The organism is Streptomyces sp. NP160 (assembly GCF_006335115.1).
In the GTDB taxonomy this organism is placed as follows: Bacteria; Actinomycetota; Actinomycetes; order Actinomycetales; family Quadrisphaeraceae; genus Quadrisphaera.
Genome location: NZ_VDMJ01000003.1, coordinates 112369 through 208496 on the forward strand (window position 1 = coordinate 112369; position 96128 = coordinate 208496).

Consider the following 96128-nt stretch of genomic DNA (forward strand, 5'->3'; position numbering starts at 1 on the left):
CGGCAGCGCCGCTCAGACGTCGACGCGGTACGGCAGCGCCAGCTCGTCGCCCGGGAGGCCGCGGACCGCCCAGTCGTGGCGGGGCGTCTCGACGATGGTGACCTCGAGGTCGGCCGGCTCGACGCCGAGGGCGGCGACGTCGCGGTAGAGCCGCGCGTAGAAGGCCTTCTTGGTCGCCACGGAGCGCCCCTCGAACATGAGCACCTCCACCACGAGGTAGCGCTCGGTGCGCCCCTCCGGGGTGGGGAAGTCCTCCGCGGCCATGGGGAAGAACCGGTGGAAGCGCTTGGTCACCGGCAGCTCGAGGACGTCGACGGCGGCGGCGTGCAGGACGTCCGACAGCTGCTGGCGCACCTCCCGCAGGAAGGTGTCGCGGCCGTGGACCTTGAACTGGGCCATGCACCGAACGTCCCACACGGCAGGGTCGGGACGGGAGCCCTGCGGCGCGGGACCCGGGCGCGGGCCCCTCGGAGCCCTACGCTCGCCCGCCATGACCAGCAGCGCCGCACCGCTGGGAGCGACCGCGCCGGCGGCGCGCCCGCCCCGCTCGACCGCCGACCTCCTCGTCAGCGCCGCGCTGCTCGTCCTCGCCGTGGCTGGGGCGCTCGTGGCCACGCTCGCGGGGGTCGTCCTGGTCATGGCCGGCGACGGCTGCGGCATCCAGGGCGAGTGCTCGGAGCTGGGGCTCGCGGCCGGGGTGGGGACCGCCGCTCTCGCGCCGTGGGTCGGGGTGCTGGGCCTGGGGGCCTGGACGGTGGTGCGGCTGGTGCGCCGCCGCCGCGCGTGGTGGACGGCGCTGGTGTCGCTGCTCGCCGTGCCGGCGCTGTGGTCCGCGGGCGCGGGGATCGTCTGGCTGTCCGTCGGCGGAGCCGGCCGGTGACCGACGACCGGCCGCGGACGGCGGCTGCCTAGGGTGACCCGGTGAGCGCGCTGCCCGGGGTCTCGGACACCTTCGACGCCGACGCCTGGGCGGTCGTGCCCGGCTTCGAGGGCCTCACCGACACCACGTACCACCGCTGCGTGCTGCCCGGCGCGGCCGGCGGCACCGTGCGGATCGCGTTCGACAGGCCGCACGTGCGCAACGCGTTCCGCCCGCACACGGTCGACGAGCTGTTCCGCGCCCTCGACCACGCCCGCCGCTCCCCCGACGTCGGCTGCGTGCTGCTCACCGGCAACGGCCCGAGCCCCAAGGACGGCGGGCACTCCTTCTGCTCCGGCGGGGACCAGCGCATCCGCGGCAGGTCCGGCTACCAGTACGCGACCGGGGACGCGCCCGACGAGACGGCGGCGGGCGTCGATGCCCGGCGCACCGCCGCCGAGGGCGGGCGGCTGCACGTCCTCGAGGTGCAGCGCCTCATCCGGACCATGCCGAAGGTCGTCGTCGCGGTCGTGCCGGGGTGGGCCGCCGGCGGGGGCCACAGCCTGCACGTGGTGTGCGACCTCACCGTCGCCAGCCGCGAGCACGCCCGGTTCAAGCAGACCGACGCCGACGTCGGCAGCTTCGACGCCGGGTACGGCTCCGCGTACCTGGCGCGCATGGTCGGGCAGAAGCGCGCGCGGGAGATCTTCTTCCTGGGCCGGGCGTACTCGGCGCAGGAGATGGCCGACATGGGCGCCGTCAACGTGGTCGCCGACCACGCCGACCTCGAGCGGGAGGCGCTGCGCGTGGCCGCGGAGGTGTGCGGCAAGAGCCCCACGGCGCAGCGGATGCTGAAGTTCGCCTTCAACCTCGTGGACGACGGCCTCATGGGGCAGCAGGTGTTCGCCGGCGAGGCGACGCGGCTGGCGTACATGACCGACGAGGCCGTGGAGGGCCGCGACGCGTTCCTGCAGCGCCGCGACCCCGACTGGTCACCCTTCCCGTACTACTTCTGAGGAGGGCACCGCCGTGCCTGACCTGACAGCCCGGGAGCGGGCGCGCGCCCTGGCCGAGGAGCTGCTCGCGCCGCAGGTGGCAGCCGTCGAGGCCGCCGGGGCGGTGCCCCGCTCCCACCTCGACGCGCTCGCGGCGGCGGGACTGAGGGCCGCGGAGGGCGACGACGCGCTCGCCGTCGTCGAGGAGCTGGCCGCCGGTGACCTCGCCACCGCCTTCGTGTGGATCCAGCAGGTCGGCGTGGCGCGCTGGCTGGGGGCCGGCGGCGCCCAGGACCGCCGGTGGGCCGCGCAGCTCGACGACCTGCGCGCCGGGCGCGCGCACGCGGGCATCGCCCTGCAGGCCGCGCTGCGGCCGGGCCCGGCCGCCGTCGTGGCGCGCCCGCGGGACGACGGCGACGGGTGGGTGCTCGACGGCGCGGTGCCGTGGGTGACGGGCTGGGGCCTGCTCGACGCGGTGCTGCTGACCGCCCGCGACGGCGAGGAGGTGCTCTTCCTCCTCCTGGACCTGGCGGTGGTGCGCGCGGGCGGCGAGGTGCCCGGGCTCCGCGGCGAGCTGCTCCCCCTGGCGGCCGTGCGCGCCAGCCGCACCGTGGAGCTCCACCTGGACGGCTTCCGGGTGGGCGCCGACCGGCTCGTGGCCCGCGGACAGCACGCCACCCTGCTGGCCGGGGACGCCGCCGGCCTGCGCCCCAACGGGTCCCTCGCCCTCGGGCTCGTGCAGCGCTGCGTGCGGGCGCTGCACGCCGACCCGCGCCACGCGGACCGTGCGGCGGCGCTGGCCGCCGAGCTGGGCTCCGTCCGCGCCCGCCTCGACGCCGCCGGTCCCGAGGACCTGCCGGCGGCGCGGGCAGCGGCCGTCGACCTCGCGTGGCGGGCCGCCGCGGCCCTGGCGCTCGCGACCGGCAGCAGCGCCGTCATCGCCCCCTCGCTGGCCGAGCGCACCGTCAGGGAGGCGCTCTTCCTGCTCGTCTTCGGCTCCCGCCCCGCGATCCGCGAGGCCCTGCTCGGCGGCCTGCTCCCCGGCCAGCCGGCCTGAGGCCGGGCCTGGACGGCGGCGCACCGAGCTCTCGCGCGCGCGTCACCCGCCGTCCACCCGACCGTCGCCGCGCGGGGTGGCGCGACCGCTACACAGGCGGTCTGTGAGCGCACCCGCACTCCCCACCCGCGACAGCGGGCAGAGCTCGTCCTCCGCGGAGCGGCTCCGCCCGGCGGTGCCGCGCCAGCGCCTGCGCCGGGCCGGAGCGAGGACGCCGGACCCCGCCGTCGTCCCGGCGCGGCCCCTCCTGCGCGGGTGGCTGCACGCGGCCTTCGTGCCGGCGGTGGTTCTGAGCGCGGCGCTGCTCCTGCCCCGCACCGGCACCGCCGCACAGGCCTGGGCGGTGGCGGTCTTCCTGGTGCTCAGCGCGGCGCTGTTCACCACCAGCGCCGCGTACCACCTGCTGCGCTGGTCACCGGCGGCGCTGCTGCGCATGAAGCGGCTCGACCACGGCAACATCCCGCTGGCGGTGGCCGCCGGCGCCACGCCGCTGCTGGTGCTGGGCGTGCCCGGCCCGGACGGCGCGCTGCTGCTGGCCGTGGTGTGGGTGGCGGCCGGGCTCGTCGCGGCCTCGCGGTGGCTCTGGCCGGGCTGCCCGCGGGCCCTGCACACGGCGGGGACCGCGGCCCTCGGGTGGGCCGTCCTGCCCGCGCTGCCCGCCGTGGCGGCCCACGGCCAGCTGGCCGCCGCCGCGCTCGTCGTCGTCAGCGGGCTCCTGCTCACGGCGGGGGGCGCGGTCTACGCGGCGCGGTGGCCGGAGCCGTCGCCGCGCTGGTTCGGCCACCACGAGGTCTTCCACGCCCTCACCGTGGTCGCGTGGCCGGTGCACGCGGGCGCCGTCTGGCTGCTGTGCGCGTGATCACCGGGCCGGTCACCCCTGTCGGCTGCCAGGTGGACGTGGTAGACCGGACTGAGACGACGGCGTCCTGACCCTCGACACCCGGAGGTGCCTCGCATGAGCGCGTCCCAGCCGGTGCCCTCGCGGGTCCCCGTGCCCTCACCGTCCTCGCTCGCCCCGGTGCTCAAGCCCCTGATGCGCGGGTGGCTGCACGCCGGTGCCGTGCCCCTGGTGCTGGCCGCCGGGATCGTGCTCGTGTGCCTGGCGAGCGGCGCCGCCGCCACCACGGCCGTGGCCATCTTCGCCGGCACGAGCACGGTGCTCTTCGCCACCAGCGCCGTCTACCACCGGTTCCGGTGGTCCGACCGCGCGCGGCTGTGGCTGATGCGCGCCGACCACGGCAACATCCCGCTGGTCATCGCCGGGTCGATGACGCCGGTGGCGCTGCTCGGGCTCACGGGCGGCTGGCGGGTCGGGGTGCTCGCCACGGTGTGGACGGCGGCGCTGCTCGCGGTGGCCTTCCGCTGGCTGTGGCCGCGCTGCCCCCGCGCGCTGCACACGAGCATCTCGCTGGTCCTCGGGTGGGCGCTGCTGCCCGCGCTGCCGGTGCTGCTCTCGCACGGCGGCGTGGCCGTCTTCACGCTGGTCCTCGTGGGCGGCGCGCTCTACACGGTGGGCGGGGTGGTCTACGGCCTCAAGCGCCCGAACCCGTGGCCGCGCACCTTCGGCTTCCACGAGATCTTCCACGCGCTGACGCTGCTGGCCTGGCCGGCGCACTACGTGGCGATCAGCCTGCTGGCCTACCGCTGACCGACCCCCGGAAGGCGTCCCCCGCGAGACCGACGTAGCCTCCTCAGCGATCTCACAGACGAGACCGAGGAGTCGACCATGGCCACCGCGACCACGACGTCCGACCCGGGCGAGGTCGAGCAGCCCCAGACCGCGCCACCCCGCTCGAAGGCGGGACAGGTGGCGCTGTGGACCGGGGTGTCCCTGGTCGGCGCCGCCTGCTGGACGGTGCTCGCGGTCTCGCGCGGGGAGTCGGTGAGCGCGCTGTGGATCCTCTTCGCGGCGCTGTGCTCCTACGCCATCGCCTACCGCTTCTACGCCCGGTTCATCACCTACCGGGTGCTGCGCGCCGACGACCGCCGGGCCACCCCCGCGGAGCGGCTCGAGAACGGCACCGACTACGAGGTGACCGACCGGCGGGTGCTCTTCGGGCACCACTTCGCGGCCATCGCCGGCGCCGGTCCTCTGGTCGGGCCGGTTCTCGCGGCGCAGATGGGGTACCTGCCGGGGACCATCTGGATCGTCGTCGGCGTGATCTTCGCGGGGGCGGTGCAGGACCTCGTCGTCCTGTTCTTCTCGATGCGCCGCAACGGCAAGAGCCTCGGGCAGATGGTGCGCGAGGAGATCGGCGTGGTCGGCGGGGCCGCGGCGCTCATCGCCGTCTTCGCCATCATGATCATCATCCTGGCGGTGCTGGCGCTCATCGTGGTCAACGCGCTGGCCGAGTCTCCGTGGGGCGTCTTCTCCATCGCGCTGACCGTGCCGATCGCCCTCTTCATGGGCGTGTACCTGCGCTACCTGCGGCCCGGGCGGGTGCTGGAGACCACCGCGATCGGCGTCGTCCTGCTGCTCGTGGCCATCATCGGCGGCGGCTACGTGGAGCAGCTCGGCCTGGCGGAGTCGCTGACGCTGAGCAAGGAGACGCTCGTCGTCGCGCTGGTGGTCTACGGCTTCGTGGCCTCGGTGCTGCCGGTGTGGCTGCTGCTGACCCCCCGCGACTACCTGTCGACGTTCATGAAGGTCGGCGTCATCGTGCTGCTGGCCGCGGCGCTGCTGCTGGCGCGCCCGGTGCTCGAGAACGACGCGGTCACGAGCTTCGCCCGCGAGGGGAACGGGCCGGTCTTCGCGGGATCGCTGTTCCCCTTCGTGTTCATCACCATCGCCTGCGGCGCGCTGTCGGGCTTCCACGCGCTCATCAGCTCGGGCACCACGCCCAAGATGGTGGCCAAGGAGCGGCAGGTCCGGTTCATCGGCTACGGCGGCATGCTCATGGAGAGCTTCGTGGCCATCAGCGCGCTCATCGCCGCCTCCGTCATCGACCAGGGCCTCTACTACGCGATGAACGCACCGGCCGGCGCCACCGGCGGCGAGCCGGGGGCCGCGGCGCAGTACGTGACGGGGCTCGGCTTCCCCACGTCGCCCGACGCGCTGGCCGCGGCGGCCGCAGCCATCCAGGAGCCCAGCATCATCAGCCGCACCGGCGGCGCGCCGACGCTGGCGATGGGCATCTCGCAGATCTTCCACGAGGCGTTCGGCGGGAACCTGCAGGCGTTCTGGTACCACTTCGCGATCATGTTCGAGGCGCTGTTCATCCTCACCGCCGTCGACGCCGGCACCCGCGTGGGCCGCTTCATGCTGCAGGACACCATCGGCAACGTCTGGCCGAGGTTCGGCGACCTCACGTGGCGCACCGGCACCTACGCCGCCAGCGCCGTCGTCGTGGGGGCGTGGGGGTACTTCCTCTACACCGGCGTCACCGACCCGCTCGGCGGCATCAACCAGCTGTTCCCGCTGTTCGGCATCGCCAACCAGCTGCTGGCGGCCATCGCGCTGACGCTGTGCACCACGCTGCTCATCAAGCACGGCAAGGCCAAGTGCGCGTGGGTGACGGGTGTGCCGCTGGCCTGGGACCTCGTCGTCACGATGACGGCCAGCTGGCAGAAGGTCTTCTCCTCCAACCCGGCCATCGGGTACTTCGCGCAGGCCTCCCGCTACCGCGACGCGCTGGCCTCCGGTGAGGTGCTGGCCCCCGCGAAGGACGCCGCGCAGATGCAGCAGGTGGTCACCAACTCCACCACCAACGGCGTGCTGCAGTCGCTGTTCGCGCTGCTCGTGCTGGTGGTGGCGGCCAACGCGGCGGTGGTGGTGGCCCGCGCGCTGCGGGCCGGTGGTCTGCCCACCACCGAGGTGCCCTTCGAGGAGTCCCGCCTGGTGGAGCCCGCCGGGCTGCTCACCACCCCGGCCGAGAAGGAGGCGGTGCGCCAGCACGCCGCCGCCGGCGGCGGGATGGCGCGTCCGGGCCACGGCGGTCACGGGAGCCACCGGTGAGGTCCCGCGCGCGCCAGGCCGTCGCCGGGGTGCGCTGGTACCTGCGCGAGATCGGCGGCACCGCGCGCTGGGAGGCGTACCTGGAGCGCTGCCGGGAGCACGGGCACGAGCCGGTGAGCCGGCGCGAGTTCGAGCGGGCGCGCACCGACGCGAAGGCCGCCAGCCCCGGCGCCCGCTGCTGCTGAGCCAGTGGCCGACCGCCCATGACCACGGTGGTCACGGGCGATCGGCCACCGCGGGGTCAGGCGGGCGAGGACGACGACGCGCTGACGCCCTCCGGGCGCGGGGCGCGCCGCAGCGACACCGACAGCACCGCGGCGACCGCGCACAGCGCCGCACCGCCGACCCACGCCGCGGTGTAGGTGCCCGTCTGCTCGCGGAGCACGCCGGCCACCCCGGCGGCGACCGCCGCCCCCACCTGGTGGGAGGCGAACACCCACCCGAACACGACCGTGCCCGCGGACCCGAACAGCTCTCGGCACAGCACGGCGGTGGGCGGGACGGTGGCCACCCAGTCCAGCCCGTAGACCACGACGAAGAGCAGCATGCTGGGGTGCACGGCCGGCCCGAGCAGCCACGGGAGCACGAGCAGCCCCACCCCGCGGAAGGCGTAGTAGGCGAGCAGCAGGAGCCGGGGGTCGAACCTGTCGGTGAGGTACCCCGAGGCGATGGTGCCGGCGATGTCGAAGACCCCGACGACGGCGAGCAGCCCGGCGGCCGTGGTGGTGGCCATGCCGTGGTCGTGGGCGGAGGGCACGAAGTGGACGCCCACCAGCCCGTTGGTGGTGGCACCGCAGATCGCGAAGGCGCCGGCCAGCGCCCAGAACGCCGGGCGCCGGCTCGCCTCGCGCAGGGCCCGCACCGCCCGGGCCGCCGCTGCGCCGCGGGCCGCCGGCGCGCGCTCGGGCGCCACGCGCGGCGAGGCCTGCTCCAGCGGTGAGAGCGGCCCGTCCGCAGCGGGCTGAGCGCCGTAGGGCAGCACGCCGAGGTCGAGGGGCCGGTCGCGCAGGAAGAGCAGGACCAGGGGGACGACGGCGAGCGCTGCGGCGGCCACCACCAGCACCGCCGTGCGCCAGCCCAGCGCGTCCGAGGCCCACGCGACCACCGGCAGCAGGGAGAGCTGGCCGGTCGCGCTGCCGGCGGTGAGCACGCCGATCACCAGGCCGCGGCGCCGCACGAACCACCGGTCGGCGACGGTGGCGGCGAAGACGAGGGCCATCGAGCCGGTGCCCAGGCCGATGAGCAGGCCCCACGTGGGCAGCAGCTGCCACGCCGCCTGCGCCCGGGAGGACAGCGCCGCGCCGGCGGCGATGAGCAGGAGCGCGCACGCCACCACCCGCCGCATGCCGAAGCGCTCCATGAGGGCCGCGGCGAACGGCGCTGTCAGCCCGAACAGCACGAGGTTGAGGCTGACCGCGAGCGACATGAGCGACGTCGACCAGCCGAGCTCGTCGTGCAGGGGGACCATGAGCACGCCGGGTGCGGCGCGGAACCCCGCCGCCCCGACCAGCGCGACGAAGGCCACGGCCGCCACGCCCCACGCGGGGTGCACGCGGCGGCGGCCGGCTCGGGTCGGGGACGGCTGGGGCGAGGCGCTCACCACCGCTCCAGTGTGCCGCCGCTCGTAGGGTCGAGGGGTGCCCTCGGACAGCGACCACCGGCCCCTCGTCGTCGTCACCGGCGCTGCCGGGCGCATCGGCCGGGCGACGGCTCCCCTGCTCCCCTCCTCCTGGCGGCTGCGGCTGACCGACCTGCGTGCGGGCGAGCTGCCCGGCAGCGGGCTGCCGGTGCAGGCCCTCGACGTCACCGACGAGGTGGCGTGCCGGGCTGCCTTCGACGGGGCCGACGCGGTGGTGCACCTGGCCGGGGTGCCGGACCCGACGGCGACGTGGGACCGGCTGCTGCCCGCGAACGTGGTGGGCACCCACGCGGTGGCCGCGGCCGCCACCGCGGCCGGGGTGCGCCGGCTGGTGCTGGCGAGCAGCCTGCAGGCCGTCTCGGCCCTGCCCGCGGAGCACCAGGTCCGCAGCGAGGACCCGCCGCGACCCGCCAACCTCTACGGCGCCACGAAGGGGTGGGCGGAGCTGGTCGGCTCCTGGGCGGCGGCGACCAGCGGCACCTCGGTGGTGGCGCTGCGGATCGGCTTCTTCCAGGAGCAGGGTCCGCCGTGGCCGGGCGCGACGCCGCGCGACCAGGCGGCGTGGCTGTCGGTGCGCGACGCCGCCGACCTCCTGCGCGCCTCCGTGGAGTCCGACCTGCGGGGCGCCGACGGGCGGCCGGTCGGGCACGGGGCGGGGTTCGTCGTGGTCAGCGGGACCTCGGCCAGCCGGTTCCGCAAGGCCGACCTGTCCACCGCGGTGCAGGTGCTCGGCTACCACCCGCTCGACGACACCTGGGCCGACCAGCCCGGCGGCTGAGCGACCCGGGCGGTGGTCAGCGGCGGGCGGCGTGGACGGCGACCTCGGCGGCCTTCACCGCGAACCAGACCCGTGCGCCCGGCACCAGCTCGAGGTCGGCAGCGGAGGCGGCGGTCACGTCGGCGGCCAGCACCGGGCGGCCCCCGGCGCCGGCAGCGCCCCCCGCCGCCCGGGCCAGGACGCGGACCAGCGACCCGCGGGGCTCGACGGCCTCCACCACCACCGGCAGGGCGTTGCGCGGGCTGGAGGCACCAGCGGTGGGGTGGTCGCGGTGCACGGCCACCGCCGCCGGTGAGAAGACGGCGACAGCGGGCTCTCCCGGCGCGCAGCCGGTGTCGAGCACCCCGGCCACCGCCGCACCCGCCGCCGCGCGCAGGCCGTCGGCCGCGGCGGTGCCGACGAGGAGGTTGAGACCCGCCAGGCGCGCGGCGAAGGCGCTGCGCGGACGGGCCAGCACCTCACGGACCGGCCCCTCCTCGACCACGCGGCCGGCCTCCAGGACCACCGCGCGGTCGGCCAGGGCGAGGGCGTCGAGGGGGTCGTGCGTGACCAGCAGCACCGGTGGGGAGGGGTCCGGCGCCGCTCCCGACAGCACCCGCCGCAGCACGTGGCGCACCTCGGGCGCCGCGGAGACGTCCAGGGCGGCGAGGGGCTCGTCGAGCAGCAGCGCGCGCGGCTGCGCTGCCAGCGCCCGGGCCACGGCCACGCGCTGCGCCTGGCCACCGCTGAGCTGCGCAGGGCGGCGGTCGGCGAGGTGCGCCACGTCGACGCGCTCCAGCCAGCGCCCCGCGGCCTTGCGCGCCGTGGTGCGGGCAGCCCCCGCGGCCCGGGGGCCGAAGGCGACGTTGTCCCGGGCCGTCAGGTGCGGGAAGAGCAGGGCCTCCTGGGCCAGCAGGGCCGTGCCGCGGCGGTGCGGCGGCACGTCGACCGCGCCGCCCCGCTCCCCGACCGCGAGCAGGACCTCACCGTCGAGCTCCACCCGCCCGCGGTCCGGGCGCAGCAGGCCCGCGGCGACGGCCAGCAGGGTCGACTTCCCGGCGCCGTTGGGGCCGAGCAGCGCCACCACCTCGCCGGGGGCGACGCGCACCTCGGCCTCCAGGCCCCGCTGGACCACCGCCGCGCGCACCAGCAGGCCTCTCACCGGACGTCCACGGCACTGCTCACAGGACCTCCGTGCGCCGGCCCCGCGCCACGACGATGACGACGACCGCCACCACGACGAGCACGAGCGAGAGGGCCACGGCGGCGCGGGCGTCGGACTCGCGCTGCAGGTAGACCTCCAGCGGGAGCGTGCGGGTGACGCCCTGCAGGCTGCCGGCGAAGGTGAGGGTGGCGCCGAACTCCCCCAGCGACCGCGCGAAGGACAGCACGGCCCCCGAGGCCAGGCCGGGGAGCACCAGCGGCAGCGTGACGCGGCGCAGCACGGTGGAGGGCGCAGCGCCGAGCGTGGCGGCCACCTGCTCGTAGCGGGTGCCCCGGGCCCTCAGCGCTCCTTCGAGCGAGAGCACGAGGAAGGGCATCGCCACGAAGGCCTGCGCGATGACCACCGCGGCCGTGGAGAACGCGATGCGCAGCCCGAGCACCTCGAGGGTGGCGCCGAGCAGGCCCTGCCGGCCGAACGTGTAGAGCAGCGCGATGCCGCCGACCACCGGCGGCAGCACCAGCGGCACGAGCACGAGGGAGCGCAGCAGCCGCAGCCCCGGGAAGGAGCAGCGCGCGAGCACCAGCGCCAGCGGCACGCCGAGCAGCAGGCAGACCGCGGTGCTGCAGGTGGAGGTCAGCAGCGACAGCCGCAGGGCGGCCATCGACGCCTCGGAGGTGACCAGCGCGGGGAAGGCCCTCCAGTCGACCTCGGCGACCACCGCCACCAGCGGGAGCACCACGAACGCCGCACCCAGGGCCGCCGGCGCGAACGCCCAGCCCGGCAGCCCGGCCCGGGTGCTCAGGGGGCTCCGAAGCCGGCGGCCTGCAGGACCGCGCGGCCCCGGGTCCCGGCGACGGCCTGCGTGAACTCCACGGCCAGCTCGGGCTGGGCGGCCCCCTGCAGCGGGGCGACCGGGTAGGTGTTCACGGCGCCGCTGCTCTCCGGGAAGGGCACGGCGGTGACCCTCCCCCGGGCTGCCCGGGCGTCGGTGACGTAGACCAGGCCGGCGTCGGCCTCTCCCGACTCCACCTTGGTGAGCACGTCGGTGACCGAGCTCTCCTCGCTGACGGGCGAGAGGGCCACGCCGGTGGACCGCTCGACGCGCGCGGCCGCCGCGCCGCACGGCACCTGCGGCGCGCACACCACCACGGCGGTGCCGCTCCTGGCGAGGTCCGCGAACGACGCGACGCCCTCCGGGTTCCCCGGCGGGGTGACGATGGTCAGCACGTTGGTGGCGAAGTCCACCGGGGCCTGCGCGGTCAGCCCCGCGTCGACCACCTCGAGCATGTTCTCCTCGTCCGCGGTGGCGAGGACGTCGGCCGGCGCGCCGTTGCGGACCTGCGTGGCCAGGTCGGACGACCCGGCGAAGCTGAAGGCGACCCGCACCCCCGGGTGCTCCGCCTCGAACTGCTCCCCGATCTCGGTGAACGCGCCCTTGAGCGAGGCCGCCGCGAACACGGTGAGCGTCCCGGTGGGCGCGGAGGACGACGACGACCCGGCCGCCGTCGTCGTGGCAGCGCTGCCGGAGGCGCAGCCGGTCAGCAGCAGTGCGCCGGAGGCGAGGAGCACCAGCGCCCGCCTCACGAGGCGCCGCCCGGGGTCTCGACGATGACGGTGGTGGCCTTGACCACGGCGACGGCGGTGCGGCCGGGCTCGAGCTGGAGCTCGCGGGCCGCCTCGGCGCTCATGAGGGAGGTCACGCGGTGCGGTCCGCACTGCAGCTCCACCTGCGCCATGACGCCGTCGGCGACCACCGAGGTCACCAGGCCCACGAAGCGGTTGCGGGCGGAGCGGGCGACGCCGGAGGGATCGGCGGGGGTGCGCCCGGCGTGGTCGCGGGCGAAGGCGGCCAGCTCGGCGCCGTCGACGGTGGTGCGGCCCGACGCGCCGCGGCGGGCGGTGAGGGCTCCGGAGTCCGTCCAGCGGCGGACGGTGTCGTCGCTGACGCCGAGCAGCTCGGCAGCCTCGCGGACGGAGTAGGTGGCCGGGGAGCTCACCGCAGGAGCGTATCCGCAGGTGCGGTCCTGATGGCCCCTCTGGTGCCGCACCTGCGGAAGGCGCCCCGCGGGTGACCGCGCGGGCGCATGGACCGCTCCCCGGCGGGAATGAAGTTGCCTGCTGCAAGCACTACACATATGGTTGCTTCAGCGAACTTCTTGAGGAGGTCCCGTGGCCACACCCCACGCGTGCTCCGAGCTGCTCGACACGTTCCCCCGGCTCGTCCGGTCCAAGCGAGCCCTGCTCGGGCACATGCGCATCGCCCCCGTGTCCGCGCTCGGCGCCGTCGCCGCGCAGGGCCCCGTGCGCGTCTCGGAGGTCGCCGAGACCCTCGGCCTCGACCTGTCCACCGTCAGCCGCCAGGTCAGCCACCTGCGCCAGGAGGGGCTGGTCGAGGCCGCTCCGGACGCCGCCGACGGCCGCTCCCAGCGCCTCTCCGTCACCGCGGCGGGACTCGAGGTGCTGCGGGCCGAGCGCCGCCGGGTGGTCGACCGCCTGGGCGAGCGCCTGACCGCGTGGGACGACGCCGAGGTCGACCAGCTCATCGGCCTCCTCGAGCGCCTCACCCACGACCTCACCGCGCCGTCGCCGGAGCACCTCATGACCGCACGCCCCACCGCCACCCCTGCGAGGACCGCATGACCACCACCGCACCGCGGCCGAGCACGGCCTCCGCCGCCCCGCCCACGACCAGCCCGGCCACCGGCACCCCGGACGGCCAGTTCCACATGACCCACCGGCAGATCCTCGAGGCGCTCTCGGGCCTGCTCCTGGGCATGTTCGTGGCCATCCTGAGCTCGACGGTCGTCTCCAACGCGCTGCCGGTGATCCTGCCGGCGCTCGGCGGCGGCGAGTCGGGCTACACCTGGGTGGTGGTGGCCGCCCTGCTCGCCACCACCGTCTCGACGCCCATCTGGGGCAAGCTCGCCGACATCTTCTCCAAGAAGGTGCTGGTCCAGACCTCGCTGGTCATCTTCGTCATCGCGTCGGTCGTCGCGGGGTTCTCCGTCAACGTCCCGATGCTCATCGCGGCGCGCGTCGGCCAGGGCCTGGGCGCCGGCGGCCTCACCGCGCTGGCGCAGATCGTGCTGGCCACGATGATCGCGCCGCGCGAGCGCGGCCGGTACTCCGGCTACCTCGGGGCGACGTTCGCGCTGGCCACCGTGGGCGGCCCGCTCATCGGCGGCGTCATCACCGAGCACCTGTCGTGGCACTACACGTTCTTCGTGGGCGTCCCGTTCGCCGTCGCGGCGTTCGTCGTCATCCAGAAGACGCTCGACCTGCCGGTGGTCAAGCGCGAGGTCCACATCGACTACTGGGGCGCCACGCTCCTGGCGGCCGGCGTCTCCGCGCTGCTGATCTGGGTGTCGCTGGCGGGCAAGGACTTCGACTGGGTGTCGTGGCAGACGTTCGCGCTGGTGGGCGGAGGCATCGCGCTGCTGGTCGCCCTGGTCCTCGTGGAGCGCCGCGCCCGGGACGCCATCATCCCGCTGCACCTGTTCCGCTCCTCGACCACCGTGCTGGCCTCGGTCGCGAGCCTCTTCGTCGGCATCGCGATGTTCGGCGCCACCATCTTCCTGGCGCAGTACTTCCAGCTGGCCCGCGGTGACTCGCCCACGGTCGCCGGCCTGCGCACGCTGCCGATGATCGCCGGGCTGTTCCTGTCCTCCACCGCCATCGGCCAGCTCGTGAGCCGCACCGGCCGCTGGAAGCGGTGGATCGTCACTGGCGGCGTGCTGCTGACCGCCGGTCTCGGCCTCATGGGCACCGTCGCGTGGGACACCGACTACTGGGTGGTCGCGATCCACATGGCGCTGGTCGGCCTGGGCGTCGGCATGATGATGCAGAACCTCGTGCTGGCGGTGCAGAACGTCACGGCACCGCAGGACATGGGCACGGCCAGCTCCTTCGTGGCCTTCACCCGCTCCCTGGGCGGCTCGATCGGCGTGTCGGTGCTGGGGGCCGTGCTCGGCCACCGCGTGACGGCCTACCTCACGTCCAGCCTGACCGACGCCGGGGTCGACCCCTCCCAGCTGGGGGCGGCGGGCAGCGGTGGCGTGCCGGTGCTGGCCGAGATCCCGCAGCCGGTGCGCACCCTCGTGCAGGCCGCCTACGGCGACGGCATCGCTGACATCTTCCTCGTGGCGGCGCCGTTCGCCCTGCTGTCGCTGCTGTTCGTCCTGTTCTTCAAGGAGACCGCGCTGCGGACCTCCAACGCGGCGGCCACCGCGGACGTCCCGGACGGCGAGCAGGCCGCGGGCCAGGTGGGCACCGCTCCCCTGGGCAGCACCGCCCCCACGGGCACCTCGGCGGTGACGGCCGAGGACGACGCCGTGCACCACGGCAAGCACGCCGCTCCGGTGGAGCCGGCGAGCGGTGACGCCGACCACCTCGGCCGGCACGCCGACCGGCGCGTGCCGCTGGACGCCCACCGCTGACCGCCGGGCGCCGGCGCGCAGGAGGCCCGCACCCCTCGGGGTGCGGGCCTCCTGCTGCGTCCGGGCGTGTCAGCGGGGGTCGGTGGGGTCCGACGGCTCGGCGCGCAGGACGTCGGCAGCGTCCTCCTCGGGACGCGGGGGGACGGTCTCGTCCTCCTCGAGGACCTCGAGCTCGTGGTCGGGGGCGCCCGGCAGGTCGCCGCCCGGCTGCTGGCTCACCGGCCACCGCCCGGGGTGTCGTACGACGAGTGGGGACGCGCGCCGGGGTTCTCCGGACCGGTGTCCCCGGGGACCGCCTGCTCGGCGTCCTCGGACGAGATGGTGACGCCCGCGAGCGGGTCGCCCGCAGCGGTGCCGTCGGCGCTGCCCTCGCCGCGCTGGTCCATCACCGGCGGCGGCACGGAGGCACCGGTGGCGCGGGCCGTGCCGTTGCTGCGGTCGGCGATGGCCGAGAGGGTCTCGGGGTTGTCGGCCGGGTCCACCTGGCCGGTGCCGTCGTCGTCGGGCGTGGTGTGCGTGCTCACACCTCAGACCATGGCGCGGGCGGCGGATCCCTGCGACTCGTGGCGGGCCCCGGGCAGCACCCTCGGCGCGGCAGGCGCCGCCTCGGCGCTCGCGCCGCGGGTGACGGGCACCGGCAGCCTCTGCTCCTCGAGCGTGCGCAGGTCGACGCGGAGGACGACGTCGGCCGGCAGCGGCTCCCAGCCGTCCACCCGCAGACCGGAGGAGGAGACGACGACGGCGCCGTCCTCGGAGCGCCGGCGCCACAGCTGGTAGTAGCCGGTGCGGTGGCCGACGGGCAGCTCCTCCTCGGCGATGCCGCTGGCGTCGAAGTCCTCGTGGGGGATGCGGGCGCCGGCGCTGACGTGCACCACGACGAGCTCGCGCGCGGAGAGCAGGACGGCGTTGAGGCTGGAGGCCGGGAACAGGGGTGCCAGCTCGGCCGCCGCGGCGGCGGCGCCCCGCGCGAGGTCCCCGCCGGCGGCAGCGGCGCGCTCGCGCACCAGCGCCGCGTACCGCTCGCTGTCGGTGGAGCCGGCCAGCGCCGCCCGGGAGGCGGGGGCGAGCAGCTCCTCCAGGCGGGCGGCGGGCTTCACGGCGCCGTTGTGGGCCAGCGCGACGTCCCCCCGTCCCGTCACGCGCCCGACGAAGGGGTGGGTGTTCTCCGGCTGCACGGGCATCCCGGAGCTCGCGAGGCGCAGGTGCAGCAACCCCGCACGCGCCTGCAGACCGTCCGTGAGCTGCTCCAGCGCGGGGTCCCCGTAGCCGCTGCGCGGGCTCCGGCGGGTGTGCACCGCGTCGTCGTCGGCTCCCCCGCCCTCCAGCCACGCCGCGCCCCAGCCGTCGTCGTGGAGGCGGGCCATGGCGCGGAAGGCCGCCACCTGGGTGCTGCCCAGGGCGGCGGCGAGCGAGCGCGGTGAGGGAGCGGCGAACCCGAGGAGCCTGCACACCCTGTCCACGGTAAGCAGCGGGCGTGACGTCCGTGTGACAACGACACGCACCGCACGACCGAGCGGACCTTGCGATGAGTTCCCGCGGGGGCCACGGTCTGCAGTGCGTCAGGCGGCGAGGGCCGCCCCCGTGCACCAGGAGGAAGCCGTGGCCTACACGCTCAACCCGTACCTCAACTTCCGCGGCACCGCCCGGGAGGCGATGGAGTTCTACGCCTCCGTCCTCGGGGGGAAGCTGTCGCTGATGACCTTCACCGAGGGCGGCATGCCGATGGGGGGCGAGGAGGACGGCTGGGTCATGCACGGCCAGCTCGACCTGCCCAACGGCATGGTCCTCATGGGGTCGGACACCCCCTCGTCGATGCCGTTCGCGGGGGTCGACGGGTTCGCGGTGGCGCTGACCGGCGACGACGGTGACACGCTGCTGGACTGGTACCGGCAGCTCGCCGCGACGGGGCACGAGGACGTGCCGCTGGCGAAGGCGCCCTGGGGCGCCTGGTTCGGCCAGTGCAAGGACCGCTGGGGCACCCCGTGGATGGTCAACGCCGACGGCGTGACCGACCCCGCCTGACCCCCACCGTCCGCGTGATCATGGGCGTCCGCCACCCGCAAGGGGTGGCGGACGCCCATGATCACGGTCGGGGGGGGTCAGCGGCGCAGCCAGACGGCCGTGTCGACGGGCAGCAGCAGGCCGCCGTCGGCGGTGTCCTCGAGGTCCGCGCTGGCCAGCAGGACCTCTGCGCCGGCCGGCAGGGACACCGGACGCGGGGACGGGTTCACCCAGCAGGCGAAGCCCGGCTCGCGGGTGAAGGCGAGCACGCCGTCGAGGGAGCCGTCCGCGGACCGCACCCAGGCGATCTCCCCGTCCCCGAGGGCCTCCAGGGAGCGGCGCAGCGACAGCGCCGAGCGGTAGAGCTCGAGGGTCGAGGTCGGGTCGCCGTCCTGGTCGGCGACGGTCAGGCCCGCGAAGGACGCGGGCTGCGGCAGCCACGGCTCGCCGGTGGGCGCCGCGCCGTCGGCGCGCTCGCTGAAGCCGAAGGGCGCCTCGGCGCCCGACCACGGCAGCGGGACGCGGCAGCCGTCGCGGCCCCGGCGCTCGCCACCGGACTGGAACCACACCGGGTCCTGCAGGGACTCCTCGGGCAGGTCCTCCACCTCGGGCAGGCCCAGCTCGGCGCCCTGGTAGACGTACGCACCGCCCGGCAGCGCCAGCATGAGCAGCGCGGCGGCCCGGGCGCGGCGCAGCCCCACCTCGAGGTCGGCGGGCCGGCCGGTGAAGTCCTCCTCGCCGCCCAGCTGCGGGCGGTCCTGCTCGCGGGCGTAGCGGGAGACCTCGCGGTACACGTCGTGGTTGCTCAGCACCCAGGTGGGCGGCGCGCCGACGGCGGCGTGCGCGGCCAGCGTCCTGTCGATGACGCCGCGCAGCTCCGGCTCGCGCCACGCGGAGACGAGGAAGTCGAAGTTGAACGCCGTGTGCAGCTCGTCGGGGCGCAGGTACAGGCCCAGGCGCACCGGGTCGCCGGTCCACGCCTCGGCCACGAAGACCTTCGGGTCGTCGTAGGAGTCGGCGATGGCGCGCCAGCGGCGGTAGACCTCGTGGACGTCGTCGCGGTCGAGGAAGGGGTGGTCGCCCGCGCCGAAGGGCCGGTGGGGGTTCTCGAGCACGCCGGTGTCGGGCAGGTCGGCGTGCTTGGTGAGGCCGTGGGCCACGTCGATGCGGAACCCGTCGACGCCGCGGTCGAACCAGAACCGCAGCACGTCGTCGTACTCGGCGCGGACGTCCTCGTGGGACCAGTCGACGTCGGGCTGCTTGCTGTTGAACAGGTGCAGGTACCACTGGCCGGGCCGGCCGGCGGGGTGCGCGGCGTCGCCGACGGCCTCGACCACGCGGGTCCACGCCGGGCCTCCGAAGTGGCTGGTCCAGTCGTTGGGGGGCAGCTCGCCGGCCTCGCCGCGGCCGTCGCGGAAGATGAAGCGCGCCCGCTCGGGCGAGCCGGGGGCGCTGGCGAGCGCCGCCCGGAACCACGCGTGCTCGTCGGAGAGGTGGTTCGGGACGACGTCGAGGATGACGCGCAGCCCGAGCCCGTGCGCCTCGGCGATCATCGCGGAGGCCTGCTCGAGGTCGCCGAAGAGCGGCTCGACGGCGCGGTAGTCCGCCACGTCGTAGCCGGAGTCGGCCATGGGCGAGGGGTACCAGGGGTTGATCCAGACGGCGTCGACGCCGAGGGAGGCCAGGTGCGGCAGGCGGGCGCGCAGGCCGGCGACGTCCCCCGTGCCGTCACCGTCGCCGTCGGCGAAGGAGCGGATGTAGACCTGGTAGACGACGGCCTCGCGCCACCAGGGCGTGGCGAGGCGGGAGGCGGCGCGCTGCGCGCCGGTGGCGGGTGCCGTGAGGGTCACGGTGTGCTCCGGGAGGGACGTGGGTGTGCGGGGTCCGGGGTCTGGCAGGGCTCGCGGTCGGCTGTCGCCGGGTGGTGCGACGACGATGCTAGATCGATCCAGCACCGCGTGTCACGCGCATCCGCACGACTGGCGCACCACCAGCCGCGGCGGGACCTCCAGCTCGACCGGCTCGCCCTGAGGGGCGCTCGCGCCCAGCCGGCGGACGAGGCCCTCGGCCGCCGTGCGGCCGAGGGCCTCGCCGTGGGTGGAGACCGTGGTCAGCGGCGGTTCGTAGAGCGACGCCGCCGGGATGTCGTCGTACCCGGTGACGGGCAGCGCACCGGCTCGCCCGGCCTCGCGCAGCGCCCGCAGCAGGCCCGTCGCGTGGACGTCGCTGAAGCAGACGACCCCGTCCGGGACGCCGCTCCCGTCGTCGTCGTGGTCCCCGGCGGCCGGCGCGCCGGCCAGCAGGCCGGCCACCGCCGCCCGGCCCAGCAGCAGACCGGTCGGGTCCGCCGGCAGCCACCCCAGCGCAGCCACCACCGCCGCGCCCGGCACCGCGGCGACCGCGTCGCGCACGCCGGCCTCGCGCAGCCGGGCGCTGGCCACGTCCCGCGACGCCCCCACGAGCAGCAGCCGCCGGCACCGGTGGACGTCCAGCAGGTGCTCGGCGGCCAGCCGGCCCCCGAGGCGGTCGTCGGGGGCGACCGTCCACGTGCTCGCACCGTCGACCGGCTGCGTGAGCAGCACGTGCTCGAGCCCCCAGGCGCGCAGGTCGTCCACCAGCGACGACGGCGTGCCCGCCACCGGCGCGAGCACGAGGCCGGCCACGCGGTGCTCGCGCAGCAGCCCCAGCAGCTCCGCCTGCTGCGCGAGGTCGTGCGCGGCGTTGGTGAGCAGCGGCAGGTAGCCCTCCTCGCGCAGCGCCGCCTGGACGCCCACGAGCGCCTGCGCGAAGAAGGGGTTGGTGATGTCGCTGACCAGCACGCCCACCACGGGCGCGTGCTCGGAGCGCATGGCGGCCGCCACCCGGTCGTAGACGTAGCCGAGCTCGGCCATGGCGGCGTGCACGCGCTCCCGCGTGGCGTCCGAGACCCGCCCCTCACCGCGCAGCACCAGCGACGCCGTGGCCCGCGAGACGCCGGCGTGCGCGGCGACGTCGGACAGGGTGACCCGGGCGCTCACAGCCCCGATGATGCCCTGCGCACCGCTGCGGGGCTGGTCAGCGGCTCCCCCGCCGCCGGCGCGGCCCCACCCTCGCCCACCACGGCCGCGAGGCGGCGGGGACGCGCCCCGGCAGCGGTGCCTCCGGCTCCGCCGGCCCGAGGGGGTGCGCCTCCCGCCAGCGGGCGAGCTGCCGCTCGAGGTCCACGAACGGCAGCGCCACCGGCGGCACCTCCTGCGGCCGGCGGTAGGCGGCGTCGAGGCGCTCGTTGAAGAGGTCCCCCGCCGCACGGACGGACTCCTCGGTGGGCTTGCCGGGCACGGCCTCCACCAGCTCCTCGCGCTCGCGGCGCAGCGCCAGCGCCGGCGGCAGGGCGGCCGTCATGTCCGCGCCCTCGCGGCGGGCCCACTCCACGGCCCACTCGCCCGCGCTCTGGCCGAGCACCGCGTCGTCCAGGGGCTTGCCGGAGGCTTCCAGACCGTCGAAGGCCCCGCGCTCGACCGCCTCGCGGACCTGCCGGTCCACCCAGGTCTCCCGGCTCACGCCGGGCGGCTTGCGCTGGCTCACCGCCCCATGGTCCCCCCGAGCCCGGCCCGGCGCTCGGCCCGGCTCCAGCCCGCGCTCAGCCCGGCTCGCCGCGTCGCTTGCGGCGGGCGACCACGACCAGGTCGACGACGAAGCCGACCGCCACGAAGGCGGTGAGCAGCAGCAGCCACGCGGGGCCGCCCGCGGCGGCGACCCACAGCGACGCGCCAGCCCACAGCAGCACGCCGAGCACCGCGAGCGCCAGCCGCAGGCTGAGCGCGCTGCGCACGGGCGGGCCACCGTGCTGCTCGCTCCAGGAGGGGCCGCCCCGGCCCCACCACCCCGGGCCCTGCCCGGCGCTGCCCCGTCGTCGCTCCGCCACGGACACCCCCTACCCGGCAGAGGGGTCTCCTCACCGGCGGACGCCACCAGGGTGCCGGTCCCGCCCGGGGTGGGTGTCCCCCGGGCGGGGCCTCCAGGTGGGGCCGGGGCGTGCCGACACCCAGGACATGCCGACCGCTGCCCGCCACCGCCTCGTCACCCGCTCCGACTTCGACGGCCTCGTGTGCGCCGTGCTGCTGAAGCACCTCGACCTCATCGACGAGATCACGTTCGTGCACCCCAAGGACGTGCAGGACGGCGCCGTGGAGATCACCGGCCGGGACCTGCTCACGAACCTCCCGTACGACCCGCGGGCGCACACCGTGTTCGACCACCACCACAGCGAGGCCCTGCGCAACGGCACCCCGGCGCCCGGCACCGCGGCCCACGTCATCGTGGAGCACGCGCCGTCGGCGGCGCGCGTGGTCTACGACCACTTCGGCGGCGCCGCGGCGTTCCCGCAGGTGCCCGAGTCGCTCATGGCCGCCGTGGACCAGGCGGACTCGGCGCAGTACTCCCTGGAGGAGGTGCTGCGCCCCACCGGCTGGGCGCTGCTGAACTTCCTCATGGACTCGCGCACCGGCCTGGGCCGGTTCCGGGACTTCCGGATCTCCAACTACGACCTGATGCTGCAGATGATCGACCACTGCACCCAGCACGCCGACGCCGAGGAGATCCTCGCGCTGCCCGACGTCGCCGAGCGGGTCGACCTGTACCGCGCGCAGGCCGAGCAGTTCGCCGCGCAGCTGCTGCGGGTGAGCACGCTGCACGACGACGTCGTGGTGGTGGACCTGCGCGAGGAGGAGGTCGTCCACGCGGGCAACCGCTTCCTCGTCTACGCGCTGTTCCCGGCCGCGCGGGTCTCCGTGCACGTCATCTGGGGCCGCGGGAAGCAGAACACCGTGCTGGCGATGGGGCGCTCGATCCTCGACCGCAGCTCCACCGCCGACATCGGCGCCGTGGCCCTGCGGCACGGCGGCGGTGGCCACGAGGCCGCGGGCACCTGCCAGGTGCCCCACGAGGACTCCGAGCGCGTGCTGGCCGAGGTCGTGGAGTCGCTGTCAGGCCGCCGCGCGGCCGTCGTCCCCGCCTGAGGCCTCCGGGACGGCCGACCGCCCCGCCCGCCGCCCGGCGGGCAGGGCGGTGATGACGGCGTTCGCCACGACGACGAGAGCACCTCCGACCACCTCGTGCGCGGCCACGCGCTCCCCCAGGAGCACCACGCCGGCGAGGAACGCCCAGACGGGGTTCACGCTCAGCAGCGTGGAGTACGTCGTAGCCGGCAGGCGCCGCAGCGCGGCCATGTCGGCCGGGTAGGGCAGCGCGGAGGACATCACCCCGCACACCGCTGCGAGCGCGAGCGCCTGCCACGGCGGACGCGCCAGCAGGACCACCACGAGGACGGGCAGCGCCCACGCGGCAGCCAGCACCGTCGCGGCGGCCGCCGCGCCCTGCAGCCCGGGCAGCCGGGCTCCGAGGGCGCGGCTGAGCAGGATGTACGTGGCCCAGGCGGCGGCCGCGGTGAGCGCCAGGAGGATCCCCGCCACGTCGCTCGAGGGGCCCGGGGCCACCAGCACGAGCACGCCGACCGCCGCGGCGACGGCGGCCAGCACGTCGAGCACCCGCCGCGAGGTGCCGACGGCCACGGCGAGCGGCCCCAGGAACTCGACCGTCACCGCGAGGCCGAGCCCGATCCTGTCGACGGCCTCGTAGATGGTGAGGTTCATCAGGCCCATCACCGCGGCGAGGGCGAGCACCAGCGTCCAGGTGCGGCGGTCCAGCGACCGCGGCGACCACCGGACCACGGTGCTCAGCGCGACCGCCGCCACCACCTGGCGCACCGCGACCACGCCGGGCACCCCGAGGTCGGGGAACGCCAGGGCGCCCACGGCGGCGCCGGTCTGCCCGGAGGCGCTGGCCCCGAGGGCGAGGGCGGTGCCCGCGGCCCTGCGGTCGTGGGGGTGGTCGGTCCGGGAGGCCGCGGCGTCGACGGGTGCAGCGGCCACTCCCCCATCCTGACGGGCGCCTACGGTGGTCGCGTGGAGGGTCGGGCGCTGCGCGAGGTGGTCGTCCCGACGGCGGACCAGGAGCGCCGCGTCCCGCAGCTGCTGGGCGACCTCCGCGCGGCGCTGGACGGCACCGGTCCGGCGCTGCTGCCCCTGCCCGCGGACGCTGCGGCGGCCGGGCGCCTGCGGGCCGCGGCCCGCCCCGACCTCCCGCTGGCGGCGAGCACCTCGCTGGTGCTGGCGACCTCCGGCTCCACCGGGGAGGCCAAGGCCGTGGAGCTGGGCGGCGGCGCCCTGACCGCCTCGGCGCGGGCCACGGCGCAGCGGCTGGGCGGGCACGGGCGCTGGCTCCTCGCGCTGCCGCTGGAGCACGTGGCCGCCTGGCAGGTGCTGGTGCGCAGCGCCGTGGCGGGCACCGAGCCCGTGGTGGCCCCGCCCGGTGCCCCGGCCGCCCTGCCCGGCGCCGTCGAGGCCCTCGACGACGGCACCGGCGCGCCGCTGTACGCCTCCCTGGTGCCCACGCAGCTGGCCCGCGCGCTGGAGGTGCCCGAGGCGGCGGCCGCGCTGGCGCGCCTGGACGCCGTGCTGCTGGGCGGTGCGGCGGCTCCCGCCCCCCTGCTGGCCCGTGCGCAGGAGGCGGGGGTGCGCGTGGTGCGGACCTACGGCTCCACGGAGACCTCCGGTGGCTGCGTCTACGACGGGGTGGCCCTTGACGGCGTCCAGGTGGCGCTGGAGCCCGTGCGGGGCGCCACCGACGAGGACGACGACGAGGGCCGCGTCCTGCTGAGCGGTCCCGTGCTGGCCACCGGCTACCGCGGCCGCCCCGACCTGGTCGCGGAGGCGTTCGTGCAGCGCGACGGGCGGCGCTGGTACGCCACCAGCGACCTCGGCCGCGTGGACGCGGCAGGGCGCCTGTCGGTGCTCGGCCGCCTCGACGACGTCGTCGTCACCGGAGGGCGCAAGGTCGCGCCGCTGGCCGTGGAGCGCGTCCTCGCGGGGCTCCCCGGTGTCGTCGACGCGCTGGTGGTCGGCGTGCCGGACCCCGAGTGGGGGCAGCGGGTCGTGGCGCTCGTGGTCCCCGCCTCAGGCAGCGCGGTCCCGCCGCTGGACGCGGTGCGCGGCGCCGTCCGCGAGCGCCTGGGCGCGGCCTCGGCACCGCGGGACGTGCTGGCCGTCGAGGCGCTGCCGGTGCGGGGCATCGGCAAGCCCGACCGCCGCGCGGCCGCGGCCCTGGCGGCCCGGCTGCTCGCCCCGCCGTCCTGAGCGCCCCTCCCCGCTGGCGACGGCCGGCGGACGGGGCAGGGTGGGGCCGTGGCGACCCCGGAGCACCCTGACCCCGTGACCACCGAGCAGGCGCTGTCGTTCGGGGCGGCCGCCGCGGGGTACGCGGCGGTGCGTCCCACCTACCCCGCCGAGGCGGTCGACTGGCTGCTGGACGGCCTGACGGGCGGCTTCGGCGAGCGGAGGCTGCGGGCGGCGGACGTGGGCGCGGGTGCCGGCGCGCTGACGGCCCGCCTGGTCGAGCGCGGCCTGGAGGTGGTGGCCGTGGACCCGGACCCGAAGATGCTGGCGCAGCTGCACGCGGACGTCCCCGGCGTGCCGACCTTCGCGGGCACCGCGGAGCAGCTGCCGCTGCCCGACGCCGCCGTCGACCTGGTGGTGCTGGGCCAGGCGTGGCACTGGGTGGACCCCGCCCCGGCCAGCGCGGAGGTGGGCCGGGTGCTGGCCCCCGGCGGCCGTCTCGGCCTGCTCTGGAACCGGCGCGACGAGTCCGAGCCGTGGGTCGCCGCGCTGGGAGACCTGCTGGCCCCCGCGCCCCACATGGCGGCGAGGTCGCAGGACCCGCGGATCGGGGCCCCGCTGGTCGACGCGGAGCGGCGCACCACCGCCCGGTGGACGCACGACCTCTCCCCCGAGGACGTGGTCGGGCTGGCGGCGAGCCGCAGCTACGTGCTCACCGCCGCCCCTCAGGAGCGCCAGCGGGTGCTGGGCTCCGTGCGCGACCTGCTCGCCACGCACCCCGACACCGCGGGGCTGGACCGCATCCCCGTGCCGTACACGACCACCTGCTGGCGCGCCCGCCGCCCGTGACGCGCGTCCCCGTGGCCGGCCTGGGGGCACCTCCCGCGCGCGGGGGACCGCGGTCGCGGACGGCCCGCCACCCCGATCGTGGTCAGAGGGGGTCGGCCACCTACAGTCCTCGGGTGGCGAGCGCCGGTCAGTGGGTGGCGGGAGCCCGCCCGCGGACCCTCCCCGCGGCGCTGGCGCCCGTGCTCGTCGGCACCGGTGCGGCTGCCCTGGTGCAGTCGGCCCACGCCGGGCGGGCGCTGCTCGCCGCGCTCGTGGCCCTGGCGCTGCAGGTGGGCGTCAACTACTCCAACGACTACTCCGACGGCGTGCGCGGCACCGACGCCGACCGGGTGGGGCCGCTGCGCCTGACCGCTTCCGGCGTCGCGCGGCCCGGTGAGGTCCTGCGAGCAGCGCTGCTGTCCTTCGCGGTGGCCGCAGTGGCCGGCGTGGTGCTCGTGGCCCTGTCGGGCGCGTGGTGGCTGCTGGTGGTCGGCGCCCTCGCCGTCGTCGCCGCCTGGACCTACACCGGGGGGCCGCGGCCCTACGGCTACGCGGGCCTCGGCGAGGTGTTCGTCTTCCTCTTCTTCGGGCTGGTCGCCACCCTCGGCACCACCTACACGCAGGTGGGCTCGCTGAACGCCGCCAGCTGGGCCGGCGCCGTGGCGGTCGGCTCGCTGGCGTGCGCGATCCTCGTGGCCAACAACCTGCGCGACGTGCCCACCGACGCGGTGGCCGGCAAGCGGACCCTGGCGGTGCGCCTCGGCGAGCCGCGAACGCGGGTGCTGTACGCGGCGCTGCTCGTGGTGCCCTACGCGCTCCTGGCCGTGCCGGCGCTCGCGAGCCCCCGCGCCCCGCTCGCGCTGGTGGCGCTCGTCACAGTCCCGCTGGCCCTCGCGGCGGCCAGCACGGTGCTGCGCGGGGCGTCCGGCCGCGACCTGGTGCCCGTCCTGGGCGCGACGGGCAGGCTGGAGATGGTCTACGCGCTGCTGCTGGGCCTCGCCCTGGCCGTCACCCCGCTGCTCTGAGACCCGCGGCCCCGCTCCACCGCGGGCGGGGTCCGGCGGCCGCGTCAGCGGGGCCGGCGCTGGGCGTCGTCGTCGGCGTCCTCGGCGGCGGCGTCGCGCTCAGCAGCGGACACGCGCCCGGAGCGCCTCCCTGCAGCCTCGCGGGCCGCGGCCCTCTCGTGCCGTGCGGCGGTGCGCTGCTCGAGCCGCTCCACCAGGGCCCGCCGCGGGCCGCCCAGCACGAGGTAGGACAGCAGGGCCGAGACCACCAGCGCGAACACCACGAGCAGCAGCTCGCGCATGCCGACGGCGTACCCGAGCAGGGCCACGAGGAAGAACAGCAGGATCCGCATGAGCGCGTAGCGGACGAAGGGGGACACAGCACGAGAGTAGGTGGACGACGTGCTTACCATCGTCACGTGCCGATGCTGGTCGCCCTCGTGGCTCTCGTGCTGGGGATCTACGCGCTGGTCGACTGCCTGCGCACCACCGGGTCCCAGGTCCGCGGACTGCCCGTCGGGGTGTGGGTCGCGGTCATCGTCCTGCTGCCGGTCGTGGGCCCGCTGGCCTGGCTGCTCGCGGGGCGCACCCACGGGCCGCGCCCCGCTCCGCCGGTGAGCACCTCCCGCGGCGGCGCCCCGAAGGGCCCCGACGACGACGAGGACTTCCTGCGCTCGCTCGACCGCAAGCACCGCGGCGACGTCTGACGAGGTCCGAGGCACCGGCTCCTCCCCCGCACGCGAGAGCCCCGGGACCCTGCGGGGTCCCGGGGCTCTCGTGCGCGCCGGTGCCGGTCAGCCGATGCCGGCGTAGGAGTGGTTGCCGGGGAAGAAGACGTTGACCACGCCGTAGTTGATCATCAGGCAGGCGAAGCCGGCCATGGACAGGTACGCCGCGCGGCGCCCGTTCCAGCCACCGGTGGCCCGGGCGTGCAGGTAGGCGGCGTAGACCACCCAGATGATGAAGGTCCACACCTCCTTGGGGTCCCAGTTCCAGTACCGGCCCCAGGCGACCTCGGCCCAGATCGCGCCCGCCACCAGCGTGAACGCCCACAGCGGGAACGAGATGGCGATGAGGCGGTAGGACAGCTTCTCCAGGTCGGCGGCGCTGGGGAGCGCCTCCATGAAGCGGCCGGCACCCAGGGTGGCGCCGGCGGCGCGCTGCGCCTCGCGGCGCTCCTGCACCAGCTGCAGCACGGTGGTGGAGAACGCCAGCACGAACAGCGCCGAGCTCACGAACGCCACCGACACGTGGATGATCAGCCAGTAGCTCTGCAGCGCCGGCACCAGCGGCGCGGAGTCGGTGTACAGGACGGCGACGGCGAGGCCCAGGCTCAGCAGCACGGGGGCCAGCACGAACGTCGACAGCCAGCGCACGTCGCGCCGCGTGAGCACCAGCAGGTAGACGAGGACGACGACGGAGGTGCCCGTCACGGAGAACTCGTACATGTTGCCCCAGGGCGCCCGGTGCGCCGAGAGACCGCGGGTGACCACGCCGCCGAGGTGCAGCAGCAGCGCCAGCACCGTCAGCGAGGTGGCGATGCCGGCCGCCTTGCGGGGGGCGCCGTCCTCGGCGAGGGGCACCGGCTCCTCCGTGGCGGAGGTGCGCACCACCGGACCGGCAGCACCGGCCCCGACGACCGCCGGCTGGCGCGACGCCGCCTGCAGCGCCTCCCTGCCCTGCTGCTTGCGGCGGTTCCTCGCCGTGGCGCGCTCGCCGAGGCCGGCGAGGTCCATGGCGCTGGCGCCGAGGGCCAGGGTGTACACGGCCATGGCCGAGTAGACGAGGGAGTTGCTGGCCGAGGCCAGGGTCTCGTCGACGCTCACGGCTCCTCCTGTCGCGGGGGCTTGTCGGACGGGGTCTGGTCAGTGTCTCGGGCGGGCAGGCGCGCGAGCACGGCGGACAGGACCGCGTCGGCCTCCGCGGCCAGGCCGTGGTCCTCGCTGCGCGCCAGGGCGCCGACCTCGAGCAGCGTCCGGCCCTGCGCGGCGTCACCGGTGGCGGGTGCTGCCCGCACCCACAGGCGGCGCCGCGGCACGAACAGCGAGGCGGTGAGCCCGGCGATCGCCAGCAGGGAGAAGACGAGGGCGGCGGCGCGGGCCGGGTCGTGCCGGACGGTGAACCCGGCGTACCTGTCGACGCGGTCGAACGTCACCGACCCGAGGCCGTTCGGCAGCTCGTAGGTCTGGCCCGGGGTCATGGCGAAGCGCAGCGGCTGCCCGTCGGGGCTGGTCACGCGCTCCATGCGCGAGGTGTCGAGCTCGTAGACGTTCTGCGGCACGCCGTCGTCGATGCCGAGGTCGCCGGTGTAGGCGAACAGCAGCAGCTCGGGGTTCTCGAGGTCGGGGAAGGTCGAGACCGGCACGCCCTCGGAGTCCGGCGAGGCCGTCGGGAGGAACAGCCCCTGCAGGCCCAGGTCGCCGTAGCTGCCGGCCGCGGGGACCTTCACCACGCCCGTGGAGGTGTAGTTGGCGTCCTGGACGAGGAAGGGGGTGCCCTGGTCGAAGACGACGTTCCCCGCGGCGTCGCGCACCGTGATGACCGGGGCGTACCCGTTGCCGGCCAGGTAGACCGACGCGCCGCCGGCGCGCAGCGGCTCGTTGACCCTGATCTGCTGCCGCCGCGGCGCGTCACCGGGAGCGTCCGTGACCGTGACGTCGGCGGAGAAGCTGCGCGGGGCGCCGAACTGGTTCCCGGTGGAGTCCCTGTCGAAGGCGACGTGCAGCGCGTCGAGGGTGAAGGCGAACGGGGGCAGCGAGGCGCCGTCCACCAGCGCGCCCGGGTCCCAGCTGTCGTAGGACGCCTGGGAGTTGGCGTAGGCGTCGCCCTGCTCGACGATCACCTGCGCCCGGTAGCCCCACAGCCCGCCGACGGCGATGGCGATGAGCACGCCGACCAGCGCCAGGTGGAAGAGCAGGTTGCCGGTCTCGCGCAGCTCCCCGCGCTGGCCCGCCAGCGAGGCGCCTCGTCGGTCGTCCTCGACGTCCGCGGTGCGGTAGCGGCGTCCCCGGAGCACCTCCTGCGCGGCGCGCAGGACGTCCGCGGGTGCGGCGTCGACCTCGACCGCGCGGTGCTCGGGCAGCCGGGACAGGCGCGCCGGCGTGCGCGGCGGGGCCTGGCGCAGGTTGGCGAGGTGCACCCTCGTCCGCGGGAGCACGCAGCCGACCAGGCTGATGAACAGCAGCAGGTACACCGCGGAGAACCACGGCGAGGAGTAGACGTCGAAGAGGCTGACCCGGTTGAGCCACGGCGCGAGGTCGGGGTGGTCCTGGTAGTACTGCGCCACGGCGACCTGGTCGATGTTGCGCTGGGGGAAGAGCGACCCCGGCACCGCCAGGACGGCGAGCAGCATGAGCAGGAGCAGCGCGGTGCGCATGCTCGTCAGCTGGCGCCAGGTCCAGCGCAGCCACCCGACCAGGCCCAGCCCGACGGGCCGCGGGTCCGACGGCGGCTCGGCGGAGGTGCGCCGCTCCTCGACGGTCGTCACGGGCGTGCTCCCTCCATCAGACGACGGTCTCCCAGCCGGCGATGCTGCCCTGCAGCGCGCCGATCCACTGGCCCCACAGGCCGGTGACCAGCAGCACCCCGACCACGACGAGGGCCGCCCCGCCGGTGCGCGCGATGACGAGCCGGCGGCGCCGCAGCCAGTCGAGCGCGCGGGCCGAGCGGCCCAGGCCGAGCGCGACGAGCACGAACGGCAGCCCGAGCCCCAAGCAGTAGGCGATCGTCAGCAGCACCCCGCGCGAGGCGGTGCCGGAGTTCGTGGCCAGGGTCAGCACGACGGCGAGCGTCGGGCCGATGCACGGCGTCCAGCCCAGCCCGAAGGTCGCACCGAGCAGCGGTGCGCCGACGAGGCCCGCGGCGGGCCGCCAGCGGACCTTCGCCTCGCCGCGCAGGCCGGGCACCAGCCCGAGGAAGGCCAGGCCCATGAGCACGACGACCACGCCCATCCACCGGGTCAGCTCCAGCTGGTTCCCCACGAGGAAGGCACCCAGCGCCCCGAAGGCCGCTCCGGCGGCCACGAAGACCGCAGAGAACCCGAGCACGAACAGCACCGCGCCGAGCAGCAGCCGACCGCGGCGCTGGCGCTCGAGGTCGACGCCGGTCAGGCCCGTCACGTACCCCAGGTAGCCGGGCACCAGCGGCAGCACGCACGGCGAGGCGAAGCTCACCAGCCCGGCGACCGCGGCGACGAGAGCGGCGAGCAGCAGCGGGCCGCCCCCGGCGACGCCCTGGAACAGCTCGGCCAGGCTCACGCGCTGGTCCCCGCACTCGTGGTGCCACCGCTGTCGGCGCGGCCGCTCTTCACGTCCTCGATGACGCCGCGCAGCACGCTCTCCTCGACCCTGCCCACGACGCACGCGGCCGGACGGCCCTCGACGTCGAGGACGACGGTGGAGGGCACGGCGGTCGGCGGGATCGTCCCGCGCAGCGCGAGCAGACCCTGCCCCGACCCCTTGTCGAGGATGCTCGGGTAGGGGATCTCGAACTGCTTCTCGAAGGTCTGCGCCTGGGCCTGCCCGTCGCGGGTGTTGAGGCCCAGGAAGCGCACGTCGGGGTTGTCGTCCGCCACGGCGGCGAGGTGGGGAGCCTCGACCCGGCACGGCGCGCAGGCGGCGTACCAGACGTTGATCACCACGACCTGGCCCCGCCAGGCGGCGACGTCAGCGGTGTCGCCCTCCGTCGTGGTCCCGGACAGGACCACCGGCTGGCCCCGCTCCACCACCGGCAGGATGGTCAGGTCGCCGTTGCCGGAGACGTAGCCCTGCTGGTTGCCCGTGTCCGAGACGGTGTTCCCCAGACCGTCGCACGCCGCGAGCGCGGCGGCGGCCGGCACGGCGAACGCCCCGGCCAGCAGCGTCCGCCGCGAGACGCCGCTCACGCCGCACCCGCCGTGTCGACGGCGCCCGGCAGCAGCGAGGCGGCGGGCTCGCGGTAGTCCACCCCCACCAGCGCCGTGCCGTCGAAGCGCAGGGTGGTGAGGCTGGCCAGGGTGCACTCGCGCTTGCGGGGGTCGTGCCAGAGGCGGCGGCCCTCGGCGCGGCGGCGGGCGGAGTAGATGGGCAGCTGGTGGGACACGAGCACGCATCCGTGACCGGCGTTGCGGGCAGCCGCCTCGCGGGCCACGGCGAGCACGCGCTCGGCCTGCTCGGCGTACGGCTCGCCCCAGGAGGGGCGCAGCGGGTTGCGGAGCACCCACCAGTGGCGCGGCCGGGTCAGGGCGCCGTCCCCGACGCCGAAGGTGAGGCCCTCGAAGTGGTTGGCTGCCTCGATGAGCCGATCGTCGGTGCCGACGGGCAGGCCGAAGGCCTCGCCGATCGGCGCGGCCGTCTCCTGGGCGCGCTGCAGCGGGGAGGCGACGACCTCGACGACGTCGGCCTGCTCGTCCGCGAGGGTCTTCGCGACGAGGGCGGCCATGGCCTGGCCCCGCTCGGAGAGGCGGTAGCCCGGGAGCCGGCCGTAGAGCACGCGCTGGGGGTTGTGGACCTCCCCGTGGCGCAGCAGGTGGACGGCGGTCAGGGCCATGCGAGAAGCATCCCATCCGCACCTGGGTGCCGGGGCACGCGCGCCCGGCACCTGCGCGCGACGTCACACGCCGCCCGCGGCGCGGGGCGTCAGGGCTGGATGCTGACGACGCCGAGGTCGCGCGTGGACGCCAGCGCGCCGCGCACGCCCTCGCCGCTGTAGCTGCCGGAGACGGGCGCGACGTCGGTGTAGTCGCGGCCCACGGCGATGGTCAGGTGCCCGGCTCCGGCGCGCTTGTCGTTGCACGGGTCGAAGGCCACGGCCACGGCACCCGGCTGTCCGTCGACCAGGCCGGGGACGACGACGTCCACCCAGGCGTGGGTGCCGCCCTGCCCGATGAGGTGCCCCGAGACGTACCGGGTGGGGATCCCCAGGTGGCGCATCACTGCGATCATGACGTGCGCGTAGTCCTGGCAGACGCCCACGCCGCCGGCGAGCGCCTGCGCGGCGGTGGTGCGCGTCGTCGTCGTCCCGAAGCGGTAGGTGAAGGCGGCGTGCACGGCGGAGCAGACGCGCTCGGCGGTCTCGAGGGGGTTCTCGGGGCGGCGCAGGGACTCGGCCAGCTCGACGACGGCGGCGTCCGGGGTGGTCAGCGCCGTGGGGGTGAGCAGGCGCGGGTCGCGCAGGGCGGTGCGGGGCACCGCGGCGTGGGCCTCGTGGGCGGCGGTGGGGACGACGCGCTCCAGCACGGCGGCCAGGCGGAACTCCACGTGGTCGGCCACGCGGTCGGCGCGGACGCGGGTGACGGTGTTGCCGAAGGCGTCCCGGCGGTCGGTGCGGCGCACGGCGCCGTCCTCGAGCCCCGTGACGGTCAGGCTGGCCAGGCGGCGGTGCACGTCGCCGTGGACGGCCGGCGGCAGCACCACCAGGCGCTGGCGCAGGTCGGTGACGGGCGCGTCGTAGGTGTACCGGAAGGTCTGCTCCAGGCGGTACGTGACCCGGGAAGCGGCGTCGAGCTCCGCCGTCTGCGCGATGAGCAGCGGGGCGGACAGCGCGTCGAGCATCACAGGAGGACCCCTTCAGCAGGGCCTCGCACCACGACCTTCGCCGCCATGCACGGAGCCTGCACGTCTCGCGTTTCCACGGTGTTGCGCCGGTGTGGCGCTGGTGTGGTGATCGGCGGACCAGGCCCGTTCCTTGAGCCGTCCGGGTGACCCGAGGGCCACCCGACGGCTCCTGCCTACCCGCGCTGGGCCGCTGCCGCAGCCCGAGCAGCGCCCGGCAGCGCCTCCAGGACGACGCCGACCGCGTCGTCGTCGTGGGAGGCCGAGACGAACCAGGACTCGTAGCAGGACGGCGGCAGGTGCACCCCGGCGTCGAGCATCGCGTGGAAGAACGCGGCGAAGGCACCCGCGTCCTGGGTGCGGGCGGTGTCGTAGTCGACCACGTCGACGTCGGTGAAGAAGACGCTGAACATGCTGCCCGCCACGCCCAGGGTGTGCGGGACGCCCTCGGCGGCCAGCGCCGCGGAGGCGGCGTCGCGGACGGTCGCGGCGACGGCGTCGACGCGCTCGTAGACCTCGGGCGTGCAGTGCTGCAGCGTGGCCAGGCCCGCGGCGGAGGCGACGGGGTTCCCCGACAGCGTGCCCGCCTGGTAGACGGGCCCGGCGGGTGCCAGGTGGGCCATGACGTCGGCGCGGCCGCCGAACGCCGCCACCGGGAAGCCGCCGCCCATCACCTTGCCGAAGGTGAACAGGTCCGGGGCGAGGGGCTGCTCCCCCGCGCCGTCGCCGAGGTCCACGCCCTGGCGGCCCTCCAGGCCGAACCAGCCGGCGCGCGAGAGGCGGAAGCCGGTCATGACCTCGTCGCTGATGAGCAGCGCACCGGCCCTGCGGGTCTCGCGCAGCAGCGCCGCCGTCCACCCCGGCGCGGGCGGCACCACGCCCATGTTGCCGGCGGCGGCCTCGGTGATGACGCACGCGATGCGGCTGCCGTGGGCGGCGAAGGCCTGCTCCAGGGCAGGGACGTCGTTGAAGGGCAGCACCAGGGTCTCGGCGGCGCTCTCCGGGGTCACGCCGGGGGTGTCCGGCAGGGCGAAGGTGGCCAGGCCGGACCCGGCGGAGGCGAGGAGGGCGTCGACGTGGCCGTGGTAGCAGCCGGCGAACTTCACCACCACGGGCCGGCCGGTGAAGCCGCGGGCGAGGCGGATGGCGCTCATCGTGGCCTCGGTGCCGGAGCTGACCAGGCGCACCTTCTCGAGCGGCTCGACGCGGGAGACCAGCTCCTCCGCGAGCAGCACCTCGCCCTCGCTGGGCGTGCCGAAGCTGAAGCCCTTCGCGGCGGCGGCCACCACGGCCTCGCGGACGGCGGGGTGGCCGTGGCCCAGGATCATCGGGCCCCAGGAGCCGATGAGGTCCACGCGGCGCACGCCGTCGGCGTCGGTGAGCCACGGGCCGCTCGCCGAGGCGGTGAAGCGCGGGGTGCCGCCCACCGCGCGGAAGGCGCGCACCGGGGAGTTGACGCCGCCGGGCAGCACCGCGCTCGCGCGCTCGAACAGGGCCTGCGACGCGGGGGCGGGCGTGGTGCCGGTCGGGGTGGTGGTGCTCACGCGACCATCCTCCCCGCGGCGGGCCGCGGGGACGAGCGGGCCTAGCGTGCGGGTGTGACCGACGGCGCGCTCGACGGGCTCGGCGGCCTGCTGCTGGCCGCCCTGGGCCTGGGGGTGGCGGGGCTCGACCCGACCGGTGCGCTGCTGGCCGCGGCCGCGCTCGCCGCGGGGGCCCGCCCCCGCGCGGTGCTGGTCTTCGGCGTCTCGGTGCTGGTGCTCACGGCCGCGCTGGGCGCGGTGCTCTCGCTGACCGCCGGCGCCTCGCTGAGCGGGGTCGACTGGGCCGGCTCGCTGCCGGGCGGGCCCGTCACCGCCGCGCTGGAGGCGCTGGCGGGCCTGCTGGCCCTGGCGTGGGCCGCGGCGCGGCTGCGCCGCCGGGGGGCCCCGGCGCGCGAGGAGGCGGCGGCGGAGGCGAGCCGGCGCGGCGGCGCGCGCCTGGCCAGCGGGGCCGGGATGGTCGGTGCCGCGGTGCTCTTCACGGGCGGGGCGGTGCTGGACCCCTCCTTCGTCGGCCTCGTGGTGCTGGCCGGGCGCGGGGAGCCCCTCGGCCAGGTGGTGGCGGCGCACACCACCTGGTCGGTGGTCAGCCAGGCGCCGCTGCTGCTGCTGCTCCTGGTGGCCGTGGCACGCGGGGGCCACGAGCGGGCGGCGGCGCTGTTCGCCCGCTGGTGGGCGCGGGTCCGCCCGCTGGTGCGGCACCTCGTCACCGCCGCGCTGGCGCTCCTCGGGGCCGGGCTGCTGGTGGACGCCGGCTGGTACGCCACCACGGGCGGCTTCCTCGTGCTCGATCCCGGTCCCTGACCGCTCCGGCACGGCGCCGCCTGCGCGCGCGGGGCGCCCGGCGCGACCATCATGAGCGCCGTGCCCGGCACCTCCGCCCCGACCTCGTCGCGCGACGTCCGGCGCTGGCGCCGCCTGCTCGCCGACGAGCAGTACGAGGCCACCGTCTACCGGCGGCTGGCGCAGCGCCGCGGCGGCGAGGAGCGCGAGGTGCTGCTCGCGCTGGCCGAGGCCGAGGGCCGCCACGCCGCGCACTGGGCGGCGCTCATCGAGCAGAGCACCGGGGCGCCTCCCCGGCCCGGTCGCCCGAGCACCGGGCTGCGCCTCCTGGCGCTGCTGGCCCAGCGGTTCGGGTCGGTGTTCGTGCTGGCGCTGGCCCAGCAGGCGGAGGGCCGGTCCAGCTACGGCAGCGAGCCGCACGCCACCGCCGCGATGGCGGCGGACGAGCAGGTGCACGGCGAGGTGGTGCGCGGCCTGGCGGCGCGCGGGCGGGCCCGGGTGTCGGGCACGTTCCGCGCCGCGGTCTTCGGCGCCAACGACGGGCTGGTCTCCAACCTCGCGCTGGTCCTGGGCGTGGCCGGTGCCGGCACCAGCACCCGGGTGGTCCTGCTGACGGGCGTCTCGGGGCTGCTCGCCGGCGCGCTGTCCATGGCCGCCGGCGAGTACGTCTCGGTGCGGTCCCAGCGCGAGCTCATCGCCGCCTCGGCCCCCGCGCCGCACTCGCCGCAGGTGGTGGGCGCGCTGGACGTCGACGCCAACGAGCTCGCCCTGGTGTACCGGGCCCGCGGCATGGCCGAGGCCGAGGCCGAGCAGCACGCGGCCGAGCAGCTCGCTGCGCTGCGGGGCGGCCGCACGGTCCAGGGGCGGGGCGCCGCGGCGCGACCGCTGTCGCCGTCGCCCGGCCTCGGCGTCCCGCAGGAGGACGACGACGGCGACGACGTGGTCGGGAGCGCCTGGGCCGCCGCGGGCTCGTCGTTCGCCTTCTTCGCCAGCGGCGCGCTCGTGCCCGTGCTGCCCTTCCTCGTGGGGCTGGAGGAGGGTGCTGCGCTGGTCACCGCGCTGGTGCTCGTGTCGCTGGCGCTGCTGACCACCGGCGCCGTGGTCGGCGTGCTGAGCGGCGGCCCGCTGCTGCCCCGGGGGCTGCGCCAGCTGGCCATCGGCCTGGGGGCCGCTGCGGTCACGTACCTGCTGGGGCTGCTCTTCGGGACCGCGGTCGGCTGACGGGCCGGGCCTGCGTCGCGCGCGGTCGGCGTCGCCGTCGTCAGCGGTGACCGCGGGCGGTCAGCGCAGGTGCTCGGCCAGCCGCCCGCAGATCCGGCCGAGCGCCTCGACGTCCTCGCGGGGGAGCTGGTCGAAGAGGTGCTGGCGGACACCGGTGACGTGCAGCGGAGCGGCGGCCTCGAGCGCGGCGAAGCCCGCGGGCGTCAGGACGGCGAGCACGCCGCGGCGGTCCTCGGGGCACGCGCGGCGCTCGACGAGCCCGCGGTCCTGCAGGCGGGAGATGGCGTGCGTGAGGCGGCTGCGGGAGTGCACGAGGTCGTCAGCGAGGTCCGACATGCGCAGCGAGCGGTCGGGTGACTCCGAGAGCCTCACCAGCAGCTCGTAGTCGGCGAGGGACAGGTCGTGCTCGGACTCGTCCAGCTCCTGGCTCAGCCGGCGGGCGAGCAGCTGGGTGGCCTCGAGGTAGGTCCGCCAGGTGCGCTGCTCGTCCGCGTCCAGCCAGCGGGTCTGCGCGGTGGTCTCAGCGGTGGTCTCAGCGGTGTCGGTCATGTCGGCCACCTCCGGGCGGGCTGACAGCGGGAACAAAGTTGAATGTTGAACCATTATGCGTCACAGTGGAGGTGCAGCGCACCCCCGCGGCGCCTGAACCGCACGTCGACCCACCTGGAGGACACCATGGCCACCACCCTGCCCGCCGGCCTCGTCGCTGGCACCTACACCGTGGACCCGTCGCACACCGAGGTCGGCTTCACCGCCCGCCACGCGATGGTCACCAAGGTCCGCGGCCGCTTCTCCGACGTCGCCGGCACCGTCCAGATCGCCGAGGACGCCTCCCTCATCTCGGTCGAGGCCACCGTGCAGGTCGCCAGCGTCGACACCCGCAGCGCCGACCGCGACGGCCACCTCAAGAGCGCCGACTTCTTCGACGTCGAGCAGTTCCCCACCATGACCTACCGCTCCACCTCGGTGCAGGTCTCCGGTGACGGCTTCCTCGTGGACGGCGACCTGACCCTCCACGGCGTGACCAAGCCCGTGCAGCTCGAGGTCACCGCCGAGGGCGTCGCCACCGACCCCTTCGGCAACTCCCGAGCCGGCTTCTCGGCCGAGACCGAGATCAACCGCAAGGACTTCGGCCTGACCTGGAACGCCGCGCTGGAGACCGGCGGCGTGCTCGTCAGCGAGAAGATCAAGATCACGCTGGACGTCTCGGCCATCAAGCAGGCCTGAGCCTCCGCACCCTCGAAGACCCCCACCCGGCGCGGCCGGGTGGGGGTCTTCTGCGTTCCCACCCGGCGCGCCTGCGACCCCCGCTCCCGGACCGCAGCGAAGGGGGGGTCAGGTGGCGGGCGTGATGACGAAGACGGGGTGCTTCGGAGCTGCAGCCAGGAGCTGCTCGTCGCTGGCGCCCGCGCCGACGCCGTCGAAGAAGGCACCCACCTCCCACGCCCACCGGCGCAGGTACTCGCGCAGGACGGGCAGCTTGTCGGCGTCAGGCAGCTCCACGGCGCGGAAGGGCTCGGTGCGGCGCCCCGCGCGCAGCTCCCCCTCGCCCGCGACGCGCAGGTTGCGCACCCACTGCGTGTGCCCCCGGGGCGCCACGAGGTAGCGCTCGCCCCCCAGCGACAGCGGGTTCACCGGCGTGGTCCGCCACTCACCGGAGCTGCGCCCCCGCACGGCGAGGACCCGCGAGCCCGCCACGGGCAGGCCCCAGCGCGTCAGGACGGCGACGCCGGGGTTGAGGACCCGGGCGGTGAACCGGCCGGGCGCGAGGTAGCGGGTCCCCGCGCCAGAACCGTGAGCACTGGACTTCTTCGAGAGCGCTGCTCTTGTCGACATGGCACGAGTGTGCACCCGCAGCCCTCCAGGAACAAGAGCAGTGCTCTCGGTTCCGAGCACCGATCTCGCGGGTGGCAGGATGCGCCCGTGACCGCCGTCCTGACCGCCCGCGAGCGCGCCCGCCGGGAGCTGACGGCCGAGATCCTCGGCGCCGCGCGCCGCCAGCTGGCCGAGGTCGGTGCCGCCGGGCTCTCGGTGCGCGCCGTCGCGCGGGAGCTGGGGATGGCGTCCTCAGCGGTCTACCGCTACTTCGCCACGCGGGACGAGCTGCTGACGGCCCTCATCGTGGAGGCCTACGACAGCTGCGGCGCCGCCGTCGAGGCGGCGTCCGCCGCCGGCGGGGACAGGACGCCGCGCGACCGCTTCACCGCCGGCTGCGCCGCGCTGCGGACCTGGGCGGTGGAGCACCCGCACGAGTTCGCCCTGGTCCACGGGTCGCCGGTACCGGGCTACCGGGGGGACGAGCGCACCACGGCGGCCGGCTCGCGCAGCCCCCTGGCGCTGCTGGCCGTCCTGGCGGGCGCCGACGCCGTGCGCGCGCGGCAACCGGGGCCGCCCCTGGGCGAGCAGGCCGCCCGGGTGCTCGCGGCGGCCGCCGGAGGGCCCGCGGCCCAGGCCTCGCCCGCCGTCGTGGTGGCCGGGGCCCGGGCGTGGACGGCGCTCCTGGGCCTGGTGAGCAGCGAGCTCTTCGGGCAGCTGGCGAACACCTTCGACCCCGCCGACGCCTTCTTCGCCGAGGCCGTGGCGTCGATGGCCGACGACCTGGGCCTGTGAGCCGGCGCCCGTGGTCCGTCCTGCGGCTGCTCGCCGACGCCCGCCGCGGCGGTCCGGCGGGTCCCCACCGCAGCGGCGCGCCGGGCCGCCGCCCTCGCCTAGGCTCGCCGGGACCGCCCCAGCACCGGGCAGTCGCCCTGCACGTCCCGGAGGGGGTCAGCTCGTGAGCCGGCACCGCGCGCCCTCGTCCGTGACGCGGCGCGGAGCACTCGTGGCGGGGGCCGCGTGGGTGGCGGGCGCCTTCGCAGCCTCCTCCGGCCTCGGCGGGCGCTGGGGCGCCACCGCGGCCCCGTCGGCGGCGCCGGCGGAGGCGCTGGCGGCTGCGCAGGTGCCCCCGACCCCCGCCGGCACCCCGTCGACGCCCCCCACCGCGAGCCCCACCACGGCCACCGCGACCGCGAGCGCCACCTTCGACAGGACCGCGCACTCCACCGGCGAGGCGTCCAGCCCGTGGGTGGTGGTGAACAAGCAGCACCCGATCGTCCCTGCGGACTACGAGCCCGCCCAGGTGGTGCGCGTGGCCGGTGAGCTGGTGAGCGCCGTCGCCGCCCCCGACCTGGAGGCCCTGCTCGCCCACAGCCGCGACGACGGCGTCGCCCTGACCCTGGTCAGCGGCTTCCGCACGCACGAGTACCAGGAGCAGGTGCACCGCCGCTCGGTCGCCCGCAACGGCCAGGCCGGCGCGGACCGGTACAGCGCGCGCGCCGGGTACAGCGAGCACCAGACGGGTCTGGCCGTCGACTTCTCCTCCGCCGACGGCAGCGCCACCCTGAGCCCTCGGTTCGGGGAGACCGACGAGGGGCTGTGGCTCGCCGAGCACGCCGGCGCCCACGGCTGGCTGCTCCGGTACACCGAGGCCGACCAGGCCGTCACGGGCTACAACCCGGAGCCGTGGCACTTCCGCTGGGTGGGCGTGGAGCTGGTGGCGGCCATGGCGGCGGCGGGCACGCCCACGCTGGAGCAGTTCTTCGGCGTGAGTGGCGGCCCCGACTACGCCTGACCGCGACGGGTCGGCGCAGCGGGGCCGCCCTCAGCAGCCCCGGGCCGGGAGAGGCCGGTCAGGCGGTCAGGACGCCGAGCCGACGGCGTCGCGCTGCTCGCTGGTGCTCTCCACGACCTCGTGGTGGTCGGAGCGGGAGCTGCGCGAGACCTCGATGCGCCGCGGCTGCGCCGAGGGCGCGACCGGCACCAGCAGGTGCAGCACGCCGTCGCGGTAGTCGGCGCTGACGCCCGCGGCGTCGAGGCCGTCCCCGATCTGGAGCTGCCGGACGAACGAGCCGTGCGGCCGCTCGGCGATGAGCACCTCGCGCGAGCCCGCCGCCCGGGTGGACCGCTCGGCGCGGACGGTGATGACGTTGCGCTCGGTGGTCACGTCCACGCTGCTCGGGTCGACACCGGGCAGGTCGAGCTCGACGTGGTAGCCGCTCTCGTCCTTCCAGACGTCCATCGGCATGCGCATCGGGGTGCGAGCGCCGCTGACCAGCTGCTGGGCCATGCGGTCGAGCTGGCGGAAGGGGTCGCCGAAGGGGTCGAACTGCATGACGGTCACGGGGATCCTCCTCACCGGATCACGGGATCACAGGACGCGGTCCGCCGTCGCGGTCCGCGGGCACCCTCTGCGGTGCCACCCCGGGGATACCCGAACCGACCACGCACCAAACCTGGGTTGAGCGTCCTCCGCTCAACCCAGGTCAGCCCCGGCGCAGCAGGTCTGCGACCTCCGTCGCCCAGTAGGTGAGCGTGGCCGTGGCCCCGGCGCGCTGGACCGACGTCAGCGACTCGAGGATCGCGCGCTGGCGGTCGATCATCCCGGCGGCCGCAGCGGCCTCGACCATCGCGTACTCCCCCGAGACCTGGTAGGCCCACACCGGGACGTCGACGGCGGCGGCCACGTCGCTGAGGACGTCGAGGTAGGGCAGCGCCGGCTTGACCATGACGACGTCGGCGCCCTCCGCGACGTCCAGGCGCACCTCGCGCAGCGCCTCACGGCGGTTGCCCGGGTCCATCTGGTAGGCCCGGCGGTCGCCCTGCAGGGTCGACTCGACTGCCTCGCGGAAGGGGCCGTAGAAGGCCGACGCGTACTTGGCGGCGTAGGCCAGCAGGACGACGTCGGAGCGGCCGACCGCGTCGAGCGCGGAGCGCACGACACCGGTCTGGCCGTCCATCATCCCGCTGAGCCCCAGCAGGGAGGCCCCCGCCTCGGCCTGCGCCAGCGCCATGGAGGCGTACCTCTCGAGCGTGGCGTCGTTGTCGACCCGGCCCGCGTCGTCGAGGACGCCGCAGTGGCCGTGGTCGGTGAACTCGTCGAGGCACAGGTCGGCCATGACGACGCAGTCGGAGCCGACCGCCTCGTCCAGCACCCGCAGGGCGGTGTTGAGCACGCCCTCGGGGTCGTCGGCGCCCGAGCCGCGCGCGTCGCGCACCGCCGGGACGCCGAAGACCATGATCCCGCCGACGCCGGCGGCGACCGCCTCCTGCGCGGCGTCGACCAGGGACGTCATCGTGTGCTGCACCACGCCCGGCATCGACTGCATGGGCGAGGGCTCGCGCAGCCCCTCCTTGACGAAGACCGGCAGCACCAGCCGCTGCGGCGCCAGGTGCTCCTGCGCGCTGAGCGACCGCAGCGCCGGGGTGGCGCGCAGGCGCCGCGGCCGCTCAGCGGGGAAGGGCATCAGCGGCCGATCACCGACGCCGGCGGGCGCCGGCGCGGCGCTCGCTCGGACGCAGCACGGGCTCACCGGCCTCCTCGGCCTGGGCGCGCAGCTGCGCGCCGTAGGCGGCGAGGGAGTCGACGAGCGATGCGGTGCTGGCGTGCTCGGCCTGGACGTCGACGCGCAGCCCCAGCTCGGTGGCCGTGGCGCAGGTCGCCGGGCCGATGCAGGCCACCACCGTGCTCGGGTGCGGCTTGCCGGCGATGCCGACGAGGTTGCGCACCGTCGACGACGACGTGAAGACGACGGCGTCGAAAGCACCCGTCTTGATGGCGTCGCGCACCGGCGCCGGCGGCGGGGCCGCCCGGACGGTCCGGTAGGCGGTGACGTCGTCCACCTGCCAGCCGATCTGCTGCAGGCCCTCGACGAGGGTGTCGGTGGCGATGTCGGCGCGGGGCAGGAACACCCTGTCGATGGGGTCGAGGACCTCGTCGTAGGGCGGCCACTCGGCCAGCAGGCCGGCGGCGGACTGCTCGCCCTCGGGCACCAGGTCGGGCTCGATGCCCCAGGCGCGCAGCTCGGCGGCGGTGACCCCGCCGACGGCCGCGACCTTCAGCCCGGAGAACGCGCGGGCGTCCAGGCCGTACTCGGCGAACTTGTCCTTGACGGCGCGGACGGCGTTGACGGAGGTGAACCCGACCCACTCGTAGCGGCCGGTGACCAGGCCGCGGACGGCCTTCTCCATCTGGTGGGGGCTGCGCGGCGGCTCCACGGCGATGGTCGGCACGACCTCGCTGACGGCGCCGACGGCGGCGAGCCGCTCGACGGTGGCCGACGACTGCGCCTGCGTGCGGGGCACGAGCACGCGCCAGCCGAACAGCGGACGCGACTCGAACCACGCCAGCTTGTCGCGCTTGGCGACCCCCGGGCCGAGGACGGCCACGAGCGGCTCGGGCAGGTGGTCGCCCTCCGCGGCCAGCACGTCGGGCAGGGTGGCGAGGGTCGCCGAGACCGAGCGCTGGGCGGTGGTGGTGCCCCCGGAGGTCACGACGACCTCGGCGGACCCGCTGCGCCCGGAGGCCAGCAGCGCCTTGGCCGCGCCCACGACCTCGTCCGCGGTGCCCGTCACGACGACGGTCCCGGGCACGCCCGTCACCGCGTCGACCGCGGCCTCGCCCTGCGCGGCGTCGAGCACGTGCACGTCGCTGGCGCGGGAGGTGGCGGTGGCGATGCCGGCGTACAGCGGCACCGCGGTGGCCACGGACACCCCCGGCACCACCTCGACGGCCACCCCGGCGCGGCGGACCGCCGCGAGCTCGTCGGCGAGCTGCGGGGAGCTGGCGGCGTCCCCGCTGAACAGGCGGACCACCGCGCGGCCGGAGCGGGCGGCGGACAGGGAGAGCTTGGCGCGCGCGGCGCCCGTCAGCGGTGCGCCGCCCTCGGGGGCCGCGGTCTCCAGCACCTCGACGCCGTCGCCGCAGTGGCGCGCGACGGCGGCCAGCGCGGCGCTCTCCGGCGCCCCGGTGGAGCCGGCGTCGGCACCGCGGTCGACGACGACGACGTCAGCGGCCGCGAGCAGCTCCGCCGCGCGCAGCGTGAGGAGCCCGGGGTCGCCGGGGCCGGCGCCGACGAAGGCGACGGCCGGCACGGGCGCCGGAGCGACCTGGCTGCTGGCACCGCCGGCCGACGACGCGGTCGAGGAGGTGGTGGGACCGCCGGCGGCACCCGCGGAGGTGCTGGGGGCGGTGGTGGCGCCGGCGTCGGTCGCTGCCTGCGGCGCAGCGGCGGTGAGCGTCGGGGCGGAGGTGGGCGGGGTCACGGGTGCACCCTCTCCGGCGGCGCGTCGGCCGCCGTGTCGTGAGTGTTCGAGGCTGGCTGCGGTGCTGCGCTGCTGGTGCGCGGGGTGTCGGGGTGGGCGGGGTCGGGGGGTGTCACCAGGCGGGCTGCCTGAGGGGTCTGCGCGTCCTGCGGTGAGGAGGCCGGTCCGGGGACGAGCGGTGCGAGGGCCGGCGAGCCTGAGGCGAGCAGCTCCGCGGCCACCCGGCGCCCGGTGCCGGCGGCGTCGTCGAGCTGGCCGGCGCCGGTGCGCACCGCGGTGGCGGAGCCGTCCAGGGCGGCGACCAGACCGGTGAGCCGCAGCCCGCCGTCGTCCTCGGTGACCGCCAGCGCGCCGACGGGCGCGGCGCAGCCGGCCTCCAGCGCAGCGAGCAGGGCGCGCTCGGCGGTGGTGGCGGCCCGGCTCGCGGGGTCGTCCAGGAGCGCGCAGGCGGCGCGCACGGCCTCGTCGTCGGCGCGGCACTCCACGGCCAGCGCTCCCTGGCCCGGCGCGGGCAGCAGCTGGTCGGTGCCCAGCACCTCGGTGACCTCGTCGCCGCGACCCAGCCGCAGCAGGCCCGCGCGGGCCAGCACCACCGCGTCGAGGTGGCCCTCGGAGACCATCCGCAGCCGGGTGTCGACGTTGCCGCGGACGTCCACCACCTGCAGGTCGGGGCGCAGCGCCCTCAGCTGGGCGGCGCGCCGCGGCGACCCGGTGCCGACGCGCGCGCCGGCCGGCAGGTCGGCCAGCCGGCGGCCGGAGGAGGCGACGAGCACGTCGCGGGGGTCCTCGCGGGGCGGGACCGCCGCGACCACCAGGCCCGGGGCCGGGGCGGTGGGCAGGTCCTTGAGGGAGTGGACGGCGAGGTCGACCCGGCCCGCCAGGAGCGCCTCGCGCAGCGCCGTGGCGAAGACGCCCGTGCCGCCCAGGCTCGACAGGGGCGCGCGGGACACGTCGCCCTCGGTGGTGACCTCGACGAGCTCCACGGCCCGGCCGGTGCGCTCGCGCAGCGCCTGGGCGACGTGCTCGGACTGCGTGCGGGCCAGGGCGCTGCGGCGCGTGCCGAGCCGCAGCGCGGGCGCCGAGGCAGCAGCGGTGCCGGCGCTCACGCGGCGCCCTCCTCGGGTGCCTGCGCGGTGGCGGGCGCGGCGACCGCCCGCAGGACCTCGGCGACGCTGCCGCCACCGGTGGACGCGCTGCCCGAGGTCTGCACGGTCGGCGCGACCGGCCCCGCGCCCAGGCCGCCCAGGCCCCCGGCGGGGCCGTCCAGCGCGAAGAGCTCGCGCAGCACCGCGGCGTAGCCGGCCCCGTCCGCGCCGTCGGCGGCGAGCGCCTTCACCCGGACGGTGGGGGTGTGCAGCAGCTTCTCGGTGACGCGGTGCACGGCCAGCTCGGCCTCCGCCACCACGCGGGGGTCGGCGTCGGCGCCCAGACGCCCCCGCAGACGGGCCACCTCGGCCTCGACCACGTCGCGTGCGAGGGAGCGCAGCGCCGCCACCGTGGGCGCCACCGCGGCGGCGCGCTGCTCCGCGAGGTAGCCGGCCACCTCCTCGGCGACCACCGCGCGCGCGGAGCGGACGCTGCCGGCCACGCCGGCGAGCGCCTCGTCGTCCTCGGGGGCGACCGCGAGCCGCCGGCGCAGCGCGTCCAGCCCCACCAGCTCGACGCCCGGCAGCTCACCGGCCGCTGGGTCGACGTCGTGCGGGAGGGCCAGGTCGACCACGAGCTGCGGGGCAGCCCCGCCGTCCGCACCGGTGCGGCGCTCGGCGCGCGCGGCCTCCAGCTCCGCCGCGTCCAGGACCGTGCCCACGGCGCCGGTGCACGAGACCACGACGTCGGCCTGCGCCAGCGCGGCCCTCAGCGCCGCGGCGTCGTCGAGGCCGAGCCAGGTGCCGCCGACGGCGGCGGCGAGGCGCTCGGCCCGGGCGGGGGTGCGGTTGGCCACGGCGATCGACCCGACGCCGAGCCGCTGCAGCGTCGTGGCCGCGAGGGCGCTCATCGAGCCCGCGCCCACCACCAGAGCGTGCGCGTCCGCGAGCGGCCCGACCACGGCGTCGGCGCCCTCGAGCGCGGCCTCGACCAGGGAGCGGCCGGCGCGGTCGAGGCCGGTCTCGCTGTGGACGCGCTTGCCGACCCTCAGCGCGCGCTGGACCAGCTGGTCCAGGACGCGCCCCACGGTGCCGTCCTCCTGGCCGCGGCGCAGCGAGGCGCGCACCTGGCCCAGCACCTGCGACTCGCCCAGGGCCATGGAGTCCAGGCCGGCGGAGACGGAGAACAGGTGCTCCACGGCGCGCTCGCCGTAGGCGAAGAGCAGCGACTCGGCCAGGTCGGGCAGGGGCACGCCCGCGCGCTCCGCGAGCGCCGCCGACAGGTCCTGCACGCCCAGGTGGAACGACGGCACCACCGCGTACACCTCGACGCGGTTGCAGGTGGCCAGCACGGCGGCCTCCTGCACCGCACCGCCGCACAGCTCGCGGGCCAGCTCGCGGGCGCCCTCGGCGTCCAGCGCCGCACGCTCGAGCAGGGAGATCGGAGCGGTCCGGTGGGACATCCCCACGAACAGCAGGCTCATCGCGCGGCCCCCGCGCTCGAGGTGGTGCGCTGGGCGGGCCCGGCCAGCCGCTGCGCCTGCTCGCCGGCGGCCGCGGCGCGGCGGCGCTCCCGGAAGGCGAGGATGCCCAGCTCGGTGGACAGGTCGACGCTGCGCAGCTCGACGCCGGCGGGGACCTGCAGCTCCACCGGGGCGAAGGACAGCACGCTCGTGATGCCGGCGGCGACCACGGCGTCGCAGGCGGCCTGGGCGGCGCCGGCGGGCACCGCGAGGACGGCGATCCGCACGCCCAGCTCGGCCACCACGCCGGCGGTGCGCTCGGCGGGGAGCACCTCCAGGCCGGCCACGCGCTCGCCGACGACGGCGGGGTCGTTGTCCAGCAGGGCGACCACCCGGGTGCCCAGGGGCGCGAACCCGCTGTAGTTGGCCAGGGCGCGCCCGAGGCTGCCGATGCCCACGATGACGACGCGCCACTCCTCGGCCAGCCCGAGGCAGCGACCGACGTGCTGGACGAGGCGGGCGACCTCGTAGCCGACGCCGCGGACCCCGTAGCTGCCGAGGTGCGAGAGGTCCTTGCGGAGGGTGGCCGACCCCACCCCCGCCGCGAGCGCCAGCTCCTCGCTGGAGACCGTGGCGACGCCGCGCTCGCCGAGGCCCGTGAGCACGCGCAGGTACACCGGGAGCCTGGCCACGGTGGCGTCGGGGACGCCCCTGGCGCCGTCGCGCTGGGCGCGCAGCGGCGGGGTGGCGTTCGGGTCGGTCACGGTGGGGCAGGGCTCCTGCTGGCGGTGTGCTGGCGGAGCCGGACCCCTGCGGGTCAGAGCTCCGGCCGCGCCCGTCGCGGGTGGCGCGGGCAGTCCAGACTAGGCACTTGTGAAGGGCAGAACAAAGTCCGCGCGCGCCGTCGGCACAGCGCCGGCGGGCGGGCGGGCGGGCGGGCGGGCCGCACCGGGCCGCCGCCGGTCCCTCAGCGGGCCGCCAGGGCGGTCAGGAGGTCCTGCTCGCTGACGCGCCAGTGCGCGTGGTGGCGCCCGTCCACGGTGACCACGGGCACGAGGTCGCTGTAGCGGGCCACCAGCTCGGCGTCGTCGTCGACGTCGACCTCGCGCCAGCCCGCCCCGGCCTGAGCACAGGCCCGTGAGACCTGCTCGCGCGCGACGTCGCACAGGTGGCACCCGCGTCGGCCGTACAGCACGACGCGCTCGTCCCGCCCGTCCCCCACGCCAGCCCCCACGTCAGCGAGGCTACCCGGCGGCCTCCGCGCCGCCGGGTGCGCCCCCGACGCACGAGACCCGCACCGCGCGGGGCGGTGCGGGTCCTCAGCAGGTGCGCCTGCTACTTCTTGTTGCGGCGCTGGTGGCGCGTCTTGCGCAGCAGCTTGCGGTGCTTCTTCTTCGCCATGCGCTTGCGGCGCTTCTTGATGACCGAGCCCATCAGTGCCTCAGATCGTTCGGGGCAGCGACGAGCGCTGCCTGCGGATGCTCCTGCGCCCCAGCGTACCGACTGCGCGCAGCGCGTCCGGATCGCTCGGGGCGCGGGGTCACATCGCCTCGGTCTCCACGAAGGAGTGCGCCAGGTACTGGTCGACGGCCGTCTCCGGCACGCGGAACGAGCGGCCCACGCGCACGGCGGGCATCTCACCGGAGTGCACCAGGCGGTACACCGTCATCTTCGACACGCGCATCATCGTGGCGACCTCGGCCACGGTGAGGAAGCGCACACCGCTGAAGTCGCGGTCCATCGCCATGGTTCCTCCCGGTCGTCCCTGGACCCTGAGCTCCAGGGGCCTCTGAGCACTCACAGTAGTGGCTCGTGTGACTTCTGGGGAAGTCGTTGCGGAAGTTACAAGCGTGTGAGACACCCTGGTGGCGGCGCCGGGCAGCCTGGCAGACCCCTGCCCGGCCATCGTGCTCCGGCCCCGCCGGCCCCGCGGGCGTTCCGGGGCGCAGGTCAGCGGCGGGCGGCGTGTCCGCCCCGACGCGCGGGCGAGGGCTGCGCAGCGGCGGAAGCGGTCGGCCGCCCGGGGAGCCGTCAGTCGAACCAGGGGTCGAGGCCGTGGTTCGGGAAGACCGCCCGCCGGGTCGCCAGGACCGCCCGGTCGAGCGGGTCGGCGGGGTCGGCCCCGGCCTCCCAGGGCGAGAACCAGGCCGGCGCGCCGTCCGTCATGGCCTCCGGCGCGTCCCAGCCCGCCGCCGTGACGAAGTCCCGCCACTCCCGCGGCACGGGCGTGGACGGCGCCACCGGCGCGTGCGCGGCGATGCCGAGCAGGTGCGACCACACCCGGGGGACGACGTCGACGAGGTCGTAGCCGCCACCGCCCGTGGCGACCCACCGGCCCCCGCACACCTCGTGGGCCAGATCGTGCAGGGACCGCGCCGCGGCGCGCTGCGCGTCCACGCTGACGGCGAGGTTGGCCAGGGGGTCCTGCGCGTGGGCGTCAGCGCCGTGCTGGGTCACGAGGACCTCCGGGCGGAACGCGCGCACGAGGGGGTGCACCACGGCGTGCACCGCCCGCAGCCAGCCCGCGTCGGCCGTGCCGGCGGGCAGGGCCACGTTGACGGCGCTGCCCTCGGCACCCGGGCCCCCGGTCTCCTCCGGCCAGCCCGTGCCCGGGAAGAGCGTGCGGCCGGACTCGTGCAGGGAGATCGTCATGACGCGCGGGTCGTCCCAGAACGCGGCCTCGACGCCGTCGCCGTGGTGCACGTCGAGGTCCACGTAGGCCACGCGGCGCGCGCCGCGCTCGAGCAGGTGGTTGATGCCGACGGCGAGGTCGTTGTAGATGCAGAACCCGCTGGCCCGGTCGGGCATGGCGTGGTGCATGCCGCCGCTGACGTTCACCGCGTGCTCGGCCTGCCCCGACCACACGGCGTCGGCGCAGTCGACGGTGGCGGCGACCACGCGCGCCGACGTCTCGTGCATGCCGGCGAACACCGGGTCGTCGTCGGTGCCGAGGCCGTGCGCGAGGTCCACCCGCCGCGGGTCCGCGGAGGCGCGGCGGACGGCGGCGACGTAGCGCGGGTCGTGCACGGTGGTGAGGAGCTCGTCGGAGGCGACCCGCACCCCTGCCAGCCGCACGCCGGGCGCCGAGAACAGGCCCAGCTCGCGCGCCAGGCGCGCGGTCAGCTCCAGGCGCAGCGGCGCCATGGGGTGGCCGGGGCCGAAGTCGTGCGCCGCGAGGGCGTCGTCCCAGACCACCAGGGTGCGATCCGCCACTCCTGCACGCTAGCGGGCCGCCGGGGCCGCCGGGGCCGCCAGGTCGGCGGTCGGGCCACCGGTGGGGTCGGCGGTCAGGTCGCCGGGCCCGCTCCCAGGTGCTCGCGGGCGAAGGCGAGCGCCCCCGCCAGCGCGGCGCGGCGCTCGTCGGGCCCCCGGCTGCGGCGCGTGGTGACCTCCACGCAGGCGTCGCCCTGCCAGTCCCGGGCGGCCAGGTGCGCCAGCAGCTCCGCCACCGGCTGGGAGCCCTGGCCGGGGAGGAGGTGCTCGTCCTTGGGAGACCCGTTGCCGTCGGTCAGGTGCAGGTGGACGAGCCGGTCGCCCATGCGCCGGGCCAGCTCCAGGCAGCTCAGCCCGGACGTCGCGGCGTGCGAGACGTCGAGCAGCAGCGCGTCGTAGTCGAGCTCGCACGGGTCCCACCCGGGCAGGTAGGCGGCGAACTCGCGCCCGCCCGCGCGCCAGGGGTACATGTTCTCGACCGCGAGCGTGACGCCCTCGGCCTGCGCGATGCGCCGCACGCCGGCCTCGAAACCGGTGGCGTAGTCCTTCTGCCAGCGGAAGGGCGGGTGCACCACCACGGTGCGCGCGCCGAGCCGCTTGGCCATCCGGGCCGCGCGCTCCACCTTCGGCCACGGCTCCTTGCCCCACACCCGCTGGGTGAGGAGCAGCGTGGGGGCGTGGACGGACGTCACGGGCACGCCGAAGTGGTCGGAGAGCTCGGCGATGGCGTCCTCGTCCTGGCTGACCGGGTCGGTCCAGACCATCACCTCGACCCCGTCGTACCCGACGCGGGCCGCCATCTCGAAGGCGTCCGCCACCCCCTGCGGGTACACCGACGCCGTCGAGAGGGTCACCGCGACAGCCACCGGATCACCCTACGGTCGGTGTCCCGGGCGCACCCGGCGGAGGTCCCGCGCCCCCGCCACCACCCGGGTCGGCGGGTGGCGGCGGGGCGCAGCCGGGACGCTCAGACGCCGCGCTGCAGGACCCGGTAGGCGCTCTCCCAGCGCAGCTCGCGCTTGAAGGAGCGGGTCGTCGTCCCGGCGCCGATGACCGCGAGCTCGGTGCCGACGACGTCGGCCAGGTCCTCCAGGACCTCGAGGCCGAACTGCGTCGACATGACGGTGTGGTGGGGCCCGCCGGCCTCCAGCCAGCACTCGGTCGAGGTGCGCCAGTCGGGCAGGGGCTCCCAGACGGCGCGGGCCACCGGGAGGTTCGGCAGGTCCTGCGGCGGGGTCACCACGCGCACCTCGTTGGCCACGAGGCGGAACCGCTCGCCCAGGTCGCACCAGCCGACGATGACGGCGTCGCCCGGGTCGGCGGTGTGCACCATGCGGACCGGGTCCTCGCGGTCGCCGATGCCCAGGGGGTGGACCTCGATGCGCGGCGTGGAGGTGGTGATGGTGGGGCAGACCTCGAGCATGTGGGCCCCGAGGATCCTCTGCGGCTGGCCCGGGACGAGGTCGTAGGTGTAGTCCTCCATGAACGCCGTGCCGCCGGGCAGGCCGGCACCGGCCGCCTTCAGCACCCGCGTGAGGGCCGCGGTCTTCCAGTCGCCCTCGCCGGCGAAGCCGTAGCCGTCGCCCAGGAGGCGCTGGACGGCCAGGCCGGGGAGCTGGCGCAGGGAGCCGAGGTCCTCGAAGTTGGTGGTGAAGGCCTCGGCCCCGTTGGCCTCGAGGACGCGGCGCAGCGCCACCTCGATCTTGGCGCCGTAGTGCAGCGAGTCGGCGCGCTCGGCGCCGGGCAGCAGCTCGGGGGCCACCTCGTAGCGGTCGGCGTACTCCGCCACCACGGCGTCGGCCTCGGCGTCGGAGACCTGCAGGACGACGTCGGCGAGGGCGTTGACGCCCAGGGCCTCCACGTCGACGCCCCAGCGGATCTGGGCCTCGACCTTGTCGCCCTCGGTCACGGCGACGTTGCGCATGGTGTCGCCGAAGCGGACCAGCTTGAGCGAGCGCGCCACCGAGGCGGCGACGGCGGCGCGGGCCCACTCCCCCACGCGCTGCTGCACGCCGGCGTCACCGGCGTAGCCGGCCACCGTGGTGCGGGACGAGCGCAGGCGCGACAGGACGTACCCGAACTCCCGGTCGCCGTGGGCGGCCTGGTTGAGGTTCATGAAGTCCATGTCGATGGTCGCCCACGGCAGCGCCGGGTCGGCCTGGGTGTGCAGGTGCAGCAGCGGCTTGGACAGCACCGACAGGCCGGCGATCCACATCCGGGCCGGGCTGAAGGTGTGCATCCAGGTGATGACGCCGGCCACGGAGTCGTCGGCGCTCGCCTCGAGCATGACGCGGCGGATGGCGTCGGAGCTCTTGACGACCGGCTTCCAGACCACCTTGACGGGGACGGCGTCGGCGCCGTCGAGCAGCGCCGCGACGCGCTGGCTCTGCTCGGCCACCTGGGCGAGGGTCTCCTCGCCGTACAGGTCCTGGCTGCCGGTGAGGAACCAGACCTCGCGGGTGGAGAACGGGTCGAGCAGGGACGACGTCGGGGCTGCGGAGCTCATGCGGTGTTCTTCTGCCTTCCGTGGTGGTGTCGCGCTGGACGGGGCCGCGTCGTCGCGGTCAGCGCTGGCCGTAGACGTTCTGGTAGCGGTTGAAGAGCCGGTCGACGGCGTCCTGCGGGATCGGCAGCGGCTCGCCGTGCTGGCGGGACAGGTGGACGGTGCGGGCCACGTCCTCGGTCATCACGGCGGCCTTGACCGCCGAGCGGGCGTCCTTCCCGATGGTGAAGACGCCGTGGTTCTGCATGAGGACCGCCGGGCTGCGCGACCCCTCCAGCGTCGCCACCACGCCGCGGCCGATGGAGTCGTCGCCGATGATCGCGAACGGCCCCACGGGGATCGGTCCGCCGAACTCGTCGGCCATGGCGGTGAGCACGCAGGGGATGGACTCCCCGCGCGCGGCCCACGCCGTGGCGTACGGGCTGTGCGTGTGCACCTGGCCGCCGACGTCGGAGCGGGAGCGGTAGACGAAGGCGTGGGCGGCGGTGTCGGAGCTGGGCGCGTGCTCGCCGTCGACGAGGTTGCCGTCCAGGTCGCACACGACCACGCCGCGCCAGTCCAGCGACTCGTAGTCGACGCCGGAGGCCTTGATGACGAAGAGGTCCTCGCCGGGGACGCGCGCCGAGACGTTGCCCGCGGTCCACGTGACCAGCTGGTAGCGGACCAGGTGGCCGTGCAGCGCGGCCACCTCCTCGCGCAGGCGGCGGTGCGTGCCGCGGTCGGTGCGGGCGGTGGGGGTGCTCATGGGTGCGGGGTGCTCCTCGTCGGGCGTGCTCGGGCCCGGCGCGGGCACCGGCGGCCGCGACGATTGTGAGCGCTCACACAGCGACCGGTCAACCTCCGGCGCGCCGCCGGCCGGCCCCTCGGGGCCGATCGGGCGGCGGCCCCGAGCTCGCGCGGACCACGAGCTCGGGGACCACGCGGCGCACCTGCGCGGGCTCGTCCCGCAGGCGCGCCAGCAGCACCTCCAGGCAGCGCCGGCCCAGCGCGCCGAAGTCCTGGCGGACCGTGGTCAGGGGCGGCACCAGGTAGGCGGCCTCGGGCACGTCGTCGAACCCGACCACGCTGACGTCCTGCGGGACGCGCAGCCCGCGCTCCCACAGGGCGCCGAGCAGGCCGATGGCCACCTGGTCGTTCACGGTGAAGACGGCCGTCGCGCCCTGCTCGAGGAGCGTCCCGGCCGCCCGGTGGCCCGCCGCAGCCGCCCAGTCGCCCGGCACGGGCTCCGGGACCGGGGCACCGGCCGCGACCAGCTCGGCGCGCCACCCCGCCTCCCGCGCGCGCGCCTCCAGCCAGTCGCGCGGCCCGCTGACGTGGTGGACCGTCGCGTGCCCCAGCCCCAGCAGGTGGCGGACCGCCAGGCGCGCCCCCTGCTCCTGGTCGACGCTGGCCGAGGGGAGCACGGGGCGCCCACCGGGACCGGGGGCGCCGTCCAGCGGGGCCTCGAGCGTCACCACCGGCACCGAGGCGTCCAGCGCCTCGACGGCCGCCACCGCGGCGTCGTCGGGGGCGATCACCACCAGCCCGTCCACCCCGAGGTCGCGCAGGTGGTCCACCGCCTCGCCGACCTCGCGGCGCCCCACCTCCGGGAGCAGCACCACGGAGGTCGCGTAGCCCTCGGCCCGGGCCGCCTGCTCCACCGCCAGCAGGGCGCTGGTGGGCCCGAACTCGGCGGTGCTCGCGCTGACCAGCCCGATGGTGCGCGTCGACCGCGTCACCAGGGCCCTCGCGGCGCCGTTGACCCGGTAGCCCAGGTCGGCGACGGCCCGCTCGACGCGGCTGCGCGTCTCGGGGCGCACGCTCGGGTGGCCGTTGACCACGCGGGACACCGTCTGCAGCGAGACGCCGGCGCGAGCGGCGACGTCGGCCATGACGGGGGCGCGCCCGGGAGCGGGGCCACCGCCCGCCGCGTCGACCGGCACCGCCACCTCCTGCCAGGGCCGCCCGGGACCCGCCGCGAGCGCCGACTCCCGGCGGCCGCGACCCGGGGACGAGCGATGGTAGGGCGTGGGGGCTGGCGCGCAGCAGCGGCGCAGAGCACAGTGACGCCCATGAGCAGCACGCACGCCGAGACGCGCCGCCCGGGCCCCCCGGGTCGCGGCGCCATCCGCAAGCCCATCTTCTCCCCGGCCTCCGTGGCCCTGTTCCTGCTGTTCCTCGGCGGCACGGTCCTGGCGACCGTCGTCCCGGCGGGCATCGCCCCGCCCAGCGACCTCGACGGCACCACCCTGGAGCAGGCGTGGCAGGCCTTCGGCATCTCCGTGGTGGGTCTGCTGGTGATGGCGATCGCCTCCGGCTTCCTCTACGCCCGCACCAAGGAGATCGCGATGCTGATCCTCGCGATCGCCCCGACCACGGCCGGCTTCGTCGGCGCCGTCGTCCTGCTGGCGATGCACGGCTTCGCCTCCGCCTACCCGAACGCCTACTGACCGCCCCCGGCCGGCGGCACCGCGCCGCCGGCCGCGCCCGGGACCTGCGCCCGGGACCTGCGACCGGGACCTGCGACCGGGACCTGCGACCGGGCCGGGAGGCCTCCCGCCGGTGACCCGGGGTGTCGGTGGCAGCGCCTAGCGTCACCCCCGTGAGCACCCGCACCACCCGAGCGCCCCGCACCGAGCACCGCTGCGCCGAGTGCGGCTGGACCACCCCGCGCTGGGTCGGGCGCTGCGGCCAGTGCCAGGCGTGGGGGTCCCTCACCGAGGCGGCTCCCCTGCTCGCCAGCGCACCGCGCGGGGCGGGAGCACCGGCTCCCGCCGCTCCCGTGCGCGCCGCCCGCCGGGCCAGCGAGGTGGTGGCCACCGGGCGGCTGCAGCGGCTGCCCACGGGCCTGGCCGAGGTCGACCGCGTGGTCGGCGGGGGGCTGGTGCCGGGGCAGGTGCTCCTGCTCGCCGGTGAGCCCGGCGCGGGCAAGAGCACCCTGCTCCTCGCGGTGGCGGACGCGGTGGCCGCGGCCGCCGGTCCCGGGGCGGTGGTGCTCTACGTCTCCGCCGAGGAGTCCGTGGAGCAGATCGCCGTGCGCGCGCGGCGCACCGGCGCCCGCTCCGACGCGCTGCTCCTCGCCGACGACACCGACCTCGGCGCGGTGCTCGGGCACGTCGAGCAGCTCAGCGCCTCCTCGGAGCGGCTGGTGCTGCTCGTGGTCGACTCGGTGCAGACCGTCTCCTCGTCGGAGGTCGACGGTCGCCCCGGCGGCGTGTCGCAGGTCATGGCGGTGGCCGGGGCGCTGACCCGGCTGGCGAAGGAGCGCGGCCTGCCCGTCTGCCTGGTCGGCCAGGTCACCAAGGAGACCACCGTGGCCGGACCGCGGTCGCTGGAGCACCTCGTCGACACCACGCTCACCCTCGAGGGCGACCGCCACACCGCGCTGCGCCTGCTGCGGGCGGTGAAGAACCGCTACGGCCCCGCGGACGAGGTCGCCTGCTTCGAGCAGACCGACACCGGCCTGAGGGAGGTGCCCGACCCCAGCGCGCTCTTCCGCGGCACCCGCGACGCCCCCGTCGCGGGGACCTGCACGACCATCACCGTGGAGGGGCGCCGCGCCCTGCTGGCCGAGGTGCAGGCGCTGGTGGCGCCCACGCAGGCGCCCGTGCCGCGGCGGGCCGTGTCCGGCCTCGACAGCGCGCGCACGGCCATGCTCACCGCCGTCACCGAGAGGCACGCCCGCGTCACGGTCCACGCCAAGGAGCTCTACGTCTCCTCGGCGGGCGGCATGCGGCTGGCCGACCCCGGCGCCGACCTGGCCGTCTGCCTGGCCATCGCCTCCGCGGCGCGGGACCGGGCCCTGCCGGCCGACGTCGCGGCCCTGGGCGAGGTGGCGCTCTCGGGCGACGTGCGCGCGGTGCCGATGCTGCAGGCGCGGGCGGCCGAGGCGGTGCGGCTGGGCCACACGCGCCTGCTGGTGCCGCCGGGCGCCGTCGAGCTGGTGGACGAGCGCACCCGCCGCGCGGCCCGGCTCGAGGTGGTCGGCTCCCTGTCCGAGGCCGTGGCGGCGGTGCTGCCGGACTGACCGCGGCGACCGGGGGACCCCCCGCCCACCGGGACGGCCGGACGGCGGACGGCCCCCTAGACTCCCCGCGTGGACGAGCGCGAGGAGGAAGCCCTCCTGCGGGCCACGCTGGCCGTCGTGGCACCGGGCACGGCCCTGCGGGACGGTCTGGAGCGCATCCTGCGCGGCCGCACCGGCGCGCTCGTCGTCCTCGGCCACGACGCGACCGTCGAGCAGCTGTGCACCGGCGGCTTCAACCTCGACGTCGACTTCTCCGCGACCCGCCTGCGCGAGCTGGCGAAGATGGACGGCGCCATCGTCTGCGACCGCGCGGTCACGCGGATCGTGCGCGCCGCGGTCCAGCTGGTCCCCGACCCGTCCATCGAGACCAGCGAGTCCGGTACGCGGCACCGCACCGCCGAGCGGACCGCCAAGCAGACCGGGCTGCCCGTCGTGTCCGTGAGCGCCTCCATGAACATCGTGGCGCTCTACGTGGGCTCGCGCCGCCACGTGGTGGAGGGCTCGGACTCGATCCTGGCCCGCGCCAACCAGGCCCTGGCCACCCTCGAGCGCTACAGGTCCCGCCTCGACGAGGTCACCGGCACGCTGTCGGCCCTCGAGATCGAGGACCTCGTCACCCTGCGCGACGTGGCCAGCGTGCTGCAGCGCCTGGAGATGGTCCGCCGGATCTCCGCGGAGATCTCCGGCTACGTGGTGGAGCTGGGAGCGGACGGCCGGCTGCTGTCGCTGCAGCTGGACGAGCTGGTCAGCGGCATCGGCGGTGACCGCGAGCTGGTGGTGCGCGACTACCTCACGGGCCCGGCCGGCAGCGAGACCACCGTCCGCACGGGTCGCTCGGTGCAGGGCGTCCTGGAGGACCTGTCCGCCCTCACCGACTCGCGCCTGGTGGACCTCGAGGCGCTCTCCCGGGTGCTGGGGCTGCTGGGCGACGGCGACACGCTCGACTCCCCCGCCTCCCCGCGCGGGTACCGCCTGCTGTCCAAGGTGCCGCGGCTGCCCGCCGTCGTCGTCGAGCGGCTCGTCACCCACTACGACGGGCTGCAGAAGCTGCTGGCCGCCAGCACCGACGACCTCATGGGCGTCGGCGGGGTCGGCGAGCACCGCGCGCGGGCCGTCCGGGAGGGCCTGTCCCGCCTGGCGGAGTCGAGCATCCTCGAGCGCTACGTCTAGCAGCGCGGCCAGCGCGGGTGCTCCCGGCCCGGCCGGGGGATGATCTGGGCGTGAGCGTCCACGGTGAGGCCCGAGCAGGCGGCGTCCCCGAGCTGGTGCTGGGGCCGATGCTGCGCCACGTGGACGCGACGAGCGCCACGCTGTGGTTCGAGACGAGCGGTCCGTGCACGGTGTGCGTGGAGGTCGGCGGTGGGGTGCTCGACGCCCCCGTGACCGCCTCCGCGAGCACCTGGGGCGTGCACGGCCACCACTACGCCATCCTCGTGGTGCGCGGCCTGCCGGAGGCGTCGGAGCTGCCGTACCGCGTGGACCTGGCCGAGCCCGCCGGCCCGGACGCGCTGCACCCGCCCGCCACCCGGCGGGTGTGGCCGCCCGCGAGCCCCGACGCGGAGCTGGCCGCCTTCCCGACCAGCACCGTCCGGACCGCCCGCTCGGACGGCAGGCTGCGGCTGGCCTTCGGCTCGTGCCGCCGCTCGGAGCCCCTCGACGCCGAGGGGGTCGCCGCGGTCGGGCCCGACGCCCTGGTGGAGCTGGCCCACCGGATGGCGTTCCCGCCACCGGACGCCCCCGCGCTGGAGCGGCCCGACGTGCTGCTGATGCTGGGCGACCAGCTCTACGCCGACGAGCCCTCGGCCCCGATCCGCGAGCGCCTCGAGCGCGCGCGGCGCGACCCCGACGTCGCCGACCACCCCGAGGTCGCCGACGAGATCTGCACCTTCGAGGAGTACACGTGGCTGTACACCGAGAGCTGGAGCGCCGCCCCGGTGCGCTGGCTGCTCTCCACGGTGCCCACGTGCATGCTCCTGGACGACCACGACCTGCGCGACGACTGGAACACCTCCCAGGCGTGGCGCGAGGAGATGCGGCGCAAGCCGTGGTTCGACGACCGGGTGCGCGGCGCCCTGGGCAGCTACTGGGTCTACCAGCACCTGGGCAACCTCAGCCCCGCCGAGCTCGACCGCGAGCAGCTGCTGGCCGCCATCACCGCCGCTGAGGACGACGACGCGCGCACCGCCCTGCTCGACGCCTACGCCGAGCGGGCCGACGCCGAGCCCGACACCGCCCGCTGGAGCTACGTGCGCGACTTCGGGCGCTCCGGCACCGGTGGCGGCGAGGACGGTGCCAGCGGCGGGGTGCGCCTGGTGGCCGTGGACTGCCGCTGCTCCCGCCGACTCGACCCCGGGAACCGGGCGATCCTCGACGACGCCGAGTGGGCGTGGGTGCAGCAGCAGGCGCAGCCGGACGCCCCCGTCGACCACCTGCTGCTGGCGAGCACGCTGCCCGCGCTCATGGTCCCGGCCTTCTCCGACGTCGAGGCCTGGAACGAGGCCGTGGTGCAGGGGCGGTGGGGGCGCTGGCTCCAGCGTCCCGGGGAGGTGCTGCGGCAGGCGATCGACCTGGAGCACTGGCCGGCCTTCGGCACGTCGCTGCACGACCTGCTGCAGCTGCTGGCGCGGGTGGCGGGCGGAGCCCGGCCGCCGGCGAGCATCCTGATGCTGTCCGGGGACGTGCACTGCAGCTACACCGCCCGCGCGCAGCTGGACGGGGTGGTGGGCAGCCCCACCGCCGTCCACCAGCTGGTCATGTCGCCCTTCCGCAACCCCCTCAAGCCCGCGCTGAGGGTGGCCAACCGCCTGGCCGACGCGGCACCCGTGCGGGCCCTGGCGGCGCTGCTGGCGCGCGCCGCGGGGGTGCAGCGCCCGCCGGCCTCCTGGGAGGTCGAGGAGGGTCCCTGGTTCGACAACGGCGTCATGACCGTCGTGCTCGACGGGCGCAGCGCGCGGCTCGAGGTCGACCACGTGCGGGTGGACTCCTCCGGGCGCTGGCTGCGCCGCACGCACCACCGCTCGCTCGCCTGACACCGCCCGTCCGGCACCGCCCGTCCGGCACCGCCCGTCCGGCACCGCCCGTCCGGCACCGCGGACCGGGCACGACGAAGGGCCCCGGCACGCGCCGGGGCCCTCCGTCGTCGTCCTGCTGGTCCCGGGTGACCGGGTGAGCAGCGAGGTGTCAGCGGGTGCCGGAGCGCCGCTTGTTGTAGACGTCGAAGGCGACGGCGAGCAGCAGCACCATGCCGCGGATGATGAACTGCCACTCCTGGCCGAGGCCGAGGATGATCATGCCGTTGTTGATGACGGCGACGAGCAGACCACCGACCATGGCGCCGACGATGGTGCCGACGCCGCCGGTCACCGCCGCACCGCCGATGAAGGCCGCCGCGATGGCGTCGAGCTCGGCGCCGGTGCCGGCGGCCGGCTGGGCGCCGTTGGTGTAGGCGGAGAAGATGACGCCCGCGACACCGGCGAGGAAGCCCATGTTGACGAAGATCCAGAAGTTGACCTTCCGGACGTTCACGCCGGACAGCATCGCCGCGGACAGGTTGCCGCCGATGGCGTAGACCTGGCGCCCGAAGACCGTCGACTTGGTGATGACGGCGTAGAGCATGATCAGGATCGCCAGGGTGATGAGCACGATCGGCAGGCCGCGAGCGTGGGCGAGCTGCCAGGCGAACCACATGACGACCGCACCGACGACCACGATCTTCAGCAGCAGCACCGGCAGCGCCTCGACCACCTGCTGGTACTTGACGCGGGCCCGGCGGGTGCGGAGCTGCTGGACGACGAAGCCGACCACGGCGAGCGCCCCGATGAGCAGCGTGAACGCGTCGTACCCGTAGCCCCCCATGAGGCCGTTGAGGTAGCCCGTGGCGATCTTCTGGTACGAGGACGGGAAGCCCGACAGGGAGATGTTCTCCAGCACCAGGTAGTCGAGGCCGCGGAAGAGCAGCATGCCGGCCAGGGTGACGATGAAGGCCGGGACGCCCACGTAGGCGACCCAGAAGCCCTGCCAGGCGCCGATGACGACGCCCACGGCCAGGCCGGCCAGCGCCGCCACCCACCACGGCTGCTCGTAGGTGATGGCGAGGCGGGCCGCGACCGCGCCGACCACCGCGAGCACGGAGCCGACCGACAGGTCGATGTGGCCGGCGACGATGACGATGAGCATGCCGATGGCCAGGACCAGCACGTAGGCGTACTGGGTGACGATCGTGGAGACGTTGGCCGCGGCCAGGCTCCTGCCGTCGGTGAGGACGGCGAAGAGCGCCACCACCAGCACGAAGGCGATGTAGATGCCGCTCTGGCGGAGGTTGGCCGTGAGCGCCACCAGCGGGTTGGCGCTGCCGGTCTTCGGCTGGGGCGCGCTCGGGGCGGGCGCGGTGGTCTGCGTGCTCATGCGAGGTCCTCGGGGTTCTGGCTGGAGATGGGCGAGCGCGACTGCTCGGACTGCTGCGGGGCGCCCGGGACGGAGGGGGCCTCGCCGGAGGTGCCCGTCGTGGCGCCACCGGCCGCACCGGAGCGCGCGGAGACGCGCTCGAGGGTCATGAGCTCCATGAGGCGCTCCTGGCTGGCGTCGGCGATCGGCAGGTCACCGGTGATCCGCCCCTGCGACAGGGTGTAGATGCGGTCGCAGATGCCGAGCAGCTCGGGCAGCTCCGAGGAGATGACGATGACCGCCTTGCCCGCCGCGACCAGCTTGTTGATGATCACGTAGATCTCGTACTTGGCGCCCACGTCGATGCCGCGGGTCGGCTCGTCGAGGATCAGCACGTCGGGGTCCGCGAAGATCCACTTCGACAGGACGACCTTCTGCTGGTTGCCGCCCGAGAGCTTGCCGGTCACGGACATCACGGTGGGCGCCTTGATGTTCATGTCCTTGCGCGAGCGCTCCGCGACCGCGATCTCCTCGTTGGCGTTCACCAGTCCGCCACCGCCGGCGAGCTTGTCCAGCGCCGCGGCGGAGACGTTGCGCTTGATGTCGTCGATGAGGTTGAGGCCGTACTTCTTGCGGTCCTCGGTGGCGTACGCGATGCCGTGCTTGATGGCCTCGCGGACGTTCCTCGCCTGGATCTCCTGGCCCCGCTTGTACAGGCGCCCGCCGAGGTAGCGCCCGTAGGAGCGGCCGAAGATGCTCATCGCCAGCTCGGTGCGGCCGGCACCCATGAGGCCGGCGATGCCGATGACCTCACCGGCGCGCACGGACAGGTTGGCGCCCTCCACCACGAGGCGGTCCTGCGTGGCGTGGCCGACCGTCCAGTCCTCCACGCGCAGCACCTCCTCGCCGGGGTGGCTCTCGCGCTCGGGGTAGCGGCTCTCGAGGTCGCGGCCGACCATCCCGCGGATGATGCGCTCCTGCGTCACCTCGCCGGCGGCGATGTCCAGCGTCTCGATCGTCCTGCCGTCGCGGATGATCGTCGTCGACTGGGCGATCGAGATGATCTCGTTGAGCTTGTGGCTGATGATGATGCAGGTGATGCCCTCGGCCTGCAGCTGGCGCAGCAGCCCCAGCAGGTGCTCGGAGTCGTTGTCGTTGAGGGCGGCCGTGGGCTCGTCGAGGATGAGCAGCTTCACGTCCTTGGTGAGCGCCTTGGCGATCTCCACCAGCTGCTGCTTTCCGACGCCCAGCTGGCCCACCGGGGTGGTGGGGTTCTCCTTGAGCCCGACGCGGCGCAGCAGCTTGCCGGCCTCGCCGTTGGCGCGGTTCCAGTCGATGAGGCCGCCGCGGCCCTTGACCTCGTTGCCCAGGAAGATGTTCTCCGCGATGGAGAGGTAGGGGACCAGGGCGAGCTCCTGGTGGATGATCACGATGCCGGCGTGCTCGGAGTCGTTGATGCCGCTGAAGCGCGCCACCTCGCCCTCGAAGACGATCTCGCCGTCGTAGGTGCCGTGCGGGTAGACGCCCGACAGCACCTTCATGAGGGTGGACTTGCCGGCGCCGTTCTCGCCGCAGATGGCGTGGACCTCACCGCGACGGACCCTGAGCGTCACGTCGGAGAGCGCCTTGACGCCGGGGAAGGTCTTGGTGATGGAGCGCATCTCCAGGATGTCGTCCGTCGCGCCGCGCGGCGTCCCGCCGCCCTGTGGAGTGCTGTCGGTCGCTGTCACTTCGCCGCCCGCCTGGTTGTGTTGGTGCTTGCTGTGCGCATGGGCCCACCCTCGCCACTGCCGGCCGCCCCGCGCCCCCGGGTGGGGGGCGCAGGACGGCCGGCAGCGTCAGGACGTGTTACTTCTGGCCCTTGTCGACCTGCTCCTGGGTGTAGTAACCGGAGTCGATCAGCACGGACTTGATGTTGTCCTTGGTGACCACCGTCGACTCGAGGAGGTACGACGGGACGACCTTGTTGCCGTTGTCGTAGTCGGTGGTGTTGTTCGCCTCCGGCTCCTTGCCCGACAGGTAGTCACCGGTGACCTTGATGGCCTCCTCGGCCAGCAGGCGCGTGTCCTTGAAGATCGTGGAGTACTGCTGGCCGTCGTTGATGAGCTTGACGTTGTCGATGTCAGCGTCCTGCCCGGTGACGACCGGGAACTTCTTGCTGCCCTGGCCGTAGCCGTCGTTGGCGAGCGCGGTGATGACGCCGCGGCTGATGATGTCGGCCGGGGCCAGCACGCCGTTCAGGGTGACGTTCGCGTCCGCGGAGGTCAGGAGCGTCTCCATGCGCTTCTGCGCGACGTCCGTCTTCCACTGCTGCGTGGCGATCTGCGAGATGTCCGTCTGCCCGGACGGGATCTTGATGACGCCCTTGTCGATGTAGGGCTTGATGGTGTCCATGGCGCCGTTGTAGAAGAACGTCGCGTTGTTGTCGTCCAGCGAGCCGGCGAAGAGCTCGACGTTGAACGGACCGGTGGCGGCGGGGTTCTCCGAGCCGTCGGCGTTGAGGATGCCCAGGCCGGTCAGCAGCGAGGTGCCCTGCTGGACGCCGACCTTGTAGTTGTCGAAGGACACGTAGAAGTCGACGTTCTCCGTACCGCGGATGAGGCGGTCGTAGGAGATGATCTTGATGCCGGCGGCGGCGGCGTCGGCCAGCTGGCTGCTCAGGGCGGTGCCGTCGATCGACGCGATGATGAGGACCTTGTCCCCGTTGTTGATCATCGTCGAGATCTGGGAGGCCTGCGTGGGGATGTCGTCGTTGGCGTACTGGAGGTCGACCTTGTAGCCGAGCTCCTCCAGGCCGGCCTTGACGTTGTTGCCGTCGTCGATCCAGCGCTGCGAGGTCTGGGTGGGCATCGCGACGCCGACGGTCACGTCCTCGGGGGCGGCGCTGGTGGCGGACTCCCCGGGGGCGGTGGAGCCGGCCCCGCCGCCGCCGCAGGCCGACAGGCCGAGGGCGAGGGCTGCTCCGACGGCCACGAGTGCGAAACGCTTGTTCACGCGGTACCTCTCTGTGCCTCGAGACCCGACCGTGCTCCAGCGCCCGGACGTGGCCTTCGCACCGGCCTCTCGGGAGAGGTCGGTGAGCGCGGGGAGCCGGCGGGCGGGGCGCCGTTGCTGCACCGGGCCTGCGTCTCCTGCGCGGGGTCGATTGTGAACGCTCACAGCCCCGGCCGGTCAAGGGCACAGAGCCTCTTGGGTGGTCACGATCCGGTCACGCCCATCGCGCGCGACGCGACGGCCCCGGGCGCCGGGCGCGCCCTCACCCGCCTGCGCTCCCTGGGGGAGCATGGGGCCGTGCCCGTGACACCCCCTGGTCCCGCCCCGGCCGGGCCCGAGCAGGAGGCGGCGCTGGTGGACGCGGTCCTGCGCTGGTACTCCTCGCACGCCCGCGACCTGCCGTGGCGCCACCCAGGGCCCCCCGAGCAGGTGGCGTGGCCCGTGCTGGTCAGCGAGGTGATGCTGCAGCAGACCCCGGTGGCGCGTGTCGAGCCGGTGTGGCGCGCCTGGCTGGAGCGCTGGCCGACGCCCGCGGCCCTCGCCGCTGACAGCGCCGGCGAGGCGGTGCGGGCCTGGGGCCGGCTGGGCTACCCCCGCCGTGCCCTCAGGCTGCACGCCGCGGCCGTCGCCGTCGTCGAGCGGCACGGCGGGAGGGTCCCCTCGGAGCAGGCGGAGCTGAGGGCGCTGCCGGGTGTCGGCGCCTACACGGCGGCAGCGGTGGGAGCGTTCGCCTTCGGCCAGCGCGTGGCGGTGGTCGACACCAACGTGCGCCGGGTGCTGGCCCGCGCCGTGCAGGGCTCGGCGGAGCCGGCACCGGCCCTGACGGCCGCCGAGACCGCGCTGGCGGTGCGGGTGCTGCCGCACGCCCCGCCCGAGGAACCGCGGCTCCCGGCGCGCTGGTCGGTGGCGGTGATGGAGCTGGGCGCCCTGGTGTGCACCGCCAGGGCGCCCCGCTGCGGCGCGTGCCCGGTGGCGGACCTGTGCGCCTGGCAGCGCGCCGGGGCCCCTCCCGATGACGGTCCCGCCCGCCGCGGGCAGGCGTGGCACGGGACCGACCGCCAGGTGCGAGGGCGCCTGCTCGCCCTGCTGCGCGAGGCGCCCGGGCCCCTGGACGCCGCCGCGCTGTCGGCCGCCTGGGACGACGACGCCCAGCGCGAGCGCTGCCTGGCCTCGCTCGCGGCCGACGGGCTCGTGGTGCCCTCCGGCGGCGGCTGGTCGCTGCCCCTCTGACCGCCCCCCGACGCGCACTCGCGCACCCCAGTGCGGCTTCACGGCCCTCCGAAGGCGCACTCACGCACCCGAGTGCGTCTTGGGGGGTCACCGGAGGCGCGCCGGCCGGTCAGCGCAGGTGCAGGAGCATCCGGGTGTTGCCCAGGGTGTTGGGCTTCACGCGGGCCAGGTCGAGGAACTCCGCGACGCCGTCGTCGTGGGAGCGCAGCAGCTCCGCGTAGACCTCCGGCGCCACGGGCGTGCCCTCGATCACCTCGAAGCCCAGCCGGGCGAAGAAGGGCACCTCGAAGGTCAGGCAGAAGACCCGCGAGACGCCGGACTCGCGGGCGTCGGCCAGCAGCGCCTCCACGATCGCCGACCCCACGCCGAGCCCGCGGGCCGAGGAGGCCACGGCCAGGGTGCGCACCTCGGCGAGGTCCTCCCACATGACGTGCAGCGCGCCGCAGCCGACCACGGCGCCGTCCAGCTCGGCCACCCTCGTCTCGGGGACGGACTCGTAGGTGGCCACGGCGTGCTTGGCCACGAGCACGCCCTTCTCCGCCAACGGCTCGGTGAGGGCTCGGACCGCGCGCACGTCGGTGGCGCGGGCGCGCCGGACGACCACCCGGGACGTGGTCGGGCCGCCGGTGCCGAGGTGGGGTGCGGGCACGACCCCATCGTGCCCGACCCGTCCCCCCGTCGACGCGAGGAGCCCCCGACCCTGGTGGGTCGGGGGCTCCTGCTCAGGTCGGGCGCCTCGTCAGGAGGCGTCCTCCGCCGGGGTGGCCCCGGCGGCCGGCGCGGCGCTCGCGCCGACGGCGGCCACCTCGGGGATGGGCGACTTGCGGGTGCCCTTGAAGGTGAACCGCGCGGTCGGGCCCTCGCCCTCGACGTCCACCAGGACGATCTCGCCGGCCGTCAGCTCGCCGTAGAGGATCTTCTCGCTCAGGGCGTCCTCGATCTCGCGCTGGATGGTGCGGCGCAGCGGGCGCGCACCGAGCACGGGGTCGTAGCCGCGGGTCGCGAGGAGGTCCTTGGCGGGCTGGGTCAGCTCCAGGCCCATGTCGCGGTCCTTCATGCGCTGGTCGACCTTGGCGATCATCAGGTCGACGATCTGGATGATCTCCTCCTGCGTGAGCTGCGGGAAGACCACCACGTCGTCGACGCGGTTGAGGAACTCCGGGCGGAAGTGGGTCTTCAGCTCCTCGTTGACCTTGATCTTCATGCGGTCGTACGAGGTGCTCAGGTCGCCGCCGGCCTGGAAGCCCATCTGCAGGCCCTTGGCGATGTCCCGGGTGCCCAGGTTCGTCGTCATGATGATCACGGTGTTCTTGAAGTCGACCGTGCGGCCCTGGGAGTCGGTGAGCCGGCCGTCCTCGAGGATCTGCAGCAGCGAGTTGAAGATGTCGGCGTGGGCCTTCTCCACCTCGTCGAACAGGACCACCGAGAACGGGCGCCGCCGCACCTTCTCCGTGAGCTGGCCGCCCTCCTCGTACCCGACGTAGCCGGGGGGCGAGCCGAACAGCCGCGACACGGTGTGCTTCTCGGAGAACTCGCTCATGTCCAGCTGGATGAGCGCGTCCTCCTCGCCGAAGAGGAACTCCGCCAGGGCCTTGGCCAGCTCGGTCTTACCGACACCGGTGGGGCCGGCGAAGATGAACGAGCCGCCGGGGCGCTTGGGGTCCTTCAGACCGGCGCGGGTGCGCCGGATCGCCTGGGACAGCGCCTTGATGGCGTCGTTCTGGCCGATGACGCGCTTGTGGAGCTCGGCCTCCATGTTGAGCAGGCGGCTGGACTCCTCCTCGGTCAGGCGGACCAGCGGGATGCCGGTGGCCGTGGCGAGGACCTCGGCGATCAGCTCCTCGTCGACCTCGGCGACCACGTCCATGTCGCCGGCCTTCCACTGCTTCTCGCGCTCGGCCTTGGCCGCCAGCAGCTTCTTCTCGGAGTCGCGCAGGGAGGCGGCCTTCTCGAAGTCCTGCGCGTCGATCGCGCTCTCCTTCTCGCGGCGCACCTCGGCGATCTTCTCGTCGAACTCGCGCAGGTCCGGCGGAGCCGTCATGCGGCGGATGCGCAGGCGCGCGCCCGCCTCGTCGATGAGGTCGATCGCCTTGTCCGGCAGGTAGCGGTCGTTGACGTACCGGTCGGCCAGGGTGGCGGCGGCCACGAGGGCGCCGTCGGTGATGGAGACGCGGTGGTGCGCCTCGTAGCGGTCGCGCAGGCCCTTGAGGATCTCGATGGCGTGGGCCAGGTTCGGCTCGGCCACGAGGATCGGCTGGAAGCGGCGCTCGAGCGCCGGGTCCTTCTCGATGTGCTTGCGGTACTCGTCCAGGGTGGTGGCGCCGATGGTCTGGAGCTCACCGCGGGCGAGCATCGGCTTGAGGATGCTGGCGGCGTCGATCGCGCCCTCGGCGGCACCCGCACCCACGAGGGTGTGGATCTCGTCGATGAACAGGATGATGTCGCCGCGGGTGCGGATCTCCTTGAGCACCTTCTTGAGGCGCTCCTCGAAGTCACCGCGGTAGCGGCTGCCGGCCACCAGCGCGCCGAGGTCGAGGGTGTAGAGCTGCTTGTCCTTCAGCGTCTCGGGCACCTCGCCGCGGACGACGGACTGCGCCAGGCCCTCGACGACGGCGGTCTTGCCGACGCCGGGCTCGCCGATGAGGACGGGGTTGTTCTTGGTGCGGCGGGAGAGCACCTGCATGACGCGCTCCACCTCCTTGCCGCGACCGATCACCGGGTCGAGCTTGCCCTCGCGGGCGGCCTGGGTGAGGTTGCGGCCGAACTGGTCGAGCACGAGCGAGCCCGACGGGGTGCCCTCCTGGGGACCGCCGGCGGTGGCGGGCTCCTTGCCCTGGTAGCCGCTCAGCAGCTGCAGCACCTGCTGGCGGACGCGGTTGAGGTCGGCGCCCAGCTTGACGAGGACCTGGGCGGCGACGCCCTCGCCCTCGCGGATGAGGCCGAGCAGGATGTGCTCGGTGCCGATGTAGTTGTGGCCGAGCTGCAGCGCCTCGCGCAGCGACAGCTCGAGCACCTTCTTGGCGCGCGGGGTGAAGGGGATGTGGCCCGAGGGCGCCTGCTGGCCCTGGCCGATGATCTCCTGCACCTGCTCGCGCACGGAGTCGAGCGAGATGCCGAGGGACTCCATCGCCTTGGCGGCGACGCCCTCACCCTCGTGGATCAGCCCGAGCAGGATGTGCTCGGTGCCGATGTAGTTGTGGTTGAGCATCCTGGCCTCTTCCTGAGCCAGGACGACGACGCGGCGGGCGCGGTCGGTGAACCTCTCGAACATGGTGCGCTCCTCGCGAGCGTGGGCGGTGCGGATTCCGACCACCGGCTGCCACCGGGGGCGGACGACCTCACTGACCCTGACGATGCTATCCCCGGGGTGCGACGGCGGTGGGGGTCCGCAGACCCCCGCGTGACCGTCCCGGGTGGGGAGGACCGGGTCGGCCTCCCGTCACGGGGAGCAACGCTCCCAGGTCAAGGGGGTGTTCCGCCCCGGGGCGCTCCGGGTGTTCGCTGGTGGCGGACGCCCCGCTGCCGGGGTGGGCCGAGGGGTCAGGCGCCGGTGGCCGCCCGGTAGGCCTCCACCACGGCCGCCGGGACCCGGCCGCGCTCGTTCACCGTGTGGCCGTTCTCGCGCGCCCAGGCGCGCACCGCGGCCACGTCGACGCCGCTGCCGGCGCCGGCCGCGCCGGCGGCGGCCCGGGCGCGCCGCCCGGCCGTGGTCCTGCGGGCGTGGCCCACCCAGACGGCGAGGTCGTCGCGCAGGCGCGCGGCGTTCTCGGCGGACAGGTCGATCTCGTAGTCGACCCCGTCGAGGGAGAAGGCGACCGTCTGGTCCGCGGTGCCGCCGTCGAGGTCGTCGACGAGCACCACCTGCATCGTCTGCGCCACGTCAGGCCCCCTCGCCCGACGAGGACGACGACGCGCGCTCGCGCGCCGCCCGCTCGGCCGCCGCCCGCTCGGCGTCGGCGCGGTCGAGGGCCGCCATCGCCTCGCGCTCGCTGCGGTCCGCGCGCAGCACGGCGCGCATGACGAACCAGAAGAGCAGGGCCACCCCGATCGGGGGCGTCAGCGCGGCGATCGCGGCCATCACGCCCCGAACGGTACCCCGTGGAGCGGGGACGGCCCCTCCTCCGGCGCTCAGGCCTCCGGCTTGACCAGCGGGAACAGGATGGTCTCGCGGATGCCGAGGCCCGTGAGCGCCATGAGCAGCCGGTCGATGCCCATGCCGACGCCCCCCGCGGGGGGCATGCCGACCTCCATGGCGCGCAGGAAGTCCTCGTCGACGGGCATCGCCTCGTCGTCGCCGGCGGCGCCCAGGCGGGCCTGCGCCTCGAGGCGCTCGCGCTGGACCACCGGGTCGTTGAGCTCGGAGTAGCCGGTGGCCAGCTCGAAGCCGCGCACGTAGAGGTCCCACTTCTCCACCACGCCGGGCACCGAGCGGTGCGACTTGGTGAGCGGGGAGGTCTCCAGGGGGAAGTCGCGCACGAACGTCGGCGCCACCAGGTGGTCGCCCACGAGGTGCTCCCACAGCTCCTCGACGAGCTTGCCGGCGGTGGCCGTGGGCGCGACGCCCACGCCGAGGCGCTCGGCGCGCTCCACCAGCACCGAGCGCGGCGTCCGGGGCGTGACGGGCTCGCCCAGCGCCTCGCTCAGGGACGGGTACATCGACAGCTGGGCCCAGGTGCCGCCGAGGTCGTACTCGGTGCCGTCGGCCAGGAGCACCGTCGTCGACCCGAGGGCGTCGCGGGCCGCGGTCTGGACGAGCCCGCGGGTGCGCTCGGCCATGAGGTCGTAGTCGGCGTAGGCCTCGTAGAACTCGAGCATCGCGAACTCCGGGGAGTGCGAGGAGTCGGCGCCCTCGTTGCGGAAGTTGCGGTTGATCTCGAAGGCCCGGTCCAGGCCGCCGACCACCGCGCGCTTGAGGAACAGCTCCGGGGCGATGCGCAGGTACAGGTCGATGTCGAAGGCGTTGGAGTGCGTGACGAACGGCCGCGCCGCGGCCCCGCCGTGCAGCGTCTGCAGCATGGGGGTCTCGAGCTCGAGGTAGCCCAGGCCGTCGAAGGTGGTCCGCAGCGACCTCACGACGGCGGCGCGCGTGCGCACCACCGCCCGCGCCTCCGGCCTCACGATGAGGTCGACGTAGCGCTGGCGCACCCGGACCTCCTCGCTGGTGTCCTTGTGGAGCACCGGCAGCGGCCGCAGCGCCTTGGTGGCCATCGCCCACGAGCTGGCCATGACGCTCAGCTCACCGCGCTTGGACTGCACCACGCGCCCGGTGGCGGAGACGACGTCACCCAGGTCGACGTCGGACTTCCACGCCGCGAGCGCGTCGGCGCCGACCTCGGCGAGGCTGAGCATCACCTGCAGGCGCGTGCCGTCGCCGTCCTGGAGGGTGGCGAAGGCGAGCTTGCCGGTGCCGCGCTGGAACACGACCCGCCCCGCCACGGAGACGACGACGTCGGTCTCCTCACCGGCGGCCAGGCCGGCGTGCGCCTCGCGGACCTGCGCCAGGGAGGCGGTGCGGGGCACCGAGACGGGGTACGGCTCGACGCCGGCGTCCAGCAGCCGCTGCCGCTTCTCGCGGCGCACGCGCAGCTGCTCGGGCAGCTGGTCCGCCGCGAGGGCGGCCGCCTCGGCGGCGGCGGCGTCAGCGGCGTCAGCGGAGGTGCTGGGTGCGGTGGGCGGGACCTCGGACACGGTCCACGAGCGTATCGGGGCCGCGCGCGGGCGGTGCGGACCCGGCCCGGGGCTCCCGCTGCGGCCCCGGGCGTGCTGGGATCGGGTGGTGGCGGACCTCCACCCCGACGGCGCACCCCCGGCTGACGACGCCCCCCAGGCCGACGACGAGGAGCGGCGCACCTCCTTCGGCACCCTGGTCGACGCCGAGCGCTACGACCGGCTGCGCCCCGACCACCCCGACGACGCCGTCCACTGGCTCACGGGCTCGCCCGGGGGTCCCCTCGACGTCCTCGACCTGGCGGCCGGCACCGGCAAGGTGTCCCGCGCGCTCGCCCGGCGCGGTCACCGCGTGGTGGCCGTGGACCCCAGCGACGGCATGCTCTCGGTGCTGCGCCACTGGCTGGCCGAGTCGCCGCGGGCGCAGGTGCGGGCCGTGGCGGGCACCGCGGAGCACGTGCCGCTGCCGGACGCCTCGGTCGACGCCGTGGTGGTCGGCCAGGCGTGGCACTGGCTGCGCCCCGCGGCCGCCGCGGCCGAGGTGGCCCGGGTGCTCCGCCCCGGCGGGGTGCTGGGGCTGGCGTGGGTGGTGCGCGACGCGTCGGTCGGCTGGGCCGCGGAGCTGGAGGCCCTGTTCGGCGGCGAGGGCGTCGGGGAGGCCACCGGCGCCGACGAGGCCGCGCCGGGCGCGCACGCCCGCGACCTCGCCGACGCGGACTGGTGGCCGCGGGTCCCGCTGCGGGGCGCGCAGCGGGAGCGCGCGTCGTTCCCGGCCGTGCAGCGGCTGGCCTCCGTCGACGACGTCGTCGCGCTGGCCTCGACCTACTCGGGGCTCGCCGTGAGCCGCCGGCGTGAGGGCCTGCTGGCGCGGGTGCGCGAGCTCGCCGAGGGGGCGGCCGGTCCCGACGGCTCGGTGCTGCTGCCGCAGGTCTGCCACTGCTTCCGCTACCGGCTCCCCTGACCGGGCGCGGGCGTCAGCGGGCGGCGCCCACCACGAGCGGGAGGTTGTCGATGAGCCGGGTGGGTCCGACCTTGGCCGCCACGGCCAGCAGCGCCGGTCCGCGGAAGTGCTCGGGCACGTCGGCGAGGGTGTCCGGGTCGACCAGGGCCAGGTAGTCGACGCGGGCCAGCGGCTCGGCCACCAGCACGTCGCGCGCGGCGCGGCGGACCGCGCTGGCCCCCTCCGGCGCCGCCGCCTCCCCCGCGCGCAGCGCGCGCGACAGCACCAGGGCGACCTCCCGGTCCAGCGGGGACAGGTGCGCGTTGCGGCTGGACAGCGCCAGGCCGTCCCCGTCGCGCACGGTGGGGACGGCCACCACCTCCACGCCGAGGTCGAGGTCGCGGACCATGCGGCGCACCAGCAGCAGCTGCTGGGCGTCCTTCTGGCCGAAGAGGGCGACGTCGGGGCGCACCAGGTGGAGGAGCTTCGCGACGACGGTCAGCACGCCGTCGAAGTGGCCCGGGCGCGAGGCGCCCTCCAGCACCGACCCGAGCGCGCCGGAGGAGACCCGGACCGCCGGGTCGCCGTCGGGGTAGACGACGTCGGGGGAGGGCGCGAAGACGACGTCCGCGCCCACCCGGCCCAACAGCTCCAGGTCGGCGTCGAGGGTGCGCGGGTAGCGCGCGAGGTCGGCGCCGGCCTCGAACTGCAGCGGGTTGAGGAAAATCGTGACGACGACGCTGGCCGCCCGCTCGCGGGCGGCCTCCACGAGGGCCGCGTGCCCGGCGTGCAGGGCCCCCATGGTCATGACGACGGCGACGGGCCCGGGCAGGCCGGCGCGCACGGCCGCCAGCTCGGCGCGCGTGCGCACCAGCCGCGGGGTGCGCGCACCCGGGGCCGCCGGCGCCGTCGCCGGAGCCGCGGCGCTCGCCGGGGTGGAGGTGCTGGTCACGAGGGGTCTCCGCTCTGCAGGGCGCTGTCGACGTCGTCGGCGGGCAGGCCGGTGAGCCGCCCGCCGGCGCGGGCCCGGGCCGCCGTGGCCCGCGCCAGGGCGAGGTGGGCGGCGGGGACGTCGGGCCCCACGAGCCCGTCGGCGGCCGCCTGCGCCAGCACGGCGCGGTGCGCGGTCAGGGTGCCGGCGTCGCCGCGCGCCACCGGGCCGGTCAGCGCGTCGTCGCCGGAGCGCAGGGCACCGTCGAGCGCCGCCTGCAGCAGCGGCCCGAGCACGCGGTCGGGGCGGTCGAGGCCGGCGGCGCGCAGCACCTCCGCGGCCTGCGCGACCAGCGTCACGAGGTGGTTGCTGCCGTGCGAGAGCGCCGCGTGGTAGAGCGCGCGGTCGGCCTCGTCCACCACCACCGGCTCCGCGCCGACCTCCACCACCAGCGCCTGCGCCACCGGCAGCACGGGCGCCGGCGCCGTCACCCCGATGACGGCGTCCGCCAGCCGGACCAGGTCGAGGCTGGTGCCGGTGAACGTCATGGCGGGGTGCAGCGCCAGCGGGATGCCGCCGGCGGCGCGCGCCGGTTCCAGGACCGCGGTGCCGTGGCGGCCGCTGGTGTGCACCACCAGCTGCCCCGCCTGCCAGCTGCCGGTGGCCGCGAGGCCGGCGACGAGGTCGGCCAGGGCGTCGTCCGGGACGGCGAGCAGCACCAGCTCTGCCCGCTCCACCACCTCGGGCACGGGGAGCACGGGCACCCCGGGCAGCAGGGTGGCGACGCGCTCGAGGCTGGCCTCGGAGACGGCCGACGCCCCCACCACGGCGTGCCCCGCGGCGCGCAGGGCGGCGCCCATGACGGCGCCGACCCGGCCGGCGCCCACCACGCCGACGCCCAGGCGCCCCGGGGCGGGGCGGCGGCGGGCCCGGCGACCTGCGTCGTCGTCGTCCAGCACCCGGGGAGCGTACGTGCGGCGCAGCGGCCGGGCCCGGCCGCCTGCGTCCGTCCGGGGTCCCGGGCGGCGGCTAGGGTCGCCCGCGTGGGACGGCACGAGCGCGTGGCCGAGCTGGCGCGGCTGGACGTCGAGGGCCTCGTCGTGGCCGACGTGGGGTGCGGCAGCGGGCGCACCGTGAGGGCGCTGCTGGACCCGCCGCCCGGCGGGCACGCCCCGCGCCTGGTGCACGCCCTCGACCACGTGTCCGCCCTGGACGACGACCTGCTCGCCGACGCGCGCGTGCGCAGCCGCATCACCGACCTCGACGGGCCCCTGCCGTGGCGCGACGGCGAGCTGGACCGCGTGGTCTCCCTCAACACGGCCGAGCACCTGGGCGACCCGGTGGCGCACCTCGCGGAGGTCCACCGGGTGCTGCGCCCCGGCGGGCTGTGCGTCCTGGCCCACTCCGACTGGGACACCGCGCTGTTCACCAGCACCGACGACCAGCTGACCCGCACCCTCGTGGACAGGTTCACGGCCGCGGCGCCCGGGCCCGGCCGCTCCGACGGCTTCATGGGCCGCAAGCTGCTGGCCCTCGCCGCGACCGCCGCCCGGCGGGGAGCCGGCTGGACCGTGGAGGCGGCCACCTCCTGGGCGGACCCCCACCGCCGCTTCGACGACGGGTCCCTCGCGTGGAAGGTGGCCACCGGCGTGCTGGCCGCCTCCCAGGACGACCCCGTGCTGGCCGCCCGGGCCTCGGGGTGGATGGAGGAGCTGCGCTCGCTGGCCGCCGCGGGGCAGTTCCTCTTCGCGGTGACGGACGTCGCCGTGGTGCTGCGCCGCGACTGAGGCTCAGCCGGCCTGCTCCATCCACCGCTCCGGTCCCGCCGCTGCGCGGGCGGTGCGGGCGCGCCCGGCCTGCTCCTCGAGCAGGGCCACCGCCTGGCCGGCGGACAGGTGCTCGGCGCGGGGCCGCACCGGTCCGGGCGTGGAGTGCAGCGCCAGGGTGGCGAGGCCCAGGCGGCGCTGCAGCGGCCCCTGCTCCACGGCCAGCGACTGCGTGCGCTCGTGGGGCACCACGTCGAGCTCGCGCCGCAGGCGGCCGCGCCGCAGCAGCAGGGCGTGCTGGGTGACCAGCGCGCCGCGGCGGCGCCAGGAGACGAGGTCCACCCAGCGCGCGGCGGGCGGGGCGACCAGCCAGCCGCCGTCGGCGGAGGTGCCGCGCAGGCCCGCGTCGATGCCGTCCCCGCCGAGGTCGTCGTGGATCGCGGGCAGCACCAGCGCCAGCACCGTGCGCACCTCGGCCGCCGAGGCCACCGGCACCAGCGTGCTCGCGGACGCGCTCTCCTGGCCCTCCCCCGCGAAGCCCGCCACGTTGACCTGCACCCGCCACCACCCGAACAGGCGCCACAGCAGCGGCTGCGTCAGCCGCACGGCCTGCACGCGACCCGGCGGGACGGTCTGGGTGCGGCTCTCCAGCAGCCCCGAGCGCAGCCGCAGGCCGTCGGGGGAGGTGGCGATGCGCCAGTTGGCGCTCTTCGCCAGCGCCGTCCAGACGCTGCCGGCCAGGCCGAGCAGGGGCGCCGCGGCGGCGAAGAGCAGGCCCGCCTCCCGCGTGGTCACCGCCCCCACCACCACGCCCAGGAGGACGACGACGAGCGCGACCGCGGCCCCCGACAGCGCCACCGAGGCCGCCACCCGCCCGAACGGCACCTCGAGCACCTGCTGCTCGGGCGCCTCCGGAGCGGCGTCGCCCTCGAAGGCCAGGCCGGCCGAGCGCGCCAGGAGCAGGTTGCGCAGGCGCTGGGCGTCGTGCTCCCTGAGGTAGGCCAGCTTGACCTGCGAGCCCGCACCCCCCGCCACCTCGACGCGCAGCTCGGCGAACCCGAGCAGCCGCGCCACCAGCGGCTGCACCACGTCCACCGCCTGCAGCCGGTCCAGGCGCGCCACCCGCTGGCGCTTGGCGACGACCCCGCTGTGCAGGCGGACGGCCTCGTCGTCGACCGTGAAGCGGGTGGCGCGCCACGACAGCGCCGAGGCGGCCACGGCCACCACCACGCAGCCCACCAGGGCCGCGAGGGCGATGAGCAGCTCCACGTGGCCCGGCAGGTCGCGCCCGTCCACCGCGCTGCGCCCGCGCTCCTGCGCGTAGAGGAAGAGCAGCACCACGAGCACGCGCCAGCTGCGCAGCACCGGGGTCACCGGGTGCAGGCGCTCCCACCGCTGGCCCTGCGGCTGGCCCTCCCCGGGCGGCTGCCCTCCGGCCCGGTCCTCGACCGGCCCGGAGGGCGCCGCCTCCACCGGCGAGGCCCCGGTGTGCTGCGCCGGGTCCGCCGGCGCCGGCGCGGGGCGCTCGGCGGGACCGTCGCTCACAGGCCCGCCAGCCGCGCCTCGCCGCGGCGGGAGAGCCTGTCGCGCAGCCTCGCGGCCTCCTCCGGACGCAGGCCCGGGATGGTCGCGTCGCTGCTGGCGGACGCCGTGTGCAGCTGGACCGTGGCGATGCCGAGCCAGCGCTCGAGCGGTCCCGCGGAGACGTCGACGTACTGCATCCGCCCGTAGGGCACCACCGCCAGCGAGCGGAACAGGATGCCGCGGCGCACGAGCAGGTCGTCCTCGCGCTCGGCGTACCCGATGGCCCGGACCTGGCGGCCGGCGAGCCACCACTGCCAGCCGTCCAGCGCCAGGAGCACCGCCCCGGCCACCACCCACCACGGGCTCCAGAGCAGGACCGCCCCCACGACGACGACGGCCAGACCGACCGCCGCGCCCACCGACGCCACCAGGCGCCGCGCCAGGACCAGGCGGTCGGACACCGGGGTCCACTCCACGCCGGGCAGGTCGAACGGGGTGCTCACGGCCTCAGCGTCCCCCTGCGCGCCCCGCGGGCGCCAGGCGGGTTCCCGTCCGGCTCAGGCAGCCGGTGCCGCGGCGCGCAGGGAGCCCGTGTCGGGACCGGTGCCCACGGCCCACAGGCGCTTCAGCTGCGCGATCTCGAGGGCGCGCTGCTCGGGGGCGACCTCCGAGGCGGGCGGGCCGACGTGCACGGCGACCTCGCCCGTGGCGGCTGCCACGTGCACGACCACCTCGGCGCGGACGACCGGCGCCGCGGCGTGGGCGGCCGCCTCGGCGTCGCGCTCGAGGGCGGGCTCGGCGCGCTGGGACGGGATGATCTGGGGCAGGTGCAGCACGGTGGCCTCCTCGCGCTCGGCGGCCCGCACCACCTCGACGACGTCCGCGGCGCCGGCGGCGGTCGGCGCCTCGACGGCCGCGGGAGCGACCGGGACCAGCTCCAGCGCGCGGAAGGCGGCCGGGGACGGGGCCTCGACGTCGACGGCCGGGTCGAGCCGGACGGCGGTCGGCTCGAGCACCTCGTCGGCTGAGGCGGTCGTCGGCCAGACCTGCTCGAGCCCCGCGACGTGGCGGCCGCGGACCCGGCCGCGGCGGGCGCGGTGGCGGGCGCGCAGGCCGGACAGCGTCAGCGGGACGCCGGCGGCGGCGAGGCCGACGACCCCGAGGCCGGGGTTCTGCGCGGTGGCGGCGACGGCGGCGACGACGCAGCCGGCAAGAGCGCCCACGGGGACCGTGGTGGCGGTGACGAGGCTGCGCGCGGCCCAGGTCAGGGGGGCGGTGGAAGCGCGGTGGCGGGCGGTGGAGGCCATGTGTGAAACATAGGCCTCGCGCGCCCCGCAAGGCTCACGACACGCCACACGTCTCTTGAATCACATAAGTCACATCCGCCACGCGGTCGGGCGCGTCGCCTGCTGGCTCCCGTGACGCAGCACGACCGGGGTGGTCCGCACCGGTCCTGACCAGCACGGGGCGCCCCGTGCTGGTCGACGAGCGGGAGGTGGGGGCCCGCTGGGCGGGTCAGCCCTTGATGAGGCCCTTGTCCTGCAGGTACGCCTTCGCGACGTCCTCGGGCAGGAGGCGCTCCCCGTCGACCTGGCCGTTGAGGGCGGTGAGGTCGGCCGTGGTCAGCACCGGCGCCAGCTTGTTGAGCGCCTCAGCGATCTTCGGGTCGCTCGCCGAGGCGGTGTTCACCGCGGGGACGAGGTTGTCGGCCAGCTGCAGCTTCTTGTCGTCCTGCAGCACCACGAGGCCGAACTGGCTCAGCGTGCCGTCGGTGGAGCCGACCAGGCCGAGCTGCGCCTCGCCGTTCTGCACCGCCTGCTTGGTGGCCGGCGACCCGTAGCCCAGCGGCAGCAGCGAGCTGATCTGCAGGCCGTACGTGCTCTCGAGGCCCGGCTGGCAGAACGGGCGCTGCGGGCACTCCTCCGTGGCGGCCAGCACCACGGGCTGCCCGAGGGCGCCCAGGTCGGACAGGGTCTTGAGGTTGTTGTCGGTCGCGTACTCCTGCGTCACGGCGAACGCGTTCTGGCTGGCGGCCTGGGCCGGGTCCAGCAGCGTGACGCCCTGCTCCTCGGCCAGCGGCTTCGCGGCCTCGACCGTGGTGGTGACGTCGTTGGTGGCGATGGGGGCGGCGCCGGCGCCGTTCTTCTGCTGGTTCAGGTACTCGGCGAGGGTCGCGGCGTACTCCGGCACGACGTCGATCGAGCCGGAGGCCAGCTCGCCGAAGTACACCTCGCGGTTGTCGACCGCCTTGATCTCCGTGGTGAAGCCGGCGTCCTGGAGCAGCAGGGAGTACATGGCCTCCATGACGGCGGCCTCGGTGAAGTTGGGGCCGCCCACGACGACCGTCTCGCCGGAGCCGCCGGAGGAGGTCGCCTCCGAGCTGGCGGCGGTGCCGGACTGCACGCTGTCGGCCGCGCACGAGCTGAGGGCGAGCACGGCGCTGGCGGCGCCGACGAGGAGCAGGGAGGCGCGGGAGCGCCGGAGGAACGAGGTCACGCGGACCGCCTTCTGTGTCCCGCGGCTCGGGCGGAGCCGCGCGTGTCGGGCGGAAGCCTGCTCGGTGGCGGCTGCAGCGCGCTGCGCCCCACCCCCACCGGCCCCCGCAGTCCGCGCGGTGCTGCACGCGCGGTCCGCTCGGAATGCAACCCCATGCCGGAGCGCAGTGCGCTCCCAGGGGTGGTCACGATGTCGTAACGGAGTCCCGGTCCACCCGTCCGGACCGCTGCCGCGCAGCCCGGTGCGCCTTCGCCACGGGGTCGGCCCGGCGCCCCGCCCACGCCAGCCCGTACTCGACCGCCAGCGCGAACGCGGCGATGAGCAGCGTGCCGGCGAGCGCCGCCGACAGGTCGATCCCCGCGCTGCCCGTGGCCCGCGTGATGATGCGGCCCAGCCCCCCGAAGGCGAACAGCGCGGCGATGGACGTGGTGGCGACCACCTGGACCGCCGCCTGGCGCACGCCGTTCATGATCATGGGGGTGGCCAGCGGCAGCTCCACGCGCCGCAGCACCTCGACGTCGGACATGCCCATGCCCCGGGCGGCGTCGACGGCGCCGCGGTCGACCTCGCGCATGCCCGTGAACGCGTTGGTGAGCACGGGCGGGACGGCGAAGAGCGTGAAGCAGAGCACGAGGGTCCACCAGGTGCGGCCGAAGCCGGGCACGAGCAGGAGGATGCCGAGCAGGGCGAGCACGGGGACGGCGCGGCCGGCGTTGCCGACCTGCTGCGCCAGCACCCCCCCGCGCCCGGTGTGGCCCAGCCAGACGCCCACCGGCAGCGCCACCAGGCACGCCAGCCCGAGGGACGCGGCCGAGTAGCCGAGGTGCTGGAGGAACAGGGTCGGGACGCCCGCCTCGCCGCGCCAGTTCGCGGGGTCGGCGAACCACGCCGGGATCCCGGTGAGCCAGTCCATCAGCGCATCCCTCCCATCAGCTCCGGCCCTCCATCAGCTCCGGCCCCTGCGCCAGGGCGTGGCCAGGCGCTGCGCGCCCAGCAGGAGCAGGTCGAAGACCACCGCCATGACCACGCACAGCAGCGACGCGGTGAGCACCTGCGCGTTGAAGTTGGAGGAGTAACCCGTGGTGATGAGGTTGCCCAGCCCGCCCTGGCCGATGATCGCCCCCACGGTGGCCAGCGCCACCGTGGAGACCGCGGCCACCCGCAGCCCCGCCATCGCCGAGGGCAGCGCCAGCGGCGCCTCCACGCGCCACAGCGTCCGCCAGGACGACAGCCCCATGCCCGCCGCGGCGTCGCGCACCTCCGGGTCGACCCCGTCCAGGCCCACGAGGATGTTGCGCACGAGGATCGTCAGCGAGTAGAGGGCCAGCGCGACGACCACCGTCGTCGAGGTCAGCCCCGTCATGGGCAGCAGGAGGATGAACAGCGCCAGCGACGGGATCGTGTAGATCACGGTGGTGACGCCGAGGGTGAGGCCCCGCGCCCGCTTCACCCGGTGCGCGAGGACCGCCAGCGGCACCGCGAGCACAGCACCGGCGAGGAGGGACACCAGCACGAGGTACAGGTGCTGCCCCAGGGCCTGCAGCAGCACGTCCGAACGGGTCTCGACGTACAGCGGGCAGACCCAGTCGTTGCGCACCAGGCAGTTGTCGGGGAGGGTCGCGCTGTGGACACCAGCCGCGATCAGGGACACGGCGGGGACGCTACCCCCGGCAGCACCATCCGGCTCGACGGCGTCGAGAAGCGCTACCCGGACGGCACCCTCGCCGTCGGGCACCTCGACCTGGCCGTCGAGGCCGGCGAGATGGTGGCCCTCGTCGGCCCGAGCGGCTGCGGCAAGTCGACCACGCTGCGGATGGTCAACCGCCTCATCGAGCCCACCGCGGGCCGCATCGAGATCGGCGGGCAGGACGTCACCCGCGTCGACCCGGTGAAGCTGCGCCGGCAGATCGGCTACGTCATCCAGCGCGTCGGCCTGTTCCCCCACCTGACGGTGGCGGCCAACATCGCCACGGTCCCCCAGCTGCTGGGGTGGGACCGGAGGCGGACCGCCGCCCGCGTCGAGGAGATGCTCGAGCTGGTGGGCCTGCCCGCCTCCCAGTACGCCGACCGGTACCCGCACGAGCTGTCCGGCGGCCAGCAGCAGCGGATCGGCGTGGCCCGCGGCCTGGCGGCCGACCCGCCGGTGCTGCTCATGGACGAGCCGTTCGGCGCGGTCGACCCCATCGCCCGCGACCGCCTGCAGGGCGAGTTCCGCCGCATCCAGGCCGAGCTGCACAAGACGGTCCTCATCGTCACCCACGACATCGACGAGGCCGTCCGCCTGGCGGACCGGATCGCCGTGTTCAGCCAGGGCGGCAAGCTCGAGCAGTTCGCCGACCCCGCCACCGTGCTCGGCGCTCCCGCCAACGACTTCGTGGCCGACTTCGCCGGCTCGGACCGGGGCCTGCGCCGCCTCGCCGTCACGCCCGTGGAGGCGCAGGACCTGTCCCACCCCGCCACGGTGCTCCTCGACGACGACCTCGCCACCGTCCGCGCGGCCGTGGACGGCGCCCGCGAGCCGTACGCCGTGGTGCTCGACAGGTCCGGCGCGCTGCGGGGCTGGGTGTCGCTGCGCCACCTCGACGACGCCGCGCCCGGCACCACCGCGGCCCAGGTCGCCCGCCGGTTCGACGAGACCATCAGCGTGGGCGACACGCTCCGCAAGGGCCTGTCCGAGATCGTCCAGCACGACGCCGGGTGGCTGCCCGTGCTCGACGGCGACCGCTACGTCGGGGTGCTGACGCCCGACGGGGTGTACTCCGCGCTGCGGCGCACCTCGCCCTCGCCGAGCTCGCGGGACGACGTCCCGGTCTGACCGCCGCCCCGCCGTCCGGCCTGGCCCGGCCGGCCGCCGGCGGCGTCGTCGTCGGGGGGCAGGCGGCACCACCGCTCGACCACCACACCGGCCACGAGCAGCAGCAGGGACCCGGCCATCGCCGCGAGCGCGAGCAGCATCCGGTCGCGGCGCACCTCGATGTCCAGCATCGGCAGCAGCAGCGCGACGAAGCCCCCGTAGGCCCCGGCCAGCGCCGCACCGGTGACGCCGGCGGCCTGCGCCACCACCACGGTGCGCGCAGCGCGCAGCGCGTCGAGCGGGCGGTCGCGGTGGCCCTGGTTCCAGCGCCGCACCGGCCTGCCGACGGACAGCACGGCGAGCGCGAGGACGACGAGGAGCACCGGCACCGTCCACGGCATCGGCACGGCCGCGCCGGTGCCGTCGACCAGGTCCAGCGCCACCCAGGTGACCACGCCGGCCACCACCGCGACGACGAGCAGCACCCGGGTGCGCAGCGGGCTCACGCGCGGCCCCCGGTCGCGCCGCCCGGCAGGACCGACGACGGCGCCAGCACGACGTCGGGCCGGCTGCGCACGTCGGCCACCGCGGCGGGGTCGGCGGTGGCGAGGTCGGCGAGGACGTCCGCCACCCGGCCGGCCCCCGGCAGCAGGTCGTCAGGGGCGAGGCGGGCCCAGGGCACCAGCACGAAGGCGCGGACGCCGGCGCGCGGGTGCGGCACCTGCAGCGCCGGGCTCCCCCGCTCCGCAGGGGCGTCGTCGGCGGCCACCAGGGCCCCGCAGGTGAGGACGTCGACGTCGAGGGTGCGCGCGCCCCACCGCGGCTCCTGCGAGCGCACGCCGGCGTCGCGCCCGTGGGCGGCCTCGACGGCGCGGCAGGCGCGCAGCAGGTCCCGCGGGGACAGCGCGCACCGCAGCCGGACCACGGCGTTGAGGTAGTCCGGCTGGGGCTCCGCGCCGGGCAGGCCCACGGCGGTGGTCTCGACGACGCCGGACACGCCCACCACCTCCAGGCCGGGGACGGCGGCGAGGTCCCGCACGGCGGCGGACAGCACGGCCTCGCGCTCCCCGAGGTTGGCGCCCAGGGCCACCACCGCGTCGAACGGCCGGGCCGGGACGGCGTCGATCAGGTCCCCGCGGCGGCGGACGACGGTGATGACGACGTCGTCGAAGGGCACCTGGACGGGGGCCTGCGGCTTGTGGACGGCGACGGCGACGGCGCGCACCCCGGGGTGCGCCAGGCACGCGCCGGCCACCCGGCTCGCCAGGACCTCCACGAGCTGCACGGGCTCACCGGCGAGCACGGCCACGACGTCCGCGGCGACCACCGAGTAGTCCACGGCGTCGGACAGGTCGTCGGTCACCGCGGCGGTGAGCGTGTCGACCTGGAGGTCGACGTCGGCGGTGAAGACCTGCCCCAGCTGCCGCTCGGCGTCGAGGACCCCGTGGCGGCCGCGCGCCCGCAGCCCGCGCAGGGAGACCACGTCGCCGGACAGGGCGGTGGTGAGCAGACCCCCTCCGGACGCGGTCACGCCGCGGCCTCCGCCCAGCGGGCGGCCACGCGCACGGCGTCGGCGCTGGCCCGCACGGCGTGCACCCGCACGCCCCACGCGCCCGCGGCGGCGGCCAGCGCCGTCACGGCGGCGGTGGCGTCGTCGCGCTGCTCCGGAGGGGGTGGCGACGACGGGCCTCCGGCGCGGCCTCCCGCCTCGGCGAGCAGGGCGCCGAGGAAGCGCTTGCGGGAGGCCCCGACGAGCACGCGGCCCCACGAGCCGACCAGCTCCGGCAGCGCCGCCAGGAGGGCCCAGTCGTGCTCGGCCCGCTTGGCGAAGCCCAGCCCGGGGTCGGCGACCAGCTGCTCGGGCCGGGCACCGGCGGCCTCGAAGGCGGCCAGGCGGGCCCCCAGCTCGGCGCGGACCTCGGCGACGACGTCGTCGTACACGGCGAGGTCGTTCATGCCGGCGGAGTGGCCGCGCCAGTGGCCGACCACGCAGGTGGCGCCGGACGCGGCCACCAGGGCCGCCACCTCCGGGTCCGCCAGGCCGCCGGAGACGTCGTTGACGATCGTGGCGCCGGCCTCCAGGGCCGCCGCGGCGACCCCGGCGCGCATGGTGTCGATGCTGACGACCACGCCCCGCTCGGCCAGCGCCGCGACGACGGGCAGGACGCGGGCGAGCTCCTCGGCCTCGGTGGGCCGGGTGGCGCCCGGGCGGGTCGACTCCCCGCCCACGTCGACGACGTCGGCGCCCTGCGCGACCAGCGCGAGGCCGTGCTCGACCGCCGCGGGCGCCTGCAGGTGCCGACCGCCGTCGCTGAAGGAGTCGGGGGTGGCGTTGACCACGCCCCACACCAGCGTCCTGGCCCTCACCGGCTGCTCACCGGCCCAGCACCAGGCTCAGCGCCTCCGCGCGGGTGGTGGCGTCGCGCATTCCGCCGCGCACCGCGGACGTGGTGGTCCGGGCGCCGGGGGCCCGCACGCCGCGCACCGACATGCACAGGTGCTCGCAGTCGACGACGACGAGGACGCCGCGGGCGTGCAGGTGCTCCACCAGGGCGTCCGCCACCTGGGTGGTGAGCCGCTCCTGCACCTGGGGGCGGCGCGCGTACACGTCGACGAGGCGGGCCAGCTTGGACAGCCCCGTGATGCGCCCGTCGGCGCTCGGCACGTAGGCGACGTGCGCGACCCCGGTGAAGGGCAGCAGGTGGTGCTCGCAGACGGAGGAGACCGGGATGTCGCGGACGGCGACGATCTCGTCGTGGCCGATGTCGAACGAGGTGGCCAGCACCTCGGCCGGGTCCTGCCGGAGCCCGGCGAAGAGCTCCGCGCAGGCCCGCGCGACCCGGTCGGGCGTGGCCTGCAGGCCCTCGCGGTCGGGGTCCTCGCCGATGGCCAGGAGCAGCTCGCGCACCGCGGCGCGAGCCCGCTCGAGGTCGACCGGGGCGGCGGTGACCTCCGTGCCGGCGCCGCTGGCGGCGCCGGGGGCGGGCGCCGCCACGGTCAGGCCTGGGGGCCGGGGTCGGAGCGGAAGCCCTCGGGTCCGCGGACGCCGCCGGCGAGGTGGTCCTCGCCGGCCGCGGCGGCCTCGTCCTGGGGAGCCATGTGGTGCGCGTGCCCGTTCTGCGCGGCGGCGATCTCCTTGGGGGACATCACCGGCGGGCGCTGGTCGACGTGGCGGCGCTCGCTGGACAGCCACACCGGGCGCAGCGGGCGCTTCTGCACGGGGGCGAACACCTCGGCCAGCTGCTCGCGGTTGAGGGTCTCCTCCTCCAGCAGGCGCACCACGAGGGTGTCGAGCACCTGGCGGTGCTCCATGAGGATCTCCCAGGCCTCGTCGTGCGCGTTCTCGATGAGGCGGCGGACCTCCTCGTCGACGACGGCGGCGACGCCCTCGGAGTAGTCGCGCTCGTGGCCCATGTCGCGGCCCATGAAGACCTCGCCGCTGCCGCTGCCCAGCTTGATGGCGCCCACGCGCTCGCTCATGCCGTACTGCGTGACCATCTTGCGGGCCATGTCGGTGGCCTTCTCGATGTCGTTGCTGGCACCGGTGGTGGGGTCGTGGAAGACCAGCTCCTCCGCGACGCGACCGCCCAGCGCGTAGGCGAGCTGGTCGAGGATCTCGTTGCGGGTGGTGGAGTACTTGTCGTCCACCGGCAGCACCATCGTGTAGCCGAGCGCGCGGCCGCGCGGGAGGATCGTCACCTTGGTCACCGGGTCGGTGTGCCGCAGCGCCGCCGCCACCAGGGCGTGTCCGCCCTCGTGGTACGCGGTGATCTTCTTCTCCTTCTCGTTCATCAGCCGGGTCCGCTTCTGCGGACCGGCGATGACCCTGTCGATCGCCTCGTCGAGCTCGCGGTCCCCGATGACCTGGCCGTTGGTGCGCGCGGTGAGCAGCGCGGCCTCGTTGAGGACGTTCGCCAGGTCGGCGCCGGAGAACCCGGGGGTGCGGCGGGCCACGGCCAGCAGGTCGACGTCCGGGGCGACGGGCTTGCCCTTGGCGTGCACCTGGAGGATCTTGTGGCGGCCGTTCATGTCGGGCGCCTCGACGGCGATCTGCCGGTCGAAGCGGCCCGGGCGCAGCAGCGCCGGGTCGAGGATGTCGGGCCGGTTCGTGGCCGCGATGAGGATGACGTTGGTCTTGATGTCGAAGCCGTCCATCTCCACCAGGAGCTGGTTCAGCGTCTGCTCGCGCTCGTCGTGGCCGCCGCCCATGCCGGCGCCGCGGTGGCGGCCGACGGCGTCGATCTCGTCCACGAAGATGATCGCCGGGGCGTTGTTCTTGGCCTGCTCGAACAGGTCGCGGACGCGCGAGGCGCCGACGCCGACGAACATCTCCACGAAGTCGGAGCCGGAGATCGAGTAGAAGGGCACGCCCGCCTCACCCGCGACGGCGCGGGCCAGCAGGGTCTTGCCGGTGCCGGGCTGGCCGTAGAGCAGCACGCCCTTGGGGATCTTCGCGCCGACCGCCTGGAACTTGGCGGGCTCGGCGAGGAACTCCTTGATCTCGTGGAGCTCCTCGACGGCCTCCTCGGCGCCCGCGACGTCGGCGAAGGTGACCTTGGGGGCCTCCTTGGAGACGAGCTTGGCGCGCGACTTGCCGAACTGCATGACGCGGCTGCCGCCGCCCTGCATGTTGGCGAAGAGGAACCAGAACAGGACGAGGAACAGCAGGATCGGCAGGACCGTGATGAGGATCGAGCCGAGCACGGAGCCCTTGGGCACCTCGTCGGTCCAGTCCGTGGTGTCGTTCGCGACCGCCGTGGCGACCTCGCCGGCGCGGGCGCTGACGTAGTCGAACTGGACGTCGGTGGAGCCGTCGAGCGGCTGCTTGAGCGTGAGCTCCACCCGCTGGTCGCCGTCGATGACCTTCGCGGAGGCGACGTTGCCCTGCGCGAGCTGCTCGAGCCCGACGCGGGTGTCGATGGTGGTCGTCCGGTTGCCGGTGAAGAGCTGGCTGGCGAGGACCAGGAGCAGCAGGGCCCCGACGATCCAGACCGTCGGCCCGCGGAAGAAGCGCTTGGCGTTCATGCGTGGGTGAGGGCCGTGGCCCGTCCTCTCTGCTCTGGCTGACCGGCGCCCGACCGTACACCGCAGGCACCTGGAGCCCCGCACCGAGCGCTGGGTCCCACCAGCCCAACGGACGAGGCCGCCCCCGGTGTTCCACCCGTTCGCCCTCAGCGGACGCCCGGCCGGCGTCCAGGGGCGCTCAGGAGCTGTAGACGTGCTCCGCGAGGGTGCCGACCACGCGCAGGTTGCGGTAGCGCTCGGCGAAGTCGAGGCCGTAGCCGACGACGAAGGCGTTGGGGATGTCGAAGCCGACGTACTTCACGTCCACGGTCACCTTGGCCGCCTCCGGCTTGCGCAGGAGCGCCATGACCTCCACCGACGCCGCACCGCGCGAGCGCAGGTTCGCCACCAGCCAGGACAGGGTCAGGCCGGAGTCGATGATGTCCTCGACGATGAGCACGTCGCGGCCGAGCACGTCGCGGTCGAGGTCCTTGAGGATCCGCACCACGCCGGAGGACTTGGTGCCGGAGCCGTAGCTGGACACCGCCATCCAGTCCATCTCCGCCGGGCCGTGCAGGGCGCGGGCGAAGTCCGCCATGACCATGACGGCGCCCTTGAGCACGCCGACCAGCAGCAGGTCCCGTCCGGTGTAGTCGGCGTCGACCTGAGCGGCGATCTCGCCCAGGCGCGCGCGGATGTCGTCCTCGCCGATGAGGACGTCCGCGAGGTCGCGGCCCATGTCCTGGGCGTCCATCAGTGTCCTCCTGGTGGGGGTGGGGCCGGGGCGAACCGCAGCCTGCCACAGGTCCGCTCCCCCACCACGCGGCCGGGCAGCTGCACCGGCCCCTGGCCCCGCCAGGCCACGACGAGCGCGTCGAGGGCGAGGACGTGCTCGCGCGCCAGCTCTCCGGCGGCGGCACCGGCCTGCAGGGCCGCGGAGCGCAGGGCGCGCCGCCGCAGCGCGGCGGGCGCGGCGGACAGCCCGACGACGTCCAGCCCGACGTCCAGCCCGACGTCCAGCCCGACGTCTGGAACGGCGTCGGGACGGAGGCCGGGACCGGCGTCACGACCGTCCCCGGGGACGCCGCGGCAGCGCTCGAGCAGCTCGGCCCCCAGCTGCTCGAGCACCTCGGCGTCCTCCCGCAGCTGGTCGGCGGTGCGCGCCAGCGCCGCCGCCGCGCCGGGGCCGAGCTCGGCCTCGAGCACCGGCAGCACCCGCGAACGCACCCGCGAGCGCGTGAAGGCCGGGTCGGCGTTGGTGGGGTCCTCCCAGGGCCGCAGGCCGAGGGCCGCGCAGGCGGCGCGCGTCGTCGTCCTCGGCACTCCCAGCAGGGGGCGGCGCAGCGGGCCGCGCCGCGCCGGCATGCCCGCCAGCGACCGCGCCCCCGAGCCGCGCGCCAGGCCCAGGAGCACCTGCTCGGCCTGGTCGTCGAGGGTGTGCCCGAGCAGCACGGCCGCTGCGCCGGTGCGCTGCGCGACGTCCGCCAGCGCACCCAGCCGGGCGTCCCGCGCCGCGGCCTCCGGCCCGTCGTGGCCGCGGGGCACGCCGACCTCGACGACGACGACGGGGTCGAGGCCGAGCGAGGCGCACGCGGCCCCGGCCCCGGCGGCGGCCTCGGCGGAGCCGGGCTGGAGGCCGTGGTCGACGACCACGGCCCCCGCGCGCCAGGGCGCCCGCCCCCGCCCTCCCTCAGCGGCGAGCCAGCCCGCCGCCGCGGCGAGGGCCAGGGAGTCGGCGCCGCCGCTGCAGGCCACGAGCACCAGCGCACCGGCGGGCACGTCGGCGCACGCCGTGCGGACCGCGGAGCGGACGGCGGCGACCGCCGGGTGCGGGCCCGTCACGCCGCCACCCCTGCGACCGGTCGCCTGCGCACGGCGTCAGCCGTGGACGCGGCGCACCCAGGCGGCCGGGTCGGCCACCTCCTCCGGGCGCGGCAGCGCCGCCGGGGAGCTCCAGACGGCGTTGAACCCGCCCGTGCCGACCTGCGCCACCACGCCCCGGACGAAGCGGGCGCCGTCGGCGTACTGGCGCAGCTTGGCCTCCAGGCCCAGGCCGTGGCGCAGGAGGGTGTCGAGCAGGCCCCGGCTGGAGCCGCGGCGGGCGGTGAACTTCCGGCGGATGGTCGCGACGGTGGGGATGACGGAGGGGCCGACGTCGTCCATGACCACGTCGGCGTGGCCCTCCAGCAGCGCCATCACGGCGGTGACCTCGGCCAGCGACCGGCGCTGCTCGACGGTGGTCGCCAGGTCGAGCAGCCCCGCCCCGGAGCCGCTGCCGGAGCCGCGCACGCCGTCAACGGCGCCGCGCAGGCCCCGGAGGGCCTGCGCCACCCGCTCCGCCCCGGCGCCCGGTCCGCGGAGCACGTCCCCCGACAGCGCGCGGGCTCGTCCGCGCAGGTGGTCGGCCAGCCACGGGGCGGCGGCGAACTGCACCCGGTGGGTCTCCTCGTGCAGGCACACCCAGCGCGCGAAGTCGCGCAGGTCCAGGCCCAGCTCGCGCTGCACCGCCAGGACGTTGGGCGCCACCACGAGCAGGTCACCGGTGCCGGGCCCCTCGCCGAGGGCGTCGTACTGGCCCAGCACCCGGGAGCTGAGCAGGGCCAGCAGCGAGCCCAGCTGGACCCCGGTGACGCGGCGCGCGACGCCCAGCCCGCGCAGGGACCCGCGCGCCGCCCGCGCCCGGCGCTCGTCGAGGGCCTCGTCGACCACGGGCGAGAGCAGGCTGGCGAAGGAGGCGACGTTGGCGCGCGCCCACGCCCCGCGCTCCACCACGCGGGCGGGCGGACCGGCGGGCACGAGGAGCTGGCTGACGCGGGCCACGTGCGGCGGGCTCTCGGCGGCGGCGGCGCGGACGAGGTCCACCACGCGCCGGGCCTCGGACGGGCTGACCTGGGGTCCGGGGCGCACGAGGCGGGTGGCGGTGCGCGCGGCGAGGTCCCAGTCGACGAGCCGGTCGTCCCGGCGGTCGTCGGGGCGGTCGTCGGGGCCGTCGTCCTGCTGCTCCGGGCCCGCCACCCCCACACCGTAGGCGCTCGGGCCGGGGAGGGCCGTGGGGCGCCCGGTGGGCGCCTCAGCCGGTGCGGCAGCCGCAGCCGGCCAGCGCCGCCGCCACGGCGTCCAGCGCCTGCCGGGAGGGGGCGGTCGCGCCGGTGCCGTCGGCGAGGACGGCGAAGGCGAGCAGCCGCCCGTCGGCGTCGACGACCGTGCCGACCAGGCTGCTGACCCCGGTCAGGGAGCCGGTCTTGGCGCGGACGAGCCCGGCGGCGGCCGTGGAGCCGCCCTCGAAGCGCTCGGCCAGCGTGCCGCTGAGCCCGCCGACGGGCATGGCCTCCAGCAGCGGCGCCGCGCCGGGCTGACGGGCTGCGGTGCTCAGCGCCGAGGTGAACACGGCGGCCGGGACCTGCGAGCCCGCGCCGAGACCGCTGCCGTCCACGAGGACCGCGCCGGTTGTGTCCACCCCCGCCGCCCGCGCCTGCTCCAGCACCGCCTGCGCCGAGGCCGCGAAGCCGGGCGGGCGGCCGGTGGCCTGGCCCACCAGGCGCGCCAGCGCCTCCGCGACGGTGTTGTCGCTCTCCGCGAGCGCGTCGGCCACGACGTCCACCAGCGGCGCCGACCTGACCTCCCCCAGCACCGCGCTGGCGGCGGGCGCCGGGCCGCCGCGGACGACGGCGGCGGGGTCGGCCCGCACGCCGCGCTGCGCGAGCAGGGAGGCGAGCGTCCGCGCGACGTCGAGGGCGGGGTCCAGCGAGCGGGGGGCGTAGTTGGCCGGGGTGGCCCGGCCGGCGTCGAGGGCCACCGACGTCAGCGGTGCGACGTAGCCGGCCGCGACGTCACCGCTGCCCCAGCCCGCCTCCACCTGGGGGGACCCGCCGGTGAGGGAGTCGTCGAGCACCACGGTGGCGCTCGTGGTCCCCTGCGCCCGCAGGGACGCCGCGACGGCGTCGGCGAGGTCGGCCAGGCCGGCCCGCCCCACCGTGGCGGCGGGGTCCCCGCGGCCCGCGGTGAGCAGCTGGTCGCCGCCGCCGACGAGCACCACCTGACCGGGGGCGGCGCCCGCGACCACGCGCGTGGGGAGCGTGGCGTCGGGGCCGAGCGCGTGCAGGGCCGCCGTGGCCGTCAGCACCTTCGCCACGGAGGCGGGCACCTGCGGCTGGGAGGCGCCGGAGTCGAGCAGCACCTGCCCGGTGGTGGCGTCGACGACGCTGGCCGTGGCGCTGCCGCGCAGCGCCGGGGCGGCCAGCAGGGGGTCGAGCGCGGCGGCCAGGGCCGCGGGGTCGGGCCGGGGCGCGGCCGGGTCGAGCGCGGCCAGCGCCCCCGGCGGGGCGGGGCGGGCCGCGGCGCCCGGCGGGACCGCCGGTGCGGGCGCGGTCGGCTCGGGGGCCAGGGTCAGCACCCCCGGGGCGGCGTCGGCGGCGTCGGCCACCGCGTACCCGCCGAGCAGGAGCGCGACGGCTGCGGCGGCCCCGCCGACGAGCAGCCTCCGCCGGCGCGCGGGCCGCTGCACCGGCACAGGCCGCGGGTCGGTCGAGGCGGGTGGCGCGGGGGCCGCCCCGCGGGGCGCGTCGTCGTCCTGGGGCGCCGGCTCGGCGGTGCGCTCGGGTGGACCTGCCACGGGCTCCTCGTCTCGCCTGTCCTGCGTGCGGGACACTACGGCCCAGCGGGCCGCGCGGAGCGGCCGATCCGCCCGGGGCAGCCGCCGTGTCGGGGGGCGCAGGACAGACCTGGAGGTCGCCGTGGAGTTCGACGTCACGATCGAGATCCCGCGCGGGTCGCGGAACAAGTACGAGGTCGACCACACGACGGGTCGCATCAAGCTCGACCGGATGCTCTTCACGGCCACGCGGTACCCGGCCGACTACGGGTTCATCGAGGGCACGCTCGGCGAGGACGGCGACCCGCTCGACGCGCTGGTGCTGCTGGAGGAGCCGACGTTCCCGGGCTGCGTGGTGCGCTGCCGCGCCATCGGCATGTTCCACATGCGCGACGAGGCCGGCGGCGACGACAAGGTCATGTGCATCCCCGCGGGCGACCCGCGCATGGACCACCTGCAGGACCTGCAGGACATCGGCGAGTTCCACCGCCTGGAGATCCAGCACTTCTTCGAGACCTACAAGGACCTCGAGCCCGGCAAGTCCGTCGAGGGAGCCCACTGGGTGGGCCGCGCCGAGGCCGAGGCCGAGATCCAGAACTCCGTGCAGCGCCTGGCCGAGCACGACGGCCACCTGACGTCGGGCTCGGACGCGGGCCAGCGCCCGGACGTGCGCGCCAAGGTCGGGCACGGCCCGGCGGCGGACGCCCCGCAGCAGGGCTGACCACCGCCGGGCGCACGCCGGCGGGACCCGCCCGACCCGGGCCGGGGGGGCTCAGACCCTCCCGGCCCAGGTCATGGAGCTCGCGTACCGCACGCCGGTCTCCCGCACGTCCAGCCCGGCGCGGGGCGCCTCGACCATCTCCCCGCCGCCGGCGTAGATCGCCACGTGGTAGACGGTGGAGGGGTCGTCCGGGTCCGTGCCGTAGAAGATCAGGTCCCCCGGGCGCAGGTCGTCGTAGGAGATCTTCCGGACCGCCCGGTACTGCTGCGAGGAGGTGCGCGGCAGGGACACGCCCGCCGCCCGGTAGGCGGCGCCGGTCAGGCCGGAGCAGTCCCAGCTGTCGGGTCCGGTGCCACCCCACTCGTAGGGGTCGCCGATCTGCGTGCGCGCCCAGGCCAGCGCCGAGGCGGCCTGGGAGGAGCTGGCGGAGGAGCTGCCCGCGGGCACCGGCGCAGACCCGCCGGAGGACCCGCTGCCGGAGGACCCGGACGCGCTCGAGGAGCCGCTGCCGGACGCACCCGACCCGCCCCCCGAGCGCGACGGAGCAGAGGAGCCCGAGCCGCCGGACGAGCTCGACGACGACGAGCCGGCGGGTCCGGCGGACGCCTGGCGACGGGCGCGGTCGGCGCGGGCCGCGGCGTCGGCGGCGGCTGCGGCCTGCGCGGCCAGCCCGGCCTGGCGCTGGGCGGCCAGCGCGGTGCTGATCCCCTGCAGCTGCGCGAGCTGGGCCACCAGCTCGGTGCTGCGCTGCTGGGTGGTGGCGACCATGGCGGTCGCGGTGCCGGCGGCGCTGCTGGCGGCGTCGCGGGCCTCGGTGGCCGCGGTCGCGGCCTCCTGCTGCTGCTCCAGGGCCCGGACGGACTGCTGCTGCAGCAGCGAGGCCACCGACTCGGCGGCGCGCAGCTGCTCGTAGGCGTGGTCGGCGCTCTGGGAGACGGCGTCGAGCAGGGCCGCCCGGTCCAGGAGGTCCTGCGGGCCGTCGGCCGACATGAAGGCCGAGACGCGGTCCAGCCCACCGCCGCTGCGGTAGCTGCCGGCGGCCAGCCGGCCGACGGCGGCTCGGGCCTCACCGGCGCGCGCCCGGGCGTCTGCGGCCTCCGCCCCAGCCGCCTGCGCGGCGGTGGTGCGGGTGGCGAGCTCGGCCTCGGCGGCGTCGTAGGCCTCGGCGGCCAGGGCGGCCTGGACCTGGGCGGCCTCCAGCGCGGCCTGCGCGGCCTCCAGCTGGGCCCGCACGGCGGCGACCTGCCCGGCCTTGTCGCCGGCGGCTGCGCGGGCGGCGTCGACCTGGGCCTGGCTGGGGGTTCGAGGAGCGGCGGCGGCGGGACCGGAGCCGGTGGGCTGCAGGCCCAGGGCGAGCCCGACGACGAGCAGGGCGCCGGTGGTGCGGGCCGCGCGGGTGCGGCCCCCGCGGCGCTGCGCAGCAGGAGCGGCCGGGCCCGCCGCAGGCAGGCGTCCGCTGTCAGAGCTGCATCCGTGCACGCTGGTGCATCGGCGGTCCGCGGTGCCGCCTTGAGCGGTGGCGCGCGGGTCCGAGCAGGGCGGAGGTGCTGCTCAGGCGGCGCCGGGCGGCGGTCCGGCCGCGGGGCGCGCCAGCCGGGTGGGACCTCAGTCGGTCGGCGCGACCTCGGGTGCGTCCTCGGCGGGGGAGGGCAGCGCGTTGAAGCGGCCGAGCAGTCCGGCGAGCAGCTCGACGTCGTCCTCGGTCCAGGAGGAGAGGCGCTCGAGGAAGTGCGCGCGGCGCACGGCCTGCACGCGCTCGACCTGCTCGCGCCCCGACGGCGTGAGCCGGACCAGCTGGGCGCGGGCGTCGTCGGCGTCGCGCGAGCGCTCGATGAGGCCCAGGCGCTCCAGGGTGGCCAGCTGCCGCGAGATGGTGGGCTTGCCGATGCCCAGGTAGCTGGCGAGGTCCGTCGCCCGGGCGCCGTCGGAGGAGAGGACGCGCAGCAGCAGCCCGTAGGCGCCGGGCTCCAGCTCGGGGTGCAGGTCGCGCGCCAGCTGCCCGGAGATCCCGCGGGCTCGGCGCAGCAGGACCGCGAACTCGCGCTCGAGGTGCTCAGCAGCTCCAGGGCTCACCATGCCCCGATCATGTCAGGGGACGGGGTGGGCAGCAGGCCTGGCCCTCGAGCAGCCGGTGAGGTTAGCCTGCCCTTCATGGACGCCCCCGCCTACCGGACCTTCGCGGTGGAGGTCAGCCGCGTGCAGCGGCTCTGCCCGAGCTTCGTGCGCATCACCTTCAGCGGCGACGACCTGGTGGGCTTCGGGGCGTGCGGCGCCGACCAGCGGATCAAGGTGGTGCTGCCCGCCCCCGGGACCACCGCGGCGCACCTGGTGGAGACCTGCCGCGGCTGGGGCGATGACTGGTACCCGCACTGGCTCCGGGCCCCCGAGGACTCGCGGCCGCTGCTGCGCACCTACACCGTGCGCGCCGCGAGGCCGTCGCGCGGCGAGGTCGACGTCGACTTCGTCCTCCACGGCACCGGGAGCGCGCCGGGCCACGGCAGCGGTCCCGCCTCGCGCTGGGCGGCCGGCGCCCGCACCGGCGACCGCCTCGTGGTGGTCGGTCCGGACCGCCCCGGCCAGGGGCGCGCCTGGGGCCGCGAGTGGGCTCCCCCGCCCGGTGGCCGCCTGCTGCTGGCCGGCGACGAGACCGCGGTGCCGGCCGTCTGCGCGGTCCTGGAGGCGCTCGAGCCGGAGGCGGCGCTGCGCACGGTGGCCCTGCTCGAGGTGCCCTGCCCCGAGGACGCCCTGCAGCCGGTCGCCTCCGGCGGCGCGCAGGTGCGCTGGCTGCCGCGGCGCGGCCCGCTGGGCGAGGCTCCGCACGGCTCCCTGCTGGTGGGGGCCGTGGCCTCCCTGCTCGCCGGCCAGCGGCCCGTGGCCCTGGACCGCCGGGACGCGCAGGACGACGACGTGGACCTCGACCTGCTCTGGGACGTCCCCGAGGCCGTGGGCAGCGGCGACCTCTACGCGTGGGTGGCCGGCGAGGCGGGCGTGGTCCGGGACGTGCGGCGCCTGGTGAAGGCAGCCGGGCTGCCGAAGGCGTCGCTGGCCGCGATGGGCTACTGGCGCGCGGGGCGCACCGAGGCCGCCTGACGCGGTCCGCTGGTCCGCTGGTCCGCTGGTCCGCTGGTCCGCTGGTCCGCTGGTCCGCTGGTCAGGGCCTCACCACATCACGGGCTCGGCCGCCGGACCGGACTCCTCCACCGGCGCGGTGGGGGCGCCGAAGGGCTCGCCCGCGTAGCTGACGGTCCGCCAGCCCTGCCACGGGTCGCCCTCGACCACGACGACCCCCGTGTTGAGCAGGGGGTTGGACGCGGCGAAGTCCGCGCCCACGCCGGCGCGCGCCGCCACCCACGCCCGGATGGCGCCGCCGTGGCTGACCACCACGGCCGCGCCGTCGTCACCGGCCGCGGCGACCGAGGCGGCGGCGGCTCCGACGCCGGCGTCGATGCGGGCCAGCACCTCGTGCCCGGTGGGGCCGCCGGGCAGGTGCGCGCCCGGGTCGCCGGCGGCCCAGGCGAAGGCCACGCGCAGGTACTCGCGCACCGACTCCTCGTCGGTGCGGCCCTCGAGGTCCCCGGCGTCCAGCTCGCGCAGGCCGTCGTGCACCTGGACCGCCAGGCCGCGGTCGTGGGCCAGCGGCGTGGCGGTGAGCTGCGCCCTCGCCGCGCTGGAGGCCCACAGGGCGTCGACGCGCTCGTGCCGCAGGGTGACCACCAGGGCGCGCGCCTGCTCCTCGCCCAGCGGCGTCAGCCCGGGCCCGGGCGTCTTCGTGTCGAGCTTGTGGACCAGGTTGGACGGGGTCTGGCCGTGGCGGACGAGGATCAGCCTCACGCGCCGACCCTCCCACGGGCGGGCACCGCCGCGCCCGCCCGGCCCTCGTGCCCGGCCCGCGCCGCCAGCACCTCGGGCACGGAGTCCTCGAGGACCTCGACCAGGGCCCGGAGGCGCTCGGCGATGCGCTGGCCCAGCGGCGTCAGCGTGTACTCGACGTGCGGCGGGATGCTCGTCACCACCTCGCGCGCCACGAGGCCGTCGCGCTCGAGCGCCTGGAGGGTCTGCGACAGCATCTTCTCGCTCACGCCGTCCACGCGGCGCCGCAGCGCGCCGAAGCGCGCGGTGCCGTCGGCCAGGGCGAGCACGGCCAGGGTGCCCCAGCGCCCGGTGACGTCGGCCAGGAGCGAGCGCGAGGGGCAGGCCCGGGCGAAGACGTCGACGACGAGGGCCTGGTCGTCGTCCTCGGTGGTCGCGCTCACGCGCCGATGCTACTGCGCGGCGGAACCGCTTGCACTTACCTTTGGTTAGTGCTGCATGATGGGAGGCGCAGTCGAGAGATCCACCCGAGGAGGACGCTGTGCCCACCTACGCCGTCACCGGAGCCACCGGCCCGTTCGGCCACCACGCCGTGGAGGAGCTGCTGCGCCGCGGCACCGCCCCGGGCGACGTCGTCGCCCTGGTCCGCAACCCCGCCAGGGCCGCCGACCTGGCCGAGCGAGGCGTCGTGGTCCGCGAGTTCGACTACGACCGCCCGGAGACCCTCGCGCCGGCCCTGGCCGGCGTCGACGCCCTGCTCCTCGTCTCCGGCAGCGCCATCGGGCAGCGCGAGCGCCAGCACGGGGCCGTCATCGACGCCGCCGTCGCCGCCGGGGTGGGCCGGATCGCCTACACCTCGGTGCTGCGCGCCGACAGCACGGACCTGCCGGTCGCCCCCGAGCACGTCGCCACCGAGCGCCTGCTCGCCGCCTCGGGCATCCCCACCGCGCTGCTGCGCAACGGCTGGTACACGGAGAACTACGCCGGCCTGCTCGGCCAGGCGGAGGCCACCGGCTCGATCGCCAGCGCCACGCGCGGAGCCTCGGTGAGCCCCGCCACCCGGGCCGACCTCGCCGCCGCAGCCGCCGCGGCCCTCCTGGACGAGACCAGCGCCGGGCGCACCTACGAGCTGGGCGGCCCGTCCTTCACGCTGGACGAGCTGGCCGCCGCCTCCTCCCGCGTCCTGGGCCGCGAGGTGGTGCACCACGAGGTCACCCCCGAGCAGCTGTCCGAGGGCCTGGTCGCCGCGGGGCTCGACGAGGGCACCGCCGGCTTCCTGGTCGCCGTCGACGTCGCCACCGCCGGCGGCGCGCTGCAGGTCGACACCGCCGACCTGCAGGAGCTCCTCGGCCGCCCGGCCACCGGGCTGGACAAGGCCCTGCGGGCCGCACGCCCCTGACGCCGCCTCCCCCGGCGGCGCCCGCCGCCGGGGGGTCAGGCCCCCGTCGCCCGCAGGTAGGCCACGGCCGCCAGCACCCGTCGGTGGTCGGCCTGCGACGGCGGCAGCCCGAGCTTGGTGAAGATGCTCGCCACGTGCTTCTCCACGGCCCCCTCGGAGACCACGAGGGCGTCGCGGATGGCGGCGTTCGACCGGCCCTCGGCCACCAGCGCGAGCACCTCGCGCTCGCGGGGGGTGAGCGCTGCCAGCGGGTCGTCACGACGCCGGCGCGCCAGCAGCTGCGCGACCACTTCTGGGTCGAGGGACGTCCCACCTGCGGCGACGGCGTCCAGCGCGCTCGTGAGGGCGTCGAGGTCCGCCACCCGGTCCTTGAGCAGGTAGGCCACGCCGCCGCGCCCGTCACCGAGGAGGTCCGCGGCGTAGGAGGCCTCGACGTACTGCGAGAGCACCACCACCGCCAGGCCCGGCCGGAGGCGCCTGGCCTCGACAGCGGCGCGCAGGCCGTCGTCGGTGTGGCCCGGCGGCATCCTCACGTCGACGACGGCGACGTCGGGCGCGTGCTCCACGACGGCACGGAGCAGGGACGGGGCGTCGCCGACGGCGGCG

98 protein-coding genes and 2 pseudogenes are annotated in these 96128 nt (G+C 76.1%); 32 read left to right on the top strand and 68 right to left on the bottom strand.

Annotation, left to right across the window (positions count from 1 at the left end):
* Positions 1-12: 12 nt before the first annotated feature.
* Positions 13-399, bottom strand: a complete 387-nt coding sequence (locus FHN55_RS01695) for a tautomerase family protein (RefSeq protein ID WP_139710136.1) — start codon at positions 397-399, stop codon at positions 13-15.
* A 91-nt stretch (positions 400-490) separates the two neighbouring features.
* Here FHN55_RS01695 and FHN55_RS01700 point away from each other — a divergent pair, with 91 nt between their 5' ends.
* The 7 genes from FHN55_RS01700 (at position 491) to FHN55_RS01730 (ending at position 7051) form a co-directional block, all read left to right on the top strand.
* Entirely contained in the window at positions 491-880 is a 390-nt protein-coding gene (locus FHN55_RS01700) for a hypothetical protein (RefSeq protein WP_139710138.1), read from the top strand.
* 50 nt (positions 881-930) lie between these two features.
* Positions 931-1875, top strand: a complete 945-nt coding sequence (locus FHN55_RS01705; RefSeq protein ID WP_139710340.1) for a 1,4-dihydroxy-2-naphthoyl-CoA synthase — start codon at positions 931-933, stop codon at positions 1873-1875.
* A gap of 13 nt (positions 1876-1888) precedes the next feature.
* Positions 1889-2911, top strand: a complete 1023-nt coding sequence (locus tag FHN55_RS01710; RefSeq protein ID WP_139710140.1) for an acyl-CoA/acyl-ACP dehydrogenase — start codon at positions 1889-1891, stop codon at positions 2909-2911.
* Positions 2912-3014: 103 nt separating this feature from the next.
* Complete coding sequence (locus FHN55_RS01715; protein ID WP_180357568.1) at positions 3015-3770, top strand: hemolysin III family protein; 756 nt, start codon at positions 3015-3017, stop codon at positions 3768-3770.
* 96 nt (positions 3771-3866) lie between these two features.
* Positions 3867-4559: a hemolysin III family protein gene (locus tag FHN55_RS01720; protein WP_139710144.1), complete on the top strand. Its 693-nt coding sequence runs from the start codon at positions 3867-3869 to the stop codon at positions 4557-4559.
* 78 nt (positions 4560-4637) lie between these two features.
* Positions 4638-6866 carry a carbon starvation CstA family protein gene (locus tag FHN55_RS01725; RefSeq protein ID WP_139710146.1) on the top strand — a complete coding sequence of 743 codons (2229 nt, stop codon included), beginning with the start codon at positions 4638-4640 and terminating at the stop codon, positions 6864-6866.
* Positions 6863-7051, top strand: a complete 189-nt coding sequence (locus FHN55_RS01730; protein ID WP_139710148.1) for a YbdD/YjiX family protein — start codon at positions 6863-6865, stop codon at positions 7049-7051. The genes FHN55_RS01725 and FHN55_RS01730 overlap by 4 nt, the downstream gene beginning before the upstream one ends.
* Before the next feature lie 56 nt (positions 7052-7107).
* Here the strand turns inward: FHN55_RS01730 and FHN55_RS01735 are convergent, their stop codons facing one another.
* Complete coding sequence (locus tag FHN55_RS01735; protein WP_257570617.1) at positions 7108-8466, bottom strand: MFS transporter; 1359 nt, start codon at positions 8464-8466, stop codon at positions 7108-7110.
* 37 nt (positions 8467-8503) lie between these two features.
* Between FHN55_RS01735 and FHN55_RS01740 the strand changes: the two genes are divergently transcribed.
* Complete coding sequence (locus tag FHN55_RS01740) at positions 8504-9283, top strand: NAD(P)-dependent oxidoreductase (protein ID WP_139710152.1); 780 nt, start codon at positions 8504-8506, stop codon at positions 9281-9283.
* 16 nt (positions 9284-9299) lie between these two features.
* Here the strand turns inward: FHN55_RS01740 and FHN55_RS23480 are convergent, their stop codons facing one another.
* From FHN55_RS23480 to FHN55_RS01760, 4 genes are read right to left on the bottom strand one after another with little or no spacing between them, the layout of a single operon-like run.
* Positions 9300-10424, bottom strand: a complete 1125-nt coding sequence (locus tag FHN55_RS23480) for a sulfate/molybdate ABC transporter ATP-binding protein (protein ID WP_139710154.1) — start codon at positions 10422-10424, stop codon at positions 9300-9302.
* Positions 10425-10443: 19 nt separating this feature from the next.
* Positions 10444-11166 carry an ABC transporter permease gene (locus FHN55_RS23485; protein WP_257570618.1) on the bottom strand — a complete coding sequence of 241 codons (723 nt, stop codon included), beginning with the start codon at positions 11164-11166 and terminating at the stop codon, positions 10444-10446.
* A gap of 59 nt (positions 11167-11225) precedes the next feature.
* Positions 11226-11996, bottom strand: coding sequence for a molybdate ABC transporter substrate-binding protein (gene modA / locus FHN55_RS01755; protein WP_218974250.1), 771 nt, complete (start codon positions 11994-11996; stop codon positions 11226-11228).
* 11 nt (positions 11997-12007) lie between these two features.
* A complete protein-coding gene (locus tag FHN55_RS01760) occupies positions 12008-12424 on the bottom strand; it encodes a molybdopterin-binding protein (protein ID WP_257570619.1) in 417 nt (138 codons plus the stop codon).
* Between the two features lie 172 nt (positions 12425-12596).
* Here FHN55_RS01760 and FHN55_RS23170 point away from each other — a divergent pair, with 172 nt between their 5' ends.
* Positions 12597-13067, top strand: coding sequence for a MarR family winged helix-turn-helix transcriptional regulator (locus tag FHN55_RS23170; protein ID WP_218974251.1), 471 nt, complete (start codon positions 12597-12599; stop codon positions 13065-13067).
* Positions 13064-14863, top strand: a complete 1800-nt coding sequence (locus FHN55_RS01775; RefSeq protein WP_373995688.1) for an MFS transporter — start codon at positions 13064-13066, stop codon at positions 14861-14863. The genes FHN55_RS23170 and FHN55_RS01775 overlap by 4 nt, the downstream gene beginning before the upstream one ends.
* 69 nt (positions 14864-14932) lie before the next feature.
* On the opposite strand, the gene FHN55_RS22460 is transcribed toward FHN55_RS01775, so the two are convergent.
* From FHN55_RS22460 to FHN55_RS01785, 3 genes are read right to left on the bottom strand one after another with little or no spacing between them, the layout of a single operon-like run.
* Entirely contained in the window at positions 14933-15082 is a 150-nt protein-coding gene (locus FHN55_RS22460; protein ID WP_180357569.1) for a hypothetical protein, read from the bottom strand.
* A complete protein-coding gene (locus tag FHN55_RS01780) occupies positions 15079-15387 on the bottom strand; it encodes a hypothetical protein (protein ID WP_139710162.1) in 309 nt (102 codons plus the stop codon). Before FHN55_RS01780 ends, FHN55_RS22460 begins: the two co-directional genes overlap by 4 nt.
* A gap of 3 nt (positions 15388-15390) precedes the next feature.
* A complete protein-coding gene (locus FHN55_RS01785; protein ID WP_180357570.1) occupies positions 15391-16314 on the bottom strand; it encodes a class II glutamine amidotransferase in 924 nt (307 codons plus the stop codon).
* A gap of 148 nt (positions 16315-16462) precedes the next feature.
* Between FHN55_RS01785 and FHN55_RS01790 the strand changes: the two genes are divergently transcribed.
* Positions 16463-16885 (top strand): VOC family protein, encoded by a 423-nt coding sequence (locus tag FHN55_RS01790; RefSeq protein WP_139710166.1) that lies wholly within the window; start codon positions 16463-16465, stop codon positions 16883-16885.
* Between the two features lie 77 nt (positions 16886-16962).
* Here the strand turns inward: FHN55_RS01790 and FHN55_RS01795 are convergent, their stop codons facing one another.
* The 4 genes from FHN55_RS01795 to FHN55_RS22470 all read right to left on the bottom strand — a co-directional run bounded on the left by FHN55_RS01795 (position 16963) and on the right by FHN55_RS22470 (position 20768).
* On the bottom strand, positions 16963-18714 hold the full coding sequence (locus tag FHN55_RS01795; protein WP_139710169.1) for a glycoside hydrolase family 13 protein: 1752 nt from the start codon (positions 18712-18714) through the stop codon (positions 16963-16965).
* Positions 18715-18825: 111 nt separating this feature from the next.
* Positions 18826-19881: a LacI family DNA-binding transcriptional regulator gene (locus FHN55_RS01800; RefSeq protein ID WP_180357571.1), complete on the bottom strand. Its 1056-nt coding sequence runs from the start codon at positions 19879-19881 to the stop codon at positions 18826-18828.
* 37 nt (positions 19882-19918) lie between these two features.
* Positions 19919-20428 carry a DUF1992 domain-containing protein gene (locus tag FHN55_RS22465; RefSeq protein ID WP_180357572.1) on the bottom strand — a complete coding sequence of 170 codons (510 nt, stop codon included), beginning with the start codon at positions 20426-20428 and terminating at the stop codon, positions 19919-19921.
* Between the two features lie 55 nt (positions 20429-20483).
* A complete protein-coding gene (locus FHN55_RS22470; RefSeq protein ID WP_180357573.1) occupies positions 20484-20768 on the bottom strand; it encodes a DUF6343 family protein in 285 nt (94 codons plus the stop codon).
* A 127-nt stretch (positions 20769-20895) separates the two neighbouring features.
* Between FHN55_RS22470 and FHN55_RS01810 the strand changes: the two genes are divergently transcribed.
* Positions 20896-21861: an exopolyphosphatase gene (locus FHN55_RS01810; RefSeq protein WP_139710173.1), complete on the top strand. Its 966-nt coding sequence runs from the start codon at positions 20896-20898 to the stop codon at positions 21859-21861.
* Here FHN55_RS01810 and FHN55_RS01815 read toward each other — a convergent pair.
* Positions 21829-22773, bottom strand: a complete 945-nt coding sequence (locus FHN55_RS01815; RefSeq protein WP_139710175.1) for a DMT family transporter — start codon at positions 22771-22773, stop codon at positions 21829-21831. The two genes, FHN55_RS01810 and FHN55_RS01815, sit on opposite strands and share 33 nt — an antisense overlap.
* Before the next feature lie 33 nt (positions 22774-22806).
* Between FHN55_RS01815 and menE the strand changes: the two genes are divergently transcribed.
* The 3 genes from menE to FHN55_RS01830 all read left to right on the top strand — a co-directional run bounded on the left by menE (position 22807) and on the right by FHN55_RS01830 (position 25868).
* Positions 22807-24036: an o-succinylbenzoate--CoA ligase gene (gene menE, locus FHN55_RS01820; protein ID WP_218974252.1), complete on the top strand. Its 1230-nt coding sequence runs from the start codon at positions 22807-22809 to the stop codon at positions 24034-24036.
* 75 nt (positions 24037-24111) lie between these two features.
* Positions 24112-24864: a class I SAM-dependent methyltransferase gene (locus tag FHN55_RS01825; RefSeq protein ID WP_139710176.1), complete on the top strand. Its 753-nt coding sequence runs from the start codon at positions 24112-24114 to the stop codon at positions 24862-24864.
* Positions 24865-24977: 113 nt separating this feature from the next.
* Positions 24978-25868, top strand: coding sequence for a 1,4-dihydroxy-2-naphthoate polyprenyltransferase (locus FHN55_RS01830; protein ID WP_139710178.1), 891 nt, complete (start codon positions 24978-24980; stop codon positions 25866-25868).
* A gap of 44 nt (positions 25869-25912) precedes the next feature.
* Here the strand turns inward: FHN55_RS01830 and FHN55_RS01835 are convergent, their stop codons facing one another.
* Entirely contained in the window at positions 25913-26227 is a 315-nt protein-coding gene (locus FHN55_RS01835; RefSeq protein WP_180357574.1) for a DUF4229 domain-containing protein, read from the bottom strand.
* Positions 26228-26272: 45 nt separating this feature from the next.
* Here FHN55_RS01835 and FHN55_RS01840 point away from each other — a divergent pair, with 45 nt between their 5' ends.
* Positions 26273-26554 (top strand): PLD nuclease N-terminal domain-containing protein, encoded by a 282-nt coding sequence (locus tag FHN55_RS01840; RefSeq protein ID WP_139710348.1) that lies wholly within the window; start codon positions 26273-26275, stop codon positions 26552-26554.
* An 87-nt stretch (positions 26555-26641) separates the two neighbouring features.
* On the opposite strand, the gene ccsB is transcribed toward FHN55_RS01840, so the two are convergent.
* From ccsB to hemL, 7 genes are all read right to left on the bottom strand, one after another.
* Positions 26642-27619, bottom strand: coding sequence for a c-type cytochrome biogenesis protein CcsB (gene ccsB / locus FHN55_RS01845; protein ID WP_139710350.1), 978 nt, complete (start codon positions 27617-27619; stop codon positions 26642-26644).
* Positions 27620-27669: 50 nt separating this feature from the next.
* Complete coding sequence (locus FHN55_RS01850; protein WP_139710182.1) at positions 27670-29334, bottom strand: cytochrome c biogenesis protein ResB; 1665 nt, start codon at positions 29332-29334, stop codon at positions 27670-27672.
* A 16-nt stretch (positions 29335-29350) separates the two neighbouring features.
* A complete protein-coding gene (locus FHN55_RS01855; protein ID WP_218974254.1) occupies positions 29351-30103 on the bottom strand; it encodes a cytochrome c biogenesis CcdA family protein in 753 nt (250 codons plus the stop codon).
* Positions 30100-30729, bottom strand: a complete 630-nt coding sequence (locus tag FHN55_RS01860) for a TlpA disulfide reductase family protein (RefSeq protein WP_139710184.1) — start codon at positions 30727-30729, stop codon at positions 30100-30102. The genes FHN55_RS01855 and FHN55_RS01860 overlap by 4 nt, the downstream gene beginning before the upstream one ends.
* Positions 30726-31373: a histidine phosphatase family protein gene (locus FHN55_RS01865; RefSeq protein WP_139710186.1), complete on the bottom strand. Its 648-nt coding sequence runs from the start codon at positions 31371-31373 to the stop codon at positions 30726-30728. Before FHN55_RS01865 ends, FHN55_RS01860 begins: the two co-directional genes overlap by 4 nt.
* A gap of 89 nt (positions 31374-31462) precedes the next feature.
* Complete coding sequence (locus FHN55_RS01870) at positions 31463-32377, bottom strand: transglutaminase family protein (protein ID WP_257570631.1); 915 nt, start codon at positions 32375-32377, stop codon at positions 31463-31465.
* A gap of 176 nt (positions 32378-32553) precedes the next feature.
* Positions 32554-33921, bottom strand: coding sequence for a glutamate-1-semialdehyde 2,1-aminomutase (gene hemL, locus FHN55_RS01875; protein ID WP_139710191.1), 1368 nt, complete (start codon positions 33919-33921; stop codon positions 32554-32556).
* Positions 33922-33975: 54 nt separating this feature from the next.
* Between hemL and FHN55_RS01880 the strand changes: the two genes are divergently transcribed.
* Both FHN55_RS01880 and FHN55_RS01885 read left to right on the top strand, forming a co-directional pair.
* Positions 33976-34722 (top strand): hypothetical protein, encoded by a 747-nt coding sequence (locus FHN55_RS01880; RefSeq protein WP_139710193.1) that lies wholly within the window; start codon positions 33976-33978, stop codon positions 34720-34722.
* 60 nt (positions 34723-34782) lie between these two features.
* Positions 34783-35922, top strand: coding sequence for a VIT1/CCC1 transporter family protein (locus FHN55_RS01885; RefSeq protein ID WP_218974255.1), 1140 nt, complete (start codon positions 34783-34785; stop codon positions 35920-35922).
* Between the two features lie 60 nt (positions 35923-35982).
* Here FHN55_RS01885 and FHN55_RS01890 read toward each other — a convergent pair whose 3' ends face one another.
* Complete coding sequence (locus FHN55_RS01890; protein WP_139710198.1) at positions 35983-36471, bottom strand: MarR family winged helix-turn-helix transcriptional regulator; 489 nt, start codon at positions 36469-36471, stop codon at positions 35983-35985.
* A gap of 126 nt (positions 36472-36597) precedes the next feature.
* Here FHN55_RS01890 and FHN55_RS01895 point away from each other — a divergent pair, with 126 nt between their 5' ends.
* Positions 36598-37149: a YceI family protein gene (locus tag FHN55_RS01895; RefSeq protein ID WP_139710200.1), complete on the top strand. Its 552-nt coding sequence runs from the start codon at positions 36598-36600 to the stop codon at positions 37147-37149.
* A gap of 108 nt (positions 37150-37257) precedes the next feature.
* On the opposite strand, the gene FHN55_RS01900 is transcribed toward FHN55_RS01895, so the two are convergent.
* A complete protein-coding gene (locus tag FHN55_RS01900; protein WP_139710202.1) occupies positions 37258-37758 on the bottom strand; it encodes a nitroreductase/quinone reductase family protein in 501 nt (166 codons plus the stop codon).
* An 87-nt stretch (positions 37759-37845) separates the two neighbouring features.
* Between FHN55_RS01900 and FHN55_RS01905 the strand changes: the two genes are divergently transcribed.
* Both FHN55_RS01905 and FHN55_RS24045 read left to right on the top strand, forming a co-directional pair.
* On the top strand, positions 37846-38532 hold the full coding sequence (locus FHN55_RS01905) for a TetR/AcrR family transcriptional regulator (protein ID WP_139710204.1): 687 nt from the start codon (positions 37846-37848) through the stop codon (positions 38530-38532).
* Between the two features lie 163 nt (positions 38533-38695).
* Positions 38696-39532 carry a D-alanyl-D-alanine carboxypeptidase family protein gene (locus FHN55_RS24045; RefSeq protein WP_139710206.1) on the top strand — a complete coding sequence of 279 codons (837 nt, stop codon included), beginning with the start codon at positions 38696-38698 and terminating at the stop codon, positions 39530-39532.
* 66 nt (positions 39533-39598) lie between these two features.
* Here the strand turns inward: FHN55_RS24045 and FHN55_RS01915 are convergent, their stop codons facing one another.
* From FHN55_RS01915 to FHN55_RS01980, 14 genes and pseudogenes are all read right to left on the bottom strand, one after another.
* Positions 39599-40072, bottom strand: a complete 474-nt coding sequence (locus tag FHN55_RS01915; RefSeq protein ID WP_139710354.1) for an Hsp20/alpha crystallin family protein — start codon at positions 40070-40072, stop codon at positions 39599-39601.
* Between the two features lie 151 nt (positions 40073-40223).
* The gene (hemB, locus tag FHN55_RS01920; protein WP_139710208.1) at positions 40224-41204 is read right to left on the bottom strand and encodes a porphobilinogen synthase; all 981 of its coding nucleotides are present in this window, start codon (positions 41202-41204) and stop codon (positions 40224-40226) included.
* 10 nt (positions 41205-41214) lie between these two features.
* Positions 41215-42831 carry a uroporphyrinogen-III synthase gene (locus tag FHN55_RS01925; protein ID WP_139710356.1) on the bottom strand — a complete coding sequence of 539 codons (1617 nt, stop codon included), beginning with the start codon at positions 42829-42831 and terminating at the stop codon, positions 41215-41217.
* A 353-nt stretch (positions 42832-43184) separates the two neighbouring features.
* Positions 43185-44108: pseudogene (gene hemC, locus FHN55_RS01930) on the bottom strand (hydroxymethylbilane synthase); the annotation flags it as partial.
* Entirely contained in the window at positions 44105-45571 is a 1467-nt protein-coding gene (locus FHN55_RS01935) for a glutamyl-tRNA reductase (protein ID WP_139710211.1), read from the bottom strand. The pseudogene hemC and the gene FHN55_RS01935, both read right to left, overlap by 4 nt.
* A complete protein-coding gene (locus FHN55_RS01940) occupies positions 45568-46287 on the bottom strand; it encodes a redox-sensing transcriptional repressor Rex (RefSeq protein WP_139710359.1) in 720 nt (239 codons plus the stop codon). Before FHN55_RS01940 ends, FHN55_RS01935 begins: the two co-directional genes overlap by 4 nt.
* 230 nt (positions 46288-46517) lie before the next feature.
* Complete coding sequence (locus FHN55_RS01945; RefSeq protein ID WP_139710213.1) at positions 46518-46784, bottom strand: glutaredoxin family protein; 267 nt, start codon at positions 46782-46784, stop codon at positions 46518-46520.
* Positions 46785-46885: 101 nt separating this feature from the next.
* Complete coding sequence (locus tag FHN55_RS01950; RefSeq protein ID WP_003792170.1) at positions 46886-46984, bottom strand: 30S ribosomal protein bS22; 99 nt, start codon at positions 46982-46984, stop codon at positions 46886-46888.
* 106 nt (positions 46985-47090) lie between these two features.
* Positions 47091-47297: a helix-turn-helix domain-containing protein gene (locus tag FHN55_RS01955; RefSeq protein WP_139710215.1), complete on the bottom strand. Its 207-nt coding sequence runs from the start codon at positions 47295-47297 to the stop codon at positions 47091-47093.
* Between the two features lie 284 nt (positions 47298-47581).
* Positions 47582-48763 (bottom strand): acetoin utilization protein AcuC, encoded by a 1182-nt coding sequence (locus FHN55_RS01960; RefSeq protein ID WP_139710217.1) that lies wholly within the window; start codon positions 48761-48763, stop codon positions 47582-47584.
* A 74-nt stretch (positions 48764-48837) separates the two neighbouring features.
* Positions 48838-49629: a sugar phosphate isomerase/epimerase gene (locus tag FHN55_RS01965; RefSeq protein WP_257570621.1), complete on the bottom strand. Its 792-nt coding sequence runs from the start codon at positions 49627-49629 to the stop codon at positions 48838-48840.
* 101 nt (positions 49630-49730) lie between these two features.
* The gene (gene araA / locus FHN55_RS01970) at positions 49731-51269 is read right to left on the bottom strand and encodes an L-arabinose isomerase (protein ID WP_139710219.1); all 1539 of its coding nucleotides are present in this window, start codon (positions 51267-51269) and stop codon (positions 49731-49733) included.
* Between the two features lie 58 nt (positions 51270-51327).
* Complete coding sequence (locus FHN55_RS01975; RefSeq protein WP_139710221.1) at positions 51328-52011, bottom strand: L-ribulose-5-phosphate 4-epimerase; 684 nt, start codon at positions 52009-52011, stop codon at positions 51328-51330.
* An 88-nt stretch (positions 52012-52099) separates the two neighbouring features.
* The gene (locus tag FHN55_RS01980) at positions 52100-53188 is read right to left on the bottom strand and encodes a LacI family DNA-binding transcriptional regulator (protein ID WP_257570622.1); all 1089 of its coding nucleotides are present in this window, start codon (positions 53186-53188) and stop codon (positions 52100-52102) included.
* Positions 53189-53317: 129 nt separating this feature from the next.
* Here FHN55_RS01980 and FHN55_RS01985 point away from each other — a divergent pair, with 129 nt between their 5' ends.
* From FHN55_RS01985 to FHN55_RS02000, 4 genes are all read left to right on the top strand, one after another.
* Positions 53318-53695, top strand: a complete 378-nt coding sequence (locus FHN55_RS01985) for a hypothetical protein (protein WP_139710223.1) — start codon at positions 53318-53320, stop codon at positions 53693-53695.
* A gap of 152 nt (positions 53696-53847) precedes the next feature.
* The gene (gene radA / locus FHN55_RS01990) at positions 53848-55272 is read left to right on the top strand and encodes a DNA repair protein RadA (protein WP_218974257.1); all 1425 of its coding nucleotides are present in this window, start codon (positions 53848-53850) and stop codon (positions 55270-55272) included.
* 96 nt (positions 55273-55368) lie between these two features.
* Positions 55369-56442: a DNA integrity scanning diadenylate cyclase DisA gene (gene disA / locus FHN55_RS01995; protein ID WP_218974264.1), complete on the top strand. Its 1074-nt coding sequence runs from the start codon at positions 55369-55371 to the stop codon at positions 56440-56442.
* 50 nt (positions 56443-56492) lie between these two features.
* Entirely contained in the window at positions 56493-58301 is a 1809-nt protein-coding gene (locus tag FHN55_RS02000; RefSeq protein WP_257570623.1) for an alkaline phosphatase D family protein, read from the top strand.
* Between the two features lie 151 nt (positions 58302-58452).
* Here FHN55_RS02000 and mmsB read toward each other — a convergent pair whose 3' ends face one another.
* The 3 genes from mmsB to chvE form a co-directional block, all read right to left on the bottom strand.
* A complete protein-coding gene (gene mmsB, locus FHN55_RS02005; RefSeq protein ID WP_139710229.1) occupies positions 58453-59676 on the bottom strand; it encodes a multiple monosaccharide ABC transporter permease in 1224 nt (407 codons plus the stop codon).
* A complete protein-coding gene (mmsA, locus tag FHN55_RS02010; RefSeq protein ID WP_139710366.1) occupies positions 59673-61316 on the bottom strand; it encodes a multiple monosaccharide ABC transporter ATP-binding protein in 1644 nt (547 codons plus the stop codon). The genes mmsB and mmsA overlap by 4 nt, the downstream gene beginning before the upstream one ends.
* Positions 61317-61503: 187 nt before the next feature.
* Positions 61504-62649, bottom strand: coding sequence for a multiple monosaccharide ABC transporter substrate-binding protein (chvE, locus tag FHN55_RS02015; protein WP_139710231.1), 1146 nt, complete (start codon positions 62647-62649; stop codon positions 61504-61506).
* Between the two features lie 297 nt (positions 62650-62946).
* On the opposite strand from chvE, the gene FHN55_RS02020 reads away from it, so the two are divergent.
* Positions 62947-63879, top strand: a complete 933-nt coding sequence (locus tag FHN55_RS02020) for an A/G-specific adenine glycosylase (RefSeq protein WP_373995689.1) — start codon at positions 62947-62949, stop codon at positions 63877-63879.
* Positions 63880-63988: 109 nt separating this feature from the next.
* Here the strand turns inward: FHN55_RS02020 and FHN55_RS02025 are convergent, their stop codons facing one another.
* From FHN55_RS02025 to lysS, 5 genes are all read right to left on the bottom strand, one after another.
* The gene (locus FHN55_RS02025) at positions 63989-64528 is read right to left on the bottom strand and encodes an amino-acid N-acetyltransferase (RefSeq protein WP_139710233.1); all 540 of its coding nucleotides are present in this window, start codon (positions 64526-64528) and stop codon (positions 63989-63991) included.
* A gap of 90 nt (positions 64529-64618) precedes the next feature.
* Positions 64619-67150 carry an ATP-dependent Clp protease ATP-binding subunit gene (locus tag FHN55_RS02030; RefSeq protein ID WP_139710235.1) on the bottom strand — a complete coding sequence of 844 codons (2532 nt, stop codon included), beginning with the start codon at positions 67148-67150 and terminating at the stop codon, positions 64619-64621.
* A 269-nt stretch (positions 67151-67419) separates the two neighbouring features.
* Entirely contained in the window at positions 67420-67758 is a 339-nt protein-coding gene (locus FHN55_RS02035) for an Lsr2 family protein (RefSeq protein WP_139710237.1), read from the bottom strand.
* Between the two features lies 1 nt (position 67759).
* Positions 67760-67960, bottom strand: coding sequence for a hypothetical protein (locus tag FHN55_RS02040; RefSeq protein WP_139710239.1), 201 nt, complete (start codon positions 67958-67960; stop codon positions 67760-67762).
* A 47-nt stretch (positions 67961-68007) separates the two neighbouring features.
* Positions 68008-69459 carry a lysine--tRNA ligase gene (lysS, locus tag FHN55_RS02045; RefSeq protein WP_306821778.1) on the bottom strand — a complete coding sequence of 484 codons (1452 nt, stop codon included), beginning with the start codon at positions 69457-69459 and terminating at the stop codon, positions 68008-68010.
* Between the two features lie 196 nt (positions 69460-69655).
* Between lysS and FHN55_RS02050 the strand changes: the two genes are divergently transcribed.
* Complete coding sequence (locus FHN55_RS02050; RefSeq protein WP_180357576.1) at positions 69656-70507, top strand: class I SAM-dependent methyltransferase; 852 nt, start codon at positions 69656-69658, stop codon at positions 70505-70507.
* A gap of 13 nt (positions 70508-70520) precedes the next feature.
* Here FHN55_RS02050 and panC read toward each other — a convergent pair whose 3' ends face one another.
* Together panC and FHN55_RS02060 are read right to left on the bottom strand one after the other, a co-directional pair.
* On the bottom strand, positions 70521-71360 hold the full coding sequence (panC, locus tag FHN55_RS02055; RefSeq protein WP_218974266.1) for a pantoate--beta-alanine ligase: 840 nt from the start codon (positions 71358-71360) through the stop codon (positions 70521-70523).
* 74 nt (positions 71361-71434) lie between these two features.
* On the bottom strand, positions 71435-72376 hold the full coding sequence (locus FHN55_RS02060; RefSeq protein WP_257570624.1) for a Rossmann-like and DUF2520 domain-containing protein: 942 nt from the start codon (positions 72374-72376) through the stop codon (positions 71435-71437).
* A gap of 84 nt (positions 72377-72460) precedes the next feature.
* On the opposite strand from FHN55_RS02060, the gene FHN55_RS02065 reads away from it, so the two are divergent.
* Positions 72461-73204 carry a methyltransferase domain-containing protein gene (locus tag FHN55_RS02065; protein WP_139710249.1) on the top strand — a complete coding sequence of 248 codons (744 nt, stop codon included), beginning with the start codon at positions 72461-72463 and terminating at the stop codon, positions 73202-73204.
* Positions 73205-73207: 3 nt separating this feature from the next.
* Here the strand turns inward: FHN55_RS02065 and FHN55_RS02070 are convergent, their stop codons facing one another.
* The 6 genes from FHN55_RS02070 to FHN55_RS02095 all read right to left on the bottom strand — a co-directional run bounded on the left by FHN55_RS02070 (position 73208) and on the right by FHN55_RS02095 (position 78854).
* A complete protein-coding gene (locus FHN55_RS02070; RefSeq protein WP_218974258.1) occupies positions 73208-74728 on the bottom strand; it encodes a PH domain-containing protein in 1521 nt (506 codons plus the stop codon).
* On the bottom strand, positions 74725-75210 hold the full coding sequence (locus tag FHN55_RS02075; RefSeq protein WP_139710251.1) for a PH domain-containing protein: 486 nt from the start codon (positions 75208-75210) through the stop codon (positions 74725-74727). The genes FHN55_RS02070 and FHN55_RS02075 overlap by 4 nt, the downstream gene beginning before the upstream one ends.
* Positions 75211-75264: 54 nt before the next feature.
* Positions 75265-76014 (bottom strand): hypothetical protein, encoded by a 750-nt coding sequence (locus tag FHN55_RS02080; protein ID WP_139710253.1) that lies wholly within the window; start codon positions 76012-76014, stop codon positions 75265-75267.
* Positions 76015-76222: 208 nt separating this feature from the next.
* Positions 76223-77203, bottom strand: coding sequence for an ABC transporter substrate-binding protein (locus FHN55_RS02085; RefSeq protein WP_139710255.1), 981 nt, complete (start codon positions 77201-77203; stop codon positions 76223-76225).
* Between the two features lie 184 nt (positions 77204-77387).
* Complete coding sequence (locus tag FHN55_RS02090; RefSeq protein ID WP_139710256.1) at positions 77388-78116, bottom strand: ABC transporter permease; 729 nt, start codon at positions 78114-78116, stop codon at positions 77388-77390.
* Positions 78117-78149: 33 nt separating this feature from the next.
* Positions 78150-78854 (bottom strand): ABC transporter permease, encoded by a 705-nt coding sequence (locus FHN55_RS02095; RefSeq protein WP_257570625.1) that lies wholly within the window; start codon positions 78852-78854, stop codon positions 78150-78152.
* Between FHN55_RS02095 and FHN55_RS02100 the strand changes: the two genes are divergently transcribed.
* Positions 78828-80018 (top strand): ABC transporter ATP-binding protein, encoded by a 1191-nt coding sequence (locus FHN55_RS02100; RefSeq protein ID WP_139710258.1) that lies wholly within the window; start codon positions 78828-78830, stop codon positions 80016-80018. The genes FHN55_RS02095 and FHN55_RS02100 overlap by 27 nt on opposite strands.
* Here FHN55_RS02100 and FHN55_RS02105 read toward each other — a convergent pair.
* From FHN55_RS02105 to dacB, 9 genes are all read right to left on the bottom strand, one after another.
* Positions 79928-80503, bottom strand: a complete 576-nt coding sequence (locus FHN55_RS02105; RefSeq protein WP_139710260.1) for a DUF3180 domain-containing protein — start codon at positions 80501-80503, stop codon at positions 79928-79930. The two genes, FHN55_RS02100 and FHN55_RS02105, sit on opposite strands and share 91 nt — an antisense overlap.
* The gene (gene folK / locus FHN55_RS24215; protein WP_139710262.1) at positions 80500-81528 is read right to left on the bottom strand and encodes a 2-amino-4-hydroxy-6-hydroxymethyldihydropteridine diphosphokinase; all 1029 of its coding nucleotides are present in this window, start codon (positions 81526-81528) and stop codon (positions 80500-80502) included. Before folK ends, FHN55_RS02105 begins: the two co-directional genes overlap by 4 nt.
* Positions 81525-82364 carry a dihydropteroate synthase gene (folP, locus tag FHN55_RS02115; RefSeq protein WP_139710264.1) on the bottom strand — a complete coding sequence of 280 codons (840 nt, stop codon included), beginning with the start codon at positions 82362-82364 and terminating at the stop codon, positions 81525-81527. The genes folK and folP overlap by 4 nt, the downstream gene beginning before the upstream one ends.
* 7 nt (positions 82365-82371) lie before the next feature.
* On the bottom strand, positions 82372-82992 hold the full coding sequence (folE, locus tag FHN55_RS02120; RefSeq protein ID WP_139710266.1) for a GTP cyclohydrolase I FolE: 621 nt from the start codon (positions 82990-82992) through the stop codon (positions 82372-82374).
* A gap of 2 nt (positions 82993-82994) precedes the next feature.
* Entirely contained in the window at positions 82995-85022 is a 2028-nt protein-coding gene (gene ftsH, locus FHN55_RS02125; RefSeq protein WP_139710268.1) for an ATP-dependent zinc metalloprotease FtsH, read from the bottom strand.
* Positions 85023-85200: 178 nt separating this feature from the next.
* The gene (hpt, locus tag FHN55_RS02130; protein ID WP_139710270.1) at positions 85201-85755 is read right to left on the bottom strand and encodes a hypoxanthine phosphoribosyltransferase; all 555 of its coding nucleotides are present in this window, start codon (positions 85753-85755) and stop codon (positions 85201-85203) included.
* Positions 85755-86843: a tRNA lysidine(34) synthetase TilS gene (tilS, locus tag FHN55_RS02135; RefSeq protein WP_139710272.1), complete on the bottom strand. Its 1089-nt coding sequence runs from the start codon at positions 86841-86843 to the stop codon at positions 85755-85757. Before tilS ends, hpt begins: the two co-directional genes overlap by 1 nt.
* Before the next feature lie 36 nt (positions 86844-86879).
* Positions 86880-88016 carry a zinc-dependent metalloprotease gene (locus tag FHN55_RS02140; protein WP_139710274.1) on the bottom strand — a complete coding sequence of 379 codons (1137 nt, stop codon included), beginning with the start codon at positions 88014-88016 and terminating at the stop codon, positions 86880-86882.
* A gap of 55 nt (positions 88017-88071) precedes the next feature.
* On the bottom strand, positions 88072-89613 hold the full coding sequence (gene dacB / locus FHN55_RS02145) for a D-alanyl-D-alanine carboxypeptidase/D-alanyl-D-alanine-endopeptidase (RefSeq protein WP_218974259.1): 1542 nt from the start codon (positions 89611-89613) through the stop codon (positions 88072-88074).
* Positions 89614-89734: 121 nt separating this feature from the next.
* Here dacB and FHN55_RS02150 point away from each other — a divergent pair.
* Positions 89735-90223 (top strand): annotated as a pseudogene (locus tag FHN55_RS02150) (inorganic diphosphatase); the annotation flags it as partial.
* A 141-nt stretch (positions 90224-90364) separates the two neighbouring features.
* Here FHN55_RS02150 and FHN55_RS02155 read toward each other — a convergent pair.
* Both FHN55_RS02155 and FHN55_RS02160 read right to left on the bottom strand, forming a co-directional pair.
* Positions 90365-91792 (bottom strand): C40 family peptidase, encoded by a 1428-nt coding sequence (locus FHN55_RS02155; protein WP_139710280.1) that lies wholly within the window; start codon positions 91790-91792, stop codon positions 90365-90367.
* A gap of 126 nt (positions 91793-91918) precedes the next feature.
* Positions 91919-92389 (bottom strand): MarR family winged helix-turn-helix transcriptional regulator, encoded by a 471-nt coding sequence (locus tag FHN55_RS02160; RefSeq protein ID WP_139710282.1) that lies wholly within the window; start codon positions 92387-92389, stop codon positions 91919-91921.
* Positions 92390-92464: 75 nt separating this feature from the next.
* On the opposite strand from FHN55_RS02160, the gene FHN55_RS02165 reads away from it, so the two are divergent.
* Positions 92465-93403, top strand: coding sequence for a siderophore-interacting protein (locus FHN55_RS02165; protein ID WP_139710284.1), 939 nt, complete (start codon positions 92465-92467; stop codon positions 93401-93403).
* A gap of 69 nt (positions 93404-93472) precedes the next feature.
* On the opposite strand, the gene FHN55_RS02170 is transcribed toward FHN55_RS02165, so the two are convergent.
* The gene (locus FHN55_RS02170) at positions 93473-94144 is read right to left on the bottom strand and encodes a histidine phosphatase family protein (protein ID WP_139710286.1); all 672 of its coding nucleotides are present in this window, start codon (positions 94142-94144) and stop codon (positions 93473-93475) included.
* Positions 94141-94566, bottom strand: a complete 426-nt coding sequence (locus FHN55_RS02175; protein WP_139710288.1) for a helix-turn-helix domain-containing protein — start codon at positions 94564-94566, stop codon at positions 94141-94143. The genes FHN55_RS02170 and FHN55_RS02175 overlap by 4 nt, the downstream gene beginning before the upstream one ends.
* Positions 94567-94664: 98 nt before the next feature.
* Between FHN55_RS02175 and FHN55_RS02180 the strand changes: the two genes are divergently transcribed.
* Positions 94665-95522 carry an SDR family oxidoreductase gene (locus FHN55_RS02180; protein ID WP_139710290.1) on the top strand — a complete coding sequence of 286 codons (858 nt, stop codon included), beginning with the start codon at positions 94665-94667 and terminating at the stop codon, positions 95520-95522.
* A gap of 35 nt (positions 95523-95557) precedes the next feature.
* Here FHN55_RS02180 and FHN55_RS02185 read toward each other — a convergent pair.
* On the bottom strand, positions 95558-96128 hold a 571-nt coding region (locus FHN55_RS02185), incomplete at its 5' end, for a response regulator transcription factor (RefSeq protein WP_139710292.1).

Bases quoted from the DNA above. Each gene is read 5' to 3' on its own strand.
- FHN55_RS01695 (WP_139710136.1), bottom strand. From the start codon at position 399: ATGGCCCAGTTCAAGGTCCACGGCCGCGACACCTTCCTGCGGGAGGTG.
- FHN55_RS01700 (WP_139710138.1), top strand. From the start codon at position 491: ATGACCAGCAGCGCCGCACCGCTGGGAGCGACCGCGCCGGCGGCGCGC.
- FHN55_RS01720 (WP_139710144.1), top strand. From the start codon at position 3,867: ATGAGCGCGTCCCAGCCGGTGCCCTCGCGGGTCCCCGTGCCCTCACCG.
- FHN55_RS01725 (WP_139710146.1), top strand. From the start codon at position 4,638: ATGGCCACCGCGACCACGACGTCCGACCCGGGCGAGGTCGAGCAGCCC.
- FHN55_RS01775 (WP_373995688.1), top strand. From the start codon at position 13,064: ATGACCACCACCGCACCGCGGCCGAGCACGGCCTCCGCCGCCCCGCCC.
- FHN55_RS01810 (WP_139710173.1), top strand. From the start codon at position 20,896: ATGCCGACCGCTGCCCGCCACCGCCTCGTCACCCGCTCCGACTTCGAC.
- FHN55_RS01840 (WP_139710348.1), top strand. From the start codon at position 26,273: ATGCTGGTCGCCCTCGTGGCTCTCGTGCTGGGGATCTACGCGCTGGTC.
- ccsB (WP_139710350.1), bottom strand. From the start codon at position 27,619: ATGGCCGTGTACACCCTGGCCCTCGGCGCCAGCGCCATGGACCTCGCC.
- FHN55_RS01865 (WP_139710186.1), bottom strand. From the start codon at position 31,373: ATGGCCCTGACCGCCGTCCACCTGCTGCGCCACGGGGAGGTCCACAAC.
- FHN55_RS01870 (WP_257570631.1), bottom strand. From the start codon at position 32,377: ATGCTCGACGCGCTGTCCGCCCCGCTGCTCATCGCGCAGACGGCGGAG.
- FHN55_RS01890 (WP_139710198.1), bottom strand. From the start codon at position 36,471: ATGACCGACACCGCTGAGACCACCGCTGAGACCACCGCGCAGACCCGC.
- FHN55_RS01895 (WP_139710200.1), top strand. From the start codon at position 36,598: ATGGCCACCACCCTGCCCGCCGGCCTCGTCGCTGGCACCTACACCGTG.
- FHN55_RS01900 (WP_139710202.1), bottom strand. From the start codon at position 37,758: ATGTCGACAAGAGCAGCGCTCTCGAAGAAGTCCAGTGCTCACGGTTCT.
- FHN55_RS01915 (WP_139710354.1), bottom strand. From the start codon at position 40,072: ATGCAGTTCGACCCCTTCGGCGACCCCTTCCGCCAGCTCGACCGCATG.
- hemB (WP_139710208.1), bottom strand. From the start codon at position 41,204: ATGCCCTTCCCCGCTGAGCGGCCGCGGCGCCTGCGCGCCACCCCGGCG.
- FHN55_RS01935 (WP_139710211.1), bottom strand. From the start codon at position 45,571: ATGAGCCTGCTGTTCGTGGGGATGTCCCACCGGACCGCTCCGATCTCC.
- FHN55_RS01950 (WP_003792170.1), bottom strand. From the start codon at position 46,984: ATGGGCTCGGTCATCAAGAAGCGCCGCAAGCGCATGGCGAAGAAGAAG.
- FHN55_RS01955 (WP_139710215.1), bottom strand. From the start codon at position 47,297: ATGGCGATGGACCGCGACTTCAGCGGTGTGCGCTTCCTCACCGTGGCC.
- araA (WP_139710219.1), bottom strand. From the start codon at position 51,269: ATGAGCTCCGCAGCCCCGACGTCGTCCCTGCTCGACCCGTTCTCCACC.
- FHN55_RS01975 (WP_139710221.1), bottom strand. From the start codon at position 52,011: ATGAGCACCCCCACCGCCCGCACCGACCGCGGCACGCACCGCCGCCTG.
- FHN55_RS01985 (WP_139710223.1), top strand. From the start codon at position 53,318: ATGAGCAGCACGCACGCCGAGACGCGCCGCCCGGGCCCCCCGGGTCGC.
- mmsB (WP_139710229.1), bottom strand. From the start codon at position 59,676: ATGAGCACGCAGACCACCGCGCCCGCCCCGAGCGCGCCCCAGCCGAAG.
- mmsA (WP_139710366.1), bottom strand. From the start codon at position 61,316: ATGCGCTCCATCACCAAGACCTTCCCCGGCGTCAAGGCGCTCTCCGAC.
- FHN55_RS02030 (WP_139710235.1), bottom strand. From the start codon at position 67,150: ATGTTCGAGAGGTTCACCGACCGCGCCCGCCGCGTCGTCGTCCTGGCT.
- FHN55_RS02080 (WP_139710253.1), bottom strand. From the start codon at position 76,014: ATGGCCTCCACCGCCCGCCACCGCGCTTCCACCGCCCCCCTGACCTGG.
- FHN55_RS02090 (WP_139710256.1), bottom strand. From the start codon at position 78,116: ATGGACTGGCTCACCGGGATCCCGGCGTGGTTCGCCGACCCCGCGAAC.
- ftsH (WP_139710268.1), bottom strand. From the start codon at position 85,022: ATGAACGCCAAGCGCTTCTTCCGCGGGCCGACGGTCTGGATCGTCGGG.
- hpt (WP_139710270.1), bottom strand. From the start codon at position 85,755: ATGGACGCCCAGGACATGGGCCGCGACCTCGCGGACGTCCTCATCGGC.
- FHN55_RS02160 (WP_139710282.1), bottom strand. From the start codon at position 92,389: ATGGTGAGCCCTGGAGCTGCTGAGCACCTCGAGCGCGAGTTCGCGGTC.
- FHN55_RS02165 (WP_139710284.1), top strand. From the start codon at position 92,465: ATGGACGCCCCCGCCTACCGGACCTTCGCGGTGGAGGTCAGCCGCGTG.